Here is a 114169-nt window from a genome sequence, read left to right on the forward strand (position 1 = left end):
CGCGCGGAACCCGGACTGGATCGGCCGTGACCGGTTCGTCCTCTCCCCCGGCCACACGTCCCTGACGCTGTACATCCAGCTGTTCCTCTCCGGCTACGGCCTGGAACTGAAGGACCTTGAGGCACTGCGGACCTGGGGTTCGCTGACTCCGGGGCACCCGGAATACAAGCACACCGCCGGTGTGGAAATCACCACCGGCCCGCTGGGCCAGGGCCTGGCGTCCTCGGTCGGGTTCGCCTACTCCCAGCGCCGCCAACGCGGCCTGTTCGACGCCGATGCTCCCGCCGGCGCGTCCCCGTTCGACCACACCATCTGGGTCATCGCCTCCGACGGCGACCTGCAGGAAGGCGTCACGGCTGAGGCTTCCTCGCTGGCCGGCCACCAGGAACTGGGCAACCTCGTAGTGATCTACGACGAGAACCACATCAGCATCGAAGACGACACCGACATCTCCTTCACCGAGGATGTCCTCAAGCGCTACGAGGCCTACGGCTGGCACACCCAGCGCGTGGACTGGACCAAGACCGGTGAGTACGTCGAAGACGTGCAGGAACTGTACTCCGCGCTGGTTGCCGCGAAGGCCGAGACGTCCAAGCCGTCCATCATTTCGCTGCGGACCATCATCGGCTACCCGGCGCCGAAGAAGCAGAACACCGGCAAGATCCACGGCTCGGCCCTAGGCTCCGAGGAAGTCGCAGCCCTGAAGAGCGTGCTCGGCTTCGACCCGGCGAAGTCCTTCGACGTTGACCAGGAAGTCCTGGCGCACGCCCGCTCCGTGGTCGACCGCGGTGCCGCGGCCCGCAAGGAATGGGAAGAGTCCTTCAACGCCTGGCAGGCAGCGAACCCGGAGGCCGCTGAACTGCTCCAGCGCGTCGAAGCACGCGAACTGCCCGAGGGCCTGGACGCGGCCCTGCCGGTCTTCCCGGCCGGCAAGGACGTCTCCACCCGCGCCGCATCGGGCAAGGTCCTGAACGCGATCGGCCCGGTCATGCCCGAACTCTGGGGCGGTTCAGCCGACCTCGCCGAGTCCAACAACACCACCATCGAAGGTTCCCCGTCGTTCATCCCGGCGTCCCGCTCCACCGAGGCGTGGAAGGGCAACCCCTACGGCCGGGTGCTGCACTTCGGCATCCGTGAGCACGCCGCGGCCTCGATCGTGAACGGCATCGCCCTGCACGGGAACACCCGGGCGTTCTCCGGCACGTTCCTGATCTTCTCGGACTACCAGCGTCCGGCGATCCGGCTCGGCGCCCTGATGGGTGTCCCGTCGCTGTACGTGTGGACGCACGACTCCATCGGCCTGGGCGAAGACGGCCCCACCCACCAGCCGGTGGAACAGCTGGCCTCCCTGCGCGCCATCGTGGGCCTGGACGTGGTCCGCCCCGGCGACGCGAACGAGGTCGCTGCGGCATGGAAGACCATGCTGGAGAACCACGAAAACCCGGCCGGCATCGTCCTGACCCGCCAGAACATCCCCACCTACGCCCGCGGTGAAGGCGAAGCCGACGGCGACACCTTCGGTTCCGTTGCCGGCGTCGCGAAGGGCGGTTACGTCCTGGCCGAAGCGTCCAAGGACGGTGCTACCGTTCCGGCCGACGTCATCCTGATCGGCACCGGCTCCGAGGTCCAGCTGGCCGTCCAGGCCCGCGAAGCCCTCCAGGCCGAAGGCATCCCCGCCCGCGTCGTCTCCATGCCGTGCGTGGAGTGGTTCAACAAGCAGGACGCCGCCTACCGCGAGTCCGTGCTCCCCGCCGCCGTCAAGGCCCGGGTATCCGTCGAAGCCGGGCTCGCCCTGGGCTGGCGCGAATTCGTCGGCGACGCCGGCCGTTCCATCAGCCTCGAGCACTACGGCGCTTCCGCCGACTACAAGCGCCTTTTCCAGGAGTTCGGCATCACCGCGGAGGCTGTCGCCGCCGCCGCCAAGGACTCCCTCGCTGGCCTGCAGGCCTGAACCCGATCCAGGAGATACAAAAAATGACTACCCCCACACAGCAGCTCTCCGACGCCGGCGTCTCGATCTGGCTCGATGACCTTTCCCGCGGCCGCCTCGACACCGGCACGCTGGCCAAGCTCATCGAAGAGAAGAACGTCGTTGGTGTCACCACCAACCCGTCCATCTTCCACGCCGCCATCACCACCGGCCACGACTACGACACTGTCATCGCAGCCCAGGCAGCAGCCGGCGCCACCGTTGAAGAGACCGTCTTCGAAATCACCACCACCGACGTGGCCGACGCCTGCGACCTGTTCGCCCCCGTCGCCGCGGCAACCAAGGGTGTCGACGGCCGCGTTTCCATCGAGGTGGACCCCCGCCTCGCCTGGGACACCGCCGGCACCATCGCCGAAGCCAAGCACCTGTACAAGAAGGTCGCCAAGGACAACGTCCTGATCAAAATCCCGGCAACCCTGGAAGGCCTCGAAGCCATCACGGCCACCCTGGCCGAGGGCATCAGCGTCAACGTGACCCTGATCTTCTCGCTGGAACGCTACCGCGCCGTGATCAACGCCTTCCAGTCCGGCCTGGAACAGGCCAAGGGCAACGGCCACGATCTGTCCAAGATCCACTCCGTCGCGTCCTTCTTCGTCTCCCGCGTGGATGCCGAAATCGACAAGCGCCTCGACGCCATCGGCACCGACGAAGCCAAGGCCCTCAAGGGCAAGGCCGGCCTGGCCAACGCCCGCCTGGCCTACCAGGTCTACGAGGAGCTCTTCTCCACCGAACGCTGGGCACTGCTCGCCGAAGCCGGCGCCCTGCCGCAGCGCCCGCTGTGGGCCTCCACCGGCGTGAAGGACCCGGCCTACCCCGACACCCTCTACGTCACCGAGCTCGCCGCCCCCGGCGTGGTCAACACCATGCCGGAAAAGACCCTCGACGCCACCTTCGACCACGGCACCGTCACCGGCGACACCGTCACCGGCACCTACGCCGACGCGAACGCGACCCTCGACGCCCTGGAGGCGCTCGGCGTTTCCTACAACGACGTCGTGGCCCTGCTTGAGTCCGAGGGCCTGGACAAGTTCGTGGCCAGCTGGAAGGAACTGCTGGGCGACGTCGAAGGCGCCCTGGCCTCTGCACGGAAGGCTTCCTAACCCATCATGAGCACACTCAGCTACGACGCCACCGGCGCAGCCCGCCAGGCACTTGAGCAGCACCTCCCCGCCCTGCTGGAAGACCGGTTTGCCACCCGGATCTTCGCGAAGGACCATACCCTGTGGGGTCCGGACGCCGAGCAGGAATCCGCTATCCGGCTGGGCTGGGTCGAGGCGGCCACCGTCTCCCAGCCCCTGGTTGGCGACATCCTGGAACTCCGCGATGCGCTGAAGGCCGAAGGCGTTACGCGCATCGTCCTCTGCGGGATGGGCGGCTCCTCTCTGGCGCCTGAAGTCATTGCTGGCACCGCTGGCGTCGAGCTGACTGTGCTTGACAGCACCGACCCTGAACAGGTCGGTGCCGCACTGATGGACCGCCTGGCCGAGACGGCAATCGTTGTGTCGTCCAAGTCCGGCTCCACCGTGGAAACCGATTCGCAGCGCCGGATCTTCGAGCAGGCTTTCACCGATGCCGGCGTGGATGCGAAAAGCCGCATCATTATCGTCACCGACCCGGGTTCGCCGTTGGACAAGGCTTCCCGGGAGGCCGGCTACCGCGCCGTGTTCAACGCCGACCCCAACGTCGGCGGCCGATTCTCGGCGCTGACCGCCTTCGGCCTGGTCCCCTGCGGGCTGGCCGGTGTGGACATTCAGGCTTTCCTGGATGAGGCCGAGGAAGCAGCCGAGGTCCTCAACGAGGACGCCCCTGAAAACATCGGCCTTGCCCTTGGCACGGCCCTGGGCGGCACCAACCCGCTACGCAACAAGATCGTCATCGCGGAGGACGGGTCTGGCATCGTCGGCTTCGCCGACTGGGCCGAGCAGCTCATCGCCGAATCCACCGGCAAGCTGGGCACCGGAGTACTACCGGTCGTGGCCGGTCCGTCCGCACCGGAGGTCACCTCCGGTGCAGCGGACGTCCTAGTCGTGCGGCTGGTAGCGGCCGACGCCGACGACGTGAAGCTCGGCGAGAACGAGGTCGCCATTGCCGGCGGCCTGGCCACGCAGATGATGGTGTGGGAATTCGCGACGGTAGTGGCCGGCCGGCTGCTGGGTATCAACCCCTATGACCAGCCCGACGTCGAGGCCGCCAAGGTGGCCGCCCGCGGCCTGCTGGACGCACAGCCGGAACCGACCCCCGCCAACTTCGTCGACGGCGCCATCGAGGTCCGAGGCGGCGACTGGCTGGGAGATGCCGCCACGGCCTCTGCCGCCGTGTCCGCCCTGCTCTCGCAGCTCGCTGACGACAGCTACCTCAGTGTCCAGGCCTACTTCGACCGCCTGGCGTACGCCCCGTTCGAAGACGTCCGCGACCAGCTCGCCGCCGTCAGCGGACGCCCGGTGACGTTTGGCTGGGGCCCGCGCTTCCTCCACTCCACCGGCCAGTTCCACAAGGGCGGACCCGCTATCGGCGTGTTCCTGCAGGTGACGGCATCATCCGCCACGGACCTGTCCATCCCGGAGCGTCCGTTCACGTTCGGTGAGCTGATCTCGGCACAGGCCACCGGCGACGCCCAGGTCCTCAGCGAACACGGACGTCCGGTCCTCCGCCTGCACCTCACGGACCGCGCCGCCGGCGTCAAGCAGCTGCAGGACATCATTTCAGCGCTTGCCGGCCAGGCAGCATCCCACACTGAAAGCTAAGGCACCGAAGCAACCATGCCAGAAACTGAAAACGGCAGCAGGAAGTCAGCAGGGCGGGGCCGCAACCCGTTGAGGGACCCGCGGGACCGCCGGCTGAACCGCATTGCCGGCCCCTCCTCGCTGGTCCTCTTCGGGGTGACCGGCGACCTTGCCCGCAAGAAGCTCATGCCTGCCGTGTATGACCTGGCCAACCGTGGCCTGCTGCCGCCGAGCTTTGCCCTGGTGGGCTTCGGCCGGCGGCAGTGGGATAACGAGGACTTCGCCGCCGAAGTCAAGTCATCGGTCCAGGCGTACGCCCGTACCCCGTTCGACGAGGCAGTCTGGAACCAGCTGTCCGAAGGTATCCGCTTTGTCCAGGGAGAATTCGACGACGACGACGCGTTCGAGCGGCTCGGCGACACGATCGATGAACTCGACGCCCACCGCGGAACGCGCGGCAACCACGCGTTCTACCTGTCGATTCCGCCGAAGGCGTTCGAACAGGTCTGCCGGCAGCTGTCCAAGCACGGCCTGGCACAGGCCGAGGGTGACAAGTGGCGGCGTGTGGTCATCGAGAAGCCGTTCGGGCACGACCTCGAATCGGCCCGCCAGCTTAACGACATCGTGGAGTCGGTCTTCCCGCCGGACGCCGTGTTCCGGATCGACCACTACCTGGGCAAGGAAACGGTCCAGAACATCCTGGCGCTGCGCTTCGCCAACCAGCTGTTCGAGCCGCTGTGGAACGCGAACTATGTGGACCACGTCCAGATCACCATGGCCGAGGACATCGGCACCGGCGGCCGGGCAGGCTACTACGACGGTGTGGGCGCGGCCCGGGACGTCATCCAGAACCATCTGCTCCAGCTCCTGGCCCTCACGGCCATGGAGGAACCCATTTCCTTCAACGCGGACGACCTCCGCGCGGAAAAGGAAAAGGTCCTGGCTGCGGTCAAGCTCCCCGATGACCTGTCCACGCATTCGGCCCGCGGGCAATTCGCCGGCGGCTGGCAGGGCGGCGAGGAAGTGCAGGGATACCTGGCGGAAGAGGGCATTCCGGCTCATTCGACCACGGAGACCTACGCGGCCATCCGGGTGGACATCCACACCCGGCGCTGGGCCGGTGTGCCGTTCTACCTCCGGGCCGGCAAGCGCCTGGGCCGCCGCGTGACGGAAATCGCCGTGGTCTTCAAGCGCGCGCCCAACCTTTTGTTCCGGGATCACGCCGACGACGACTTCGGCCAGAACGCCGTGGTGATCCGGGTCCAGCCTGATGAGGGCGCCACGATCCGGTTCGGCTCGAAGGTCCCGGGAACGCAAATGGAAGTCCGCGACGTGACCATGGACTTTGGCTACGGGCACTCGTTCACCGAGTCGAGCCCGGAAGCCTACGAACGGCTCATCCTGGACGTGCTGCTGGGCGAACCGCCGCTGTTCCCCCGGCACGCCGAAGTGGAACTGTCCTGGAAGATCCTGGACCCCTTTGAAGACTACTGGGCAAGCCTCGGTGAACAGCCGGAGCCCTACGCGCCCGGAAGCTGGGGCCCCGCCTCCGCCGACGAGCTCCTTGCCCGCGACGGACGAACCTGGAGAAGGCCATGATCGTAGATCTTCCCGACACAACCACCTCGAAAATATCCAAGAAGATCATGTCCCTGCGCGAGCAGGGCGGCGTGATCGCCCTGGGCCGAGTGCTGACCCTTGTGGTGGTCACCAAGTCCGGGCTGGAAGAGGAGGCCATCGAAGCGGCCAACGAAGCCAGCCGGGAACACCCCTGCCGGATCATTGTCCTGGCCGACGCCGGTGCCAAGGCCCCGACCCGGCTCGACGCCCAGATCCGAGTGGGCGGCGACGCCGGCGCGTCCGAGGTCATTGTGCTCCGCGGCTACGGGGAACTGGCCGAGGAAAGCGAATCCCTGGTCGCCGCGCTGCTGCTCCCCGACGCGCCGATCGTGGCCTGGTGGCCGCACGGGGCGCCCAAGAGTGCCTGCGAGACCTCCATCGGCCGGATCGCCCACCGCCGGATCACCGACTCGGCCAACGAGGAGGACCCGCAGCGGGCCCTGGACAACATCCGCAACACCTACAAGGCCGGCGACACCGACCTCGCCTGGACCCGTCTGACCAACTGGCGGATCCAGCTGGCCGCGGTCCTGGACCAGGTCGATTCCTCGCCCGTCACGGCAGTAGCCGTGGAAGGCGCCTCGGACTCCCCCAGCACCCTGCTCCTGGCAGCATGGCTGACCCTGTCCCTGGACGCCCCCGTCACCATCGTGGCCGACCCGGCCGGCACCGGCATCCGCCGCGTCCGGCTGAGCCGTGCCAGCGGCGACGTCCAGCTGTTCCGCCCGGGACTGTCCGTGGCCGAACTGACCCAGCCCGGACAGCCGGCGCAGCGCATCTCGCTGCCGCGCCGCAGCCTCCGCGACTGCCTCGCCGAAGAACTCCGCCGGCTCGACCCGGACGAAGTCTTCGGTGAAGTGATTACTATTGGACTGCCCCGTACAAATCTAAGGAGTGTCCGTCCCAGTGAGCGCTGATCCCCGAGTAAGCATCCACCCTGACTCATCCGTCCTGATGGCGGCCATTGCGGCGCGGCTCATCACCAAACTCGTGGATGTCCAGGACAAACACGGTGAGGCGACAGTGGTGCTCACGGGCGGCACTGTGGGCATCGGAACCCTCAAGGCGGTTGCTGACTCCGCGGCGGCGCCGGCCGTGAACTGGTCGAAGGTCAACTTCTGGTGGGGCGACGAGCGCTTCGTTGGCAGCAGCGACAACGACCGCAACACCCTCCAGGCCCACGAGGCGCTGCTGTCCCGTATTCCGGTGGAGCCGGAACGGGTGCACCAGCCGGGGTCCACGGACGACTTCGACAGCCCGGAGGAGGCTGCGGCTGACTACGCGCGCCGCCTGGCCGAGGCGGCAGCCGCGGAGCACGCGGCCGACATGTCCGATGACCGTCCGGAGAGCCCGGGCACGCTTCCCAGGTTCGATGTGGTTCTGCTCGGTGTGGGCCCGGATGCCCATGTGGCCTCGCTGTTCCCCGAGCAGGCGGGCATCCGCGAGAAGGAGCTCACTGTTGTGGGTGTCCGGAATTCGCCCAAGCCGCCCCCGGAACGGATTTCCCTCACCCTGCCCGCGATCAACACCGCCAGTGAAGTCTGGATGGTTGTTGCAGGCGAGGACAAGGCCGGTGCCGTCGGACTGGCCCTGGCGGGCGCAAACCCCGTTCAGGTCCCGGCGGCAGGACCCACCGGACGCTCACGGACCCTGTGGCTCATCGACGAGAACGCCGCTTCACGGGTTCCCGAGCAGCTAGTCCGAAAAGGTCCCGCGGGCTCTTAGCCGTTCCAGCGCTCCAGCCAGTACGTCTTCGGCGTCCTGGCTGGAGCGTCGTTCTTTAACGTACTCAAGGTGGCTCTTGTAGCCCTCGTCGGGATGGTGTGGAAGCTCCGCCGGGGACTCGTCCCGCGTGGCGGTACCACCGCAGCGGCGGCAGTCCCACACGACCGGGATCTGGTCTTCCGGGAGCTTAATGAAAACAGGCCGCGTCTCGTGTCCCTTGGCGCACCAATAGGAAACACGAATACGCGGCAACCGCTCGCCGACAAAATCATTTGGCTGGATTTTGGGGGCTGACCCCTCTGTTACACCCACGCGGGTTCCCCGAAACCCTGAAGTAGCATGCACCATCGGGAACTCCTGGCTACTCGACTGACGGACTGTTGCAGGCAACAGCCACAGTTTAGTTCGGAGTTCCCGACGGCGGCAGGGCCGTTAGTACCGGTCGTGTAAATTCCCGGAAAATTCCGGGCCCGGTGTGTTTCCGGCAGAAACTGCTAGGAGTCCCCGCCCGAGGAAAAGCGCATCAGCAGGCCGAGGGCGATGATAACTACACCCCATGTGATGCCGAGGATAACCGTGAACCTGTTTAGGTTCCGTTCCGCCACACCTGACGAGCTGAGGCCCGAGCTCATGCCGCCGCCGAACATGTCCGACAGACCGCCGCCCCGTCCCTTGTGGAGCAGGATGAGCAGCGTCAGCAGGAGGCTGGTGATGCCCAGGAGGATCTGCAGAATGACATGAAGAACGTCCACGACGGCCTTTCAGAAGTTGATGATTGCGGAGGTCAAGCCTGTGTCCGGACTAATCCGTCAGCAGGTGACTCTCGAACCTGACAATATTAGCAAACTCAGCGGGATCGAGGCTGGCCCCGCCAACCAACACGCCGTCAACGTCGCGTTCGTCCAGGATGGCCGCTACGTTGTTGGCCTTGACCGAACCGCCGTACAGCAGGCGGACCTTCGCAGCAACTTCGTCGCCGAACAGGGTGGTCAGTTCAGCGCGGATGGCTGCGCACATTTCCTGCGCGTCCTCCGGGCCTGCCACCTCGCCGGTGCCGATGGCCCAGACGGGTTCGTAGGCAACCACAAGGGCGGCTGCTTCTTCGGCCCCGAGGCCCTCGACGTCGGCGCGCAGCTGGTCCAGCGTGTGCTGGACGTGCGTGCCGGCCTGCCGGATCTCGAGGCCCTCGCCGACGCAAAGCACCGGCGTGACCCCGTGGCGGTAGGCGGCCTTGACCTTGGCGTTGAGGACGTCGTCCGACTCGTTGTGGATGGTGCGGCGTTCGCTGTGGCCCACCAGGACGTACTTGCAGCCCAGCTTGTTCAGGAACTGGCCCGAGATGTCACCGGTGTAGGCGCCGGAATCGAACTGCGACAGGTCCTGGCCACCGTACACAACTTCCAGCTCATCGCCCTGGACCAGGGTCTGGACGCCGCGAAGGTCGGTGAACGGGGGGAAAACAGCAACTTCAACGCGGCTGTAATCGTGCTTGGCATCGGACAGGGTCCAGGCCAGTTTCTGCAGCAGCGTGATGCCCTGGACGTGGTCCATGTTCATCTTCCAGTTGCCGGCAATGAGGGGCGTGCGGTCGAACTTGCCATTCGTTGACGTTGTCACGTGTTCTCCAAAAAGTGCTTGTCATGTGAACAGCCGGCAGGGCGCCCGAGATTTTCGGTAGGGCGCCCTGCCGGCTGGAGGATCTAGCGGTCCAGGACGCTGAGGCCCGGCAGTTCCTTGCCTTCGAGGTACTCCAGGCTGGCGCCGCCACCCGTGGAGATGTGACCGAACTGGTCGTCGGCGAAGCCCAAGGTGCGGACAGCAGCTGCGGAGTCGCCGCCGCCAACCACCGTGAAGGCATCCGCTTCCGTGAGAGCCTGGGCGATGGCACGGGTGCCGCCGGCAAAGGCTTCGAATTCGAAGACGCCCATGGGGCCGTTCCAGAACACCGTCTTGGCGCCCTTGATCCGGCTGGCGAACGCGGCGGCCGAGTCGGGCCCGATATCCAGCCCGATGCCCTGGGCACCGAAACTGCTGCCTTCGATGCCGTCAGCGGGGACGGTCTCGTGGTCTGCGTCCGCGGCGAACTTGCCCGCCACTTCAACGTCGGTGGGCACGATGAACTCGGTGCCGGCGTCGGCCGCCCGCTTCAGGTAGTCCTGTACCACGGGGATCTGGTCTTCTTCCAGCAGGCTGCCTGCCACCTTGTGGCCGGCCGCTGCGAGGAAGGTGAACAGCATGCCGCCGCCGACCAGGATCGTATCGGCCTTACCGATCAGGTTGTCGATGACCGCAAGCTTGTCCGAGACCTTGGAGCCGCCGAGGACCACAACGTAGGGCCGCTGGGTGTCGGTGGTGAGCTTGCGCAGCACCTCGACCTCCGTGTGCACGAGGTCGCCCTGGTACGACGGCAGCCGGGTGGCGACGTCGTACACGCTGGCGTGCTTGCGGTGGACGGCGCCAAAGGCGTCATCCACGTAGGCGCCGTTGTCTCCGGTCAGCGCAACCAGTTCATCCGCGAAGGCGCCGCGCTCGGCGTCATCCTTGCTGGTCTCACGGGCATCGAACCGGACGTTTTCAAGGACCAGTGCTTCGCCGTCCTGCAGCGACGCGGCAAGCTCCTTTGCCGAGGCTCCGACGGTGTCCCCGGCAAGGGTGACCTTGAAGGAGGCCAGTTCGGCCAGCCGCGTCGCGGCTGGCTTGAGGGAGTATTTTTCCTCCGGGGCGCCCTTGGGGCGTCCGAGGTGGGCTGTGACCAGCACGCGGGCACCGGCGTCCGTGAGCTTCGTCAGTACTGGCAGGGAGGCCTTGATGCGGCCGTCGTCAGTCACTTCAGAGCCGTCGAGCGGCACATTCAGGTCACTTCTAACCAGAATGTACCGCCCGCGGACACCATCAGCGATCAGTTCGTTGAGGGTGTGGAATGTCATGTGTCTAACCCTAGCCCAGCTTGGATGCGACGAGCTCCGTGAGGTCGACGAGCCGGTTCGAGTAGCCCCATTCGTTGTCATACCAGGAAACAACCTTGACCTGGTTGCCAATGACCTTGGTCAGACCTGAGTCGAAGATGGAGGAAGCGGGGTCGCCGACGATGTCCGAGGAGACGATCGGCTCATCCGTGTAGGTCAGGAAGCCCTGGAGTGCTTCGGACTCAGACGCCTTCTTCAGGGCCGCGTTGACTTCCTCAACCGTGGTCTCGCGCGAAACGGTGACCGTAAGGTCGGTTGCGGAGCCGGTGGGGACCGGTACGCGGATGGCGTAGCCGTCCAGCTTGCCCTTGAGCTCCGGGAGCACCAGGCCGATGGCCTTGGCCGCACCGGTGGAGGTGGGGACCATGTTGATGGCGGCGGCGCGGGCGCGGCGGAGGTCGTTGTGCGGGCCGTCCTGCAGGTTCTGGTCGGCCGTGTAGGCGTGAATCGTGGTCATCAGGCCGCGTTCGATGCCGAACTCGTCGTTGATGACCTTGGCCAGGGGGCCGAGGCAGTTCGTGGTGCAGGAGGCGTTGGAGATGATGTTGTGGGCTGCGGAGTCGTACAGCTCGTGGTTCACGCCCATCACGATGGTGATGTCCTCGTCGGAGGCGGGGGCGGAGATCAGGACCTTCTTGGCGCCGGCGTCGATGTGCTTCTGCGCTGCGGCAGCCTTCGTGAAGAAGCCGGTGGACTCGATGACGATGTCAACACCGAGCTCGCCCCACGGGAGGTTTGCGGGATCGCGCTCGGCCAGGACCTTGATGACGTTGCCGTTGACAACGATGTTGCCGTCCTTGACCTCGACGGTTTCCTTCAGGCGGCCGCCGACGGAGTCGTACTTGAGCAAGTGGGCCAGCGCTTCGGGGCTGGTGAGATCGTTGACAGCAACGATTTCAAGGTCCGCACCCTGTGCGAGTGCAGCGCGGAAGTAATTGCGGCCAATGCGGCCAAAGCCGTTGATACCAATACGGGTCGTCACTTTTTTAGTCTCCTTGGTGCTTGTAGAAGCACAACTAGTTAAGCGGGCGTTCAAGCCAACTAACAGATCCCGCACGCCATTGGGCAGAGATGATTACCAGATCGGAGGGCGACCAGCCACATTGCTGAAGGCTAACCGCCTTCCGTGATCCATCTTACGTTTAAGAAGGTCCGCCCCCGCAAGTGCGGGGGCGGACCGTCCACGATTCGGCCCGAAACGGCCCAAATGTGAACTTTGTTACATGTGGATGTCTTCCACATCACACCTGAACCGCATTACAGGGTAATGAGGCCCGTTGCGTTCTTGCGGGCACCTTCGAAGCGCTTGGCGACGTCGGCCCAGTTCACGATGTTCCAGAAAGCCTTGACGTAGTCGGCCTTGACGTTGACGTAGTCCAGGTAGAAGGCGTGCTCCCACATGTCGAGCATCAGCAGCGGGGTGGTGCCGAGCGCCACGTTGCCCTGCTGATCGTAAAGCTGCTCGATGACCAGGTTTCCGCCGATGGGCTCGTAGGCCAGGAAGCCCCAGCCGGAGCCTTGCAGGCCGAGGGCTGCGGCGCTGAACTGCGCGCGGAATGCGTCAAAGGAACCGAAGGCGTCGTCGATGGCTGCTGCCAGGTCCCCCTCGGGCTTGTCGCCGCCGTCCGGGGACAGGTTGTTCCAGAACACGGAGTGGTTGACGTGGCCGCCGGTGTGGAAGGCCAGGTCCTTCGAAAGGCGGTTGATGTTGGCGAAGTCGCCCTTTTCGCGTGCCTCGGCCAGCTGCGCCAGCGCGTTGTTGGCGCCGGCCACGTAGGCAGCGTGGTGCTTGCTGTGGTGCAGCTCCATGATGCGTGCGGAGATGTGGGGCTCCAGCGCTGCGTAGTCGTAGCTGAGTTCAGGCAGTACGTACTCGGTCACAAAATCCTCCAATGTCGTGGACAGGTTGTCCGGTTTGGTAACTCTCGGATTGTGCATCCGGATGACAGGTCACCCGGAAATCTGTGGGGGACGGAATCCGGCGGGGTCCGGCAGGCCATGGCTCCCAGGGGGCACAACCGCCGAACGCCGCGAGGTATTTCCGTCACCCGGACTCGATTCTAGGGGCGCCGTTACTCGTCCAGCATTTCCGGCGTCACATTGGCCTCGGTCCCGGGAATCCCCAGGTCCAGGGCACGTTTGTCCGCCATTGCCAGCAGCCTGCGGATCCTGCCGGCGATGGCGTCCTTGGTCATGGGCGGATCAGCGAGACGGCCGAGTTCGTCAAGGCTTGCCTGCTTGTGGGCCACGCGGAGCTCACCGGCATATTTGAGGTGATCGGGGACGTCATCGCCGAGGATCTCCAGGGCGCGGTCCACCCTGGCCCCGGCGGCAACCGCGGCCTGGGCAGAGCGGCGCAGGTTGGCGTCGTCGAAGTTGGCCAGCCTGTTGGCGGTAGCGCGCACCTCTTTGCGCATGCGGCGTTCTTCCCACACCATCAGCGCGTCATGGGCACCCATCCGCGTGAGCAGGGCGGCGATGGTGTCCCCGTCCCGGATGACCACCCGGTCCACTCCCCTGACCTCGCGCGCCTTGGCCTGGATGCCGAGCCGGCGGGCGGCGCCCACCAGCGCAAGGGCAGATTCAGGACCGGGGCAGGTCACCTCCATGGCCGAGGACCTCCCCGGCTCGGTCAGGGACCCGTGGGCCAGGAACGCGCCGCGCCATACGGCCTCGGCGTCTGCGGCGGAGCCGTTGACCACCGCCGAAGGCAGGCCCCGGACGGGGCGGCCGCGCGCGTCCAGCAGCCCGGTCTGGCGGGCCAGGGCCTCACCGTCGCGCACCACCCGCACCACGTACCGGTTGCCGCGGCGGAGACCGCCGCCGGAGACCACGATGATCTCGCTCTGGTGGCCGTATACCTCGGCGATGGCGGCACGCAGCCGGCGCGCCGTGGAGGCGAGATCAACCTCGGCCTCAATGACAATCCGGCCCGAGATAATGTGCAGGCCGCCGGCGAAGCGCAGCATTGCGGAGACTTCAGCCTTGCGGACCGAGGACTTCTTTATGTCCAGGCGGGACAGTTCTTCCTTGACTGATGATGTCAGTGCCATGGCACCTTCCTAACTGTTCCCGAAAATATCGTGGTACGCCGTTGCCAGACGCAGGGGGTCGTGGATCGGACGGCGGCTCGACGCCCCTACTTTACCCAACACCACCTCGGCACCGAGCATCCCCGCGGCCTGCTTGAACTCCTCAACGTCCGGTACCGACACCGGGTCCGCAAGCACGACGTCGATGCTGAAGTCGGGCGCGTAGTTTCGCAGCACATGCAGGTGGTCGGCGGCGGACATCCCGGACGTTTCCATGGTGTCCGTGGCTAGGTTCATGGTCAGGCACCGCTTTGCCGGAGTGTCCGACAGCGCCTGGCGCATTTCCGGCAGCAGGAGGTGCGGCAGCACGGACGTGTACCAGGAGCCCGGACCGAGGATGACCCAGTCCGCCAGCTCGATGGCCGTCAGGGCTTCAGTGCAGGCCGGGGCCGACTCCGGCAGGAGCCGGACGCTCTCCAGCGAGCCCGCCACAGCGCATTTGGCCTGGCCCCTGACGGTCTCCAAGGTAAAGCTGCCGGCCGGTCCGGGCACCCGGACATCGCCTTCGATGGTCAGCGGCTCACTGGACATGGGAAGGACCTGCCCGCGGGCGCCCAGGAGGGCGCCGGCCCACTTCAGGCCGCCCACGGTGTCGCCCAGCAGTTCCCAGAGCGTGACGATCAGCAGGTTGCCCATGGCGTGGTCGTCGAGTGAGCCGCCACGGCCTGCCCCGGGCTGGAAGCGGTGCTGCATGACGTCCCGCCAGGTCCGGCCCCAGTCGGTGTCGTCACACAGTGCGGTGAGCGCCATCCGGAGGTCGCCGGGCGGGAGGACGCCGTACTCCTCGCGCAGGCGCCCGGAAGACCCGCCGTCGTCCGCTACGGTGACGATGGCGGTCAGCTCGGAGGTCAGCAGTCTCAGGGCGGACAGCGAAGCTGACAGTCCGTGGCCGCCGCCGAGGGCGACGACGGACGGACCTTTGTCCAGCTGCCCGCCGCCGGTGCCGCTCGCCGGCGGCACAAGGGGCAGCGGCCCGGTAAGCAGCCCCATTATTCGCGGCCCAGGTCCCGATGAGTGGTGGTCACGGTGACGCGGGGGTACTGTGCCAGCTTTTTGGACAGTTCCATGGCGACGGCCACCGAACGGTGCTTGCCACCCGTGCAGCCCACTGCGATGGTGGCATAGTGCTTGTTTTCCCGGCGGTAGCCGTCCAGCACAGGCTCGATGGCCAGCACGTAGCGGTCCACGAAGCTCTTGACCCCTTCTGCTTCGAGGACGTAGTCGCTGACGTCCTTGTCCAGGCCGGTGTGCGGGCGCAACTGCGGAACCCAGTGCGGATTCGGGATGAAGCGGGCATCGACCACAAAGTTCGCGTCCACCGGCAGCCCGTACTTGAAGCCGAAGCTCATGACGTTAAGCCGCAAGGCCACGGGACCGGTTTCGCTGAAGAGCTCCGTGATGGCCGTGGCGAGGGCGTGGACATTGAACTCGGAGGTGTCCAGCACGATATCCGAGGAATCGCGCAGTTCATGCAGCAGCTCCCGCTCCGCGGCGATGCCGTCGAGGATCCTCCCGCCTTCCTGGAGGGGGTGCGGCCTGCGGCCCTGCTCGAAGCGGCGCACCAGGACATCGTCGTTGGCGTCCAGGAATAGGACGCGGAACATCACACCGCTGGCCTCAAGGGTTTTCAGCGCCGTGCGGATGTCCGTGAAGAGCGCCTTGCTGCGGACGTCAACCACCACGGCGAGCTTGGGAATGGACTGCGGTGCGTGGGACACGAGTTCGGCCAAAGTACCGAGCATCTGCGGCGGCAGGTTCTCAACGACGTACCAGCCATGGTCTTCGAGGGCATCCGCGGCGGTACTGCGACCTGCCCCGGACATCCCCGTCACCACGAGCAGTTCCGCTTCAACGGGTTTGACGGGCGTCATGCCGTCCTGTTCCGCTTCGGATCCTGCCGTTGACTCTGCCATGAGTAAAGCCCCATTCCTGCTGTGTAATTCGACGCAACCGCGCGTTCCGCTTCCGGTCCTTACCCTAGCTAAGTTTCAATGATTTCGCCGGTCGTCATATTGATGGCCGGCACGTCCGCACCGTTGGCTGCGCCGCCGTTGCCGAAATGGCTGACGATCGCATCCGCCAGCGACGGTCCGATGCCCTTGGCGGTGGTCAGTTCGGCCGCGCTGGCGGTCCGGATGCTCTTGACGGAGCCGAACTGCGCCAGCAGGGCCTTGCGCTTGGCCTCGCCCAGTCCAGGAACGCCGTCCAGGGCCGAAACGGTCATGGCCTTGCCGCGTTTCTGCCGGTGGAAAGTGATGGCGAAGCGGTGTGCCTCATCGCGGATGCGCTGGAGAAGGTAAAGACCCTCGGAGGTCCGCGGCAGGATCACCGGGAAATCACTGTCCGGCAGCCAGACTTCCTCAAGGCGCTTGGCCAGGCCGACGACGTAGACGTCCTCGATGCCGAGTTCCGCCAGGGCGCGCGACGCGGCGTTGACCTGTGGCTTACCGCCGTCAACCACCACCAGGTTTGGCGGGTACGCGAACTTCGCGCGGGGTGCCGGCGTGGTGGTGTCCTGCACAGAGGCGACCGCAATGGCTTCGAGCGCGGCCTGATGCCCGGGCAGCTGTGCCGCTTCCGCCTGCGCCGACTTCTCCTGCAGGTAATTCCGGAATCGCCGCGTGAGGACGTCGTGCATCGCCGCGGTGTCATCCACGGCCGCCGCGCCGGTGATGGAGAACTTTCGGTAGTCGGACTTCTTGGGAAGACCGTCTTCCACCACCACCATGGACGCCACCACGTTCGTTCCCTGCACGTGGGAGATGTCGAAGCACTCGATGCGGAGCAGCGCCACGGGCAGGTCCAGGGCTTCCTGGAGTTCCTGCAGCGCGAGGGACCGGTTGGTCAGGTCTCCGGCACGGCGCGACTTGTGGAGTTGCAGTGCGTGCTCGGCGTTTTCCCGGACGGTGGACATGAGCGCTGCCTTGTCCCCGCGACGCGGAACCCGGACGTCCACCTTGGCGCCGCGCAGGCCGGAGAGCCACTGCGTCAGTTCGGCAGCGTTGCTCGGCTCTTCAGGTACCAGGACTTCCCGTGGCATCCGGCCCTGGGTGTCGCCCTCCTCGCCGTAGACCTGCTGGAGCAGGTGCTCGACCAGGTCCGGAGTGGTTGAATCCTCGACCTTTTCCACCACCCAGCCGCGCTGGCCCCGGACGCGGCCGCCCCGGACATGGAACACCTGGACGGCTGCCTCCAGCTCGTCCTCGTGCAGGGCGAACACATCGGCGTCGGTGTCCTCGGCCAGGACCACGGCATTGCGTTCGAAGACTTTCCGCAGGGCGATGATGTCGTCCCGGACCCGAGCGGCGCGCTCGTAGTCGAGCTCGGCAACCGCCGCGCCCATGTCCTTTTCCAGCCGTGCGATGAAACGTTTGGCTTCGCCTCCCATGAACGCACAGAAGTCCTCAGCCAGGGCCCGGTGCTCCTCCGGCGTCACCCGGCCAACACACGGTGCCGAGCATTTGTCGATGTAACCGAGCAGGCACGGCCGCCCGCTGGCCTGGGCCCGCTTCAGGACACCTGGACTGCAGCTGCGGACGGGAAAAACGCGCAGCAGGGTGTCCATCGTTTCGCGGATGGCCCCGGCCGTGTACGGGCCAAAGTAACGGGTGCCTTTCCGTCGCTCTCCGCGGAGCACCTGGACCCGCGGGAACTTCTCCCCCATGGTTACGGCAAGGTACGGGTAGGTTTTGTCGTCCCGGAAGACCACATTGAACCGTGGCTTGAATTCCTTGATCCAGGTGTATTCCAGCTGGAGAGACTCCAGTTCGCTCCCGACGACGGTCCACTCCACGCTGCTGGCGGCGTGGACCATGGCGTAGGTCTTGGGCAGCAGGCCCCCGGGGTTGGCGAAGTACGAATTCAGCCGGGACCGCAGGCTCTTGGCCTTGCCGACGTAAATGACGCGGCCGTGCGGATCCCGGAATCGGTACACGCCGGGGTTGGTTGGAATTTCACCGGTTTGGGGTCGGTAACTAGCTGGATCTGCCACGATTCAAGTCTACTGAGGATGCAGGGTGTCCCAGACAGGGGCTCTGCAGCCGCTACTCCGCTGCCTTGCTCTGGTTGTAGCTGGTGGAGCGCTCCTGGCCGCTGAGCTCGGCGATGGCGTCCATGATCCGGTCCGTGACCTGGCGGCGGGCAGGCAGTGAGTGGTCGGGGCCGGTCTTTTCGAAGTACAGCGGCTCGCCCACCTTCATGGTGAAGTGCTGCGGCTTCACGCCGTTCTGGCCTGCCGGCTGGAGGTTTTCGGTACCGATGAGGCCGACGGGAATGACCGGGGCACCGGTGGTCAGCGCAAGCCAGCCGACGCCGGTGCGGCCACGGTACAGGATCCCGTCCCGGGAGCGGGTTCCCTCGGGATAGATCCCGATTCCCTTGCCTGCCTCGAGGATGTCAAGCAGTGTCTTGAGGGCGGCCACGCTGGCCGCCTGCTCGCCGCGTTCCACGGGAATGGAGCCTACTGATTCGAAGAAGGACTTCATGACCTTCCCCTTCACACCGCCAGTGGTGAAGTATTCGGCCTTGGCGAAGAACGCCACCGGCCGGGGCATCAGGGCCTGCACAATCACGCTGTCCAGGAACGACAGGTGGTTGGGCGCGACGATGAAAGGCCCGTCCTTGGGAACGTTCTCCAGCCCGATGACCGTCGGCCGGCAGGTTCCGGAGATCAGCGTGCGGGTGGTCCATCGGATCGCATCAAACAATGCCATCGTCGTGCACCTCACTCATGGCTGCGGTCCGAACGGCGTCCATGTTGTCGATGGCTACCGCGAGGCCCCTGGTGGAGTCCACGATCGCGACGGCGCCGGCCTCGTGGAGCTCGCCGTCGGGAGCAAATCCCCAGCTGACGCCGATGCAGTCAAGGCCGTTGGCCATGGCGCCGGCCACGTCCTGGGCGCGGTCCCCCACCATCACGGCGTGCTGCGTGCGCAGGTCGGACAGCGCAGCCGCCACAATTTCAGTTTTGCCAAGCGGGGCGGTGGCGCCGGCAGCCTCGTCGGCGGCCGAACCCCGAATGAAGCGGAAGGAGCCGGCGATTCCGTGGTGCTCGAGCACAATCTTTGCGAGCCCTTCAGGTTTCTGCGTCGCCACCGCAATGGGGCGTCCTGAGGCGGCGTAGCCCTCTACGAGTTCCCGGATACCCGGATACAGCCGGCTCTGGGCGATGCCGGTTTCAAGGTAGTAGGCCCGGTAGATCCGAATGACCTCGGCAAGCTGTTCAGGCGGAACGCCGGCAATGTTCAGGAGGGAATCGCTGAGTTTCGGGCCGATCATCGCGTCCAGTTGGGCCGGGGCGGGGACCCTGATGCCGAGTTGGGTAAGGGCCGCGGAGATTCCGCCCGTTATTCCCCCCGCCGGATCGACAAGAGTGCCGTCCAGGTCGAAGATCACGGGCACTGTTGAAAGGGTCACCGGCTTAGTTTCTCACGAGGACGCGAATGGCTGAAACTCGCATTCCCTGACAGGAATACTTCTTCCCACCGGATCAGCAAGCTCCAGCCATTCGGGTGCGCCTGGGTCCGGGCTAGGCCAGGATCTCCGCCAGGAACGTTGCCGTGTAGCTCTTGGTGGACTTCGCGACCTGTTCCGGAGTGCCCGTTGCGATGATCTGGCCGCCGCCGGATCCGCCGTCGGGCCCAAGATCCACGATCCAGTCCGCGCTCTTGATGACGTCAAGGTTGTGTTCGATGGTGATCACGGTGTTGCCCTTGTCCACCAGCCCCTGCAGGACCATGAGCAGCTTGCGGATGTCCTCGAAGTGCAGGCCGGTGGTGGGTTCGTCCAAGACGTAGATGCTCCGGCCGTTGGACCGCTTCTGAAGTTCCGCTGCCAGCTTCACGCGCTGCGCCTCGCCGCCGGACAGCGTGGTGGCCGGCTGCCCCAGCCGCACATAGCCCAGACCGACGTCGACGAGCGTTCGCAGGTGGCGCGCAATCGGCGAGAAGGCGGCGAAGAACTCCGCGCCTTCCTCGATGGGCATATTGAGCACGTCCGCGATGGTCTTGCCCTTGTAGTGGACTTCCAGGGTTTCCCGGTTGTACCGCGCACCATGGCAGACCTCGCAGGGCACATAGACGTCCGGCAGGAAGTTCATCTCGATCTTCAGCGTGCCGTCACCGGAACATGCTTCGCAGCGCCCGCCTTTGACGTTGAACGAGAACCGGCCGGGCTGGTAGCCGCGAACCTTGGCCTCGGTGGTCTCGGCGAAGAGCTTCCGGATGTTGTCGAACACGCCGGTGTAGGTGGCCGGGTTGGACCGCGGCGTCCGGCCGATGGGGCTCTGGTCGACGTGTACCACCTTGTCGAGGTGCTCGAGGCCCTGGATCAATTTGTGGCGGCCGGCCACCTGCTTGGCGCCATTGAGCTTGTTGGCCAGCACCTTGTAGAGAATTTCGTTGACCAGGGTGGACTTGCCGGAGCCGCTGACGCCGGTCACAGCCGTCAGCAGTCCCAGCGGGAAGGCGGCATCCACGTTGACGAGGTTGTTTTCCCGGGCGCCGATGACCTTCAGCTCGCGCTTCTTGTCGTACTTGCGCCGCTTCTTGGGGATCTCGATCTTCTTCCGGCCGGAAAGGTAGTCGCCGGTCAGCGATTCGGTGTTTTCCAGGAGCTCCTTGTACGAGCCGGAGTGCACCACCTGGCCACCGTGCTCGCCGGCGCCCGGTCCGATGTCCACAATCCAGTCGGCTTCCTGGATGGTGTCTTCGTCGTGCTCCACCACAATGAGGGTGTTGCCGAGGTCCCGCAGGCGGGTAAGCGTTTCGATCAGCCGGCGGTTGTCGCGCTGGTGCAGGCCGATGGAGGGTTCGTCGAGGACGTAAAGGACGCCGACCAGGCCGGAACCGATCTGCGTTGCCAGTCGGATTCGTTGCGCTTCGCCGCCGGACAGGGTGCCGGAGGGACGCTCCAGGTTCAGGTATTCCAGGCCGACGTCGAGGAGGAAGGTGAGGCGGGCCTGGATTTCCTTGAGGACCTGGTGAGCGATCTGGGCCTCGCGGCCGGTGAGCACCAGGGTGTCCAGGAAGTGGGCGCATTCACGCATCGGCATGGCTGCCACTTCGGCGATGGACTTGCCGTTGATCAGCACCGAGAGCGAGGCCGGGTTCAGGCGGGCGCCATTGCAGGCCGGGCAGGGGATCTGCCGCATGTACTCTTCGTACCGGTCCCTGGCCGAATCCGAATCGGTTTCCAGGTGCTTGCGGTGGACGTACTGGACGACGCCCTCGAAGCCGGTGCTGTACTTGCGCTCCCGGCCGAAGCGGTTGCGGTACTGCACCACCACCTTATGGTCCTTGCCGTGCAGGACGGTCTGCCGGATGTCATTGGGAAGCTTCTGCCACGCCGTCTTCATCGAGAAGTCGAGTTCCTTCGCGAGCCCGGCCAGCAGCCTGTTCCAGTACTCGCTGGTGGCCGTACCCAGCGACCAGGGCGCGATGGCGCCCTCGCCGAGGGAGAGCTCCGGGTTCGGGATGATGAGTTCCTCATCCACTTCCAGCTTGGTGCCGATGCCGCTGCAGGCGGAACAGGCGCCGAAGGGGTTGTTGAACGAGAACGAGCGGGGCTCGATTTCATCGATGGCGAGGGGGTGCTCATTGGGGCAGGCCAGGTGCTCGGAGAATGCCCGGATCCGTTCCGCATCATCCGGTTCGAGGTCGACGAATTCGGCGAGCACGCGGCCTTCAGCCAGACCAAGAGCGGTTTCGACCGAGTCGGTCAGGCGCTGGCTGATGCCTTCCTTGACCACGAGCCGGTCCACCACCACTTCGATGGTGTGCTTGAACTGCTTGCCGAGCTTGGGAGGATCGCTCAGCTGGATGAGGTCCCCGTCCACGCGCGCACGCGAGTAGCCCTTGGCCGTCAGTTCCTTGAAGAGGTCGACGAATTCGCCCTTGCGCCCGCGGACGACGGGAGCGAGGACCTGGAAGCGTGTGCCCGCCGGCAGTTCAAGCAGCTGGTCCACGATCTGCTGCGGCGTCTGCTTCGCCACCTGCTCGCCGCAGATGGGGCAGTGCGGACGGCCAACGCGGGCCCAGAGCAGGCGCATGTAGTCGTAGATCTCGGTGATGGTGCCCACGGTGGAGCGGGGGTTCTTGCTGGTGGACTTCTGGTCGATGGAAACGGCCGGGGACAGGCCCTCGATGAAGTCCACATCCGGCTTGTCCACCTGTCCCAGGAACTGGCGGGCGTACGCGGACAGCGATTCCACGTAGCGGCGCTGGCCCTCCGCGAAGATCGTGTCGAACGCCAGGGATGACTTTCCGGACCCGGACAGTCCCGTGAAAACGATCATGGAGTCCCGCGGCAGGTCCAGGTCCACGTTGCGCAGATTGTGCTCCCGTGCCCCCTTCACCACAAGGCGGGAAAGGTCCGGGCGCGCCGGTTTCCCTTGGTTTAGGGGTACGAGAGCGGAGCGGGCATCAACGGCTGGTTCTTCAGCTACGGCTTTAGGCACCCACTAATGCTAATCGAAAACTTCTTCGAATTTCCATGCCGGCGCCTATTCGGCGTCGTAGGCTGCCGCCAGCAGCTGTACTGCCTCCGCAAAGCTTGCGCCCTGGGCCTTTGCCGCGGTGGCGAAATCAGCAGCAGCCGCAGTCAGCGAGGTCCAAGCCTCGTCCCTGGCGCAGACGGTGGTTCCGTGCCGGCCGCGGGTGGCAACAATCCCTGCCGCTTCCAGCTCCTTGTAGGCGCGGGCCACGGTGTGCGGGGCGACGCCCAGCGCGGTTGCAAGGGCGCGCACGGCGGGCAGGCGCGTGCCGGGGGCCAGGGCGCCGCTGTCCGCCCGTTCGATGATGTTCAGCCGCAACTGTTCAAAGAGCGGGACCGAACTGCCCTGGTTCGGCTTCCAGGTCCCCGGAAACTCATTTACGCCGCTCACTGCCCCGACTCCCCTGCGCGCAGCGCATCTGCCCTACCTGAGAACTGGGCATCATAAAGCCTGCTGTAGTGCCCGTTGGCTGCCAGCAACTGTTGGTGGTTCCCGTGTTCGACGATTCGTCCGTGGTCCATGACGAGAATTAGATCAGCGTCCCGCACCGTGGACAAACGGTGGGCAATCACGAAGCTCGTCCTGCCCTGCCGCAGCCGCTGCATCGCCTGCCGGATCTGCACTTCAGTGCGCGTATCCACAGAACTTGTCGCCTCATCCAGGACGAGGATGCTGCGGCCCGCGAGCTGGGCCCTGGCGATGGTGATCAGCTGCCGCTGCCCCTGGCTGAGGGAGTCGCCGTCGTTGCCCAATAGTGTGCCGTAGCCGTCAGGGAGGGCGCGCACGAAGTGGTCCACGTGCGTGGCTTCCGCGGCGGAGAGAACGTCTGTGTCGCTAGCGCCGGGCCGCCCGTACTCGATGTTCTCCCTGATGGAGCCGGTGAACACCCAGGCGTCCTGCAGCACCATGCCGATCATGGAACGCAGCTCGTCACGGCCGCGCCCTGCGATGTCCACGCCGTCGACGGTGATCCGGCCGGAATCGAGCTCATAGAACCGCATGAGCAGGTTCACCATGGTGGTTTTACCGGCCCCGGTATGCCCGACGATGGCCACGGTCTGCCCGGGCTCAGCGGTAAAGGACAGCTCCCTGACCACGGGCGGACCGCTGTTGTAGCCGAAGGTGACGGCGTCGAACACCACTCGGCCGCCGGTAACTGCTGCCCCCTCCGCGCCGGCCGGCTCCCTTCCGGCCAGCTCCTTCCCGGCCTGCTCCGTGCCGGCCTGCTCTGCGCCGTCGTGCTCTGTGCCGTCGCGCGGAATTTCCGCTGCATCCAGGAGGGCGAACACACGTTCAGCCGACGCGACGCAGGACTGCATCAGGGTCAGCATCCCGCCAATCTGCCCGATCGGCTGGCTGAAGAGCCTGCTGAACTGGATGAAGGCCTGGACCCCGCCGATGGTCATGGCACCGGCGGTGACCTGCAGCGCGCCCACCACGGCCACGGCAATGTAGTTGAGGTTGGACACGAAAACCAGGAGCGGCTGGACAGCGCCGGAAACGTACTGGGCGCGCGCGCTGGTCCGGGAGAGCCTGTCGTTGCTGGTGGTGAACACCTCGGTGGCCATGCCCTGCCGCCCGAAGGCCTTGAGCACCTCGTGGCCCGTGATGTACTCCTCGAGGTGTGCGTTGAGTTCGCCCGTGGTGCTCCACTGCTCGGAAAAATGCGCCTGGGACTTCCGGGCGACGAGGACAGTGACCACCGTCGAAAACGGCACAGTCACCAAGGCAATGACCGCCAGGAGCGGGGAGAGCCACAGCATCATGGCGAGGGCGCCCAGCAGCATGAGCACCGATAGGATCAGCTGGTTCAGCAGCTGGTTCAGTGCCTGGGAGATGTTGTCGACGTCGTTGGTGGCCCGGCTGAGGACGTCCCCGCGCCGCTGCTCGTCAAAATGCGCGGACGGCAGCCGGTGCAGTTTGTCCTCCACGGAGGCCCGCAGCCGGTAGCTCACGTGTTGCACGGCGGTGGCGGTGACAACTCCCTGTACCCAGCTGAAGAGAGAAGCGCCGATGTACATCACCGCCACGAGCAGCAGCAGGGTGGCAAGTTTCTGTTCGTTGAAGGTCCCTCCAAAAACACCATCAACCACGACGTCGGTTGCGTCGCCCAGCAGCTTGGGGGCCGACACGTTGAGCGCCACAAACGCGCAGGTGGCGGCAACGGCACCGAGCATCCTCCGCCTTACGGGGCCCAGCAGTCCCAGAAGGCGCCTGCTGGTGGCCCAGGCGGCACCCGGGGCGGCGACCGCCGTCGTCGTTGTGGGTTCGGCTGCGGTCATACCCTGCCTCCGAGCGCAAGCTGTGACGCGGCAATTTCCTGGTAGACCGTCGACGTACGCATCAGTTCGCTGTGCGTGCCCTGGGCGACGAGCCTGCCCTTGTCCAGCACCAGGATAAGGCCTGCGTCGAGGATCGTCGCGATGCGTTCGGCCACGATGATCACCGTGGACCGGCGGGTGAGCGGGGTAAGCGCCTCGCGGAGGCGGGCGTCCGTTGCATGGTCCAGCGCTGAGAGGCTGTCGTCAAACAGGTACACCGGGGCGTCGCGAAGCAGTGCGCGGGCGATGCACAGCCGCTGGCGCTGGCCGCCGGAAAAATTCGTTCCACCCTGGCTCACCGGGGTGTGGAGACCGTGGGGCAGGTCGCGCACAAAGTCCTCCGCTTGGGCGGTGCGGAGCGCGCGGAGCAGGTCGTCGTCGCTGGCGTCAGGCGCCGCAATCCGCAGGTTCTCGGCAACAGTACCGGAGAAGAGGTAGGCGCGCTGGGGCACCAGCGACAGGCTGTTCCGCAGGAAATGAAGCGGAAGTGATTTCACATTGTGGCCGCCGATCAAGACCTCCCCCGACGTGGCGTCCAGGAAACGGGGCAGCAGGTTGAGCATTGTCGACTTTCCGCTGCCCGTCGAGCCGATGATGGCGGTGAACGTGCCCGGCGACGCAGTGAAGCTGATGCGGTCCAGGACCGGCGCCTCCGCCCCGGGGTAGGCAAAGGTGACGTCGCGGAATTCCACTGTGCCGCCTGCGGTGCGCTGTGCGTGCGGCAGCCCGGCCCGCGAGATCGCCGGATCGGCTATGGCGGGGCGGGTGTCCAGCACCGCCTGGATCCGTTCTGCGCAGGCCGCCGCGCGGGGAGCCGTCATCAGGACGTACATGGCCATCATGATCGCAATGAGGATCTGCAGGATGTAGGCGATGAAGGCCGTCAGCGCGCCAAGCTTCATGTCCCCGGCCTGGATTCTGTGGCCGCCGAACCACACCACCGCCACCGACGACAGGTTCACCACGATCATGATCAGCGGCAGCATCCCGGCCACCAGCAGCGCGGACTGCAGGTTGTTGCGGGTCAGCTCACGGTTAACGACGGCGAAGCGGCGCGCTTCGTGCGCCTGGCGGACGAACGCCCGGATGACATTGGCCCCGATGATCTGCTCCCGCAGCACCCTGCTGATGCGGTCGATCAGGACCTGGCCCTCCCGGTAGAGGGGCACGAGCCGGCGCACGATCAGGTACATGATGACCACCAGCACGGGCACGATGGCCACCACGATGCCTGAGAGGACCACATCCTGGTTCAGGGCCAGGACGATGCCGCCGATGCCCATGGCAGGCGCCGCCACGAGCATGGTGAAGACCAGCACGGCCAGCGCCTGGATCTGCTGGACGTCGTTGGTGGCCCGTGTCACCAGGCTGGGCACGCCGAAGGATCCCACCTCCTGGGAGGACAGCGACTGGACCTTCGCGAAGAGCTCCTGGCGCAGCTGGCGGCCGAGCTTCATGGCCACATTGGCACTGAAGTACCCGGCAGAGAGGGCCGCGGCAACCTGGACGGCGGCAATGCCCGCCATCCATCCGCCCAGCCGAAGGATGAGGTCCGTTTTCCCCAAGACGATTCCGTCGTCGATGATGGCGGCATTGAGGGTGGGCAGGAGGAGGTTGGCCGTGGTCTGCAGGAGCTGCAGGATCACGATGGCCAGGACCGCCGGCTTATGCGCGGCGAGCAGCCGCATCATCATGCCTGCGAGCATCGCACCTCCCTCCGCCGCGACGGCATGGTCAGCCCCGTTTCCGCGCGACTGCGAAAATCCTCCGGAACGGAAAAACAGTGCCGTGCGCAGTGGCAGGGTAGGCGTCGTTGAGCAGCGCCGAATACTCCGCCTCGAATTCCGCGGCGTCCGCCGGCGGGAGCGCTGACAGCACAGGCCGCAGTCCGGCCCCCCTGACCCACTGCAGGACCGGATCCGGTCCGTGCAGAACCTGCTGGTAGGTGGTTTCCCAGGCATCCGCGTCGCAGCCGGCGTCGAGCATGATGTTGAGGTATTCGGCGGGTTCAGCGACGGCGTCATCGTGCCGCAGGACGCCGTCGAGGGCGTCCTTCCAGCGGCCGGACTCCGCGAGTTGCCGCATCAGCACATGCGACGGCGAACCGAAGTTCCCCGGAACCTGCAGGGCGAACCAAGCGCCGGGCCTGAGGGCCTCCAGCCAGCCCGCCAGCAGTGCCGGGTGGCCGGGGACCCACTGCAGGGCCGCGTTGGTCACCACCACGTCGGTCCGGTCCGACGGCATCCACCGGGCGATGTCCGTCAGTGCGAAGGAGAGGTTGGCCGACCCCGCAGCGTGGGTTTCCGCCTTCTGCAGCATTTCGGCGGACGAGTCGATCCCCAGCACTTCGGCGCCGGGCCAGCGCTCCGCGAGGGTCGCCGTGAGATTGCCGGGCCCGCAGCCGAGGTCCACCACATGGCGCGGATGGTCCGCGTGGACACGCGCGGTGAGGTCAAAATATGGCCGGTCGCGGTGGTTTCCGAACTCCACATACTTAGCGGGATCCCATTTCAAGGATGTCCTCCAATGGCTCGAGCGGTTGCCGTCAGGCCGAGCCTAGTCCGGGCCGGCCCCGCGACCAAGGACGAACCACCCATTGGCTGCGGGCACTAAGCTGGAAAGCAATGAAACTCGTTGAGCAGCTCCCTGTCCCGGCCGAACGTACCTCCAGCGGGGCGGACCACGATCCGGATAAGCTCTACACCCGTTTCGTTGAGTGGACGGAAAGCCGCGGGCTGTCCCTCTACGCCGCACAGGACGAGGCCATCATGGAACTCGCCTCCGGGGACAACGTCATTCTGGCCACTCCGACGGGGTCCGGCAAGTCCCTGGTGGCCATTGCCGCGCACTTCCAGGCCATGGCCCGGGGGGACCGAAGCTACTACACGGCACCCATCAAGGCCCTCGTATCGGAGAAATTCTTCGCCCTGTGCGAGATCTTCGGTGCCGAAAACGTCGGAATGATCACCGGCGACTCCGGCGTCAACCAGGACGCACCCATCATCTGCTGCACCGCCGAAATCCTGGCCAACATCGCACTTAGGGAAGGCGCCGGGGCGGACCTGGGTGCGGTGATCATGGACGAGTTCCATTTCTACTCCGACCCGCAGCGCGGCTGGGCCTGGCAGGTGCCGCTGCTGGAGCTTCCGCAGGCGCAGTTCCTGCTGATGTCCGCGACCCTGGGCGACGTGAGCCGGTTTGAGGCCGGCCTCACCGATCTGACGGGACGCCCGACGACGACCGTCAGTTCCGCTGAACGCCCGATCCCGCTGCACTACTACTACGAGCAGACGCCTGTCCACGAGACCCTCGAGGAGCTGCTCTCCACCAAACAGGTCCCCGTCTATGTGGTCCACTTCAGCCAGCTTGAGGCAATCGACCGGGCGCAGAACCTGATGAGCATCAACGTCTGCACCCGCGAGGAGAAGGACAAGATCGCCGAGCTGATTGCCGGCTTCCGCTTTGCGGCAGGCTTCGGCAAGACCCTCAACCGGCTGGTCCGCCACGGCATCGGCGTTCACCACGCCGGCATGCTGCCGAAGTACCGGCGGCTGGTGGAGCAACTGGCCCAGGCCGGCCTGCTCAAGGTCATCTGCGGCACCGACACGCTGGGCGTGGGCATCAACGTGCCCATCCGCACGGTCCTGCTCACCGCCCTCAGCAAGTACGACGGCGTCCGTACCCGGCTGCTGAACTCACGCGAGTTCCACCAGATCGCCGGCCGTGCAGGGCGGGCCGGGTACGATACTGCCGGCACCGTGGTGGTGCAGGCCCCCGAACACGTGATCGAGAACGTCAAGGCGATGGCCAAGGCCACCGCCAAGTTCGGCGATGACCAGAAGAAGCTCCGCCAGGTGGTCAAGCGGAAGCCGCCCGAGGGCTTCGTTTCGTGGGGTGAACCCACCTATAACCGGTTGGTGGGCTCCGTCCCCGATCCGCTGACCTCCAGCTTCACCGTGACGCACGCCATGCTGATGAACCTGATGGAGCGGCCCGGCGACCCCTTCAAGGCTGCCCGCCGGCTGCTCACGGACAACCACGAACCCCGCACTTCGCAGCTCCAGCTGATGAAGAAAGCCCTGGGCATTTACCGGGAACTGCTGGCCGCAGGCGTTGTGGAGCGGATTCCGCCCGAGGAACAGGGCCCGGACGGCAGGACCGTCAGGCTCACTGTCCACCTGCAGGCCAACTTCGCACTGAACCAGCCGCTCTCGCCGTTTGCACTGGCGGCGCTGGAACTCCTCGATCCGGAGTCGCCGTCGTACGCCCTGGACGTGGTGTCCGTCATCGAATCCACGCTGGAAAAGCCCCGGCAGATCCTGTCGGCCCAGCAGAAGAAGGCCCGCGGAGAAGCCATCGCCGCCATGAAGGCCGACGGTATCGAGTATGACCAGCGCATGGCCATGCTGGAGGACGTCACCTACCCCCAGCCGCTGGCGGAAATCCTGGGTGAGGCCTTCGATGTCTACCGCAAGGCTGCGCCCTGGATCGGCGACTTCGAGCTTGCCCCCAAGTCCGTGGTCCGGGACATGTACGAGCGGGCCATGAACTTCGGCGAATTCGTCCAGTTCTACGGCCTGGCGCGCTCCGAGGGCATTGTGCTGCGGTACCTCGCCGACGGCTTTAAGGCGCTCCGCCAGACGGTCCCGCAGGACTCCCTCCGGGAAGACCTCGAGGACCTGATCGCCTGGTTGGGTGAGCTGGTCCGGCAGGTCGATTCCAGCCTGCTGGATGAATGGGAGGAGCTGACCTCCGGAGCCGCTCCGACCCCGCACGACGCTCCCCCGCCTCCGCCGCCGTCGCTGACGTCCAACATCAGGGCGTTCCGGGTGATGGTCCGGAACGAAATGTTCCGGCGCGTGGAGCTTTTCGCCGATGAGGCGGCCACGGAACTCGGCGAGCTCGACGGCGGCACCGGCTGGGATGCCGACCGCTGGGAAGACGTCCTGGACGACTACTTCGACGAGCACAATGACATCGGCACCGGACCGGACGCCCGTGGCCCGGGGCTGCTGATCATCACCGAAGAGCCCGGCGTGTGGAAAGTCCGGCAGATCTTCGACGACCCCGCCAGCAACCACGACTGGGGAATCTCCGCAGAGGTGGACCTGGCGGCGTCGGACGAAACCGGCACGGCAGTGGTCCGGGTGACCGACGTCAGCAGGCTGTGACCCGCTCCGGCCGTCAGCCCAGGGCAGTACTGATCGTGTCTGCCCACAGCCGTTGTCCCGTGGAATTCGGGTGCACATCGTCTGTGAGTAGTCCCGGCAGGTCCCCGCGTGCCCGGAACGCTGCGTTGACGTCAATGGCCGGATAGCCGGCACCCGGCGCCCAGTCGCGAAGCGCGGCCACGCTGCCGGCTGTATGCTCCTCCCACATCCCCAGCGACGGGTTCTGCAGCACAATCGCTGCGGGAACCCGTGCGGACCACTTGGCGTCAGCGGCGGCCAGCAGCTCCGCTGCCCCCTTGTCCGCCCGCTCCGGGGCCGGGTTGTGCCCGAAGTTGAGCACGGTGAGCGAAGGTTTTGAAGGCTGGATGCGGTCCAGGTGCAAAAGCGGATAAGCATAGCTTGCACCTGAACGGGAACCGTTCCAGACGGTGATGGGGCGGTCCGGGCCCGGGTACACGGTCGGATGCGCGTTCCAGTCACCGGCGGCCCCGTCCCAGAAGTGCAGTGTCACGGTTCCGTGCTTCGACAGGTCCCGCGCCCACAAGTCGACCCATTCGCCCGGTTCGTCGCCAGTGGAGTCCCCCAGGACGCTGATGGTCAGCGTGTCACGGCTGCTGACGATTGCCCGCAGGTCCCCGACTGTCACGGCGCCTTCAGGAGCGGCATCAGGCGGGGCCGCGGCGGACACCGACGACGTCCCGGCCGGGAACACCGGTGCGGGACGGGCGTCCATCAGCTGCAGCAGCGTTATGCCGGCAAGCGCGGCCAATCCAACTGCCAACACGACGATGAGGAGGCCTATCCCCCGGGTGCGCCGCCGCTTCTGGTCGTTCATTGCTCCCCGCCAGTCGGTCGTTGTTCGGAGACCGCCCGGATCCCACGGCGTCGAGCAGCAGGACGGCGGAATTCAGTAGAGTGGACATCAAGCCCGAGTTTCAAGACACCCTCCAGCAGGGAGAGACGAGAACCCAATCATGAGTGTAATCCGGCCAGCCACCGTAGAAGACGTTCCCGTCATCCTGCAGATGATCCACGAACTGGCCATCTACGAAAAAGAGCCCCACGCGGTCCGGAACACCCCGGAAATGCTGACGGACGTGCTGTTCGACGAGAACCCCGGGGTGTACGCCACGATGGCCGAGAACGCGGCGGGCGAGGTCCAGGGATTCGCCCTCTGGTTCCTCAACTACTCGACGTGGGAAGGTGTCCACGGCATCTACCTCGAGGATCTCTACGTGACTCCGGCGGCCCGCGGCGAAGGCCACGGCAAGGCCCTGCTGCAGCACCTGGCGGCCACCGCCGTCGAACGCGGTTATGCACGCGTGGAGTGGAGCGTACTGGACTGGAACGAACCGTCCATCAACTTCTACAAGAGGCTGGGTGCATTCCCCATGGAGGAGTGGTCCACCTTCCGCCTGACCGGGGAAGCCTTGGAGGCCTTCGGCGCTGCCCGCGAGGCACACGCCCGTGGCTGACCTGCCCATGACCGGGCTCGCCGCCGTGGCAATGCTGGAGGCTACGGCCAGGCTTGCCAAGACCGTTCCGCACTCCATTAGGGCACGGCATGAGTACCGCGGGATGCGCACGGCCGAACACTATTTCGAGGTGCCCCTGGACCACTTCAATGGCGGCGCCGGGAAGATCACCGTGTTTGCGCGCGAGTACGTCTCCACGGACCACAGCGAGGAGGAGGCCACCCAGCTGCCTTGGCTGCTGTACCTGCAGGGAGGCCCCGGCGGACGGGGCAACCGGCTCGCCGCCCTCGGCGGCTGGACCAAAGCCGCCGCCAGGGACTTCCGCATCCTGATGCTTGACCAGCGCGGCACCGGGCTGTCCACTCCCATCGACCGCAACACGCTTCCGCTGCGGGGAACCGAGACGGAGCAGCTGGACTACCTGACGCATTTCCGGGCCGACTCGATCGTCGCGGACGCCGAGGCCATCAGGCATGCCCTGGGATCCGGTCCGTGGTCCATCTACGGGCAGAGCTATGGCGGCTTCTGCGCGCTCAGCTACCTTTCCTTCGCCCCGGAGGGCCTGCGTGAGGCACTCATCACCGGCGGGCTCGCGCCGCTGGACGGCCCCGCGGACAGGGTGTACCGGGCCACCTTCCGCCGGGTCGCCGCCCGCAACTCCGAATACTTCGCCGCATATCCCGAGGACCGCGCCGCGGTCAGCCGGATTGCCCGGCACCTGCGCGGGACAGATGAGTACCTGCCCGACGGCGAGCGGCTCACCGTGGAGCGGTTCCAGATGGTGGGGTCGTTCCTGGGCGGCAACACCAGGGTGGACACACTGCACCATCTGCTGGAGGACGCCTTCGTGGAAACGCCCGGCGGCGAACGCCTGTCGGATGCGTTCCTGGAGCAGGTCCGCGGCATTGTCTCGCGTGCCGCCAACCCTCTGTATGCCCTCATGCACGAATCCATCTACGGCCAGGGCGGGGCGACGGACTGGGCAGCACAGCGGGTGCTTCAGGACTTCCCGGAGTTCAGCCCCGATGCCGCCGAGCCACTCCTGACCGGCGAGATGGTTTACCCCTGGTACTTCGAACAGGACGCAGCGCTCCGCCCGCTGCGGAACGTTGCCCGGCTCCTGGCCGGGAAGCCCGACTGGAAGCCCCTGTACGACCCGGAACGGCTGGCGTCGAACAGCGTGCCCGTGGCCGCCGCGGTGTACAGCGAGGACATCTACGTTGACCGGGATCTGTCCCTGGAAACGGCCTCGGCCGTGCGCGGCCTCCAGGTCTGGGAAACCTCGGACTTCCACCATGACGGGATCGCAGACGACGGTGAAGGCATCTTCTCGCGGTTGCTGGGAATGGTGCGCTCAGTCCGCCCCTGAGCGCCCGCCGGCCCCGCCGAACAACGTCGCCGTCCCGTCTCCTGCCTTGGTCGGCAGGAGGGCGATGACCGCCGCGGCAAGAACAACTACAGCAACCAGGCCGCCTGCCAGGTTGAGCCCCGGGTAACCGGCCCAGCTGAGGATGAGACCCGAGAAGGCGCCGCCCACCGCGCCGGCCGCACCCATCAGCATGTCCGAAACGCCCTGGACCATAACGCGGTCCTCCTGGCGCACGCTTTCGGCCAGGAGCGTGGATCCCGCGATGGTGGCGGCGGACCACCCGAGCCCCAGAAGCACCAGCCCCACGGTCACCGCGACGGTTGACCGCTGGCCGAAGCCCGCCACGGTCACCGCTGCTACCAGCATGGCGAATCCCAGGACAATGGTCTGCCTGCGTCCGGTCTTGTCCGTGAGCCACCCCATCACGGGTGAGAACGCGAACATCCCGGCAATATGCAGCGAGATGGTGAAGCCAATGATCACCAGGACGTCGCCGGCGGCGGTGTGACTGGCGTGGGCGGCGCTGCCGGGCCCGGCCACCAGTTCCTGCAGGTGCAGCGGCGTCACGGACATAACACCCACCATTACGGCATGGGCGCCGACGACGGCCGCCAGCGCCAGGATGGCGGAGGGTGAATGGCGGGCGGCCAGCAGTCCACGGCGAAGGGCGCCGCCCCGCGAGGCTGGCGGCTGCTGCCCGCCCACACGGACCCCGGAGGCAGCCGGGCCTGCCGGTGCCGGATCGTCCGGGCGGCCAGGTCCGGCAACCCCTTCGGCGTCCGCTGCGAGCTGCCGCGCGAACAGCAGCGGGTCCGGGCGCAGCCCCGTCAGCAGCAGGGCGCAGGCCAGCACCAGTCCGACGGCGGAAATGACGAAGGGACCGGCAATGGGCGGCAGGCCGACGGCCTGGCCCACCACGGCGCCCGGTTGGATGAGGTTGGGTCCCGCCACTGCGCCGATAGTGATGGCCCACACGACGGCTGACAGGGCCCGTCCGCGGCGTTCATCGTCGGCAAGGTCCACGGCAGCAAACCGCGCCTGCAGGCTGGATGCCGTGCCGATGCCCACACCGGCGGTCCCCAGAAGCAGCAGCACAAAGATCCCGGACACCACGGAACCCACGATCAGCACCATGCCGGCGAGGGCTGCGGCGAGACCGCTCACGAGGCCGGCCCGGCGGCCGCGGCGGTGCGCCAGCGAGGCCAGCGGCAGCGCCGAGAGGGCCGCGGCGAGAGTCATGACGGTGGCCACGGAGCCGGCCCAGGCGCTCGAGCCGGAAAGGTCCACTGCCAGCAGCGAGCCGATGGAAACGGTGGCCCCCGTACCGATTCCGCTGAGCAGCTGTGCCGAACCGAGGAGCATAACCGTCCGGCGCTGGACGGCATGGCGTTGCAGGGGGCGCCGCGGGACGTGGCGCACACCGGGCTCCGCCCCGGAAGTGTTTGCCATCCTCAGAGCTTAGCGCCGCGGGTGTCCGGGAAAACAGGGCTGCCGGATTGGTAAATGGACTCGCCTGGGGCCGCCTGGGCCGGGGAAGCGCCTGATGAACGCAAACAACCCCGGCCAACGATGTGGCCGGGGTTGTCTGGAGCGTGCTTGAAGCGGTGGGGTGCCTACTCCGCTTCGCTCATGCTCTTGCGTGAATCCTCTTCGAGACGGGCATCCACCTTCGCCTGGGCCGCTTTCGAGCTCAGCAGGCTGGCGATGACGGCGACGATGATGGTGCCCACGATGACAGCGAGGGACACGAACGTGGGGATCTCGGGAGCCCATTCGATGTGGTGGCCGCCGTTGATGAACGGGAGCTCGTTGACGTGCATCGCGTGGAGTACCAGCTTGACGCCAATGAACGCCAGGATGAAGGACAGCGCGTGCTTCAGGTAGATCAGGCGGTTCATCAGCCCGCCCAGCAGGAAGTACAGCTGGCGCAGGCCCATGAGGGCGAAAAGGTTCGCGGTGAAGACAATGAACGGGCTCTGCGTCAGGCCGAAGATCGCCGGAATGGAGTCAACGGCGAAGAGCAGGTCGGTCAGGCCGATGGTGACGAAGACGATCAGCATCGGTGTGAAGACCTTCTTGCCGTCCACTATGGTGCGCAGTTTGCCGCCGTCGAACTTCTCCGACATCGGGATCACCTTGCGTAGCTTGGCGATCAGCGGGTTTTCCTTGTCCTCTTCGTCCTCGCCCTCGTCCTGGGCCTGCTTCCAGGCGGTCCAGAGCAGGAAGGCGCCGAAGATGTAGAAGACCCAGCTGAACTGCTCGATTACGATGGCGCCGAGCAGGATGAAGATGCCACGCAGGATCAGCGCGATGATGATGCCAACCATCAGCACTTCCTGCTGATACTTACGGGGCACCGAGAAGCGCGCCATGATGATGATGAAAACAAACAGGTTGTCGATGCTGAGGCTGTATTCCGTCACCCAGCCGGCAACGAACTGGCCGCCGAACTCGGGGCCGGTGAAGGCGAACATCGCGCCGGCGAACACCAGGGCCAGAGTGACATAGAACGCCACCCACAGGCCGGCTTCCTTCATGGAGGGTTCGTGGGGACGCCGGATAACCAGAAGAAGGTCGATGGCGAGGATCAGGCCGAGGACGACAAAGGAGCCGATCTCGAACCACACGGGCAAATCGAGCACAGGATGGCCTTTCGCAGGGTACGGAACAGTGGTGTAAGTCTCTCCGGCCAGCCTGTGCACTTTGTGCTGAATTGGCAGCCCGCTACGCCCGGCAGGGCATCAGTGCCGTGCGTGTTGACGATCGTAGCGCTTGGGATACTCCCCTACGTGACATCAACCTTACCCTAGGCGTGGCCCGCGGCCTGCATCTGGCGCAGTTCCCTCTTCAGGTCCCCCACTTCGTCGCGCAGCCGGGCAGCCAGTTCAAACTGCAGTTCGCCGGCTGCGGCGTGCATTTGTTCGGTCAGCTGTTCGATGAGGCCCACGAGGTCCTCCGCCGGCGCGGCCGCAAGTCCGTCCGCCCGCACGGTGGACGCGCCCTTGCCTTTGCCGCGCGTCTTCCCCGCCGTGGCGAGCAGTTCGCGGGTGTCCGCGTCCTCCTTGGCCAGCTGGTCCGTGATGTCCGCAATCTTCTTCCGCAGGGGCTGCGGGTCGACACCGTTCTCCGTGTTGTACGCCACCTGAATTGCGCGGCGTCTGTTTGTTTCGTCGATGGCGTGCGCCATTGAGTCGGTGATGCGGTCCGCGTACATGTGAACCTGCCCGGAGACGTTACGGGCTGCGCGGCCGATGGTCTGGATCAGCGAGGTGGACGAACGGAGGAAGCCCTCCTTGTCCGCATCCAGGATGCTGACCAGGGACACCTCGGGCAGGTCGAGGCCTTCGCGGAGCAGGTTGATGCCCACCAGGACGTCGAAGGTGCCCATCCGCAGTTCACGGAGCAGTTCCACGCGGCGGAGGGTGTCCACGTCCGAGTGCAGGTACTCCACTTTGACGCCGTGGCCCAGCAAATAGTCGGTGAGGTCCTCGGCCATCCTTTTCGTGAGGGTGGTCACGAGGATGCGTTCGTTCTTCGCCGTCCGTGTACGGATCTCGCCCAGCAGGTCATCGATCTGGCCCTTGGTGGGTTTGACCACGATCTCGGGATCGATCAGGCCGGTGGGACGGATGATCTGCTGCACGAAGCCGTCCGCCTTGCCCAGTTCGTACTTGCCGGGAGTGGCGGACAGGTAGACGGTCTGGCCCACGCGCTCAAGGAACTCGTCCCATTTGAGAGGTCGGTTATCCATGGCCGAGGGCAGGCGGAAGCCGAAGTCCACGAGATTCCGCTTGCGGGACATGTCGCCCTCGTACATGGCGCCGATCTGCGGCACGGTGACGTGGGATTCGTCGATGACGAGCAGGAAGTCATCGGGGAAGTAGTCGATGAGGCAGTGCGGAGCGGTTCCGCGGGCGCGGCCGTCAATGTGCGACGAGTAGTTTTCGATGCCGTTGCAGAAGCCCATCTGCTGCATCATCTCAAGGTCGTAGGTGGTGCGCATCCGGAGCCGCTGGGCTTCCACGAGTTTGTTCTGGCTTTCCAGCACCTGGAGCCGTTCGGCGAGTTCGTCCTCGATCCGCTTGATTGCCCGTGCCATCCGCTCGGGGCCGGCCACATAGTGCGAGGCGGGGAAGACGTACATTTCCTCTTCGTCCCGGATCACCTCGCCGGTCAGCGGGTGCAGGGTATGGATGTTCTCAATCTCGTCCCCGAAAAATTCGATCCGGATGGCCAGTTCCTCATACATCGGGATGATTTCGACGGTGTCGCCGCGGACCCGGAACGTGCCACGGTGGAAGTCCATGTCGTTGCGCGCGTACTGCATGGCTACGAATTTCCGGAGGAGGTCGTCGCGGTTCATCTCCGCCCCCTTACGGAGCGTCACCATGCCGGCAATGTATTCCTCCGGCGTGCCCAGGCCGTAGATGCAGGACACCGTGGCAACGACGATGACGTCGCGGCGGGTCAGCAGGGCGTTGGTGGCGGAGTGGCGGAGCCGTTCGACTTCCTCGTTGATGGAGGAGTCCTTCTCGATGAAGGTGTCCGTCTGCGCAACGTATGCCTCGGGCTGGTAGTAGTCGTAGTACGACACGAAGTACTCCACCGCGTTGTTGGGCAGCAGTTCGCGGAACTCGTTGGCCAGCTGCGCGGCCAGGGTTTTGTTCTGCACCATCACCAGGGTGGGCCTCTGGATCTGTTCAATCAGCCAGGCGGTGGTGGCGCTTTTTCCTGTACCGGTGGCGCCGAGCAGGACTACGTCCTTTTCACCATTCTTGATCCGTTCAGTGAGATCAGCGATGGCGGCCGGCTGGTCGCCGGCCGGCTTGAACTCGCTGATGACCTCGAAGGGCGCCACGACACGGTTGATTTCCTGGGCAAGGCTCATGAATATAATCTACCGCCGGGCACTGACATCGTGGCCTCATTCAGCTTTGGGCGGTACCGGCGGCACTTTCGACGGCTGCCCCGGCGGCAGGTCCGGCGGAACGGGCTGCCGCATACGGCGGAGGGCGCCAGCCGGTGCGCTGTACCCATGCCTCCATCCGGACGGCGGCATAGTCGGTGAACCACGCCTCCTTGTCCGCGGCGTAGCCCGCCGTCGACATGTCCACGCTGTGGAGGGCGGCGACCCTGCGCTTCTCCGCGAGATAGTCTCTCCTCGCTTCCGCGTCATCGCGCAGCCAGTCCCGGAAGCACAGGGCAAACCGACACCCGGGCGATCCCGCGGGCCGGATGTGCAGGTTCACCGGCCGGCCGGGGTCGGCGTTCGCGTGCAGGCGCTTGGCCCAGTCGGCCGGGTCGGCGTGCGCGGGTTTCGGATTGTCCGCGAGCACACCGGGCCACAGCGGGAACCCGGCCGCCGCCAGCAGCGGCGCGATCCGGTCCGCTGTCGCCAGGTCCGCAACAATCAGTTGGAGGTCGATGATGTCCTTGGCATCGAGTCCCGGAACGGCCGTGGATCCGATGTGGTCCACGGCAAGGATGCCTGCCGGGGCCGCCGATTCAAGGCGGGCGGCCAGCCGGGCTGCCTGGGCCTCCCACGTCGGGTCGGCAGGGGCCAGCACGGGACCGCCCTTGCGGGGTGCAGCCCGTTCATGGCTGATGTTTTTCGCATAGGGTGCCAGCCGGCGGCTCCACAGGGCGTCCACCGAGTCCCTCAGTGCCTGCACGGTGCCGGAGTTGTCCAGCACGACGTCCGCCGCGGCTAGGCGGACGTCCCGCAAAGCCTGCGCCGCCATCCTGGACAGGGCTTGGTCTTCGGTCATCTTCCGGTGCTGCACCATGCGCTGCACCCGCACGTCGTCCGGGGCGTCCACAACCAGCACGAGGTGAAAACTGCTGCCCTGGCCCGTTTCCACCAGCAGGGGAATGTCCTGGACGACGACGGCGCCAGCGGGGGCGGCGGCGATCACAGCCGCGGCCCGCTCCCGGACAAGGGGATGAACGATGCCGTTGAGGGCCGCGAGCCTGTCCGGGTCGCCGAACACCAGAGCGGCAAGCTTCGCCCGGTCGAGTCCGCCGTCGGCTCCCAGCGTTTCCTCCCCGAAAGCCTCCACCACCTGCGCAAGGCCGGCAGTGCCCGGCCACACCACTTCACGGGCGAGTGCGTCGGCATCGACCAGCACGGCCCCCAACTCCCGCATATGCGATGCGACAACTGACTTCCCCGAGGCGATGCCGCCCGTCAACCCGATCTTCAGCACCCCACCAGACTAGTCCCCGCCGCCCCCTCACCTCGCTCCGCTCGCCCAGGGAACCCTGACGGCGTGGGCCCACCCGCCGCCCCCTCACCTCGCTCCGCTCGCCCAGGGAACCCTGACGGCGTGGGCCCACCCGCCGCCCCCTCACCTCGCTCCGCTCGCCCAGGGAACCCTGACCTCGTGGGCCCATGCCCGGACTAGACTTGGGCGGTGCAAGAGCAAGAAAGCAGGGCCACTGCCTACACCACCCTTGCTGCCGGGCCGGACTTCCGCCACGAGCTGGAGGTCAAGCGGTCACGGTTCATCACCGTGATCCGGCGCACCGGGGACGAGAACGGCGCGAGGGCGCTGGTGGCGGGACTGCGCAAGGAATTCCACGACGCCCGGCACCACTGCTCAGCCTTCATCCTGGGGCCGGACCGTGACATCCAGCGTTCCAGCGACGATGGCGAACCGTCCGGAACCGCAGGTATCCCGATGCTGGAAGCCCTCATCCGGCGGGAGACGGCGCCCGGGGAGACGGACCTCAGCGACGTCAGCGCCGTCGTCGTCCGCTATTTCGGCGGGATCCTCCTCGGCGCCGGCGGACTGGTCCGGGCGTATTCGGAATCGGTGTCCTCCGCGCTGGACCTCGCACCGCTGGTCCGGCGCAGCCGGCTGCGGATTTGCTCCGTTGACGTGCCGCATTCGGCGGCCGGAAGGCTCGAAAACGACCTCCGCGCAGCCGGCTACGTGATGGCGGAAACCGGTTACGGGGCGCAGAACACCGTCCTCCGGATTGCCCTGGCGGACCAGGCTGATGAACTTGCCCGGGCAGCCGAACGGCTCGCTGCCATGACGGCTGGCAGCGCCGTCCTCGTGCCGGGGGAAACGGAATGGATTGATGTCGCCTTCTGACCACACCTTATTGGCAAACCACGTGCAGTTGCTCGACGTCACGGCCGGTATCCTCGAGGAACTGCTCGCCGTCGCCCTCGCCGACGCAGCGCCCGACGACGTCACTCCCCCGCTGGGGGAGAATGACGGCTGGAACCCGGAACGGATCGGCTGGTTCCGCGACTATCACCGGGCCGCTGCTGCCGGACTGGACGGCCCGGCTGCCCAGAAGACCTGGGCGATCAGCTGCAACGGGCAGATTGCGGGATCCATCCGGCTGAAGCGGCCCGGAGCGGCCCCCGCGGAGGGCGGTCCGCTGGAGACCGGGCTATGGCTCGGCCGAAGCTTCCGTGGCCGGGGAATCGGCCGGGAGGCGCTCACGCTGGTCCGGGCCGTGGCATCACGCGCCGGCGCGTCCATGCTGCAGGCCGAAACAACCGCCGAAAACGCGGCTGCCCAGGCGCTGCTGCGCTCAGCGGGGGCCGAGCTGGCCGGAGACGGTGTGAGTTCACCGGTGACGGCGCGGATCAGCCTTCGCTGACACCGGCAGTATGGGCATGGTCATCTGCCAGTTCATCCCGACCGCCGACCAGAGGGCGGCGGCCGTAGTGGCGACCGACGCAATGAGTCCGCCCAACGGAGCGCCGACCACGATCATGCTGCGGTTAACTGAGCGCAGCATCGCGCTCATGCGGGCGATGAGCGCGTCCGGCGTCACGGCCCGGCGATAGCCCATTTGAGGCCATCGATGATCGTTTTCAGTTGCGCCAGTACAGCCTTAACGTTTGCTCTTTCGAGGGTTTCGGGACGGGCGAGACAGTCGATATACCGTCCCGGCGCGGCGTGGGAAAGCGGCCGGAGAATTAGTTCCGGGTATCGGCTGATGTCGGTGGTGTACCGGGGCATCAGGGCAACGCAGTCACTGGCGGCGACCACGGCTGCGGCGACAGAGAAATCATTGATGCGGTGGAGAATATCCGCTTCGGTTCCTCCGATTCCTGCAAGCTGGTGGACGGCGTTCTCGAGAGGGAAGCCCTGGTGCACGGCTACCCATGACGCTGTACAGAGGTCGTCCGGGCCGATGACTTCGTAGCCTGCGAGCCTGTGGTCCTTGCGAAGGACGAGGTCCAAGGGTTCGAACAACAGGTGTTCAATACGTACTGAGGCGGGCCACGCAGGGCTGCCCGCGAGCCGGTGGGCTATCACCAGGTCGTGTTCCTGGGTGAGGCCGGCAAATTCTTCTTGGGCGACATCAAAGTCGCCCAAGATGGCTTGGGGCTGCCCCGGGGAACTAAGGGTGGTGAGGAGCGGGCCAAAAAAAGCCAGAGCCGCACTGTGAAAGGCAGCGACCGACACGGCTCCCTGGGGTTCGCTTTGGAACTTCGCAACTGCGTGCTCTGCACGTTCGAATGCGATTTCCACGTCTACTGCGGCCGCGGCCAACGCCTCGCCTGCGTCTGTCAGGGCGGTTCGCCTCCCGTCCTTGTACGTCAGCGGTGCGGGGAATCGGCGTTGCAGGGCGCTGAGCTGCTGGGATACCGAAGAAGGGGTTACGTGTAGGGCTGCTGCCGCAGCGGCGATACTGCCGCGGTCCCTTAACTCCCTCAGAGCGCGAAGCTGACCTAGTTCCATTAGTCCAAACTAATGCATTACCGTGCAATCCAGCGGCTGGTGCTAACGGATCGTTGGGGGCACGATGAACGGATGCTTCCTCTCCTTGCGCGCTTCCGAGTCGACCTACTGCTGCTCTTGGTAGCCATATCCTGGGGATCGACGTATCTCGTAGCCAAGGAACTCGTGTCGGTGGAGACCGTAATCGCCCTTCTCGCCGCACGGATGCTGCTCGCTGCCGGGCTGATGGCGGCAATAATCGGAGTGCGACGCAAACGCATCACGTCCGCCGAACTAGTCATCGGTATTCCCATCGGGATGCTGCTCGGGGCAGTGTTCGCTCTCGAAACATTCGGGATCGCCCAGACTTCAGCAACCAACGCGGGGCTCATCATCAGCCTAACGATAGTATTCACCCCGCTCCTGGAGTCCATAGTCTCCCGCCGCAGACTACCTGCACCGTTCTTCATCGCAGCCACGCTTGCCATCGCCGGCGTGATTCTGTTGACCGGAAACGGCTCCCTTGACCCACCAGGAGCCGGCGACCTGCTCGTGCTGGGCGCTGCCGTCGTCCGCGCCGTCCACGTCGTCACCATGCACAAGCTCACGCCCGGACAGGCCCTGGACTCCTTGCACCTTACAACCGTGCAGCTCGGAACCTGCGCCTTACTCTTCAGTGCCGGAACCCTGGTCTATGGAGAATCCCTTCCCCAGTACCTCACCCGGTTGGATCCCAAGCAAGGAACCTTGTTCCTTTACCTGGTCTTGGCCTGTACTGTTTTCGCTTTCTTCGTCCAGCTTTGGGCAGTCAGGCGCACGTCCCCGTCCCGGGTCAGCCTCCTCCTCGGCACCGAACCCGTCTGGGCAGCCATCGTCGGAACTGCCTTCGCCCACGACAGCATCGGCATCGCAGGATACTGCGGCATCGTCCTCATACTTATCGGAACTGCCTGGGGGCGGTCCATAGAACAAAGACACAGCAAAACCCGCGAGGCGCCAGATTCAAGGGACCTCATTCTGGGTAGGGCGCGCCACTAGACCAAACGCGAATCACTACGAGGCGCAGGCTCTGTGTCGCCTGCCCTCCGATACGACCTGTCCGGTGAAGGGCTCTCTTCGGCACACTCTGATCCCCGTCATGCGCGTGCTGCACACACCGGCGAGGCTTTCAATGGCTAACCACGGTTCTGTACCTGCAAATCGAGCCTGTTGCGACGTTGTTGGAAACCGCCCACCAGGACAAACACGGACAACGCCACGCCGGTGATGTAGGTGCCGAAGTCGGATACCGTGGACGCGAGCCGGAAACGGACAAACGGTGGGTAGTGGCGAAGCCTCGTGCTCAAGGGCAAAGCCACAACCCGATCTGGCCGACGGCACTGTTGGACGTTGCAGGGCTTCCATGCACCACACTCTAAGCGATCTGCTGAAGCACGCCGGTAAGGGCCTCGTCAGGCGGCGGGGCCGGTGGTTGGATGGACATGTCCAGCTGAGATGTGGAGGAAGCCGATGGAAGATCCCTTCGACCTTGAGCGGTTCGTGTTGGCCCAGGAGTCCGGTCGGACATACCAGCGGGCCCTGGAGGAGCTCCGCAAGGGGGAGAAGCAGTCCCATTGGATGTGGTTCGTCTTTCCCCAGGTCGCAGGCCTCGGCCAAAGCCCCACGTCCAGGAAATACGCCATCACGTCACTGGCGGAAGCGGAGGCCTACCTGCGGCACCCGGTACTCGGTCCGCGGCTACTGGAGAGCGCCAGTGCTGCTGCCGCCCACACAGGTCTCACCGCCGAGCGGATTTTCGGCGGGACCGACGCGCAAAAGCTCAGATCATCAATGACACTGTTCCTGCGCGCCGCTCCGGACAAGCCCGTATTCGAGGAGGTCCTGGACCGGTACTTCGACGGCAGCCCAGATCCTGCGACCGACCGGCTGCTGGGGTGAACGAAAAAGGTGGCCGCCCCCTTTCGGGGACGGCCACCTTCAGCTAGCTAAACGCCTGGTTCCTTGAAGGAATGAACCCTTCAGGGACAACCGGGCAATTAGTTGCCGGTCAGCTTCTCGCGCAGTGCTGCAAGAGCCTCGTCCGAAGCAAGCGTGCCTGCACCGGTCTCGGCTGCAGCCGGCTCTGAGGAGTAGCTGGTGGTGCCGGAATCGCTGTCACCGGACGTTGCAGCTGCAGCGTCGTCGGCAGCGTGCTGGGCAACCTGCTTCTTGTGTGCTTCCCAGCGGGTCTGGGCGTCAGCGTACTGCTGCTCCCAGGCTGCGCGCTGGTTCTCGTAGCCTTCAAGCCACTCGTTGGACTCCGGGTCGAAGCCCTCCGGGTACTTGTAGTTGCCCTCTTCGTCGTACTCAGCGGCCATGCCGTAGAGAGCCGGATCGAATTCGGTGCTGTCGGCGTCAACGCCCTCGTTAGCCTGCTTGAGGGAGAGGGAGATGCGGCGGCGTTCGAGGTCGATGTCGATGACCTTGACGAACAGCTCGTCACCAACGGAGACAACCTGCTCAGCCAGCTCCACGTGGCGGACTGCCAGCTCGGAGATGTGAACGAGGCCTTCGATGCCGTCTTCGACGCGTACGAACGCACCGAACGGAACGAGCTTGGTGACCTTACCCGGAACAACCTGCCCGAGGGCGTGGGTGCGGGCGAAGGTCTGCCACGGATCTTCCTGCGTGGCCTTGAGCGACAGGGAAACACGCTCGCGGTCCAGGTCGACTTCGAGAACCTCGACGGTGACTTCCTGGCCAACTTCGACAACCTCGGACGGGTGGTCGATGTGCTTCCAGGACAGCTCGGAAACGTGAACCAGGCCGTCTACGCCGCCCAGGTCCACGAATGCACCGAAGTTGACGATGGAGGAAACGACGCCGGGACGAACCTGGCCCTTTTCCAGCTTGTTGAGGAACGTGGAGCGGACCTCGGACTGGGTCTGCTCGAGCCATGCACGGCGGGACAGCACAACGTTGTTGCGGTTCTTGTCCAGCTCGATGATCTTGGCTTCGATCTGCTGACCGATGTACGGAGCAAGGTCGCGCACACGGCGCATCTCGACGAGGGATGCGGGCAGGAAGCCGCGCAGACCGATGTCGAGGATAAGACCACCCTTGACAACCTCGATGACGGTACCGGTAACGACACCGTCTTCTTCCTTGACCTTCTCGATGTCGCCCCAGGCGCGCTCGTACTGAGCACGCTTCTTGGAGAGGATCAGGCGGCCTTCTTTGTCTTCCTTGGTGAGCACCAGGGCTTCGACCTGATCGCCAACGGAGACGACGTCTCCGGGATCAACGTCGTGCTTGATGGACAGCTCGCGGGAGGGGATGACACCTTCGGTCTTGTAACCGATGTCGAGCAGAACTTCGTCGCGGTCGACCTTGACGACGGTACCTTCGACGAGGTCTCCGTCGTTGAAGTACTTGATGGTGGCGTCGACTGCTGCGAGGAAGTCCTCAGCGGTACCGATGTCGTTAATCGCGACTACGGGGGTACCGGGCTTCTCGGTGGAGGTGATGGTCATGTAGTAGGGGCTCCGTTGTGGATAGTTAGTCGGTCAGGCGTACCGCCGCACACCCGTATGGACGGGGGCGCGGGTGATGGCAGACCACATGGACCTGCCAGGTTCATCCTGATTTTGTGGATTCTAGATACGTGCACGTAGTACACGCCCGTTTATTCTAGTCGTACCCTCCAACGCCGGTCAAAGCGGCCGGCGCCGGGCTGAGGGCCCGAAACGGCTCAGAAATGCGTCAGGCAGTGGGGCACGCGTTCGACGGCGAACATCAGGGCGGCGCGGAACGCTGCCTCCGGCCTGCGCTCAAGGATGCGTCCCGAGTCAACCAACGTGACCGGATGCACACCACCCAAGTACATCGAGGACAATGCCGCCACATCCAATTCAAGGTCCGCCGGGCTGGCGCCCGCGTCCGTGACCACCGCGGATCCTCCGCTCACGTCGAGGGCGAAGGTGCCGTCCGTCAGGCCGAGCGAATCGGCAACTTTCAGCACAAGCCGTCCGTCGGCCGGGTAGTGCCGGGCTTCCAGGGCCTGCTTCACATCCAGGATCCGCAGCCACAGCATGTCCCTGGCTGCCGAAGCCTCGATGCAGCGGGCGTCTTCGAGCGCCCAGCGCAGGGGGTCGTCAATAGCGGACTCTTCCCAGCTGACGCGTTCAACCAGATCGATGGCAGCCAGGTACTGCCATAGTTCCAGGTACGCCGCGGTGGTGGCGGCCACCAAGTCAATCACTTCCATGGTGTAGGGGGTGCTGGACCAGCCGCCGAACTTGTAGGAGACGTAGCCGTCCACTTCCCCGTCGGGCCCGTAGTGCAACGCGACCTTGACTTTCGGGTCCTCGCCGCCGTCACGGCTGATGGAACCTGAAGCGAACTCGCGGTAGAACTCGTGCCGGTCGACGGACCCCGGGGTCAGGCGGTGCCGGCGTTCGAAAACCTGCGGTGCCAGCTCCAGCAACACCTTGGGGTCGGCCACCTCAACGCTGCCGACCGGGGTGTGGTTGAGCCTGAACTTTGAGCTGGTGTCCACCTTGATCGACTGCTCGGATGTCGCCACGCCGAATCCAAAACGCCCGTAGATGGAGGCCTCGGACGCGGTGAGCGCGGCCATCGCCAGGCCGCCCTGCCGGGCCATCTCCAGGTCCTCCCCCATCATGCGGCGCAGGAGCCCGCGGCGCCTGTGTGAGGTCCGGACGGTCACTGCCGTCACGAGCCGGGTTGGCAGGAGGCGCCCGAACCCGATGTTCAGGGTCTTGTCCATCGTGCCGAAGGTGGCCACCGGCACTTCAGCGCCCAGCGAATGGCCGGCAACGGCGCCTGTTTGATAGGCGCCGGTCATGACGCGCCCGTCAGCGCGCTGCATCTCGATGCCTTTGTCCACGCGTTCGTCGCTGCGCCGGGCATCGTGGAAGCCGAAGGCAACCGCCCGCATCCACGCCGCCGACTGCGCGTACGCAGGATCGTCTTTGGCTGCCGGCCCGAATCGCCGGATTTCATAGTCACCACTCATATCAGGCACAACCCCGAGCCTAGCCAAGGGTTCTTCGGCCCGCCACCGGCGCGCCGGTACCGGGCCCAAGGCCCGCTAACACTAGTGGCCGGCGTCGTACCAGCTGGGACCGACGCCGATCTGGACATCCAGCGGAACGCTCAGGTCCGCGGCGGCTGCCATCTGTTCGGTGACAAGTTTCTCGACGGCCGCGCGCTCCCCCGCCGCTACCTCCAACACCAGTTCGTCGTGGACCTGTAGGAGCATCCGCGACTTCAGGCCCTGGGCCGCCAGTTCGGCGTGCACGCCCAGCATGGCCCGCTTGATGATGTCTGCCGCCGAGCCCTGGATGGGCGAGTTCAGCGCAATGCGTTCCGCGTTCTCGCGCAGCTGGCGGTCCGTGCTGGTGAGGTCCGGGAGGTACCGGCGGCGCCCTTCGATGGTGGCGGTGTAGCCGTCGATCCGGGCCTGGTCCACCACACCCCGGAGGTAGTCGCGGACGGCGCCGAAGCGGTCGAAGTATTCCTTCATGAGGGTCCGCGCCTCGTCAACGGAAATCTCCAGCTGCTTGGAGAGGCCGAACGAGGTGAGGCCATAAGCGAGGCCGTAGGACATGGCCTTGACCTTGGAGCGCATGGCACTGGTCACCTGGTCGGTGGGCACATGGAAGATGTTGGAGCCCACGAACCGGTGCAGGTCTTCGCCGTCCTTGTACGCCTGGATCAGGCCGGCGTCCCCCGAGAGGTGGGCCATGATGCGCATTTCGATCTGCGAGTAGTCCGCGGAAAGCAGGCAGTCATAGCCCTCACTGACCACAAAGATGCCGCGGACGCGCCGGCCTTCCTCGCTGCGGATGGGGATGTTCTGCAGGTTGGGGTTGTTGGAGGAGATCCGGCCCGTGGCCGCGACGTTCTGCGCGTACGTGGTGTGGATCCGGCCGTCTTCGGTGACGGACTTCTTGAGCGTCTCCAACATCTGGCGCAGCTTCGACGACTCGCGGTGCGCCATCAGCTGGACCAGGAATTCGTGCCCGGTCTTTTCCAGCAGGTTTTTCAGTGACGCGGCGTCGGTGGTGTAGCCGGACTTGATTTTCTTGGTCTTCGGCAACTGGAGTTCGTCGAACAGGACGGTCTGCAGCTGCTTGGGCGATCCCAGATTGACCTCGTGGCCGATCGCCGCGAAGGCAAGCTCCTGGGCGTTGTCGATCACCTTGGCGAGATCCGCAAGCTGGTCGTCCATGCGCGGCATGTCGATGGCGATTCCCGCGAGTTCCATGTCGGCGAGAACCCGGCTGACGGGCAGCTCCAGGGTGGTCAGCAGGTCCGCGGCCTTACGTTCCGTCAGTTCCGATTCGAAGTATCGGCTCAGGGTCTGGACCACGGCGGCCACCCGGACCAGCTCGCCGGCGGCGGCGGCGTCGTCGCCGTCGAACGACAGCTCAAGCTGGCCCGCCTTCGCGGTCTCAGGCGAGATGCTGATGTTGAGGTGGTGCTGGGCTAGCTCGGCGAGCTCGTACGTGCGGCGGTCCGGCTGGATGAGGTACCCGGAGATCGAGGTGTCATCCACCACCCCTTCCAGGCCCAGGCCCCGGCTGGACAGGGCCTTGATGGCCGCCTTGTAGCCGTGCATCACCTTCGGCGATTCCCCATCCCGCAGCCAGTCCGCCAGGACGTTTTCGGCCGCGGCGTCCTGCGCTGCGAGGTCGATGTACACGGCGGCGTCGTCACGGACAATGGCCAGCGCAGAGGCGTCTTCGCCGATCCGGCCGGGCACCTGGTCGACGGCGACTGCCGACCTCTTGCCGGCCCCCGCCGCCAGGAAGGCGCCCAGCTCGGCAGCGTCCGCGGGGATCACGTAATCCGGTGTGTCGACGCTCTCCCGCTCAGCGGATTCCACGTCCTCACTGCTGTATAGGGCAAACAGCCTGGTACGGATGGTCTTGAATTCAAGGTCGTCGAACAGCTGCTCCAAGGCGGCCTCGTCCGGCCGCGGTTCCGCGAGTTCGTCCAGCGTTACCGGGAGGTCCAGGTCCGTGTGGAGCCTGTTCAGCCGACGGTTGCGCTTGACGTCCTCAACGTTCTCGCGCAGGGAGTCCCCCACCTTCCCGCCGATCGCGTCGAGGTGCTCCAGGACCCCCTCCAGTCCGCCGTACAGGTTGATCCACTTTGCGGCGGTTTTCGGGCCGACCCCGGGAACACCGGGGAGGTTGTCCGCGGTTTCCCCCACCAGGGCGGCGAGGTCCGAGTACTGCGGCGGCGTCACAAAGTACTTCTCCTGGATGGCAGCGGTGTCCAACCGGGGAATGTCGCTGACGCCCTTCCGCGGGTAGAGCACAAACACGTTGTCGGTGATGAGCTGGAAGGCGTCACGGTCACCGGTCACGAGGAGCACCTCGTAACCGGCCTTCTCTCCCATGGCGGCGAGCGTTGCCAGGATGTCGTCAGCTTCATAGCCAGGCATTTTGATGGTCTTGATGCCCCACGCCTGCATGACCTTGTCGATGAGGTCGATCTGGCCGCTCATCTCCCGGGGCGTTTCGTTCCGGCCGCCCTTGTAGTCGCTGTACTCGGCCTTGCGGTGGGTGGTTTCATCCGACACATCGAAGGCCACGGCAACGTGGGTGGGCTTCTGTTCCTTGATCAGGTTGATGAGCATGGACGTGAATCCATGGATCGCGTTGGTGTGCTGCCCGTTCGCGGTGGAGAACTTGTCCGCCGGCAAGGCGAAGAAGGCGCGGAATGCCATCGAGTGTCCGTCCAGGACAAGGAGGCGCGGCTGGTCCGTGATAGGAATCACGGGAGCCTCGGTGGCGGAAACCGGCTCCGCGGTACGTGTGGTTTTCCGGGCGGGCTTGGCCGCAGTCACTGATTCGGAGTCAGGAGCCGGGAGGATGTCTGCTGCAGAGGGGGCAAGGGCCGGTTTGGTAGTTTCGCTCACAGGTGCCAGCCTAGTTCCCATGATGGACAATTTCACGCCCGGCCGGTTCGCGGCCGAACTGGCGGCCGCCGGAGTCCCGGAAGAAATGCACGAATGGCTCGGTCAGTACGGCATCGGCGCACTGGTGGTGAAGATGGGCATCCATTTCCTGGAAATGAGCCCGGAACGATCCGTGGCCACCATGCCGGTCGAAGGCAACACCCAGGTGGCCGGGATCCTGCACGGCGGCGCCCATGTGGTGCTGGCCGAGACACTCGGTTCGTTCGCCGCCGGGATGCACGCCGGCCCGGGACGGCAGGCGCTCGGTATCGAGGTGGGGGCAACGCATCACCGCGCCATCGCCGCCGGCACTGTGACGGGAACCTGCACGGCCATCCACCTGGGCAGGACCCTGACCACCCACGAAATCGTGATGACGGATGAAAAGGGCCGCCGGCTGTCCACCGCCCGCATCACCAACCTGATCCGGGACATCTGACCCTGACAATCCCGTCCTGACGGCGCCTTGACGGCGAGGGCTCAGCCCGGCGGTGCACCCTGCGACGGAGCGTCGCCGAGCCGGTACCGCAGCTCCACAATTCCCCTGCCCATGGCGTTGGACGCCACCAGTTCCATCGGACGCATCGGACCGTCCTTGATCGGCAGCACGGGCTTACCGGCACCGAGCACCACCGGAATGATGGAAATGATGATTTCGTCCAGCAGGCCGGCCTCGGCGAACTGGGCCGCGAGTTCTCCGCCGCCCACCAGCCAGACATTCTTCTCCCCCGCGTCGGCGGTGAAGTCCTCCATGAACTCACGGACGTCGCCCCGGACGAACGTGATGTCGGCCCCCCGCGGCGCGGAGTGTTCGTGGTGCGTGAAGACCCAGCACGGGGTGTCAGGATACGGCCAGTTGCCGGGCTCGTGCTCCATCAGCCAGGCGTAGGTTTCCCCGCCCATCACGATGCAGCCGACATCTGCCATGAACGACTCATAGCTTTCCCGGCCGCCCTCGAATCCGTCGAATTCGAGGAGCCATGCCAGGTTGTCATCGGACGTGGCGATGAATCCGTCGAGGGACGAGGCCACGAAGTACTGAAGACTGGACATGGGCCCAGCCTAGTCATTTCGACTCGGGGTTCCCATACTCCACGCGCATGCCGGGATCGTCACGCAGCACCACGACCTTGCCGCTCCGGAGCGTCCAGCCCTCATTGAGCAGGAAGATGCGTCCGCCGCTGACCACGAGCAGCCGGAGGCCGGTGTATTGGTACACGGGATGATCTGCCGTGCCGCTGGACTGTTCGCGCACGTTGGGCGCGCTGATACCCAGCCGGTCCTTGCTGTAGACAACCGCGGTGGGCAGGAGCATGGACCGCTGCTCGTAGCTCACCGCCAGTCCCCGGCCGAGCGCCTGGGCGTAGTCTGAGGTGCCCCAGAAGAGCAGCAGGCTCACCAGGCAGAAGATGAGCGTCTTTTCGGATCCGCGGGAAAGTGCGGCAATGCTGCGTCCGGGCCCTTCCGTGGAACGCCGCCACAGGCTCAGGCCCCACGCGGCCAGCAGCACCCCTGCAGCCATGATGTAGGGGACGAACAGCACGGTCCGTTCCGGTTGGAGGATCACCACCAGCCACATCGCCGCGGCACAGGCCACCCCGGCAAACAGGATCACTGCGGCAAGCCGCCGGATGCCGGCGACGCGGCCGGCCGTGATGTGTCCGGCCAGGAACCGGTCCACAGCAAGCCAGAGGACGGCCAGAATCAGCAGCCAGACCAGCGGGATGAACAGGGACGGGATGCTCCTGAGCACGAAATCCTGCACGGTGTACCCGAAGAGGCTTACGTCCAGCCCCATTGCCTTCGCCTGGGCATCCGTCCGCGCCCAGCCGAAGTAGACCAGCAGGGCCGTCGAAATGGTCAACGGCGGGCCGATGACCGCCAGCATATCGACGGCGCGTTTCCAGCGGGGATCCCCTTCGGGTTCGCCGCTCATGACGGCGGCAGCAGCGGGGCTTCGGCTGCCGGGGGCCCGACTGTCGGAAGTCCGGTTCCCGGCGGCTCCGGCGGCGCCGTCGTGGTCGGTTCTGTTGGCGTGGGACCGGGCGGCGTCGGGTCAGCATAGAACAGGACGGCATCACCGGACACCGGAGGTGTCGCCCCCACCGTCACACGCGCGGACTCGATGCCGTTTGCGGGCGGGGCGTAAAACACGAAGGGGCCGAACTGCGGGCCTTCGAATTCAACCGGATTGCCGTTCACCAAAACGTTGTCTACGTTCACGAAGAATCCCTCGAGCCGTACCGGCGTTCCCCCGCGCGCGGGGACGGTGGGAGCGGCCGCACCGGCATCGGGCCCGTCGAGGACCGTCAGTCCCGTCAGCCGGCGGGGGCAGTCGTCGCCTGCGCCTGCGGCATCCACGAGGAGTTGGACTCCCTGGTGTGCGGTCCGGAGATCCACGGCCTGCTGCAGGGATTCCGTGACCTTGATTTCCCAGCACCTTCCGGGCGGCAGGCTGGGGACACCGGCCAGCGCAGTCCGTGCCCGCTGCCAGTCCTGCGGCAGGTCCGTGGCCAGCGCGAGGCAGGTAGCCTCAGCAGCGGTCCACACGGCAGGAAAGGCCGTGTTGAGGGTGGAGTCGCGCAAACCTGGGCAGTCCCTGTTGCGGAGGAGTTCGTAAAGCGTTCCCTCCGGCGGGTCGGTGGGGGCAGCTGGGCCGATGGGGATCCAGCGGATGACCGGTGCGGCCTCTGGCGGCGGGCCATCGCCCGGTCCCGGCAACGGCGAAGCCGTTGGTACTCCGTTGGTGGAGGCACTGCCCGAAGTGTCCGTGGCGGACGGGGATGCCGACGTCGTCGTATTCTCCGTAGGTGACGGGGACGGCGGAGCGAAGCATCCACTGATAAGGAGCAGCAGGCAGACGGCCGCCGCGGTTCTTGCTGCTCGGGCAGTCGCCCCGGTTTGACTGTGCATGACAGACCCACCTGCTTGCGGTTCCCGGCAGGGGAACCGGCCTGGATAGAACCCTTCGGGAAGATTCCCGGCATCGGCCGGCGGCGGAGCCGGACCAAACACGCTGAAACAGTGTTAACTATTCCCCCGATGGGCAATATCCGCCAGAGCAGCCCCTTGCACTCCAGCCGTAACGCCTCAAAGGACCGGCGTCTCCCGGGCGTCCGCCCTGAGTGGAAGCGGCAGTTATTTGCTGAAGTACGGAATGATCAGGTACAGGCCGAAGAGCACAGCAAGGCCGCACAGGGCGAAACAGGTGTAGGCGAGCGACTTCATCCACCGGGGCGTGGCCTGCTCGGGATCGCCGGCGATGGCGGTGAAGCGGACTCCGACGGAGTAGAGGACCACCACGGTAATTGCGGCAGCGAGGGTGGCTCCGGCGACCTGAACCAGTTCCAACCATTTCATGACATGCCGTCCTTCTGCTTGCTGGCGTTCCGGGCACGAAGTGCCCGTGCCATGGCTTTTTTCTTCCGGAAGCGGACAGCCTGCCCGGCTTCCTCGACCTCCACAGCATTGTGGTGGCCCACATGGGATTTGCGGGACTGGACGAACATGAACAACACAGCGCCGGTGCCGGCGACGGCCGCTATGACCACGCCCACCACCCCGGTTTTCACCAGTAGGGCGGTCAGCGCGCCGACGATCCCGGCCGCGGGAAGGGTTAACAGCCAGCCGATGGCGATACGCCCGGCAGTTCCCCAGCGCACCGAGGTGCCTCTACGGCCCAGGCCCGAGCCGATCACTGATCCGGAAGCAACCTGAGTGGTGGACAAGGCGAAGCCAAGGTGTGAGGACGCGAGGATGGCTGAGGCCGTGCTGGTTTCCGCGGCGAAGCCCTGGGCGGGCTTAACATCCGTCAGGCCGGAGCCCATGGTGCGGATGATCCGCCAGCCGCCCGCATAAGTTCCGATAGCGATAGCCAACGCGCAGGCAGTGATCACCCAGAACTGCGGGCCGGACCCCGGCTGCTGCGTGCCCGCCGCGATCAGCACGAGGGTGATGATGCCCATAGTCTTCTGCGCATCATTGGTTCCGTGGGCCAGGGCCACCAGGCTGGACGTGAAGATCTGCCCGGTACGGAAGCCCCCGCGCTTCTGGGTCAGCTTGCTGCCCGTCTCGGGGTCGTGCCGGGACGTCAGGGCATAGGCCAGGCGGGTACAGATGTAGGCCACGCCGCCGGCGATGACCGGGGCGAAGAGTGCGGGGAGGATGACCTTCTGCATGAGGGAATCGAAGTTGACCGAATTGATGCCGATTCCGGCGATCGCTGCGCCGATCAGGCCGCCGAAGAGGGCGTGCGACGAACTGGACGGGAGCCCTTTCAGCCACGTGATCATGTTCCACAGGATGGCGCCCATCAGTCCGGCAAAGATGATGTCCGGGGTGATCTGGATGCCGTCGGCCCCTTCCTTGATGATGCCGCCGGATACCGTCTTTGCCACTTCCGTGGAAAGGAACGCTCCGACCAGGTTCAGGACCGCTGCCAGGGCAACTGCCGTCTTGGGTTTAATTGCACCGGTGGCAATAGGCGTGGCCATTGCGTTGGCGGTGTCATGAAAGCCGTTGGTGAAGTCGAAAAAAAGTGCCAGCGCTATTACCAGCGCCACCATGAAGGTGATTTCCACCTGTTGCCCAATCTGCAGAGTCGACGGTCAGCAGTTCCACTTTCCCCGTGCCCCGGCCGCACGCAGGATTGTTCCAGATGTTTTCTGGAAATTCATACGGTGTTGTTCGGAAGGGGCTTGAAACCCTAACGATCGTACGCGTCAACGCCGTGAGGACAAAACACCATGCGCTCAAAGGAAAGCATGCACGGCGTCCAGCTCGGCACGTGACAATCCCCGCCTGGGATGCGGGGAAATCAACAGCAGGCGGGTGCCAATGATGGATGCCCAGGCGCGGGCCTCCGCTTCATAGTCGAGCTGGTCATCGATCCACACCGCACGGTCCGGCGCTGACGCCTCGAAGTCCCGCTGCAGGGCCTGGAGTTTCCACCAGCTTTCGCCGCTGCCCAGTCCATCACTGGCAAGGACTGGCCATTCCTGCCCTGCGAGGCCGATCGCCGGGCAGAGATATTCGGGCGCCATCTCCTCCCAGCTGGTAAGCCAAACGCACCGGAGACCGGGTCTCCGGGACAGAGTGTTGAGGGAGTCGACGAGCTCCCCGGCGTAGGCCACTTCCAACAGGCCGGCGTCGGAAATCTGCCACCTGCTCCCCCAGTCCGTGGTGCCTGTTGCCCCGAAAGGGCAGATCACGCCGTCCACGTCGAGGTACAGGGAGACATTCATCACGGCGTCATCCCTCCTCCCCGGTGCAGAACGGGTGCAGTGCCGTCAGCGCAGCTGGATGTCGGTTGCCTCGCCGGCGCCGAGCACCCGTGCGACCTTTGCTTCCAGTGCAGCGATGGCCGGCTCCGGCAGGACGATCAGGCCTTCCAACTCACGGCGTGCCCGTTTGTAGGCGGTCTGCCGTTCCGCCGGGGTCGCGGCCTCATCCTCGGCAATCCTCAGCAGCTTCCGTGCCTTGGCGAGGCGTTCGCGTTCCGGTCCCGAAAAATTCCGGTCCCTGATGCGCCTGGCGTCCCGTTCCGCGACGTCGAAAGCGATCTGGAAACTGTTCACCGCGGCCCGGTACTCATCCATCCGGGCCTTGCTCGTGATGTCCCCCGGCGCCACTGGCCGCAAGCCGTCGGCGTCCCGCTTGGCGCGCAGGAAGGCTACCGTAAGCGGTTCGCGGACATCGGTCATCACCGGGTAGTCGATGAGTTTCCCGACGTCCAGTTCGTAGTCCAGCCAGCGCTTGTTGATGTCCGCATGGGTGTCCATCAGCAGCTGGACCTCCGCGGTAGTGGCCTGTTCTGCCTGCACGGCCTGGTGCTTGAGCTTGTACAGCTCCACTTTGCGCTGGTGCCGGCGCTCGCTTGCCTTCGACAATGCACGCAACCAGCCCCCGGCCATGCCGCTGAGCGGGAACACCAACCACCAATAGTGGGCGAAGAAATCCAGGAGGGGCTGCACGCTTCCATCCTCGCATCGCCTGCAGCCCGCCTCAATAGGGTTGGCGAGCCGCTTCCCCGGCCCGGGGCGCCGGGATGTCCGCAGCGTCCCGGCGGGTATGGCCAGGCCCGCTAATCCTCGTGCTTGACCTTGTGGACCCTGGTGACCACCGTGGGGCACGGAACACGCAGCAGGACCGCATGGGCCGTGGAACCAAGCAGAAGACGGCTGAATCCCCCGCGTCCGCGGCTGCCGATCACCAGGAGGCGCGCGTTCGCAGCGGCCTCCACGAGGGCCTTGGCCGGATCTGTGTCCTTGTCCAGCAGCTGGTTCACCACCAGGTCGGGGTACTTGTCCCGCAGCCCGGCCACCGATTCCGCGAGCACAATCTTGTCCTCTTCCTCAATGACTTCCGCCAGCCCGCTGGCCGGCATCCCGCTCTGCACCCAGCGGGCGGGGCGCCGGAAGGCCAGCAGCGCAGTCAGTTCGTCCCCTTCCCGGTCGGCTTCCGCGGCGGCAAATGCGACGGCCTGCAGGGACTCCTCCGAGCCGTCCACGCCGACCACCACGCCGCGGCCCTGCTGCCCCTGATCCTGCGGAATAACCGCCACGGGGCTGTCCGACGCAGTAACGACCTGAAGCGCCCGGTCCGTCACAGGTCCTCCGTCGGCCCAATGGCGGTGGTGTGATCCGATGACCACGATGGAAGCGTCCTTGGACATTTCCTTCAGGGCTGAGCCGGCGCTGCCGTGCCGCAACTGCACGTCGACGGCCACGTCGGGTTCCTTCTTGGCGGCATCCTCCTGCACCTGCCTCAGCAGCTCCAGGCCTGATTCCCTGATCAGTTCGTGGTACTGGAAGTCCGGTGACATCCACCGGTCATCCACCGCGTGGATGGCGATCACCGGCAGCTTGAGCCTGGCTGCCCGGTGAAGCGACCACGTCATTGCGGCCTCACTCCCTGTGGAGCCGTTGATGCCGACGACGATTGGTTTGCCCATTCTGAATCCTGCTCTTCTCCATCGCGTTTTCGGATCAGCACGCCGGAGGCCGCTGACACCTTCAGTGTGCTCCGGGGGCAACACCGGGGTTAGGGCCTTAAGCCCCGCGCACATGCAGACGACGACGGCGGCGGGCGCCGCCGTCGTCGTCCGGTATTTTGCCTACGCCTGGGCGCCTGCGATGTTCACAAGCCAGGCGACACCGAATTTGTCGGTGCACATGCCGAAGGTGTCGCCCCACGGCGCCTTTTCGAGCGGTACCGTTACGGTGCCGCCGTCGGACAGCTTCTCCCAGTACCCGCGGAGTTCGGCGTCGTCCTCGCCGCTGAGGGAAACGGAGTAGTTGTCGCCCGGCGTGTAGCTCATGCCGTTGGGCGTATCGGCCCCCATGAGGACCAGGCCGGATTCGGACGTCAGCATGCCGTGCATGATCTTCTCCTGCTCGGACGCGTCCTGGCTGGCTTGGAACTCACCGAAGGTACTCAGTGCCAGTTCGCCTCCAAATACGGACTGGTAAAAGTTCATGGCCTCCCGCGCGTTGTCCTTGAAGCCCAGGTAGGGGTTGAGTCTCGTGGTCATATTCAGGTGTCCTCTCGTACCGGTCGATACCCGGACCGCCTGTGGAGCAGGTGGCCACCCGGGCTTGGAACACTTCATATGTTGCCCCAGTCGTGCGGGGCTGCATAGGGGCGGCCCGCGTCGGCAAGTGCACATTTCCCTGCCGGGCCATAAGCTCAGGGCATGGCGAGATATTTTGACGTGCACCCCGATGATCCCCAACCTCGCGCGGTGGGCCAGATAGTGGACCTGGTGCGGTCAGGTGGGCTGATCGCCTACCCCACCGACTCCTGCTACGCCCTCGGCGCGCAGCTGGGCAACCGTGAGGCGCTTGACCGCATCCGCGTCATCCGGCAGCTGGACAGCAAACACCACTTCACCCTGGTCTGCAAGGATTTTGCCCAGCTGGGCCAGTTCGTGCAGATCGACAACGACGTGTTCCGGAGCATCAAGGCGGTGACGCCGGGCAGCTACACGTTCATCCTTCCTGCCACGAAGGAGGTGCCCAAGCGCCTGCTGCACCCGAAGAAGAAGACCGTGGGCGTGCGCATCCCGGACAACGCCGTGGTCCAGGCGCTGCTGGCCGAACTGGGCGAGCCGCTGCTCTCCAGCACGCTGCTGCTGCCCGAGGAGGAAGATCCGCTGACCCAGGGCTGGGAAATCAAGGAACGGCTGGACCACGTGGTGGACGCCGTGGTTGATTCCGGTGACTGCGGGGCGGAGCCGACGACGGTCATCGACTTCTCGGGAGGTTCGGCGGAAGTGGTGCGGCGCGGCATGGGCGATCCGTCCCGGTTCGAGTAGTCGCCGTTTGGTGCCAGGCGTCCGGACGGGCGCTGGCTCACCTCAGTCCCTTGTTGCGTCAGTCCTTCTTGCGCGCGCGGCTGGGCTGCACGCGCGGCGGTTCGCCGGGCATCTTCGGGTAGTCGGGCGGGAACGGCAGTTCCCCGAGCCCTGAGCCGACGTCGCGCTCCCACCATTCGAGCAGGACGTCGATTTTTCCCGGGTTGGCGTTCATGTCCGCCCAGGGGTCCCCGACGGACTTCAGCCGTTCCGGGACGGTGAGGATGGTGAAGTTCTTCGGGTCGGCGTTGCCCAGTTCGTCCCAGGTGATGGGGCACGAGACGGGGGCGTGCGCCAGGGCGCGGGGGCTGTAGGCGCCGGCAATGGTGCGGTCGCGGTTGGCCTGGTTGAAGTCCACAAACACCCGCTCGCCGCGTTCTTCCTTCCACCACGCCGAGGTGACCTTGTCCGGCATCCGCCGCTCCAGTTCACGGGCGGCTGCTATGACGGCGTGGCGCACGTCCAGGAATTCGTGCGTCGGCTCCACCGGCGCGTAAACGTGCAGTCCGCGGTTGCCCGAGGTCTTGATGAACGTGGTGAGGCCTGCTTCTGCGAGCACGTCCTTCAGCTCCAGGGCTGCGGGGATCGCGTCGTCGAAGTCCGTTCCCGGCTGGGGGTCCAGGTCGATCCGCAGCTGGTCGGGGTTGTCCGTGTTTCCGGCCCGCGATGGCCAGGGGTGGAACACCACGGTGTTCATCTGGGCGGCCCAGACGGCAGCGGCCGGTTCGTCCAGGACCAGCATGGGATGCGAGCGCGCACTCGGAAAGACCACCTTCACCGTCCGAATAAAGTCCGGTGTTCCCTTTGGCGGATTTTTGGAGAAGAACTGCTCGCCGTCCACGTTGTCCGAAAACCGCTGCAACGCCAGCGGCCGGTCGCCGTTCGCCGCAACGAAGGCCTCCCCCACTTCGGCCAGGTAGCGCGCAAGGTCCAGCTTGGTCAGGCCGAGATCCGGCCAGAGGACACGGCTGGGACTCGAAATGCGCATGTCGCGGGGGCCGTTCGGCCCGTCAACGGTCAGGGTGGTCGCTTCGCTCGCCATGGGGACAACCTACCCCGCCCGGTGCGCGGCGTCAGCAGTTGGAGTTCGAAACGAAGAAGCACGTTCCTTTTCACTGGGCACGTACCGGCCCGTCTGTAAGGATGTGAACGGACCGGACGCCGCACGGCTCCCGGCAAAACGTCGAAGGAGACCCGTTCCATGGTTGAAGCCGCTGGTGTGGAGCAGGCAGCGAGGCAGCATGCACTGAGTGCCCTGGGCGCCCAGCCGGGTCTTATGCCGCGGGGGCGGGACAACGCCGAATTCCAGCAGCGCTTCGACCGCCAATTCCCCGCCCTGTACCGGCTATTCCATTCCCTGTACGGCTCACGCCCGGACTTCCAGGACCAGCTGACTGCGCTTGTCCTCCAGACTGCCCGCTCCTGGAACGAGCGCCCGGCGGACCTGAAGGCATTGGATGCGGAACGGGAGCACAACACCGGCTGGTTCCGGTCAAACAGCATGCTGGGCGGCGTCTGCTACGTGGACCGGTATGCGGGGGATCTTCAAGGAGTCCGTGCCCGGATCCCCTATTTCAAAGAGCTCGGCCTCACCTATTTGCACCTCATGCCCCTGTTCCTGGCACCCGAACCGCATTCCGACGGCGGTTATGCGGTCTCCAGCTACCGTGACGTGAACCCGAAACTCGGCACCATGGAACAGCTGCGCGAGCTGGCTGCCGAGTTGCGGGACAACGGCATTAGCCTGGTGGTGGACTTCATTTTCAACCACACCTCGGATGAGCATGACTGGGCCAGGCGTGCTGCCGAAGGCGACCCCGAGTTCAGTGACTACTACTGGCTCTACCCGGACCGGACCATGCCGGACGCCTTCGAACAACACGTGCGCGAGATCTTCCCGGACGACCACACCGGTTCGTTCGTGCAACTCCCTGACGGACGGTGGGTCTGGGCCACGTTCCACAGTTTCCAGTGGGACCTGAACTACTCCAACCCGGACGTCTTCAGGGCCATGGCCGGAGAGATGCTCTTCCTGGCCAACCAGGGGGTGGAGATCCTTCGGATGGACGCCGTCGCCTTCATCTGGAAGCAGCTCGGAACGCCGTGTGAGAACCTCCCGGAGGCCCACACCCTGCTGCAGGCCTTCAACGCCGTCTGCCGGCTTGCCGCGCCGTCGCTGCTCTTCAAGTCCGAGGCGATCGTCCACCCGGACGACGTTGCCCTGTACATCGATCCGGCAGAGTGCCAGCTTTCGTACAACCCGCTGCAGATGGCACTGATCTGGGAGCCCATGGCCACCCGTGACGTGTCCCTGCTGTCGCAGGCACTGGAGCGTCGGCACAACCTTCCGGCAGGCACTGCCTGGGTGAACTACGTGCGGAGCCACGACGACATTGGCTGGACATTTGCTGACGAGGACGCCGCGGAGCTGGGCATCAACGGCTTCGACCACCGCCGCTTCCTCAATTCCTTCTACGTCAACCGCTTCCCGGGCAGCTTCGCCCGCGGCGTTCCGTTCCAGGACAATCCGCGGACGGGTGACTGCCGGATTTCAGGCACGACGGCGTCGCTCTGCGGACTGGAGGACGGTTCTGTCGAGTCAGTCCGCAGGATCCTTCTCGCCCACTCGGTTGCCTTCAGCACCGGCGGGGTCCCGCTGCTCTACCTGGGCGACGAAGTGGCGCAGGTCAACGACTACGGGTACGCCCTCGAGGAAGGCCACGGCGCGGACAGCCGATGGGTGCACCGGCCGCACTACCCCGACGACCGTTACGCGAACCGTCACGATCAGTCGATTCCTGAAGGAGCCGTCTTTGAAGGGCTGCGGTACATGATCGCCGCACGGTCCCGAACTCCCGAATTCGCCGGGACCAGACTGGTCCATTTCGACACGAAGAACCGGGCTGTGTTGGGCTACCAACGGCCCGGAACCAACACGCATATTCTCGCCCTGGCCAATTTCAGCGACGAAGACCAAACAGTCACCGCGGAGACTCTCTCTGGATTCGCTGCCGAGGCGGTAAACATCCTGACCGGCAAGCCGGTACGCATCGGCGAAGGGTTTGTGCTCAAGCCGCAGGAGTTCGCCTGGCTGCGGGTGAAGGGTGCTGTCTAGGTGTCCCAGATGAGGCTGCCCGCCACGGAGAGCCCCAGGAAGGGCAGGAGCGGCATGCGCGCGACACCGGCCGGGATGGACACCAGGCTCCTGAACACGGGCACCATCCTGCCCAGGAAGACGGCCTTGTAGCCGTGGCGCAGGAACCATGCCTCCACCCGGTCCACGTCATCAACGGCCACGAACGGAAGCCTGCCAACGACCGCCCGGGTCCTGTCGCGGCCCAGCCAGCCACCCAGGACGTAGAGCACGTAGGCACCCAGCAGCGAGCCGGCGGTAGTCCAGAAAATTGCCTCCGCCAGGCTAAAGCCGCCTTGGCTGGCTGTGAAGCCTGCCAGCGGCAGGTCCACTTCGCTGGGGATCGGAGGGAAGAGGTTCTCCAGCGCCACCACCAGTCCGGCTCCCGGTGCGCCGACCGCTTCCATGACGCCGACCACCCATAGGGCGATTCCGTCCAATCGCGTGCTGTCTGCCTGCAGGGCCATGCCGGATAATGCGGTTCCCGGAATCATACTGGTCTCCTCATGCGGGGTTGGGCTGATGAAACCACTCTCCCGCCGGTTGCTAGCCGGGAACTTTCGGCCGTCTGTGTGCCGGCTGTGCGTGGAGATCCGGCATCATTGACTCATGCCCGTACCCGAGTCCCCTGTAACCATCAGTGTCGGCGATGTCCAGGTCTCCGGCCTCTACGCCCGGCCGGACAACCCGTTCGCCACGCTCGTCCTTGCCCACGGTGCCGGCGCCGGCATGCAGCACCCCTTCATGGGGGGCTTCACGCGGGCGTTGAACGACGACGGCGTGGCCACCCTGCGCTTCAACTTTCCCTACCGCGAGGCCGGACGGAAGTTCCCGGACAGACCGCCCCTGGCGATAGCCACGTGGCGCGCAGCCATGGAGGAAGCCTCAGCCAGGGCGGCCGCGCACTCCGACAACGGGCCGGTGTGGGCGGCGGGCAAGTCCTTCGGCGGACGCATGGCCTCGATGGCCGTTGCCGAAGGGATGCCGGCGGCCGGGCTCGTCTACCTGGGGTACCCGCTGCATCCCCCGGGCAAACCGGAAAAACTGCGTGATGAGCACCTGTACGGCCTGACCCTGCCGATGCTGTTCCTGCAGGGGACGCGGGACACGTTTGCCACGCCTGAACTACTGGAGGGTGTGGTTGCCCGGATCGGGCCCACTGCCACCCTTCACTGGTACGACGGCGGCGACCACTCATTTGCGGTCGCCGGCAAAAAGCGCAGCGCCGACGAGATCGGTGCGTCCGCGGCAGCGCCGGTCGCGGCCTACCTGCGCTCGCAGGCTGCGAGCCCTCAGGGCTAGGAAACGCCTGGACTAGCGAACGCCTGGCGAGCAGCTCATGGCCGCGGCGCCGTGTGGGCCATGTTCGGAGGCAGCGGCTCGTGGCGCAGGTAGGTGCGCCGGAAGCGGCCGGTGCCCGCCGTCAGCGCCCGGAGTTCCACCGCGTAGCGCAGCAGTTCCTGCTCCGGTATCTCTGCGCTGATCTCAGTGCCGCTGCCGTCGGCCGAGTCGGTTCCCGTCAGCCGCCCGCGCCGGGAGGACAGATCGCTCATCACCGCACCCACGTAATCGTCAGAGACGCTGATGGTCACCGCCAGGACGGGTTCGAGGAGCTGGATCCGGCCCGCGGCGGCGGCTTCACGCAGCGCCAGGGCCCCGGCCGCCTGGAAAGCCGCATCGGAGGAGTCCACGCTGTGCGCCTTGCCGCCGGTCAGCGTCACACGGATGTCCACCACCGGGAACCCTGCTGACACGCCCTTCTGCATTTGGGCCCGGACGCCCTTCTCCACGGAACCGATGTATTGCCCCGGGATGACCCCGCCCACCGTCTTGTCAACAAATTCGAAGCCCGCACCTCGGTCGAGGGGCTCGACGTCGATGTCGCAGATGGCGTACTGTCCGTGGCCGCCGGACTGCTTAACGTGCCGGCCGTGGCCCGACGCGGGTGCCACGAACGTCTCCCGCAACGGGGTAATCACGGCCACGGTCTGCAGCTTGACCCCTTGGTCCCGCAGCCTGTCCAGCACAACTTCGCCGTGGGCTTCGCCCATGCACCACAGGATCAGCTGGTGGGTTTCGGAGTTCCGTTCCACGCGCAGCGTCGGATCACCGGCTGCCACCTTTCCCAGGCTCTTGGCGAGGGCGTCCTCATCACTGCGCGAGGCTGCCTCGACGGCCAAGGGCATCAGCGGCTCCGGCATGTCCCACGAAACCACCAGCAGCGGTGTTTCCTTGGCGGACACGGTATCGCCCGTCTCTGCGCTGGCCAGCTTGGCGATGGCGCAGATGTCCCCCGCCACGCAATACGGAACCGGCCTCAGGCTGGACCCCACCGGGGAGTAGAGGTGCGTGAGGCGTTCGTCGCTGTCGTGGTCCTCGTGGCCGCGTTCGGACAGCCCCCTCCCGCTGACGTGCACGGCCGAATCCTCCCGCAGCGTGCCGGAGAAGACCCGCACCAGGCAGACTCGGCCCAGGAACGGGTCGATGGTGGTCCGCACCACCTCGCCGGCCAGCGGACCCGCAGGATCGCAGGCCAGCGGGGCTGCCGGTACACCTGAAAGACTGGTCACCTGCGGCAGGCTGCGCTCTAGCGGAGAGGGAAATGCGCGGGTCAGCATTTCCAGGAGTTCAGCCATGCCCAGGCCCGTCTCGGCGGAGGAGGCCAGCACGGGGAAAAAAGTGCCGCGGGCGACGGCAGTCTCCAGATCGCGGACCAGGGCGTCGACGTCGATCTCCTCGCCGCCGAGGTAACGGTCCATCAGGGTCTCGTCCTCGCTCTCCGAGATGATCCCCTCGATGAGCGTGCCGCGTGCGGCGTCAGCGGCAGCGGCAGCGAGTTCATCCGTGCCGGCCGGCCGCACGTTTGGCGTCGGGGAGCCGGCGGAATAGTCCGAAACTGTTTGCGAAAGCAGCCCCAGCAGCCCGGTGGTGGCGTCACCGGTGCGCACGGGGAGATAGGCCGGCACCACCGAGTCTCCGAACGCGCGCTGGCAGGCGGCCACGGCCGCCTCGAAATTCGCGCGCGGGTGGTCCAGCCGGCTGACTACCACCGCCCGGGGCATCCCTACCTGGTCGCATTCAGCCCAGAGTGCCGTGGTGGCAGCATCGATGTCGTCGATGGCCGAGACTACGAACAGGGCCGCGTCCGCGCCCCTAAGTCCCGCCCGGAGTTCACCGGTGAAGTCGCCGTAGCCGGGTGTGTCGAGAAGGTTGACCTTGATGCCCTCCACCACCAGTGGAGCTACGGAGAGCACCACCGAGCGCTGTTGGTGCACCTCGGAGGGCTCGGCGTCGCTGACAGTGGTGCCGTCCTCGATCGAACCTTTCCGTGAGATGACGCCGGTTGCTGCCAGCAGTGCTTCCAGCAGCATGGTCTTTCCCGCACCGGAGTGGCCTACGAGAACAACATTGCGGACTTTCTCCGGTGCATCGGCAGGAGCCCCGGCGGCGGTGTCGGCCCGCCGGGAATCAGAGGTGCCGCGGGCCGGGCTCTTGGCCCGGCCATTTGTGCCTTTTACCGACATGAGCAACTCCAGGCGTCTTAGTCGTGAGCCGCCAAGCGGCCTCTGTAAGACGATTCGACACCCTGAGGCTGCCGAACTTCAAGAGGAAGACGTGTCGCCCTTGACCGGACGGCTAGGGTTCGTCGTGCCACCACCCTTCCCAGGGAGTGGATGAGAGCTGGCCGCTAGGGAAGGCACCCATGGAGCCGGCCCCGCCGAGGTGAGGGTCCTTGTCCTTCCAGCCTGCGTGAAGGGAGAGTGTCATAGCGCTCAAAAGCGTCATCATGGTGTGTCCTTTCGTTCGCTGCGTGGACTCCGATGTCCAGATAGGAATGAGCGTAACTGGGCAATGTTTCGCCGCCACGACAGAACGTTTCAGGCGTGTATCAGTTACCTCACATGGCCACTTCGGGCTTTCTGCACCTTCCCTCCGCGGTCACTCCGCCAGGATGAGGTACAGCGCGCGGCGGGCTTCATCGATCTTTTCGACGGCAGCCAGGCGCTGTTCGTCGGTGGCCGCGACCCTGAACTGATGGATGACGCCCATGAGCTTTCCCACGCTCTGATGAAACACCGGCACCGCGCCCTCGGGATCGGTGTTCCAGGCGTTGCCTAGCTCCTCGGCGTGTTCGGCCACGTACGCTTTGCCGGCATCGGTGAGCGTGAACTCGGTGCGCTTGCCCTCACCAACCGGTGTGATGAGGTCCTCGTCGACGAGCTGCTGGAGGGTCGGGTAAACGGACCCCGGGCTGGGACGCCAGGCCCCGGAGGTTTTTTCCGCGATTGTCCTGATCAGCCCGTACCCGTTGGATGGGGCTTCGGCGAGCAGGGAAAGAATGGCGGCGCGAACGTCGCCCCTGTTGGCGCGGCGCGGGCCGCCGGGGCCAAAACCGGGCCCGAATCCCGGCCCGAAGCCCGGCCCGAACCCCGCCCCAAAGCCGCGTCCGAACCCACCGCCGCCGTGGCCGTGGGGTCCTCGGCGGCTCCGGCCGCGCTCGAATCGTCCCCGCTCGGGGCCGTTGTCTGCAAATTTGTCGTGAATGCCTTTCATGGTGGCATCGTCCTTTCGGGTACTGCTATCGCCGACCATCGGCGATACTTAACGATATATCGCTAAGTATCGCCGGTCAATGACTTTGGCGCACAAGAAACTGCAGTGCCCGAATGAGCGGCATGAATGGTCGAATTCGGTAGGCTGAGGCCAACATTGTCTTCGACATAAACAGGGCCAGTCCTGGAACTGGGAAGTGACAGATCGAAGAATTCCATCGACAAGCCAACGGGGACTGCTGATGTTTGGGGTTGAATCGGCGACGGGGTTGGTTCGGTGGGGTCGCCCATATTTCGCCATGCAGGCGATTGCCGGTTTCGCCTGGTGGACCGCGGTTTTCTTGTCGCCCGTGGTGCACCAGGCGACCCTGGGTGATCTCGACCCGGCCGCAGTCGCGGTCTTCGATATTCCACTGTTCGTCATGGCTTCGGCCGGGGCAGCATTCGGCGTTAAGGCTGCCGCGGTCGTGAGTACAGGTTGGACCGGCGCTGTCGCTATCGCACTGGCGGTATACGCCACCATCACAACCGAAGCGGGCTGGGGCGTACTAAGCATGGGTGCTGCCACCGCAGGCTCGCTGATCTCCCTCTGCCTCGTCTTGCTGGGGCGTGTACCGACCGCGTGGATCATCCGCGGTCCGTTCGCCTTCCGTCCCGCCAACCGCTCGACCGCTGCGACCCACGTGGCTTCAACATTCGGGCAAATCGTCCTCTTCTGGGGGCTCTTCCTGGCGGTGATTCCGTTGGCCATAGCGGTTCTCGAACAGCGCTGGGCGGTGGCGCTCCCGTTTCCATCGTTTGCTGGTCCTGTCGGTGTCGCACTTCTCGTACTTGCCAGCGCTCTTGGCATCTCGTCAGCAGTAGTGATGTCGACGCAGGGAGATGGCACCCCGTTGCCATCGGCGATGCCCAACCGTCTGGTCATCGCAGGTCCGTATCGCTGGATTCGTAATCCAATGGCGGTCTCTGGCATTGTCCAGGGCACCGCAGTGGGCTTCATCCTGCAGTCCTGGCTCGTTGTCGCCTACGCGGTCCTGGGCTCGCTGGTGTGGAACTCCGTCGTCAGGCCGCTCGAGGAGTCTGACCTAAAGAAACGGTTCGGCAAAGAATTCCAGCAGTACCGCGACACGGTGCGCTGCTGGATCCCTCAAGTAACGGTATGCTTCGTGTTCCGTTGGCACTGGCCGGGGAAATAGTCCCCCACCGACGTAGCCCGATGAGCGCCCTACATCCGGCTCTTGGTCCGCGCAGTCGCCGGCGCAGTCCACGGGTCCTCCGGCCAGGGATGCTTCGGGTAGCGGCCACGCATCTCGGCCCGCACCTGCGCGTAGGGTCCGGACCAGAAGGAGGCGAGGTCATCCGTGACCGCAAGCGGTCGCCTCGCCGGCGACAGGAGATGGAACAGGACCGGGACCCTGCCGCCTGCCAACCGCGGTGTGTCGGCCCAGCCGAAGCACTCCTGAAGTTTGACCGCCACGACCGGCCGGCCGTCGTCGTGCTCCGCGTCCGGGTAGTCGATCCTGACCCGCGAGCCGCTCGGCACCTCCAGCGCCTCCGGTGCCAGCTCCCCCAGCCGGGCAGCGTCCGGCCACGGAAGCAGCCGGCGCAGCGGATCGGTGAGGTCGACGCCGGCCGTGGCAGCCCCGCCGGCAAGCGCTTCGAGCTCAGGAGCCAGCCAGTCGTCAAGTCGCGACAACAGCGCCGCCTCGGAAACGTCCGGCCACGGATCGCCCAGTTCCCGGTGCAGCAGCGCGAGACGGCGGCGCAAGGCGTCCGCCGCCGTCGACCATCCAATGGTTCCCAGCCCTTCCTTGGCCAGCGCCCTGGCCACGGCTGCCCGTCCCTCCGCGGCCGACGGCCGCACCGGCGTCGAAGCGAGCATGATGGCGCCGAGCCGGCGTTCCCGGCGGGCCGTGACCCGTCCCTGGGTGAAACCGGCTTCCACAGCGTCGCTCAGCAGGTGCCGGGCTGCGGCCTCGGCCGTATCAGCGGTCAGCGGCGCCGCGGACCGGATGACGGCGCCGGTCCCGGCAGCATCCCGGCCTTCCGCGCGGGCGACCTCCGCGACTGCCAGCCATTCGTGCCCGGCCAACGGGCTGCCGGCCGGAAGGCCGGCCCTGGTGCCTGAGGTCAGCAGGTACTGCGCCCCTGCGCCGGGAACGCGGCGCGCCACGCGGTCGGGAAACGCCAGGCCGACGACGAACCCGACGGACTCCGCGGCGGTCACCGGCGGAACGGTTTGGGAACGTTCGACGGCGGCATCCTCCTTGCGGACGATCGCCTCCATCCGCCGGACGTCCTCCTTCCAGCGCCGGGCCGCCGGGTCCTTGCCCGAACGCAGCGTGGCCAGCAGGCGCGTCAGGTCGGCGCCGGGAGCGCGCTGGTCACCGGACACGACCGCGACCGTCTCCGCCGCCGTTCGGTGGCCGACGGTTGCGGCGCCGTCCAGGAGGGCTCGGGCCAGCCTGGGGTCGGCGGGGATCCTGGCCAGGGTCTTACCCAAATCCGTGGCGAGGCCGTCCGGTCCGACGGCACCCAGCTCGCGGAGAACTTCGACGGCCTCATTTATCGCCGCCGCCGGCGGAGCGTCGGGAAGGGACAGACCACGGCCGCCGGGCGATCCCCAGCAGGCAAGGACCAGTGCCGCGCCGGTAAGGTCAGCCACCGCGATTTCCGGTGTCTGGTGGGCCGGGGCTGCACCGAAGCTCTTTTGGTCGTAGCAACGGACCACCCTGCCCGGACCCTGGCGGGCGGCCCGTCCGGCACGCTGTTTGGCGGAGGCCCGGGAGCAGGACACAGTGACCAGGCCGGACATGCCACGGTTCGTGTCGCGGCGCGGCTCCCGGGACAGGCCGGAGTCAACCACCAAGCGGACTCCCGGGACGGTCAGGGAGGATTCAGCGAGCGCGGTGGAAACGATAATCCGGGGACGTCCGCCGGGCTCCCGCCCGGAGACGGCACGGTCCTGTTCGGCCGGGCTTGCCTGGCCGTGCAGCTCCAGTACTTCGGCGGCCACCCGGCTCCGCAGGCGGGCGGCGACGTGCGAAACTTCCCATGCCCCGGGAACGAACACCAGGGCGTCCACGCCTGCGTCCGCGGCAAGCGCCGCTGCGTGTGACGCCGCAGCCGTGTCCGCCACGTGGTCAAGGAACCCCCGCGTCACTCCCCGGGTATCCAACCGCGCTGCCGCTGCCGGAGCCCACTCCGTTTCCAGGGGGTACAGCGCGGACGGACAGTCGACGACGGGCGCCGGCCCGCCGTCGTCGTGGTTCCCGCCTTGCCTTGAGCCGATCAGGGCGGCGAAGCGGGGTGCGTCCAGCGTTGCGGACATGGCGACGAGCGTGAGGTCGCCACGCAGCTCGCGCACCTCCGCGAGCATGCCGAGGAGCAGGTCGGTCTCGAGCCCGCGTTCGTGGACCTCGTCGAGGATCACGGCGTCCACGGTCTCCAGTCCCGGATCCGCGAGGAGCCGCTGCAGCAGGATGCCGGGCGTGACGAACTCGATCATGGTGCCGGCACCGCTGACCCGTTCACCGCGGACTGTGTAGCCGATGCGGTCCCCGAGGCGGCTCCCGTCCAGGGTAGCCAGGCGGCGCGCGGCCGAGCGGGCGGCGACGCGGCGGGGCTGGGTCACGACGACGCGCGGACCGCGGACCCCCGTTTTACCTGGCGCAACCGCCGAGGCGGCAATGTTGGCGGCGGCAATGTTGGCGGCGGCGATGTTGGCGAGCAACGGCGGAACCAGGGTGGTCTTGCCCGTGCCCGGAGGTGCCTGGACTACGGCGGTCCCGGCAATGCCTCCCGCGCACAGGGCGTCGGTCAGCTTCCCCAGCGACTCGGCAAACGCCAGGCCCGCGCCGATGACACCCAAGTCGAAGGGTCCGATGGGGCGTGCGGCGGCCGGAGGGGGGAACGAAGAAGTCACGCCTCCATTGTGCTTCAATAGCGGCATGCCTCCCGTCCGGTCTTTGCGCCCAAGGCGGGCGTCATTGCGGTACGCCCCGAACCCGATGAGCAATGGATCGAACACTTCTACCTGGCCCCTGAGTACCAAGGCGAGGGCCTGGGCAGCGCGGTCCTGCGCCATGTAATGATGACGAAGCGGGATCACCGGCCTTTCCGACTCAACGTCCTGCAAGGCAGCCCGGCGAGACGCCTCTACGAACGCAACGGATTCGTCCACGAACACGAGGACCCGATCGATGTATTCCTCGTCGCCGAAGGGGATCAGGTGGACGGCGGAACTCGGCTCCCGCTGGAGCGCGCCTGCCTGTAGTTCTGGCCACAGTCTTCTGCTCGCTGGCAGCTCTGCCGGCCGTCCCGGCAGACTTATTTGCCATGGCCACGCTTGCGTATGCCGTCACAGGCGGCGGCGCAACCTCGGGCCAGTCGCCGCAAGGGGACATGGAGTCACCGCCCGTTTGGGGTTGCTTCCGGTCTGGCACACGCGGGCCTCCCAGAGGGATGCGACGGCTAATAGCCCGTCAATGGTGAATGCAGACCTCAGCTGACGGCCTTCTTCAGGAGCGCACTGATTCTTTCCTCATCGGCGGCGGTCAGCTCCGTAAGGGCATAGGCGGCCGGCCACATGGTGCCGTCGTCGAGATTCGCCGAGTCGTTGAAGCCGAGCGTTGAGTACCGTGTCTTGAATTTTTGCGAGCTTTGGAAGAAGCAGACCACCTTTCCGTCCTTGGCGTAGGCGGGCATCCCGTACCAGGTTTTCGGCGTGAGCTCCGGTGCATTGGCCTTGACGAGGGCATGAAGCCGTTCGGCAATGAGGCGGTCGGATTCGGGCATCTCGGCGATCTTCTCGAGAACCTCGCTCTCCCCGTCAGCTTTGGCGCCGCGCGGTCCGCGGCGGGCCGCCTTCTTGAGTTCCTGTGCGCGTTCCTTCATCGCGGCCAGTTCGTCGTCCTCGAATCCGCCGTACGTCTTGGTGCCTGTGCCTGAATTTTCCGTGTCCTTCATTGCGGGTTCCTTACCTAGGAGACTGATGCGAACACCCTAATGCTAGGTAGCGGCCGCGGTGGTTGCTTCTTCAGACCTGCTCGACATGGACGAGAGATTGAATTGAAACGAGACGTACTGGGGCCACTCCAATTTCTGCCCGTCTGAAAATTCCCGGCGTAGTCTGTCGACATGAGCGATGCGGAGGATTCCGCCGAGCCGCTGCAAATGCTGCCCCGGGGAATGCCCAGGAGATGCGCTGAATACCGGCCCGTGGACCGGCGACAGTCCAGCCCTCCGCCAACAAATGTCGGCGGCTATGACGAGCTGATCGCGCACTTCCGATCCAACGGAATGCAGTTGCCGCGGTCTGTCGACGGCCTGGCTGCGATCGATGACCTCATTGATTCCATCAACCACAAAGCCACCCTCTCGGCATTTGTCTGACCCATTGGCATGTTTTACGGCGACGTGCTCACTCACACCGTTCCCGGAGCCCACTGGCAGGTGATCCAAGAGGATTACCCCTTGGTCCGGGTCACCAGCAAAACCGCGGTAGACGTGGTTCGAGTCGCCATTCGACGCCTGGAAGCTCCGGATCCAACCCTCGTTCAAAACTATTTCCACCTAATGGAACTTGTATGTCACGAGCCTTAGTTGACGACGCTACCGAACCACGGCTCCGGACAGGTGTAACCTTTTGGGCCGTCACGGACATTACAGGGCATGGGGAACTCTCAATCCGGTGATGAGTGGGCTGTGGTCAGTTTCGAGGCAATAGAGTATCGGGCATGAACAACGATCCCTGGGCATCCGCTGAACTTGGCGAAGCCCCCGCCGGCTGGATCCTCGCCACGGAGAACGGGTGGGGCGCATTGGTCGTGTGGGCGGCAGGGCAGGGCAACTTTGTACGCGTCCGCGCGGCTGCCGGCGATCGGTTGGGCACGGTCGTACATCGGTTCCAGACCGGGAGCGCACAATTGGAACCGTTCGTCCTGACTGAAGCTGATCTGGAATCGATTGATGACGACATCGATTCGTACCTCGCCGCTGCCGAACTTCCTCCCAGGCCCCGGGGCTACGACTGGTTTATCCGTCGGCCGCCGAACACGGACCTGGGAGAGGACGCCTTCTGGGACGCCGTCTGGGCCGCAAGCACGGCAACGCTTCCCCATGATGCCGTGCACCCATCGACGTTGAAAGGCTCCGCCAAAGAGGCACTGGCCCGCATGTATCTGGGCTAGGGCTGGATTGGCGTAAATTGCTGCCGTTATTGGAATCCCCGCATACTTCCATTCCAGCTGCTATTAGGTGTATGGCTACGTCGTGGTCCTTCCCCCAATTTCTCGACTGAAATCAACCTTACGGAATGATCATTAGCCCGCGGGCTAGAGTTGCATCATGGATCTGCTCATTGTGCTGGTGGTCGTGCTGGGTTTTCCGGCTCTGATTGCCTGCCTCTGGTATTGGGTTTCGCGGCGGAACCGGCGCAGCGGTGTGTGGCGCGGTGCTACAGGCGGCATGTTGGGCATTGCTGACGAGGTCTTCCGTCCGCAGACTCACTACGCTCAGCAGGTCCAAATAGTCCAACAAGGACTGCGCGCCCCCGCCCCGGCGCCCGGCGATCGTCCGCATCCCAGCGCCGGCGGGGACTGAACTCGGCACCCCGCGGTAGCCTTGCCGGATGCATGTTGATGATCGCCTCGCCAACGTCCGGTCGGCCTACGACACGGTCGCGGAGAGCTATGCGAGATTGCTGCCTGATGCCAGTTTCGAGGCACCGGCGGACCGCGGGATGATCGAGGCTTTCGCCGGTTACGTGAAGGAAGAAAATGCCGGGCCCGTGCTTGACGCGGGCTGCGGCGCGGGCCGGATGACCGGGTTGCTGTCCCGCCTGGGAGTCGACGTGTCAGGAATCGACGTCTCCGCCGGAATGGTTGAGGTGGCCCGGCGGACGAATCCCGGCCTCCGCTTCGAAGTGGCTGAGCTCAGGGCCCTTCCCTATCCGGATATGCACTTGGGCGGAGTTTTCGCCTGGTACTCCGTCATCCATCTGGCCCCCGGCGATCTCCCGGGCGTGTTCGCCGAGTTCTTCCGGGTCCTCAGGCCCGGGGGCTATGCAATGATCAGTTTCCAGGTTGGCGACGGCCCTCGACATATCGCCCGCGCCTACGGGCATGACGTATCCCTGGACGCCCAGCTCTTCCCGCCCGCGACCGTCATCGAACGCCTGACCAACGCCGGATTCACCATGGTCGCCCAGATGTCACGTGAACCCGGCCCCCGCGAGAAGTCACCCCAGGCAGTCATCCTCGCTCAGCGGCCGGCCAGGCACTAGCTCCCGCACAGTCCCATTGACAGGAAAAGTCTCCGCCACCTACTGTTCAGGGATGTTTTCTGTTAGCGCTAACAACCCTGTCCTCCCGACGTTAGCCTTTCCCCTGGACAGGGTTCGCCTCCTCGACGGTGACTTCAAGACGGCCCAGGACGCCAGCATCCGTTACGTTTTGGAGCTCGACGCCGACAGGCTGAGCGCCCCGTACCTTCTGGAGGCCGGCCTGGAGCCGGCTGCCCAGCCCTACGGCAACTGGGAATCCGACGGCATGGGCGGGCACATCGGCGGGCACTATCTGTCTGCCTGCGCCCAGCTCTATGCGGCCACGGGCGACCCCCGGCTGCTGGGCCGCCTCGAACACCTCGTGGAGGTGTTCTGGCGCAGCCAGGTTGCCGGCGGGGACGGCTACGTAGGCGGAGCCCCCGGCGGACGCGCCCTGGGAGCGGAACTTGCGGGCGGGACTGTGGACGCGGACCTGTTCACCCTGAACGGTCGGTGGGTCCCGCTGTACAACCTGCACAAAACGTTTGCCGGGCTCCTGGATGCGTACACCTACGCGGCCTCCGGGCGTGCCCTGACCATCGCCACGGCCCTTGCGGACTGGTGGCTCGGCATCTCCAGCCACATCCCGGATCACATGTTCGAAGAGGTCCTGCGCACCGAATTCGGCGGGATGAACGATGCCTTCGCCATCCTGGCCGGAATCACCGGCCGCGCGGACCATTGGGCGGAGGCACGCCGCTTCTCCCACCTCGCCCTGCTGGTTCCCTTGACGGAGGGCCGCGACGAGCTGGACGGCCTGCACGCAAACACCCAGATCCCCAAAGTGGTCGGCTATGCACGCCTCGCCGCCGCCACTGGGGAGACGCTGTTCGACGAAGCGGCCGACTCCTTCTGGAACACCGTGGTCTCCCGCCGGACGGTCTCCATCGGCGGGAACAGCGTGCGGGAGCACTTCCACCCCTCTTCCGATTTCTCCCCCATGATCCAGGACGCGCAGGGTCCGGAAACCTGCAACACCTACAACATGCTCAAGCTGGCCCGGCTCCGCTTCGAACGCACCGGCGATCCCGCGGCAATTGATTTCTATGAACGCGCCAGTTACAACCACATCCTGTCTTCCCAGCACCCCGGGCGTGGCGGCTTCGTCTATTTCACGCCCATGCGGCCGGCCCACTACCGCGTCTACTCCCGCACCCAGGAATCGATGTGGTGTTGCGTCGGGTCGGGCCTGGAAAACCACGCCGGCTACGGCGAACTGATCTACAGCCACGACGGCGACGCCCTGTACGTCAACCTCTACGCACCCTCCGAGCTGGCGTGGGCAGAGCGGGGCCTCACCGTCCGGCTTGAGACCGCATTTCCCCGTTCCGGCGTTGCCACCCTGCGCATCACCGCCGCTACGCCCACCGAGGCGACCATCCGGCTGCGCCGACCGGCCTGGTCCCTGGAGATGGAGGTCGACGTCGACGGGTCACCTGTCGACGTCGGGACTGCCGCGCCAGGGCCCGACGGCGGGACGTCCGACAGCGCCTATGTTTCCGTCCGCCGCCTGTGGGAAGGCACTACAGTCGTGACCGTCCGGCTGGAGATGGAGCTGCGCGCCGAACTGTTGCCGGACGGCTCACCGTGGGTGTCTTTCCTGTACGGGCCGGTGGTGCTGGCTGCACGGGCCGGGGACGACGGCGTCGGGAGCTTTGAGGCTCCCGACGAACGGATGGGGCACGTCGCCTCGGGGACGCTGCTTCCCCTGGCCGGCACGCCGGTGGTGGCCGGACCTGAACCGCTGGACGCCGTTGTGCTCCGCGACCGGTCTGCGATCATCGCGGAACTCACCGCGGTGGACGCCGATGGAAGTGTTCGCACGGTCCTGCTGGAACCGTTCGCCGGCATCCATGACGAGCGGTACACGGTCTACTGGCCCACCGGCCCGGCCCGGGAGCGTCTCGCGGAGCTTTTGGCACTGGATGATGCGGCCGCCGCGCAGGGCGAAATCATCGACGCCGTGGTGGCAGGGGAACAGCAGCCCGAGGCAGACCACGCCTTCACCGGCGAGTCCACCCGGGCCGCCGGCCGGGAGGGAATCCACTGGCGCAGCGCAACGGGCTGGTTCTCCTACACCCTGACGGATCCCGCCGGCCTGGCGGCCCTGCTGCGCGTCCGGTTCCGGGCCATCGAGGGTCGCGGGCACGACCTTCGGCTCAACGGATCGGCGCTGGCGGACCCCGTCAGGTCCGGGCGGGACGGCGACGAAGTCGTTAGCGACTTCGCCATCCCCGATCAGCTCCACGACGGCGGCCGGCTGGTTTTCGCCGTCCATGCGAAGCCGGATTGCACCACCGGAGACCTGCTGTCCGTCCAGCTCCTGAAAACCGGGTGATCCGGCAAAACCCTTCTCCATTGCTTACCTGAAGGTGCCTATTGCACTTCAAAGTGCGTGATCGGGAGACGGAATTGTTCCCCTTCGAGGCAGGTTGGCCATTACGGAAGGCGCCGATCCGGGCGCCCGGTAATCAAGGAGAATCACATGTCCATCGTTATTGCGGGAGCCACCGGCCAGCTGGGACGGCTCGTCGTCGGGGAATTGCTGCAACGCGGCGTACCGGCCGGGGAGATCGTGGCCGGCGGCAGGTCTGCCGAACAGCTTGCGGACCTGGCGGGACTCGGCGTCAGGACCGCATCGGTCGACTACAACGATCCGGCCAGCGTTGACTCGGCGTTGAGCGAAGGTGACACCCTGCTGCTGATTTCCGGCAACGATATCCAGAACCGCACAGCACAGCATGAGGCCGTCATCGATGCGGCCGTGCGGGCCAAGGTTGCCCACATTTTGTACACCAGCGTGCTGGCGGCCGACAGCACGCCGATCATTCTTGCCCCGGACCATGTGAAGGCCGAGGAGTACATCCGTGCCAGCGGCCTGCCGTTCACCTTCCTGCGCAACGGGTGGTACACGGAGAACTATGCTGCTGCGCTGGCCACGGCGCGCGAGACCGGAACGCTCCTGGGGAGTGCCGGCGAGGGGCGCGTGGCGAGCGCCACCCGTGCGGACTACGCCGCTGCCATCGCCGCCGTCCTGACCACCCCGGGGCATGAAGGCCGGGTCTACGAACTGTCCGGGGACTACGCCTGGACCTATGAGGAGCTGGCGTCAGCCTTCTCCACCGTCCTGGGGCGCGCCGTCAGCTATGACTCCGTGAGTTCGGCAGAGCACGCCAGCGCACTGGAGGCTGCAGGCCTCGACCCGGCAACCGCCGGTTTCCTTGCCGCCCTGGACGGGAACATCCGGGAGGATGCCCTCGCCCTGACCACCGGCGACCTCGCACGGCTCGCCGGGCGGCACACGACTCCCCTGCTGGACGGCTTGCGTTCGCTCGCAGTGTGACCCGGCTCGTGCGCCTGTTGCCGCCCCTCGGCGGATAATGGCAACCAGAGCCAATAGCCAGCGCGGTCAGGAGGGGCCGGAATGGAAACAATTCCCCGCATCACGGTCGAATCGCCGGTGCTCCGCATCGGATCCGGCCCCTCGGACTACGAGGCACTTGGCAGCTACGTCCGCGGGCTGCGCAGGCAGCGGGGACTGCACCTGACCCTGCTGCACCTCGGGGTCATGGACGATTTCGCCCGGGACATCTCGGAATGGACCAAGGGCGTTACGAGCGCTGCCGCTGCAGCCCGCAGCACGTCAGCCTGGGTGCAGCGGCTGCCGGTGCTGGAGGGCTTTTCCGGCAGCGCTGAACGGCTGATCACCCTGGGCGGCGGCAGCGTGTCCGGGCTGGACGTCACTGTCCCGGAGCACGTGCGTGACTATCAGGTCTCCCTGGTGCAGGCCCTCCACGAACTCCTGGACGAAATGCTGGTGGACAGTGTGGACGACTTCATCCTCAGCTCGCGCGCCCTGGGCTTCCGGTCCCCGCACTGGACACCGCACGTCGCCGTGGGCAGCCCGAAAACGCGGGGCGGCGGAGCCTGGGAAATTGAACCCCTGGCAATTCAGTTCGGCGAGTCACGGATCAGGAACCGTCAGTTCCTGCCGGGATCCGGCCAGTAGAGGTGGCAGCCCGCCTGGCGTCAACCTGCCCCTACTGCGCCCCTAGGGCGTCCTTTCTGACGCGGGGACGGGCTGTTCGCTGGTGGTGGTCGCGGCCCAGCTTGCGAGCAGCTTCAGGCGCTCGTCACTGGCAGAACCGGGTTCGGCAGTGTAGGCGAACATGGTCCAGCCCGGGTTGGCCGGCAGTTCCATGGCTTCGTATGTGAGTTCAAGGTCCCCCACCACCGGGTGGTGAAGCTGCTTCACCCCGGTGCGGTGGAACCGGACGTTGTGGGCGGCCCAGCGCGTGCGGAATTCGTCACTCCGGGTGGCGAGTTCCCCGATCAGGTCGGTGAGGTTCTTGTCGTGCGGCCGCTGGCCGGCGTAGCTGCGGAGGATGGCGACGACGTCGCTCGCTACCTGCTCCCAATGGGGGTAAAAGGAGCGCGCCTTCGGGTCGAGGAACACGTAGCGGGCATTGTTGGCGGGCCGCACGGGATCAGCCAGAATCGGCGCGTAGAGCGCACGGCCAAGGGCGTTGGAGGCAATGAAGTCCATGCGATCGTTGCGGATCCAGGCGGGGGCGCCCGTGACGGCGTCCAGGAACCGCTGCAGGCCGGGGCGCACCTGTTCCGGCGGCGCCGGACGACGACGGCGGGCCGGCCGCTGCTGTGCGGCCCGGGCCAGGTCGAAGAGATGGGCGGTTTCGGCTTCGTCCAGCCGCAGTGCGTGGGCAATGGCTTCCAAAACCTCGTCCGAAACCCCGGTGAGGTTCCCGCGCTCCAGCCGGGCGTAGTAGTCCACACTGACGGAGGCCAGTGTGGCGACTTCTTCCCGGCGCAGGCCGGGCACGCGCCGGTTGGTGCCCACGATCAGGTTAACTTGCTCAGGAGTCACTTTGGCCCGGCGGGACCGGAGGAATTCACGTACATCGCTTTGACTATCCATGCATTCAGGCTAAGTCCCGGGGACGCGTCGGCGGGAGGTCCTGCCAGTACACCCTTCGCGGCGGAGGCTGCTGAAGGGTGGTCTGGCAGTACGTGGACCAGCAGGCACTCCCGCGCCCGGGCCCGGGGTGGTGATCTTGATAGGGCGGCTCCGCACTCGGCCGCCGCCGGCCGCGACATCACAGCGATAGGAGCACGAGCAATGGATAAGCGCACTTTAGGTACCAGCGGCCTGGAGGTCTCCGCCATCGGGCTGGGCTGCATGAGCATGACGGGCGGTTACAGCGACAGGCCGGACCGGCGGGAAATGATCTCCCTGATCCGAACCGCCGTCGAGCGCGGCGTGACGTTCTTCGACACCGCCGAAATCTACGGTCCCTACGCCAACGAGGAACTCGTCGGCGAGGCGCTCGCGCCGTACCGAGGCAAGGTTGTGATCGCCACGAAGTTCGGATGGGACATCGATCCGATCGAACGCAAGCCCGGCGGCGGGGTGGACAGCCGTCCCGAGGTCATCAAGCGCGTTGTCGAGGGCTCCTTAGAGCGGCTGGGGGTAGAAGCCATCGACCTCTACTACCAGCACCGCGTCGACCCGGAGGTGCCCATCGAGGACGTCGCGGGTGCGGTCAAGGAGCTCATCGAAGCCGGCAAGGTGAAGCACTTCGGGATGTCCGAAGCCGCCGCCGGGACAATCCGCCGAGCCCATGCTGTCCAGCCGGTCACGGCCGTCCAGAGCGAGTACTCATTGTGGTGGCGGCGCCCCGAACGGGAGGTACTGGCGGCGTGCGAGGAACTGGGGATCGGCTTCGTGCCGTACAGTCCGCTCGGCAAAGGCTTCCTTACCGGCACCATCACCGCCGCAACCACTTTCGACGCCGGCAATGACATCCGCAGCACCATCCCCCGGTTCGCGCCCGAAGCGCTCCGGCACAACGAAGCCGTCGTCGGCCTGCTCGCTGGCATCGCCCAACGCAAAGGCGTCACCCCCGGCCAGATCGCGCTGGCCTGGCTCCTGGCGCGCAAGCCCTGGATCGTCCCGATCCCCGGCACACGGAAACTTCACCGGCTGGAGGAGAACATCGGCTCTGCCGACGTCGAACTGACGGCCGGGGAACTCGCGGAGATCGAGGAGGCCGCATCCAAAATCGAGGTGGCTGGCGGGCGCTATAACGAAGCCGCCGAGCGGATGACAAATCTCTAGGTCGTGACGACGCAGACTGAACAGCCCGCTCTTTGCGCTCAGAACGCCGGAATCGTGAATCCGAGCCCCAGGAGGCCGCGACCTGCCTGTTCGAGGATGGGGTCCATGGTCAGTGTCGGGTGGTTGAGCAGGACGTTGACATCACGTTGGATCCGCTGGAGCGGATGGGAAAGCCGGTGCGCGCTGCCGCCTGACCCCGCCAGGACGAGACGAACGGCTTCTGCCGACGCCTCGCCGCTAAGAGCGAGGGACAGCCGGTATTGCGCCCGTTCTTCGTCCGTCATCGTGGCCGGCTGTCGCTCATAGGAGGCAGCGACCACGCGGATCGCTTCGCCCCACTGCAAACGTGCGGTGGCAACGAGCCCGTAAGCCTGCGAATACCTGGCCTGCGCAAGCGGTGAATCCGCTTGGCGGTTCTCCGCTGTGTTCTTTACCTTTCGCACCAGCATTCGTTGACGGAAAAGTTCGACGGCGTGCTCAGCGGCCCCCAGCGCGGCAGCCGGAGCCACCATGTTCAGTAACGTGGCCAGCGGCGTACGGATGATCGGATCAGGATGGATGCGGCTGCCCGGGTTGTCGGCCGCACTGAGAAGTGCCCAGTCCAGCGTCCGATACTCCGGCACAAACAGCTTGTCCGCGAGAATGTCATTGCTCCCCGTCCCGCGCAGGCCAGCGGTGTGCCACACGTCCAGCAGTTCCACGTCAGAAACGGGCACCAGGCACTGCAAACGGACCTCACCGTGCTGCACGGCCAGCAGGGCCCACTCTGAGTGCATTACACCGGAGGCAAACGTCCACCGGCCCGAGATCAAGTAGCCGCCCGAAACCTTGGCAGCCGTACCAGCCGGGGAACCGGTTGCGGCCGCCAAGGGGGCCGGCCCTCCAGCGAAGACTTCGTTCTGAATCTTGTGAGGCCATCGGGCCAGCATCCAGACGTGCTCGATGAGGTGCCCCACGGTCCAGGCGGTGGACGGGCAACCCCGGGAAAGCCTGCGCACCACTTCGACGTACGTCGCCACGCCGAAGCCGAATCCCCCGAGAGCTTTCGGCGCAAGCAACTGGAAGACTCCGATGTCCCGCAGCTCCGCCATCGTGGATTCCGGAATGCGGCGGATCCGCTCAGTCTCCTCGGCGCGCGCCCGCAGGCGGGGAATCAGGGCGTCGACGCGCGCAAGCATCTCGTTGTGGCCGGGGACTGTGCCGGACGGTTCAGTGCTGTACATGGCGACGTCAGCCGGGAAGGTGATCATGCGTGATCCTGTCTGGTTCAGGCAGCGGGCGGGAGGACGAGCGTGTGGGCGGTGTGGTCGCGCTTTGCGGCAAGGTAGCGGTGGTTTGCCGGGGACAGATGGACTCCGGTGGGGACCTGTTCAGTGATGCCGATGCCGAGGCCACTGAGCTGGCGGGCTTTGTCCGGGTTGTTGGTGAGCAGGCGGACCGAGGTGGCACCGAGTGCGCCCAGCATCTGCGCGGCGGCCGTGTAGTCCCGTTCATCTTCGCCGTGCCCGAGGGCCAAGTTGGCTTCGTAGGTATCAAGGCCTGCGTCCTGCAGGGCGTAGGCGTCGAGTTTTGAGTAAAGGCCGATGCCGCGGCCCTCCTGGCGGAGGTAGAGCAGGAGCCCGCCGGCGCCGGCGATCTTTTCCACCGCTTCCCTCAGCTGGGGACCGCAGTCGCAGCGCTGGCTGCCGAACACGTCTCCGGTCATGCATTCGCTGTGCAGGCGTACCAGCGGCCCTGTTCCGTTGGCCGCCGGAGCAAGCACCGCCTGTTCCCAGTCGCCGAGGGCCAGCGTGAGGTGCTCCTTGCCGTCCGCCAATCCATGGAACGTCAGCACCTCTGCGGTTGCCTGGAAGCCGTCCGGAAAGCGCAATGGCACGGTCACCTGACTCCGCACCGTCACCCGAGTGTCCACGTCCATGCCACATCCGATCCTGAATTTACTTGAAGATTGAAGTTAACCGTACTCGCGGTTAGTTCACGATGCAAGTGATTTAGGTGAAATATAAGTTCATGCGTGAAGTTAATTGCGCTATGATTGCGCCATGGAAACCCCTGCGGAACCGCGCTGGCTGAGCACTGATGAGCGCCAGGCCTGGCTTGCGCTCGTGGGCGTGATGATGCGACTTCCCTCTGCCCTCGACGCCCAGTTGCAACGCGACGCCGGCTTGAGCCACTTTGAATACATGGTGCTTGCCGGCCTCTCCGAAGCCCCGGGGCGCACGCGCCGGATGAGTGACCTGGCCGGCTTCACGGAAGCGGGACTCCCCCGCCTGTCCCAAGTCGTTGGGCGCCTCGAGAAACGCGGCTGGGTGAAGCGCTCGGCCGACCCGTCCGATGGCCGCATCACACTGGCGACACTCACCGATGACGGCTGGGAGAAAGTGGTTCAAACGGCACCGGGCCACGTCGATGCAGTCCGCACGCTCGTCTTCGATCCGCTCACCAAGGCGCAGTCGCACCAGCTGGGCGACATTGGCCGGCGCATCATGCGTGCCATCGACCCCCAGGACCGCTACCTCCGCAGCGCCGACTGACCTGCGAATACTGCCCGGGCGTCGGCCGGCCCAGGCGGGGGCGGTTCGAACGAGCCTTAGGCGTTTTTCAGCAGGGCAACATCGGAGACAAGGTCAATGTGCTCCAGCATTGCCGCGGCAGCGCCGGCGGAGTCCTGCGCCCGGATGGCGTCGGCGATCTTGCGGTGGGAGGCAAGGGACTGCTCCGGACGGCCCGGCTGTCCGAGCGACTCAAGGCGTGTTTCCAGGACCATTCCGGCGATGAACGTCATCAGCTGGGCCAGCACCGCAGAATGCGCTGCGGCGGTCACGGCCTGGTGGAACAGCTCATCCCCGTGGGCACCCCTGGCCCCTGAGGCAACCTCCTCCGCCATCGCATCGAGGGCTTTGTCAATGGCTTTCATGTCCCCGTCGCTGCGCCTGGCAGCAGCCAGCTCGGCAAGCTTGACCTCCAGCGTGCTTCGCGCCTCCACGATTTCGGGCAGCCGGCTGCGGTGCTCACGCAGGCCTTTGATGACGGACGGGACGTTGGGTCGGTAGACCAGCACCGCACCCGTGCCGTGCTGGACGTCGATAACGCCGAGCACCTCCAGGGCCACCAGCGCCTGGGCCAGCGTTGCCCGCGAAACTCCCAGCCGCTCGGCGAGCTCACGCTCCGCCGGCAAAGTGTCCCCGGGAGCCAGCTGGGCAGACTCGATGAAGTCCATGATCTGCTCCACGAGCTGCTCATAGAGACGGGGCCGCGAAACGCGGGAGATCTTAAGCGTCGCTGTCTGCTTTGGCATGCGCGTCCTTTCGGCAGGATTCTGGCCTAAGCCTACCGGAGAACTATTGACAAAGACACCTAGTGTCTAGGAGGCTAGGCCACTAAGCCAATTGGCTTCCCATCGTCTGATCCGGAGGAACAAAGATGTCCGCTCCCGTCCTGTCCATCATCATCCTGGCGGTGATGTTCCTGCTGGCCACAGTGCTCCCGCTCAACATGGGGGCCTTGGCCTTCGTGGGCGCATTCCTGTTGGGCTCGGTCGTGCTGGGAATGTCCACCGCCGACATCCTTGCCAACTTCCCGGGGGGTCTGTTCCTGACCATCGTCGGGGTCACGTACCTCTTCGCGATCGCCCAGAACAACGGCACCATCGACCTGCTGGTCCACGGCGCGGTCCGGATGGTGGGTAACAAGGTGGCCCTCATCCCCTGGGTCATGTTCGCCATCACGGCGCTCATCACCGCAGTTGGAGCCCTGTCTCCCGCCGCCGTCGCGATCATCGCGCCGATCGCACTGAGCTTCGCCGCGAAGCACAAGATCAACCCCCTCATGATGGGCATGATGGTGATCCACGGGGCGCAGGCAGGCGGTTTCTCCCCGATCGCCGTCTACGGTGTCACGGTCAACGGCATCATCGCCAAGACGGATCTCGCAGCCAGCCCGATGGCGATCTTCCTGGCCAGCTTCATCTTCAACCTTGCCATCGCCGTCGTGTTGTTCATCGTCCTGGGCGGCAGCAAGCTGCTCTTCACCAAGACCGGCCGGCTCGTGGAGCAGGCCGCCGAGTCCAGGATGGCCGTCAGCGTCGGCGCCCGCGCGGCCGGTGTCACCCTGAAGGGTTCCGGTTCAGACATCCCGGCCTCCGGAGTGGCCGGCAAGGGAACCTCAGGTTCCGCCGCCGGTTCCGCGCCCGCCGCTGATCCGGCCGGCGCCCGCGCCACCGTTCCGCAACTGGTCACCATCGCCGGCCTGATCGCCCTCGCCGTGATCTCCCTGGGGTTCAAGGTGGACGTCGGCTTCGTCTCCATCACCATTGCCATGGTCCTTGCCCTCGTTTCCCCGGCGGCCCAGAAGGGCGCCGTCAACAAGATCAGCTGGTCCACCGTCCTACTCCTCTGCGGCATGCTCACCTTCGTGGGAGTGCTCGAGGAAGCCGGCACCATCCAGTTCGTGTCCGACGGCGTGGCCCAGCTGGGTATGCCGCTGCTGGCGGCCCTGCTGATCTGCTACATCGGCGCCGTGGTTTCGGCTTTCGCTTCCTCCACCGCCATCCTCGCGGCCCTCATTCCCCTGGCGGTGCCGTTCCTGGCCACCGGTGAAGTCGGCGCCGTCGGGGTTATCGCCGCACTGGCCGTGGCCTCCACGATCGTGGACGTTTCCCCGTTCTCCACCAACGGCGCCCTGGTGCTGGCCAACGCGCACGAGGACGTGGACAAGGACAAGTTCTACAAGCAGATCCTGGCCTACAGCGGCATCGTCGTCGTCGCCGGCCCCGCCGTCGCCTGGCTGGTCATGGTCCTCCCCGGCTGGATGTAGCCGCCCCGGAACACCACCACCAGCCCCTCCAAGCAAGAGTAAGGAACACCCAGCATGAGCCCAGAATCAACACCCCAGCCCGAAGGCCCCCTCACCGGCTACCTCGTCGTGGACCTGAGCCGTGCCCTGGCCGGCCCGCACGCCGGCATGATGCTCGCTGACCTCGGCGCCAGGGTCATCAAGGTCGAAAACCCGGGCACTGGAGACGATACCCGCGGCTGGGGTCCCCCGTTCGTCGGCCCCGAGGACGACCCCCAGGCCACGTACTTCCTGTCCTGCAACCGCAACAAGGAATCCATCGCCCTGGACCTGAAGAGCGACGACGGCCGGACCGTCCTGCGCGAACTTCTCGAACGGGCCGACGTCGTCATCGAGAACTTCCGCCCCGGCGTCCTGGACCGGCTCGGCTTTTCGGCGGCGGAAATGCACACGCTGAACCCGGCACTGGTCGTCCTGTCGATCACCGGCTTCGGGCATGACGGGCCGGAATCCCGCCGCAGCGGCTACGACCAGATCCTGCAGGGCGAAGCCGGGCTGATGTCCCTGACCGGCTCCGGCCCGGACGATCCCCAGCGGGTGGGCGTTCCCATCGCCGATCTGCTGTCCGGCATGTACGGGGCATTCGGCACCCTCGCCGCGCTGCTGCAGCGCGAACAGACCGGGCAGGGGCAGATCGTCCGCACGTCACTGCTCGCGGCCCTCATCGGGGTGCACGCCTTCCAGGGCACCAGGGCCACCGTCGCCGGCGAAACGCCCAAGGCCCAAGGCAACCACCACCCCTCCATCGCTCCTTACGGACTGTTCCACTGCCGGCAGGGCCGTGTGCAGATCAGCGTGGGCAGCGAGAAGCTCTGGAACACGTTCGCGTCCACGTTCGGCATCGACGCCGCCCGGCCGGAATTCGCCACCAACGCGGACCGGGTGCGCAACCGCGAGAAGGTCATCGAGGAGGTCGAGCAGGCCTTCGCCGACTTCGAGGCCGAGCCGCTGCTCGCCAAACTCAACGAGGCCGGCATCCCGGCCGGCAAGGTCCGCACCCTGGACGAGGTCTACGCCTGGGAGCAGGTCCACTCACAGGGGCTCATGATCGACGTCGACCACAGGATCCTGGGCACCGTGAGCCTGCCCGGACCGCCGCTGCGGTTCTTCAGCGCCGCCGACACAGCGGAAACCACACTGAAAACGCACACCGCCCCGCCTCTGCTGGACCAGGACGGGGAGCAGATCCGGCAGTGGCTCGGCCTGCTTCCCGCCAGCGTCAGCGCCGCCGCCGCGGACCAGGAAGGGCGCTGACCATGCTGACGGAACAGAAGGCCCGGCACCTGGACGCCACCGAACTCCTCACGGCCGTGCTCGATCCGGGCTCCTACCGGAGCTGGGACGGCCCGGTGGTTGACCCCGATCCCGGCCCGGAGTACCGGCAGGAACTGGCGGCCGCCCGCGCCAAGACCGGCGTGGATGAATCCGTCCTCACCGGCGAGGGCCTTATCCGCGGCCGGCGCGTGGCCGTCATCGTCAGCGAATTCCGTTTCCTCGCCGGCTCCATCGGCATCGCCGCGGCCGAGCGCATCGTGACCGCCATCGAACGGGCAACCCGGGAAGGCCTGCCGCTGCTGGCGGGCCCGGCGTCGGGCGGTACCCGCATGCAGGAAGGGACCATCGCCTTCCTGTCCATGGTGAAAATCAGCGCGGCCGTCCGCCTGCACCGCCAGGCCGGACTGCCCTACCTCGTCTACCTGCGGCACCCCACCACGGGAGGGGTCATGGCGTCCTGGGGATCGCTCGGCCACATCACCGTGGCCGAGCCCGGTGCCCTGGTCGGCTTCCTCGGACCGCGCGTCTACGAAGCCCTGTATGGCACGCCGTTTCCGGAGAACGTCCAGGTCGCCGAAAACCTCTTCGACAGGGGCCTCATCGACGCGGTGGTCCCGCCCTGGCAACTGTCCGACGTCGTCGACCGCGCCTTGAGCATCCTGGTCACCGGCCCGCACCCGCGGCCTGCGCCGCCGAGGACCCTGTCGGTCAAACCGTCCGACGCCGGCGCCTGGGAATCGATCGGAATCTCCCGGAACCCGCGGCGGCCGGACCTGCGGCAGCTGCTCGCCTACGGCGCCCGCGACGTGCTGCCGCTCAACGGCACCGGTCAGGGGGAAAAGGACCCCGGACTTCAGCTGGCCCTGGCCCGCTTCGGCCAGGAATCCTGCGTGGTCATCGGCCACACCCGGCCCCGGCCCTCGCAGCAGACGGCCATGGGACCGGCGTCCCTCCGTGAGGCCCGGCGGGGCATGCGCCTGGCCGAGGAACTCGGACTGCCGCTGCTCACCGTCATCGACACCGACGGCGCGGCACTCTCCAAGGAGGCCGAGGAAGGAGGGCTCGCCGGCGAGATCGCCCGGTCCCTGCACGATCTCATCGGGCTGAACTCCCCTACCGTGTCCGTGCTGCTCGGCCAAGGCGCCGGCGGCGGGGCACTGGCCCTCCTGCCCGCGGACCGCACGATCGCCGCCCAGCACGCGTGGCTCTCCCCGCTGCCACCCGAGGGCGCCAGCGCCATCGTCCACCGGAACACCGACTTCGCACCCGCCATGTCCGAAACCCAGGGCGTCAACGTCGCATCCCTCCACGCCAACGGACTCGTTGAACACATCGTGGACGAACGCCCCGACGCCTCCCTCGAGGCAAAAGCGTTCTGCCAGCGGATGGGACAGGCCATCGAATACGAACTCGCCACCCTGTCCAACGCCGGAATCGCCACCCTTCTGCCGGAGCGGCTGGTGAAATACCGGAACCTGGGCGGCCTCACCGCCCGGTGACTACCGGGCGGACGCTCGGCATTCCTGCCGTGGCTCACCGGTGGGTCGCAGCAAGGGACGACCGGTGGAAATCCGTGTGCCAGACGCCAATTTCCTGACCGTTTCCGTCGGTGACGACGTACTCGGGCCAGCGGTCGAACGCGGAGCAGGGGTGGGATATCCCGAAGTCCACCACATCCGTGACGTCCAGGCCGCGCACTCCGGTGAGGACAGTGTGATGGTCGAAGAGATTGCGCACAACAGCGGTTGCACCGTCCTTCAGTGCACCGTCAGCGGCCCGTACTGACAGGACCACCGGCAGTCCGGCGTCGTAGGGAAGATCCCGCTTGCCGGCGCCGACGACGGCCATCCCGTCCTCCGGAATGGACAGCACGACGGCACGGACTGTCAGTGCCGGAAGGAGGCCGGGCACGGGGCTGACGCTGGCGTACGTGCCGTGATCGTGGGTGACGTAGCAGCCTGATCGGAGGATCCTCCGTGTTCCGGCCACCTGGCTCTCGTCGGGGAGGTATTCCGCCACGCGGTCCGGGAAAGCTGACCCGCCCATCGAGTAGATGGGCGCCGGCGTCTCATAAAACCGGGCGACTTCCAGGTACACGTCCCGTACCAGCCGGCAGTGCCGGTCGACGGCCCCGATCGTCGCTTCGGCCCTGCTGTTGGGCACGACGCCTTCGTAACCGGCAACGCCAACGAGCCGGAGTCCGGGCGCTGCGCGGACCAGCTCAGCGATGCGGACAGCCTCCTGGAGGCTGCGGATCCCTGTGCGCCCGCCCGGCGTTCCGACATCGAGAAGCACTTCAAGGGCGGCGCCCGCTTCGGCGTCGAAGACCTGGGCTGCCGCTACTCCGGCAGCAGAGTCCACGAAGCAGCGGATTTCCCGCTCCGAATCTTCCTCCAGCCAGCTGCGGAGGCGTGTCAGGCCCAACCGGTCGACGACCTGATTGGCGATCAGGACGTGCCGGTGTCCCCAGGCGAGAGCAGAAGCGGTTTGGTCCACCGTGGCCACGGTTACGCCCACGGCCCCGGCAGCCACCTGCCGGGCGATGATCGGCGCGGACATGGTCGTCTTCACGTGCGGCACGAGGTCCACATGCCGTTCCCGGCACCAGGACGCCATCACCCGGATGTTGTTTTCGAGGGCATCACTGTTGAGCCGCAGCTGCGGATAGGCCGGGGCAGTGGCGGCGGGTGCCGCGGAGCCCCCATCATGGTCGCTGTGGCGTTGGATCGGGCTGCTCACGGGGCTCCTTTTGCAGCTACGGGGCGGGCCCTGCTCTCCGAATGCGTCAGCGGGGCCGGCTTGGGCGCTGCGTCGATTCTTTCATAGGCGTAGGCTATCTATGCTTCAGCGCGGCACGCATGGCTCCCGCCAGGTCGTCACGCGGGAAGCCCAAAGGACCGCATCGCGAAGGGGCTGGCGTGGACACGCGGAAGCTGAAGTATTTCCTGGCCGTTGTTGACCATGACGGATTCAACCGCGCGGCAGAGCACCTGCTGATCGCGCAGCCCTCGCTGTCCCAGACCATCGCCGGGTTGGAGAAGGACCTCGGCGTGCCGCTCTTCCACCGCATCGGCCGACGGGCGGTCCTCAGCGAGGCGGGCAAGGAGCTCGTCGGGCCTGCCAGACTGGTGATGCGCGACCTCGATGCCGCGCAGTCCGCGGTCCAGGCACTGCGGGGTGTGCGCAGCGGCCGCCTGGACATCATCACCATGCCCTCGCCCGGGATTGAGCCGCTGACGTCGATGATCGCCGGCTTCACCCGGCTCCACCCCTCGGTCCGGCTCAACGTCAGCGCGGCGTTCACGCCCGAGGAAGTCATCGAATCCGTCCGCACCGGCAGCACCGAAATCGGCCTGGCCGGCTCCTCCACGCCCATCCGGGTCCCCGGAGTGCAGGTCCTGGAGCTGGAGCGTCAACCGCTGATCCTGATCGTGAACCCCCAGGCCGACACCTTCAACCCCGGAGCGGCCATCCAGCGGGAGGACCTCGGCGGACACCGGCTGATCGCCAGCCAGCGCGGATCCCTGATGCGGTGGCTGGTGGACGATGCGCTGGCGCACGGCGTCAACGCGGAGATCGTCGTCGAGGTGGCCCACCGGACCTCCATCCTGCCGCTGGTGCTCGCCGGAGTGGGACATGCGGTGATGCCCTCCTCGTGGGCACCCACCGCCCACAAGGCCGGGCTGCGCACGGTGCTCATCGAACCCGTGTCCCACCTCGATGTTGCCATCCTGAGCCGGAAGGAAGACCTGACGCCGGCGGCCCGGGCGTTCCTGAAAGTGGCGGAGCTGCACGTTGCAGCGGATCCCGGGAACGGGACCGGTCCGGTTCATCAATAGGCTGAGCCTATTTGCCGCATCGGATCTTGGTCTTGGACGCCTGATACGGGCAGGCCTTCTACTTGAAGAGGAAGGGCAGTGTGACGCTGCTAGCAGACTCAACGAGGAGGTAGGCACATGAGCGCCACCCAGAAATTCAGCATCGCTTCAATCCCCGCAGACGGCGTCGGCAAGGAAGTTGTTTCCGCTGGCCGCCGCGTCCTGGACGCCCTGGCAGAAAACTCCGGTGGCAAGTTCGCCTTCGAGTGGACCGAGTTCCCCTGGGGCTGCGGCTACTACGAAAAGACCGGCCAGATGATGGATCCCAAGGGCCTTGAAACCCTGAAGGACTTCGATGCCATCTACTTCGGCGCCGTCGGCTGGGAGAACGTCCCGGACCACATCAGCCTCTGGGGCCTGCGCCTGAACATCACGCAGAACTTCGACCAGTGGGCCAACATCCGCCCCGTGAAGTTCCTTCCGGGGGTCCAGTCCCCGCTCCGTAAGGCCGACCACACCGAGCTCGACTGGATCGTTGTCCGAGAGAACAGCGAAGGCGAATACGCCGGTCTCGGCGGACGCAACCTCAGCGGCCGCGGACCCGGCAATGAGGTCGCCCTGCAGACCGCCCTGTTCACTGAAAAAGGCTGCGAGCGCATCATGCGCTTCGCGTTCGACCTCGCCCGGACCCGCACGGTCAAGAAGGTCTCCTCGGTGACCAAGTCCAACGCCCAGCAGTACGGCATGGTCCTCTGGGACGAAACGTTCCAGCGCGTTGCCCTGGATTACCCGGACGTGCAGACCGAAAGCGTCCTGGTCGATGCGATGAGCGCGAAGTTCATCCTCAAGCCGGAGGACCTGTCCGTCGTCGTCGCCTCGAACCTGAATGCCGACATCCTCTCCGACCTGGGCTCGGCGCTTGCCGGCAGCCTGGGCCTGGCAGCCAGCGCGAACCTGAACCCGGAACGCCGCTTCCCGTCCATGTTCGAACCGGTCCACGGCTCCGCCCCCGACATCGCGGGCAAGGGCATCAGCAACCCGATCGGTGCGATCGCCAGCGCCGCCCTGATGCTGGACCACTTCGGCCTGCACGAGGAGGCCCGCCTGGTAGAGGCCGCCATCGAACGGACCACAGCCGCCGGGTACCTGACCCGCGACGTCGGCGGCGACGCCGACACCGATGACGTCACCGGGGCAATCATCGAGGCCCTCACCCACACCCTGGCCGCCGTCTAGCCAGAACGAGCGACCAGCCGGGACAAAGCCCGGCGGTCAGTACACAGCCCGGAGTGGACGGCGGTTCAACACACCGCCGCCGCCGTCCACTCCGTCATGCTCCCATTCATCAAGCACCCTCCATTTACATTCCACAACGAGGTAGGAATCATGGACCACATCACCGCTGCCGGCCCGGCTGCCCCAGCCAAAAATCAGACAGCAAAGAGCGCGGCCGCCAAGACACGCTGGTACAAGCAGCTGTACTTCTGGGTACTGACCGCCATTCTCGTCGGCATTCTCGTCGGCTGGCTTGCCCCGACCGCCGGCATCGCTATGGAACCCATCGGCACCACCTTCGTGAACTCGATGAAGATGCTCATCGGCCCGATCGTGTTCCTCACCATCGTGGGCGGCATCGCCAGCGTCGCGGACCTGAAAAAGGTCGGCCTGACCGGCCTGAAAGCGCTCACGTACTTCCAGGTCGGCACCATCTTCGCGATGATCTTCGGCCTGGTGGCAATCAACGTTTTCCGCCTCGGTGAAGGCGTCAACGCGGACGCCAGCACCATCAAGACCACCGAGTCCGCCGCGAAGCTCATCGACGCCGGCCAGCACCAGGAGTGGTGGCAGTTCCTCACCCACATCATCCCCAACAGCATCGTCGGCCCCTTCGTTGAAGGCGACATCCTCCAGATCATCTTTATCGCCGTCGTCTTCGGCATCGCACTGAACGCCATGGGCAAGGTGGGCGCACCGGTCCTGGACGGCGTGCAGCGCCTGACCGGCGTGATGTTCAAGATCCTTGGCTTCATTATGAAGGCCGCCCCGCTGGGTGCCTTCGGCGCCATGGCCTTCGCCGTCGGCAAGTACGGCGTCTCCTCGCTCACCAGCATGGGCGGCCTGATCGCCCTGTTCTACATCACCTCGATCCTCTTCGTCGTGGTGGTTCTCGGCTCCGTGATGGCCTTCCTGAAGCTGAACATCTTCAAGATGATCCGCCACCTCAAAGAGGAGTACATGCTCATCCTGGGCACGTCCACCGCCGAACCGGCCCTTCCCGGCCTGATGCGCAAGCTCGAGCACGCCGGCGTGAAGAAGGAAACAGTCGGGCTCGTGGTCCCCACCGGCTACAGCTTCAACCTCGACGGCGCCGCCATCTACCTCTCGCTTGCGGCCCTCTACATCGCCCAGGCCACCAACACAGACCTGACCATCGGCCAGCAGCTCGGCCTCCTCGCCGTCATGCTGCTCACCTCCAAGGGCGCGGCCGGAGTCGCCGGCGGCGGCTTCATCGCCCTGACCGCCACCCTGACCACGATCGGCACCATCCCCGCTGCCGGCATCATGCTGATCTTCGGCATCGACAAGTTCATGTCCGAATGCCGTGCCCTGGTGAACTTCACCGGCAACGCCGTGGCCACGCTCTTCATCGCCTGGTGGGACCGCACCCTCGACGCGGACCGGGCACGCCGTGTCTTCAACGGCGAGGTTGTGGAACCGATGCCGGCAGAGGACCCCATCCACCTCGACGAGGTCACCGACATCGACGAGGACCTGACGGAACACGGACACCACAGCCCGCAGCACCCCGCAGCTAACCGCCGCCCCGCCTACTCGGAATCCATCTGAACCGATCTTCACCTGCTGGTGGATGCAAGAACGCCCGCCCGGGGGGTAACACGGGCTGGCGTTCTTGCTTGCCGGCCGAAGCCGGGAAGAGCCGGCGTCTTCTGTTACCGGCCGATGCCGGTAACCGCGACCATCACCGGGACGATACTGACGATCAGCAGTGCGCCAAGGATGTCGAAGACCAGCCCGGTGCGGATCATCCTGATGATCGGAACCGCGCCGGAACCGTAGACAATCGCGTTTTGCGGGGTCGATACGGGGAGCATGAACCCGAAGGACGCAGCGAAGGTTGCCGCCAAAGCGGGCACGAACGGGTCAATCCCCATCGCCTGGCACAGCGGGATGACGATGGGCACCACGACGGCGGCGGAGGCAGTGTTGCTGGTCGTCTCTGAGATGAGGACCGCGGAGAATGCAGTGATGGCGGCGACATTGGTGATGTTCAGGTTCTGGGACGCGGACGTCCCGATGGTGTCTGCCAGTCCGGTAGCGGCAAGGAGCGAACCGAATATGATGCCGGTGCCGAAGAGGAGGATTGTCCCCCAGTCGATTCTGGCGGCGTCCGACCAGGTGAGCGTGGCCCGTCGTTCTTTCCAGTTGACGGGCAGGATGAACAGCAGCGACGCTCCGAGTACGGCCACGATACCCTCGTCCAGCCGGTCATCCAGGAAGATGTAGAGGCCTGAGCCGGTGCCTGTGACCAGGCTGGCCGTCGCCGGGAGCAGCCAATGCGCTCCCCGGTGGCCTCCTCGATGAGGCCCCGGCCGATGAGGTTGGGCGGTGACCCCACAGGTGTGAGCAGGCCTCCGACGCTGGCTCCGTAGGCCAGCATGAGCATCAGCGCTGCGCCGACCCGCAGGCGCAGCGGATCAAAGTCGGCCCGGACCATGCCGCGGTCCTGCATGAGTTCGGCGATGACCGCGAGGATGCCCAATGCGGTGGGCATGAGCATGGCCACTGTTGCCGTGTTCGAGACGAAAGCGGACAACAGGTAGGTGATGACGCCGAAGGCGATGATCACGCGGTAGGTGGATGTGGCCACGCCCGGGAGGGAGAGCACGGCAAAGGCGAGCCGTTGCGCGATGCCGTGCTTGAGCATTGCCTGGGCGAGAATGAACGCGCCGATGAAGGTGAAGATCGTCGTCGAGCCGAACGGGGCCAGGACCTCGCTGGCCGGGGCCACGCCGAGGATCACGACGGCGGCTACCCCCAGGAGGCTTCCCACCGGGATGGGCACCGGTTCACAGATCCACAGGATGATCACGCCCAGCAGAACCGCGGCCAGCAACTGCTGTGCCCGGTCCATCGGCACCGGCACGAGTGCGAACGTAATCGCCACTGCAGGAGCGAGGAAGAAGCCCAGCGTTTGCCTGGCCCTCTCGAACCTCTCTTCCCTGGGAGACAGAGTCTGCTCACTCAGGCTCCGGAAGGTCTTCCCGCCGAGCAGGGCGGCGCGGACGTCGGTCCGCCCGGACGATCTCAGGGGGCCGGCGGGCAGATCCGTGGACATCGTCGTCCTTCCGTCATGGGTGAGTCAGTTCCGTGAGGAGCCTGAATCCGTGACGGTCGACTGATGCCGACGTCGCTGATAGCAGGACCACTCCTGTGTTGGCTTCCCGGTCCAGGCCGATCCAGGAGCTGAACCCGCCCGTGGCACCGTTGTGCCAGGTGACGGACCGGCCCTTCGCCTCAAAGGTGATCCAGGCGGCCCCGATGCGGACCGCCGGGCCGGCGAAGTCGGCCACCGGGTCCAAGACGGACATGCCTGGAGCGGATCCGCCGAGCAGGGCACGGGCCAGCATGCCCATGGCACTGATGGACGCCCGGATGCCGCCGGCAGGAGCCAGAGCTTGGCCGGTCCAGGGCTGCTTTGGCCGGCCCCAGCAGTTCGAACCCGAGGTTGGAGTAGCGCGGACGTGGATCCCGAAGCTGCACCGTTCCCGCCTGCACGAGCAGTTCCGCCAGGTCCTCCCCGTACGGGTTCGCCCCGCGCAACCACAACGACAGCGTGCGCCGCAGCGGGTTCGCGCGGCGGCTGGCAGTCTCGGCGGCCCGGAGGAATGCCGGCTCACGGAGGCAAGCGTGACCCGGGCCGCCTTGCAGTCCCCCAGCGGCAGCAGCTCCCCAAGGGTCAGGTCGGCTGAGATCTCCCCCCGGGCGCACGCGTCAGCGTAGAGCAACCCGGTGATTCCCTTGGAAATGGATCCGATCTCGAAGTCGGCGTCGAGCGGGAAACCTGCAGCCGCGACGCTAACACTGCCGCCGGCGACGGTAGCCACCGCAAACCGTGAATGCCGGCTCCCCAGGACAGTTCCAACCCGCGCCGCGAGCGCCGGGTCAGCCTGCAGTGCAGTCACGCCGAAGGCCCCCTCCGGCGCGTACCAGCGGGCGTCAGCAGGCGCATCGGGCTGCCTTGGAGCCAGGCCTGCACGTCTTCGAAGGCACCGCCGTAGAACTGCCGGTAGCTTTGCTCCGTGACGTACCCCAGATGTGGCGACAGAACGGTCCGGGGTGCGGACAACAGGCGATGCCCGGCAGGCAGCGGTTCGACGTCGTAGACGTCCAGGGCGGCGCCGCCGAGCCAGCCTTCCGTCAGTCCGCGGACCAGCGCGTCCTCGTCGACAAGGGGGCCGCGGGCGGTGTTGACCAGAACGCCTGTTGGCCCCAGGAGGCGGAGTTCGTCCTCGCCTACGACTCCGCGGGAGCGTTCCGAAAGACGCACATGCACCGACACCACGTCCGAATCCCGGAAGAGTGCCTCCTTGCCCACTTTCCGGGCGCCGGCCTGCGAGGCTGCCTCGTCGGTGAGATTGGGGCTCCAGGCGATGACGTCCATCCCGAAAGCCTGGCCGTAAGCGGCGATCCGGGTCCCGACTTTGCCCAGGCCCAGCACCCCCAGGGTCTTGCCGGCCAGCTCAAAGCCGACCGTGGACTGCCAGCGGCCGGCGCGCAGGCGTCGGTCCTCGAACGGAATGCTGCGGGCGAATGCAAGCAGAAGGGCCCAGGTCAGTTCCGGGGCGGCTGCCGGCGAACCTCCGGTTCCGCACACCATGATGCCCTGTTCCTCGGCCGCCTGGAGATCAATGGACTGGTTGGCCATCCCCGTGGTCACCAGCAGCTTCAGCCCGGGCAGCTGCCGCAGCCGTTCGCGGCCGAAGGCGGTCCGTTCCCGCATGGCGATGACGACGTCGAAGTCCCGCAGGCTCGAGACTGTGTGGACGTCGTCCCGAAATGGCTGGGTGAAGACAGTGACCTCGACGCCGTCCGCCGCAAGCTGTTCCCACGGCGCATAGTCCAGGGCGATGGACTGGTAGTCGTCAAGAATGGCAAGGCGCAGGCGCATCATGGGTTCCTTTGGCGTCCAGGTAACGGGGGTTCCTGCTGACAGGCTACCCTCGAACCCGGCAGGCGCCGGCGCTGCGCCCTCTACGTTTCGGTTCCTGACGTTCCGGCGATGCCGGGCTTGACCTGCTCTTCCTTAGCGCGGGCTGCCGGCCAGCAGGAGTGCCCGCTGCCGGGGTCCCTTGCAGCTGCCCCGGCGGCCGCCGTCAGGCCGAACGCGCCGTCCAGTACCGCCCGGTCGGCGGATGCGGAGGACCCATAGGCGGCGAACTCCGCCGTGTGGTGGGCAGCGCCGCCTACGTCGTAGCCCAGCAGCGGGTGGATGCTTGGAACCAGCTGCGAGACGTTGCCCATGTCAGTGGAAGCCACCGGTTCTTCGTTGAACACGACCTTCCTCCCCCGGGCCGTCATCGCCTCGCGGTACGCCTCGGACAGGAACCTGTCCTGCCTCAGCTCGGCATACGCGTTGCCGGTAGGCGTGACCCTGAACGTGGCACCGCTGGCGAGGGCACCGGCCTCCAGGCAGCGCCGCACACGGTCCTCGATCACCCGCAGTGTCGCCAGGCTGGGTGAGCGCATCTCCACACGCCCGGGCGCGCTCCGGGATGACGTTGACGGCGCTCCCGCCTTCGGTGACGATCAGCGAAACGATCGAGCCGGCCGGAAGCTGCTGCCGGGCCAGGGCAACCACCAGCGCGTCCAAGGCATTGATCCCCTCGGCCGGTGCCGCTGCAGCGTGCGCCGGCCGCCCCTCGTACAGCACATCCGACATGCCCATGGCCAGGGATGAGCCGCCGATGACGTCCTCTGCTCCGGCGTGGGCCATCATCGCCAGACCCACGTCGTCGAAAAAGCCCTCGCCGATGAGGTCCACCTTGCCACCGGTGGTCTCCTCGGCGGGAGTGCCGAGCACCTTGACGGTAATGCCGAGATCGTCGGCCACGGCCGCCAGCGCGAGCGCCGCCCCCACGGCACTGGCGGCGTTCACGTTATGTCCGCATGCGTGTCCAATGTCCGGCAAGGCATCGTATTCGACGCAGCGGGCCACCACGAGTTCCCCGCTCCGTACCGGGCGCTGAACGCAGCGGGGAGCACAGGCTGGGCGGCGTCAAAGCTGAAGCCGGCAGAGCGCAGCAGCCCGCTGGCCCGTTTGGCGGCCCGAAACTCCTCGCCGCTGCGTTCCGGATCGGCGTGGACGGCATGGCTCAGGCGCAGAATCCTGGGCTGCCAGCGTTCCAACGCTGCGGAGATCCGGCCGTGCATCCCAGGCCCGACGGCTGGGGCAAGCTCCGCCCTAGGTCGTTTTTGTCAGGCAGCTCTACCGGCAGGCCTCGGAGTGGCGCAGCGGCACCCTGGAACCGGCACGGGCGCGGCTCATGGCGAAAGAGTCCGTACCCCCGCCGCCGGCGTATGCCCCGGACCGGCTGGACGCCTCCCTGCTGGAAGAGTTGGCCGCCGACGGGCGGGCCAGTTGGGCGGAGCTGGACGCTGCCTGCGGCGTGTCGCCCCAGACAGCGCGACGGCGGGTGGAACGGTTCCTGGCGTCCGGCTACATGACGATGAGGTGCGAAACGTCCGTTTCCGTCCAGCAGGGCCTGCGGGAAGTCAGCCTGAGCCTGAACGTTCCCGCGACCCACGTGGTTTCCATTGGCAAGTACTTCGCCGGCCTGCCGAGCTGCCGTTTGAGCGCCCAGGTTCTGGGTGCCCAGAACCTGGTGGTCACGCTGTGGGTCCGCGACTATCTGGAAGTGCAGGGCCACGAACGTGAGCTGGCAGCCAGGGCGCCCGGAAGTACGGTGATTTCCCGCCAGGCTGTGGTCCGCACCTACAAGCGGCTCGGCCATCTGCTGGACGAGTCCGGCCGCAGCCGCAGCGTGGTGCCCCTGCCTCTCTGGCGCGAGGCATGATCCGGGGAATTCCGCTGGAACACCGGACCGGCAAGGAGCACCACACGCCGGCAACTGCGGCTACTGGGTCTGGAAGATGTTCAAGATGTTACCTTCGGTGTCCAGGAACCAGGCAGCTTTGCCGACGGCATTGGTGGCGATGCCGTTTTCAGTCTTCAGGCCGGGAAAATCGTATTCCTCGAAGGTGACGCCGCGGCCCCGCAGTTCTTCCATCTCGGCTTCGATGTTGTCCGTACCCCAGCCCATCTGGGTGTTTTTCGCAGTGCCGGCGTTGTCGGTCTGGTACAGCAGGAAAGTCGTGCCGTTTCCGCACCGGTAGATCAGGTTTTCGTCGTCCATGACGTCCGGGGCGTCGAGTCCCAGCACGTTCTGATAGAAGTCACGTGCCCTTGCGATGTCCTTTGCCGGGAGCACCGCGGCGACCTCACGATCCTTGAGCATGATGAATTCTCCTTAGTTGAAGTGACGGAGATATGCGCCCCGAAGGCGGCGCCTGCCAGGGCGGCAATGCCGGCTCTGCCCGGCACCCGGCTGTCGCCACATTGTGCGATGCACCGGGACTGTCGGGGGGTCTTCGCGGCCGCGTGAACAGCCTGCACGAGAGTCTCCCCGGCGTTCATATCGCCATTATGGACGCAGACGGACCTCCGCGGATATAGGACGGCGGATGGACCGTCCCGGAACAGTCATGCGCAGATAATCCCCCACCCACCAGCCGTCATCGGGGGGCTGTTCCGGTGTTTGTCCGCCTGTTGATCAGCCACGTGACAAACCACAGCACGACGCCGATCGCCATCAGTCCGCCGGCGATCTGGTACTGGATGACATTGCGGCCCACCCACGGGCCGGCGAGGAAAGCACACAGTAGTGCCGGAGAGGTTGGCCACGATGTTGCTCTCCGGATCGCCGGTGACGTACCAGATCAGGCCCAGCGCCAGGACAGTGGAGAACAGGATCCCGGCCCATGGGGTGCGGCGCCCCGGAAGGACCTTTCCAAGCGGCCGTGGCAGGACATTCTGCCGGGCCACCCGTAGATCAGTCGGCTGGCCATCAGCATGTTGATCAGCGCGGTGTTGGCGACAGCGAACACCGCCAGGAACGGGAAGATCCTGTCGATCGGGAAGTCAGGTGAACCTTTATGCACCACTTCCAGGAGGGCGGCGCCTTCGGCCTCCCGGATGCCCTCAAGTTCTGTGGGCGTCAGCACGCTGACCACGGAAATCGCCACCAGCATGTAGAGGATCACCGCTATGCCGAGGCCGGTGAGCATGGTCCGCGGGAAGATCTTCTCCGGATGCTGGGTCTCCTCCACCATGTTCACGGAGTCCTCAAAGCCGACCATGGCGAAGAATGCGATGGAGGTGGCTGCTGTCACCGCCAGGAACAGGCCTTTGTCCTGGTAGTCGTTGAAGACGAAGATCTCCCCCGCGTTTCCGGTGCCCTGAGCCATCACGTAGATGCCGACCCCGATCACAATGCACAACGCCGTCATCTCCACCAGGGTCAGCACCACGTTGAATTTCACGCTCTCACCCACACCGCGCAGGTTGATCGCCGCCAAAAGCAGCATGAACCCCATCGCCACCGCGGTGATCGCGCCCTGTCCGGGCGCGCCCATCCAGCCGTTGATCTCCGAGCCGCCGAAAAAGTTCTGGGCGAGCACGTTCGCCGAGGTGGAGGCGCTGGTGATGCCCCGCCGCGGTGGTGTATTCGCTGACCATCAAGGCGGCGTCGTCACCCTGCCCGCCTGATGCCATAGCCGTCCTGACATTTCCAGCAGATCCCGTCATGATGGCCACCTTATGCGCCCTGGTGACAGCCCCGCGGATGCCCTATGGGTGCTCGCCGGCGGGCGTCACGACGTCCTCCAGCATTGACCTGTCGAAGAATCGGACTTCGCCGGTTGCTGGGAAGAACACTGGAACAACCGAGGTGCTCGGGTCCTTTGAGGTTTCGTAGATATCGGCCCCGCTCCCGTGTTTGCGCGCAATGGTTCCAACCAGGTCGGTGCCGCGAACCCGGACTGTACGGAATTTGTAGCTCATGTGGACCCCTTCGTCAGTTAAGCGAAACCCTACTCCCGCAGTCACGGTCCCGAACGCCGGCCGCGCCAGCTGCCGCTAGGTTTAGCGGTGCGGCAGCTGCCGGAACGTGGGGCCCGGAGGCAGCGGGACGGACTGCGGGTCATCCCGGTGCCGCCGGCGACGGAGCTCAAGGGCGAGACTCTCCTGGCCGCGTGCCATCGCCCAGCGGTGGTTGGCTGCGAATGCCGGTTTCAGGAGCCAGCTCAAACGCCGCAATAGCGGTTTTGCGGCACTGACGCGCCAATCGTAGGCAATTACCGTTTCCGGCCCGTCCTGCTCGAACGTCCACCGGCCCGTTCCGTTCAGGTCCCCGGCCGCCGTAAGCGCGAACCCGCGGTTGGTGACGGGCTCGGTGACAGTCAGGGTCCAGCGGAGTGTGTACGGCAGCCAGCCTTTCGTGTGCAGGTGCACGGGCCTGGGCGCGCCGGGGGCCGGGCTGCCCTCCAGTGTCCCGCCCGCGGGTTCGACGGCAAGATACACCGACGGCCACCAACGGGGAAGCAAGCTGGCATCGCCCAGGACGGCCGCAACGTCCTCCGGGGTGCCCGCCACACGCCAGACGGTGAGGAATTCGTAGTCCGCGCTGCCCATGGCGGCCGCGTCAGCTCACCGCGGCGGATTGACGACCATTGCCGAGCCGCCGCCGCGCCGTACGGGCTCAGCAGCCGCGACCGTACGCCCGTCCGGCAGGAATTCGATGGCGGTGGCCGCACCGATCTCCGCTGCCGATGTGAACGCATCACCCGATGGAGTGAACGCGTGGCCGTACGGCGTGAGCTGGCTTCCGTAGGCCTCGATAAAGCCAGGCTCCGCCGTGACCTTGGCTGCGTTCCGTTGCGCCGCACGCGGCTCCGCAATCGCATCGGAGATGCTCATGCCCAGGTCCACGCGGTTCACGATGGTCTGCAGGACAGTAGTGATGATCGTCGATCCGCCGGGGGAACCGAGGGCGAGGTACGGGTCACCGTCCTTCAGGATGATGGTGGGTGACATCGAGGAGCGCGGACGCTTCCCCGGCTCGATCCGGTTGGGGTCGGTCGGGCTGTACACGGTGGAGAAGTCGGTGAGCTCGTTGTTGAGCAGGAATCCGCGTCCGGGGACGACGATGCCGGAGCCGCCGGTCTGCTCGATGGTGAGCGTGTACTCCACCACGTTTCCCCACCTGTCCGCGACCGTCAGGTTGGTGGTCGAGATGTTCTCGGTGTCCGTCTCATCGGCGGGCGCCGCAGCGGCCGCAGGGCACGCGCCGTCGTACGATGAGATGTCCCCCGGTGCCACGGGCTTCGTAGCCGCCTCGGCCGGGTTGATCTGGCATGCGCGCTCCTTGCCGAACAACGGATCGGTAAGTTCGTCGGTGGGGACGTCGACAAACGCCGGGTCGCCCACGTACTTGGCGCGGTCCGCAAAGGCGAGAGCACTCGCCTCAAGGTAGTGGTGCAAGGCCGCGGGCCTGGACATCTCGGAAAGATTGGACGTGTCCAGGATGTTCAGCGCCTCGCCCACGGTGGTGCCGCCGCTGCTCGAGGGCGCCATGCCGTACACGTCCAGGCCGCGGTACTCCACATGCGTGGGTGCCTGGTCCAAGGCCCGGTAGGCGGCGAGGTCCTTCGTCGTCATGTGGCCGACCGGAACAGGCAGCGTCGTGGTGTCCGACTTCGGCGGGGCCTGGACTGCGGCCACGATCTCGTCTGCCAGTGGGCCGCCGTAGAAACCGTCCGTGCCCTCTTTTGCGAGGAGCTCGTACGTCGCGGCGAGGTCGGGGTTCTGGAAGACGCTGCCGACGGCGGGTGCGTCGCCGCCCGGGAGGAAGAGGCTGCTGGTCGACGTAAACGCCTCAAAGCGGACCTTGTTGTCGAGGGTCTGCTGACGGAACGTTTCGTCGACCAGGAAGCCTCGGGTCGCAACGTCTATGGCAGGTTCCAGGGCATCGTCAAGGTCCAAGGTCCCCCAGCGCTTGAGCGCACGCTCCCACGTGGCCGGCGTGCCGGGAACGCCGACCGACACCCCGCTGGTGACGAGCTCGGGCGTGAAGTTGTAGGGCTTGCCGGTCGCAGGGTCGATGAAAGCGTCATTCGGCATGGCCTCCGGCGCGGTTTCGCGGCCGTCAATGGTGCCGACCCTGCCGTTCCTTGCGTTGTAGAAGACGAAGTAGCCGCCGCCGCCGATCCCGGCACTGTACGGCTCGGTCACGCCCAGGGTCGCGGCTGCGGCGACGGCGGCGTCCGCCGCGTTGCCGCCATCGCGGAGGATCTCGATTGCCGCTGCGGATGCCTCCGGGTCCACGGTGCTCACCGCACCGCCGTAGCCGGTGGCGGTTGCGGTCTTCTTAATCTCGTGCGGAACGCTGTCCCCCGGATCGGCGAACGCCGGAGCAGCGACCGCGCCGCTCGTCACGCTCATTGCCAGAGCCGCCGTGAGGGCGGCAATTCGACTTCTCACATTAGGCATGGGTCGCTCCCGAGTCAGGGTGATGCGAGCTTGAGGGGTGATGGTCACGTTACTCCGCGACAGTGCCACCTTCAACACTTTCCTGCAGGGCCGGGTCAGCGGAGCAGGAGCCGTTTCGCGTCGGTTCCCCGGAATGCCCGCTGGCCTTCCGCCGGGAAGATTCCGGCCAGGAGCCGGTCCGATTCGGACTGTCCTGCGACGTTGAAGGAACCGCCGGTCACCATCAGCTCGTCGGCAGCGGACGCTGTGAACAGGCGCTCGAGCTGGGACCGGACTTCGGCGGGCGTACCGTAGACGGAGTTGGACAGGCTGCCTTCGACGGCTTCCAGCTCCCGCGCGGTCAGTCCGTTCCACTCCTCCGGATCCACCGGCGCGAGCGCGGCGAATTCGCCCGTTGACCTGGAACGGGCAAGCGCAACGGCTTCGGGCAACAGCAGCTCCCTTGCGAGCTGCCGGCTGGCTCCGACTGCCACGTTCGCGGAAATCATAACGAAGGGCCTGTCGAACCATCGTGACGGACGGAACCGGGCACGGTACCTTTCCAGCACCGGCAGTTGTCCGCCCTGATCCGGGCTAAACACGGCCGGGCCGCCCAGCACCACACCCAGGCCGGCCCGGGCCGCAATATCGGCTCCCGCACCATTGGCCAGCACGAATACCGGCGTTGCCGAGTCGTTCCGTGGCCGTGCCGTGATGGGCGCAGAGCCCGCGAGATATTCCAAGAGTTGGCTCAGGTCCTCTTCGAACCGCTCCGCTTCAGGTTTCCCGGCGCGCAGCGCGCTCCGGACCGCCGGGGTGAATCCCACTGACCGGCCAAGGCCCAGGTCGATGCGCCCCGGATGAAGGGCCTCCAGGGTGGCAGCCTGCTCTGCCACCACGAGGGGTTGGTGGTTGGGGAGCATGATCCCGCCCGAACCGACCCGGATGGTGCTGGTCCGCGCGGCAATGGCGGCCATGAGCACTGCCGGAGCGGAGCCTGCAATGCCCGGCACCGCATGGTGTTCTGCCACCCAGAAGCGGTGGTAACCCAGTTCCTCAGCTCTTTGGGCGCGTTCCAGGACCAGGTTCAGGGATTCTGCAGCAGCAGACCCGTCCAAGGAGTTGGCACGGTCGAGAATGGAGATCCGGGGAAAGGGCATACTGCTGGAACCACACCGCCCGCGGAGGAATTCCCAGCGGCGGACGCCGCCTATCGTGAGCTCAAGCAACACCAGGTCCGTCATCGACGACGTGCTTACACGGCGTGCCCAGAGGGATCTGCTTACAATCGAACCTCCAGCATCTAACAAGGGAACCATGAAGAAACTCACCACGGCCCTACTCGCCGCCGGCCTCATCCTCTCCGCATCCGCGTGCTCGGCACCGGCGAAACTGACTACCGAACAAACCTGCGACCGGATCAAGATCGTTGTGTCCAATCCAAGCGCCAGCGCCGGCAAGACCGGAATGAACATCCTCGCCAACCGGCTTCGCCCTCTCATTAGTGGCGCCTCGGACGAGCTGAAGCCCTCTGTGGAAGCGATCGTGGCATGGGCCGACGAGTCCGCGAAAGAGAGTCCCAACGAAGAGAAGCTGGGAACGCTGACAGCTGACTACCAGAAGGCCGGCAGCACGTTCGGACAGCTCTGCAGCTAGTTGCCCGGCAATGTAGGACGCTAAGGCGGCGGGGATTCCGCGTTCGTCGTGCCGGCCGCGGCCCTGGCCAGGTCGGCCGGGGGTCCCTGCCGGCGGCTGGCCAGCAGGAATGGCACTGCGATCAGCTGGATCACGCCGCCGATCGCCAGCGAGGCCGGGTAGCCGTAGACATCGGCGGCCCGGCCGAGCAGCGGCTGGACCACCACGCCGCCGCTTGATCCAATAAGCGAGTCGAAGCTGAGGACTGTTGCGCGCTGCTTCGAGGCGATCATGTCGTTCAGGTAGGCCTGACGGACCGGGACGCCCGCCGCGTCGACAAGCGCCCAGAGTGCCAACAGCGCCAGCGCCACCCAGAACACCTGGGTGAACCCGAGCACCACCAGGATCACTGAGCTGACGCCGCCGCTCAGAATCAGCACCGTGGTGCGTTTGCGGACCAGGCGCCGGATGCGGGGGGCCACCCATCCGCCGAGCACTTCGGCTCCCGCGACGATGGCGGCAGCCAGGCCCGCCACGGAGTACGCACGCGGGTCACCGAAGAGCTGGAGCAGGTAGGGCTGCAGTGCGTAGAACACATAGATTCCGACGCCGGCGCTGAACGGCGCGGCCAGCATCACGTAGCGTACCGGCGGATTTTTCAAACCGTTCTCGATCGAGGCGGCGAGAACGGCACGGGTCGCCTGGAGTGGGTGGGTGGAGCGCTCGGGCGTGAACCCGACGTCGTGCATGAGCCAAAAGGCAACAACAAACATGGCCAGGAGCACTCCCACTCGCAACAGGAACGGCACACCGAGGTCACTGACCTGGGCGATCACGCCGCCGGCCACCGATCCGACGAGCATCGCGACGCCCGAGACCATCACTCCGCGCCCGAGCACCGCCTCCAAGCCGCCTTCGTAGCCCGAGAACCTCAGCGCGTCCACGAGCCAGGCCTCGACCGCGCCGGAGAAGAACGTGAATCCGAGTCCCAGCAAAACCGAGACTACGGCCCATGCCCAGAACGGGGCAGAAAGCTGCCAGAGCACGTAGTACAGGTAGGTCGATCCGGCCAGCGTCACAGTGCCAAGCAAAAATGAAACGCGGCGTCCCCAGCCGTCGGCAACTACGCCCGTGGGCACCTCGAACAGCACCATGCCGGCGGTGAAGAAGGCGTTTGCGGCGAAGGCTTCAAGGTTGCTGAGCCCGGCGTCCAGGAGGAAGAGGGTGTTGATCCCCCAGATGAACGAGGCCGCAAGCGTATTGCCCAGCGTCAACGTGAGGTAGATGCGCTGGATCTTTCGGGCGTCGGCGTTCATCTCGTCGGCGTTCCCGCCACCGGCTAGAGGGGGAAGCACGAGCCCATTCTCGTCCCGTTGGCCCCCCCGCACCAGAGCAGGCGTGGTCAGCTGGTGTACAAGGAGTTCAGCGGGTACTTAGGCGAGGCGGCTCCGGACGATCTCGCTAACGGTCTTCCCGTCGAATCGTCCGGCGACCTTGGCGGTGACCGGCTTCATGACGGCGCCCATCTGGCGGATGGACGGTTCCTGGCCGTCGGCCTTCAGCCCTGCAATTGCATGGTCGACGATGGCTTCGACCTCATCACGGGTCAGGGCTATGGGCAGGTACGCCTCGATGACCTCGGCTTCGGCGATTTCGGCGGCAGCCCGGTCGGATTCCCCGGCTTCGGTGTAGATCTTTGCGGTGTCGCGGCGTTTGGCTGCTTCCTTCTGGAGCAGGGCCGTTACCTGGGTGTCGTCCAGTTCGACAGGGGTCTTGCCGGACTTCTCACGCGTTTCGATCTCGCCAAGGACGTTGCGCACCGTGGTGAGCGCCACCTTGTTCCTGTCTTTCATGTGGATAACAACGTCACTGTGGAGGCGTTCCTTGAGGGTGGTCATGGTGTTCTCGTTTCGTTGGGCTTGTTTCCATTGTCCCCGGTCACTGCTCCATCACTCCCACGACGCGACGTCATCATCTAGCACTGCGTCCACGGATGCGTGACGCAGGTCATGGAAAAACCTTGACAAACTTGTACAACTATTTCCATACTTGAGGAGAAGAGTTTCAACGAGGCAACTGGAGGACTGATGTCGGCAAAACTCACGGACGTCGCAAAACTGGCAGGGGTATCCCTGGCAACGGCGTCCCGGGCGTTCGGGGATCCCGGGCGGCTGGCAGCGGACACACGGCAAAAGGTCATGGCAGCAGCCACCGAGCTGGGCTATGACGTACCGGGACTCACCGGCAGCAGGACCTTCGGCGTCATTGTGCCGGATATCTCCAACGCCGTCTTCGCGGCGCTCATCAAGGCCATCCAGAACCAGGCATGGCACGGCCGCCACCGCATGGTGCTGGCCGACACAGCCGAATCCTCCTCACGCGAACGCGAGCACTTGGAGTCCTTGGCCGCCGGCGTAGACGGCATCATCCTCTGCTCCCCCCGCCTTCCCTCGGAACAGATCCGCCAGCTTGTGGGCAACGCGCCGCTCGTGGTCATCAACGGCGAGGCCGATCACGCAGCCCGTGTGCTGATGGACGCCGGCGAAGGCCTCCGCCAGGCGGTGGAGCACCTCCACGCCCTCGGCCACCGCAAACTTGCCTATATTCCCGGACCGGCCTCGTCCTGGGCCAACGGCCAGCGGCTCGCAGCCATCACCCGATTCTGTACCGAGCGGGGCATTGACCTTGTCACCGTGGGAAACCAGAATGCCACGGTCGACGGCGGCCTCGCGGCTGCGGCCTCCGTGGTCGCCAGCGGCGCCACCGCCGTCATTGCCTACAACGACCTCGTGGCCATCGGGATGCTCGCAGGGGCACGCTCGCTCGGTTATCACTGCCCCGAGGACATCAGCGTGGTGGGCATCGATGACCTGGATATCGCCGCTGCCGCCGAACCCGGCCTCACGTCGATCCGGGTTCCCATCGAGCGAAGCGGCTCCCTGGGACTCGAGCTCCTCCTCGAGCAGGTGGCCGGGAAGCCGACGGCCACCGAGGCGGTCCACCTCAGCTCACAGCTCATCGTGCGCGGCTCCACGTTCGCTGCACGCACCGCAGATCACGCATTCCAGGGAAAGTAATCATGAGAATAGTCATCGCCGACCCCAACCTGATGCCCCAACGAACCACCTTCGAGGCCGCATTGCCCGACGGGGCAACCGCATCCTGGCACGACAGCTGGAACGAACACTCCGTCCTCACGGACCTCAAGGATGCCGACGTTTACGTGGGACCGAGGTTCACGGAGGCCATGGGCGCGGAAGCGCCGAACGTCCGTCTGGTTCATGTGGCGGGTGCGGGCTATGACGGCATCGAAGCCGGCGCACTTCCGGCAGGAGCTGTCTGCGCCAACACGTTCCACCATGAAAGCTCCATTGCCGAACACATCGCCTCGGTACTTGTTGCCCTGCGACGGAACCTGATCGGACAGGACGCCGCCCTGCGCACGGGAGTATGGTCCTCGTCCGTCTACTCTGCGGAGGTCCGCCAGCCGGAAACGCTGCGCGGAGCCGTGGTGACGTTCCTGGGCTTCGGCCATATCGGAAGCGCCGCCTGGAACCTGCTGCAGGCCTTCGGGGCCGAGGGCATCGCCATCACCCGCAGCGGAACGGTGGACCCGCTGGCGAACTCGCTCCGCTGGGCCGGATCAACCGACCGGCTGGCCGAGGCGCTCAGCGAATCGGACATCCTGGTCATCAGCATCCCGCTGACTGAAGAGACTACGGGCTTGGTGAGTTCCGCCCAGCTCGACGACCTTGGCCCGGACGGGCTGCTGGTCAACGTGGCCCGCGGTCCGATTGTCGATGAAACTGCGCTGTACGAGGCACTCAAGGACCGCCGGATCGCCGGCGCCGCCATCGACACGTGGTACCAGTATCCGGGACCCGACGGCCGCGGCGAGCCATCCACAATGCCTTTCGGCCGGCTGGACAACATCATCATGACCCCGCACTCCTCCGGCGTCACGGCCGAAACCTTCCGCGGCCGCGCCCGGGAGATCGCCGAAAACATCACCCGCCTGTCCAAGAACGAACCAATCAAGAATGTTGTGATCTCCCGATGACCCGAAAAATCGTCGACGTCGACGTCCTGGTGACCAGCCCCAGCCGAAATTTTGTCACCCTCAAAATCACTACCGATGACGGTATCGTCGGCTGGGGCGACGCCACCCTGAACGGCCGCGAACTGTCAGTGGCCAGCTACCTGCGCGACCACCTTGCCCCCGCACTGCTGGGCAGGGACGCCGACCGGATCGAAGACACCTGGCAGTATTTTTATCGCGGCGCATATTGGCGCCGAGGACCGGTCACCATGGCCGCGATCGGCGCGATCGACCTCGCCCTTTGGGACATCAAGGGCAAAGCCCTCGGCGTCCCCGTCTATCAGCTCCTGGGCGGTGCCGCCCGCGACAGGATCCTCACCTACACGCACGCCACCGGCTGGGACCTTCCCGAACTCCTGGACTCCGTTGACCAGCGCCGCGAACAGGGATTCCGGGCCGTCCGCGCGCAGTCCGGCGTTCCCGGCCTGGACAAGGTCTATGGCGTCACCAAGGGCGCCGCCAGTTACGAACCCGCCGGACGCGGCGCCGGACCGGTCGAGGAGGACTGGGACACCTCCGCCTACCTGCGCCACGCCCCGAAGATCCTTTCGGCCGTCCGGGAGCACGTCGGACCGGAACTGAAGCTGCTCCACGACGTCCACCACCGGCTCAATCCCACCGAAGCCGCGCGCCTGGCACGCTCGCTGGAGGACGTGGACCTCTTCTGGCTCGAAGATGTGACGCCGGCCGAAAACCAGCGGCTGCTCCGCACCCTGCGCCAGCAGACCACCATCCCGCTGGCCATCGGCGAAGTCTTCAACACCGTCTGGGACTGCGAACAGCTCATCACCGAAAGGCTCATCGACTTCATCCGCACCGCCGTCGTCCACGCCGGAGGCATCTCCCACGTCCGTAAAATCCTGGCACTGTCCGAGGTCTATCAGATCAAGGGCGCCCCGCACGGACCCTCGGATGTCTCCCCCATTAACCTCTCCGCCTCGCTGCACCTGGGCCTGGCCACCAGCAACTTCGCCATCCAGGAATACATGGGCTACGACCCCCTGGTCTCCGAGGTGTTCCGTTCCAGCTTCCGCTTCGAGGACGGCTACCTCCACCCCGGCGACGAACCCGGCCTCGGGGTACAGGTGGACGAAGCAGCTGCCGCCCGCTTCCCCTACAAGCAGGCCTACCTGCCCATCGCCCGTGAGCTCGACGGCTCCATGAAGGACTGGTGAACCATGACACGCCCCAAGCCTGCACCCCTGACGGCGTCCACGCCCGGAATCGTCCGACGTGACGCAGTCCCGGCCCCCGGCATCGTCCACCTCGGCCTGGGCAACTTCCACCGCGCCCACCAGGCCGTCTACACCGACGCCGCCATCAGCGCCCACGGCGGCGACTGGGGCATCATCGGAGTATCCAGCCGCTCCAGCGCCGTCACCAACGCCATGCATGCCCAGGACATGACCTACACGGTGGTGGAGATATCGCCCGAAGGATCGACCTTCTCCACGCCGCGCGTGCATTCGGACGCCTTTGTCGCGGCGGAAAATCCCGAACGGGTCGTGGCGGAAATCGGCGCGGCCTCAACCCGGATCGTGTCCCTCACCGTCACGGAAAACGGCTATACCTACAGCCCCGCAACCGGTTCACTGAATGTGGCCGACGCCGATGTACAGCACGACCTGGTGCAAGCCGCGGCCCCCCGCACGCCGATCGGCCAGATTGTCCGCGGCCTCCAGCAGCGGTCCCGGACGCATGGCGAACCGGTCACCATCCTCAGCTGCGACAACCTCTCGGACAACGGCCACCACACCCGCCGACTCGTCCGTGAATTCATCTCGCTGCTGCCAGCCGCCGAAGCCAACGAGACTCGTCAGTGGATCGACGCCAACGTGACGTTTCCGTCCTCCATGGTGGACCGGATTGTGCCCGCCACGACGGAACACTATCGCACGCTCGTCGCGGAGCAGCTCGGGTACACGGACCGGATTCCCGTCCCCGCGGAGCCGTTCACAATGTGGATCCTAGAGGACAACTTCATTGCCGGCCGCCCCGCGTGGGAAGCTGGCGGCGCGGTCTTCACCGACGACGTCGCGGGCTACGAACAGCTCAAGGTCAGGCTCCTGAACGGCACCCATTCGCTGATCGCGTACCTCGGTGCGCTGTCCGGTGCTGCCACTATTCCCGATTCCACGGCTTTGGACTACGTCGAGCACGCCGCCCGAGCCATCCTCCGGCACGAATACCTGCCCAGCGTGACGGTGCCGGCCGACGTCGACGTCGATTCCTACGAAGCTCAGCTCTTCTCACGGTGGCGGAACTCAGCGCTGGGACACCGGACCAGCCAGGTGGGTTCGGACGGATCCGTCAAGCTCCGCCAACGTATCCCCCTCCCGGCGCTGCAGATGCTCGACGGCGGCGTCATGCCCCACTTCCTTGCTCTGACCACCGCGGCGTACTTGTCCTGCATCGCGCCGCTTCACGGTTTCGACCCCGGCATTCATGCCCATAAGATGCAGGACCCCGCCAGGGAATCGCTGCAACGCCTCGCCGCAGGGTCCGCCTCCGGCCGGGAACTTGCCGCGAAAGTCATCGGCCAGCTTCATCTCCTGGGCGACGAACTCGCCACCCGCGACGACTTCATTCACCGCACCGGTGAACTGATCGACATCATCCACCAGCACGGACCCCTGGCCGCCGCCCGCGCTGCGGCCGAGTCCACCGCCCTTCTTCCCGCACAGAGCCGGAGCAACCCATGACCACGCAAGCCGTACGCCGCCCGGAACAGCCGGCGCTGCCGCGCACCACTGAAGCCGCCGTCCTGCACGGCGCCAACGACGTTCGTATCGAGCAGAAACCGTTGAAGGCACTGGGCCCGAACGATGTCCTGGTGGAAATGCGCTCGGGCGGCATCTGCGGCTCGGACATGCATTACTTCGCGGACGGCCGCAACGGCACCAACGTACTCCGCCAGCCCACCGTCCTCGGGCACGAGGGCGCAGGGGTGGTCATCGCTACCGGCGGGACCGCCGCCGTCGCCGCGGGCACCGCCGTCGTCATTGAACCGGCGCTCTCCTGCGGCACCTGCCCGACGTGCGTTTCCGGCCGGTACAACGTGTGCCCGGCCGGCACGTGCTTTGGCTCCCCGCCCACGGACGGCCTTTTCGCCCGCCATGTAGTGGTCCCGGCAGCAGCGCTCCATGAGCTCCCGCCATCCGTACCGGCGGAGATCGGTGCAGCGATCGAACCGCTCGCCGTCGCCGTCTGGGCTGTTGATCGGGCCCAGGTGCAGCCCGGGCACCGTGTGCTCATTACCGGCGCCGGGCCCATCGGCCTGCTCGTGGCACAGGTCGCCGCAGTCCGGGGCGCAGCGGAGATCATCGTGACCGACGTCAACGACGACCGCCTCGCCGTTGCCGCGCAGTTCGGAGCCACCCGCACCATCAATACCGCAGCAACAGCCCTCGGACTGACCGGAATGGACCGGCTGATCGAGTGCTCCGGAAACAGCAGGGCCCTTATTGACGGCATCCAGACCCTGGCGCCGGCAGCCCGGGCAACTGTAGTAGGCCAGGCGCGTCCCACCGTGGACGGCATCCCGCTCGGCGTCCTCCAGCGCTACGAAATCGACCTTGTCACCGCCTTCCGCTATGCGCACGCGTTCCCGACGGCGATCGAACTCGCCTCATCCGGGAAGGTGGACCTGCGGTCCATCATCACCAGCACCTACCCCCTCGCCGATGCAGCGACCGCCCTCACGGCCCCGGTCACGGACCCCACCAACCTCAAGGTCCTCATCAGTTACTGATTCATTCCCGCACCGGCGGAGCTTTAGGCCGACCATGCAGGACATCCATTCAAAGGAGTATGGAAATGACCACGGAACATCCCCAAGCCACGGCCGTAGACCAGAAGAAGGTCCGGAAAGCGGCCCTGGCGGGCCTCATCGGCACCACGCTTGAACTCTACGACTTCGTCATCTACGGCACTGCCTCCGCGCTGGTCTTCAGCCATCTGTTCTTCCCGAACATTTCACCCGCGGCCGCCCTACTGGCCAGCTTCAGCACCTTCGCCGTCGGGTTCCTGTTCCGCCCGCTCGGCGGCATCTTCTTCTCGCACTTCGGCGACCGGCTCGGCCGCAAATGGATCCTCGTCACAACCCTGCTGCTGATGGGCGGCGCCACCCTGGTCATCGGCCTGCTGCCGACGTTCGAACAGGTGGGTGTCCTCGCCCCGCTCCTGCTCTGCGTCTGCCGCGCAGCCCAGGGCTTCGGCGCCGGCGCCGAGCAGTCCGGCGGTGCCACCTTGCTGACGGAATCGGCTGCGCCCGGTACCCGCGGCAAGCTCGCCTCCCTGATCATGGTCGGTGCCGCCGCCGGAACCGCACTGGGCGCCCTGGTCTGGATCGGCGCCCAGGCGCTGGCTCCCAACGACATGATGACCTGGGGCTGGAGGCTCGTCTTCCTGTCCAGCATCTTCGTAACCATCGCCGCGCTGGTCATCCGCCGCAAGCTGGATGAGTCCCCGGTGTTCGAAGAAATCAAGCAGGCCCGCACCGAACCGCCAGCACCGCTCCGCGAAGTCGCAAAGTTCGGCAAGGCCAACGTGCTGCGCGTCATCCTGATGAACTTCGGCGTCAGCACCCAGTCCTACACCATCCAGGTGTTCATGGCCTCGTACCTGATCACGGTGGTCGGCACGGATCCCAAGTTCATCCCGCAGGTGCTCCTGATCGGAGCTTTGTGCGGCGGCGCTGCCGCCGTCGGTTTCGGGATGCTCTCGGACAAGATCGGACGACGCCGGGTGGTTTCCATCATCACCGGCGCACTGGTCCTCTTTCCGGCCCCGGCCTTTATGCTCCTCACCACCGGTTCACCCATTGCCATCATGCTCGTGATCATTGTGGGATTCATGCTCGCCTGCCAGGGAGTCGTCGGCGTGCACATGAGCTACTTCCCGGAGATTTTCGGCAGCCGTTACCGCTACGCCGGAGTCACGCTGGGCCGCGAATTCTCCTCCATCATCGGCGGCGGCATCGCACCGATGGTCTGCGCCGCACTCCTAGCAGTCTTCAGCAACTCGTGGGTCCCGGTGGCTATCTATATGTCCCTCGTCATGCTCGTCAGCTTCATAGCAACCCGGCTCTCGCCCGAGACCCTCAACCGCGACCTCACGGATCCGGAGGATGCCCGCCGGCACCGCAACCGACCGGCGCCCGCCGACGCCGAGTTAGCCGACGCAGGGCTGGCCGAGGCCCGCCACACCAAGTAAAGCCCTCCGGCCCAACCACCTCCGAAGAAGGAACCCATGCTGCGCCTCGAACACCAGGCAACCATTTCCCGCCCGGCACCGTCCTCCATCCTCCGCGACACGAGAGTGGTAGCTGTCCTCCGGGCCAATCACGCCAGCGAGTATGCCCCGGTCATCGACGCACTGCAGCAGGGCGGTGTGCTCAGCATCGAACTGACGCTGAGCACACCGGGCGTGTTCGACGAACTCCCCCGCTTCCAGGAACACTTTGGCGACAGCCTGGAAATCGGCGTCGGAACCGTGACTGCTGCGGACGAAGCAGAAACGGCACTGGACCTCGGCGCAGCCTACATCGTCACACCGGTGACGGACCCCGGCATCATCGCGGCATGCATCCGGCGGGGCGTTGCCGTCTACCCCGGCGGTCTCACCCCGACGGAGCTGCATGCCGGCTGGAAACTCGGCGCAACCGCGGTGAAGGTTTTCCCGGCATCCGTGGTCGGCTCCGGTTATGTTGGCCAGCTGCGCGGCCCGTTTCCGGACATTCAGGTCATCCCGTCCGGCGGGGTGGGCATCGAGGATGTACCGGGATGGATCAGGGCGGGAGCCCTCGCCGTCAGCCTCGGCGGTCCGCTCCTTGGCGACGCCTTCAAGGGTGGGGACCTGCAGGAACTCACGGCCAGGGCACGGCGTGTCCGTGAGCTGGTCGACCAGACCACAGACGAGATGGACGCGAAACGGTGAGCGGCTCCCCTGCACCGTACGTCCTGACATTCGGCGAAACCATGGCCCTGATGCGTGCCGATCAGGTCGGCCCTCTGGCCCACGCCTCCACCATGAGCCTGGGGATTGGCGGCTCCGAGTCCAATGTCGCCATCGGTCTTCAACGGCTTGGTGTGCAGTCCGTATGGTGCGGACGCGTGGGGGCCGACTCCCTGGGCCAGCTTGTTGAGCGCGAAATCAGGGCAGAAGGCGTGGACGTCCGCATCGCGGTCGACCCCACAGCCTCAACAGGACTGATGATCAAGGAACGCCGGACACCAGCCACCCAGCGGGTCAGCTACTACCGTGCCGGCAGCGCCGGCTCCAGGATCGCGCCAGGGGACGTCGACGAACTGCTCATCTCCCAGGCAGCACTGTTGCACATCAGCGGAATCACTCCGGCGCTGTCCAGGCAAGCCGAGTCAACAATCAGCTATGCCATCGCCGCGGCCAAGGCAGCCGGCGTGCCGGTCTCCTTCGACCTCAATTTCCGGGCCAATCTCTGGTCGCGGGAAGGCGCCGCAGGCGTCTACCGGGATCTCATCCCGCTCGCGGACATCGTGTTCGCGGGCGACGACGAAGCCGCGATTGCAGTCGGGACCGGCGAACCCGAGGACCTTGCCCGACGCATAGCTGACCTGGGTCCAAGCCAGGCTGTCATCAAGCTCGGCGCGGACGGCGCCCTCGCCCTGATCGACCGTCAGGTCCTCCGCCAGGATGCAGTTAGTGTTGCTGCTGTGGACACCGTCGGTGCCGGCGACGCGTTCGTCGCCGGCTACCTTGCCGAATACGTCACTGGCCGGGGCCCCGAAGAAAGGCTGC

General features: G+C 66.0%; 105 protein-coding genes and 3 pseudogenes (1 of these 108 cut by a window edge). 45 read left to right on the forward strand and 63 right to left on the reverse strand.

Annotation, left to right across the window (positions count from 1 at the left end; all coding sequences use genetic code 11):
* The 6 genes from tkt to pgl all read left to right on the forward strand — a co-directional run.
* Positions 1–1951: transketolase (gene tkt / locus J7I79_RS05370; RefSeq protein WP_214951159.1), on the forward strand; the 1951-nt coding region annotated here is incomplete at its 5' end.
* Between the two features lie 23 nt (positions 1952–1974).
* On the forward strand, positions 1975–3090 hold the full coding sequence (gene tal / locus J7I79_RS05375) for a transaldolase (RefSeq protein ID WP_214951160.1): 1116 nt from the start codon (positions 1975–1977) through the stop codon (positions 3088–3090).
* Between the two features lie 6 nt (positions 3091–3096).
* Positions 3097–4734, forward strand: a complete 1638-nt coding sequence (locus J7I79_RS05380; protein WP_214951163.1) for a glucose-6-phosphate isomerase — start codon at positions 3097–3099, stop codon at positions 4732–4734.
* A gap of 15 nt (positions 4735–4749) precedes the next feature.
* Positions 4750–6312 carry a glucose-6-phosphate dehydrogenase gene (zwf, locus tag J7I79_RS05385; protein ID WP_214951165.1) on the forward strand — a complete coding sequence of 521 codons (1563 nt, stop codon included), beginning with the start codon at positions 4750–4752 and terminating at the stop codon, positions 6310–6312.
* Entirely contained in the window at positions 6309–7250 is a 942-nt protein-coding gene (locus tag J7I79_RS05390) for a glucose-6-phosphate dehydrogenase assembly protein OpcA (RefSeq protein WP_137322710.1), read from the forward strand. Before zwf ends, J7I79_RS05390 begins: the two co-directional genes overlap by 4 nt.
* The gene (gene pgl / locus J7I79_RS05395; protein ID WP_214951167.1) at positions 7240–8058 is read left to right on the forward strand and encodes a 6-phosphogluconolactonase; all 819 of its coding nucleotides are present in this window, start codon (positions 7240–7242) and stop codon (positions 8056–8058) included. The genes J7I79_RS05390 and pgl overlap by 11 nt, the downstream gene beginning before the upstream one ends.
* Here pgl and J7I79_RS05400 read toward each other — a convergent pair.
* The 17 genes from J7I79_RS05400 to J7I79_RS05480 all read right to left on the reverse strand — a co-directional run bounded on the left by J7I79_RS05400 (position 8029) and on the right by J7I79_RS05480 (position 27442).
* Positions 8029–8406, reverse strand: a complete 378-nt coding sequence (locus J7I79_RS05400; protein ID WP_104174188.1) for an RNA polymerase-binding protein RbpA — start codon at positions 8404–8406, stop codon at positions 8029–8031. The genes pgl and J7I79_RS05400 overlap by 30 nt on opposite strands.
* Positions 8407–8552: 146 nt before the next feature.
* On the reverse strand, positions 8553–8810 hold the full coding sequence (gene secG, locus J7I79_RS05405; protein WP_104174187.1) for a preprotein translocase subunit SecG: 258 nt from the start codon (positions 8808–8810) through the stop codon (positions 8553–8555).
* 49 nt (positions 8811–8859) lie between these two features.
* On the reverse strand, positions 8860–9675 hold the full coding sequence (tpiA, locus tag J7I79_RS05410; RefSeq protein WP_214951169.1) for a triose-phosphate isomerase: 816 nt from the start codon (positions 9673–9675) through the stop codon (positions 8860–8862).
* A gap of 83 nt (positions 9676–9758) precedes the next feature.
* Positions 9759–10985, reverse strand: a complete 1227-nt coding sequence (locus tag J7I79_RS05415) for a phosphoglycerate kinase (protein WP_214951171.1) — start codon at positions 10983–10985, stop codon at positions 9759–9761.
* Positions 10986–10995: 10 nt separating this feature from the next.
* Entirely contained in the window at positions 10996–12006 is a 1011-nt protein-coding gene (gene gap / locus J7I79_RS05420) for a type I glyceraldehyde-3-phosphate dehydrogenase (RefSeq protein ID WP_104174184.1), read from the reverse strand.
* 275 nt (positions 12007–12281) lie between these two features.
* The gene (locus J7I79_RS05425; RefSeq protein ID WP_214951173.1) at positions 12282–12905 is read right to left on the reverse strand and encodes a superoxide dismutase; all 624 of its coding nucleotides are present in this window, start codon (positions 12903–12905) and stop codon (positions 12282–12284) included.
* A 191-nt stretch (positions 12906–13096) separates the two neighbouring features.
* Positions 13097–14077, reverse strand: a complete 981-nt coding sequence (gene whiA, locus J7I79_RS05430) for a DNA-binding protein WhiA (protein ID WP_011691931.1) — start codon at positions 14075–14077, stop codon at positions 13097–13099.
* A gap of 9 nt (positions 14078–14086) precedes the next feature.
* A complete protein-coding gene (gene yvcK, locus J7I79_RS05435; protein ID WP_214951174.1) occupies positions 14087–15106 on the reverse strand; it encodes a uridine diphosphate-N-acetylglucosamine-binding protein YvcK in 1020 nt (339 codons plus the stop codon).
* The gene (gene rapZ / locus J7I79_RS05440; RefSeq protein ID WP_104174181.1) at positions 15106–16029 is read right to left on the reverse strand and encodes an RNase adapter RapZ; all 924 of its coding nucleotides are present in this window, start codon (positions 16027–16029) and stop codon (positions 15106–15108) included. Before rapZ ends, yvcK begins: the two co-directional genes overlap by 1 nt.
* A gap of 68 nt (positions 16030–16097) precedes the next feature.
* Positions 16098–18107 (reverse strand): excinuclease ABC subunit UvrC, encoded by a 2010-nt coding sequence (gene uvrC / locus J7I79_RS05445; protein ID WP_214951176.1) that lies wholly within the window; start codon positions 18105–18107, stop codon positions 16098–16100.
* Positions 18108–18159: 52 nt separating this feature from the next.
* Positions 18160–18828 carry a 1-acyl-sn-glycerol-3-phosphate acyltransferase gene (locus J7I79_RS05450; RefSeq protein ID WP_214951178.1) on the reverse strand — a complete coding sequence of 223 codons (669 nt, stop codon included), beginning with the start codon at positions 18826–18828 and terminating at the stop codon, positions 18160–18162.
* Positions 18815–19531, reverse strand: coding sequence for an HAD hydrolase-like protein (locus tag J7I79_RS05455; RefSeq protein WP_214951180.1), 717 nt, complete (start codon positions 19529–19531; stop codon positions 18815–18817). Before J7I79_RS05455 ends, J7I79_RS05450 begins: the two co-directional genes overlap by 14 nt.
* 112 nt (positions 19532–19643) lie before the next feature.
* Complete coding sequence (gene uvrA / locus J7I79_RS05460; RefSeq protein ID WP_214951182.1) at positions 19644–22571, reverse strand: excinuclease ABC subunit UvrA; 2928 nt, start codon at positions 22569–22571, stop codon at positions 19644–19646.
* A gap of 45 nt (positions 22572–22616) precedes the next feature.
* Positions 22617–22997 (reverse strand): GntR family transcriptional regulator, encoded by a 381-nt coding sequence (locus tag J7I79_RS05465; RefSeq protein WP_214951184.1) that lies wholly within the window; start codon positions 22995–22997, stop codon positions 22617–22619.
* Entirely contained in the window at positions 22994–24889 is a 1896-nt protein-coding gene (locus J7I79_RS05470) for an ABC transporter ATP-binding protein (RefSeq protein ID WP_214951186.1), read from the reverse strand. Before J7I79_RS05470 ends, J7I79_RS05465 begins: the two co-directional genes overlap by 4 nt.
* Entirely contained in the window at positions 24886–26634 is a 1749-nt protein-coding gene (locus tag J7I79_RS05475; RefSeq protein ID WP_214951187.1) for an ABC transporter ATP-binding protein, read from the reverse strand. The genes J7I79_RS05470 and J7I79_RS05475 overlap by 4 nt, the downstream gene beginning before the upstream one ends.
* Positions 26635–26662: 28 nt before the next feature.
* Positions 26663–27442, reverse strand: a complete 780-nt coding sequence (locus J7I79_RS05480; protein WP_214951189.1) for a trans-aconitate 2-methyltransferase — start codon at positions 27440–27442, stop codon at positions 26663–26665.
* 110 nt (positions 27443–27552) lie between these two features.
* On the opposite strand from J7I79_RS05480, the gene J7I79_RS05485 reads away from it, so the two are divergent.
* Complete coding sequence (locus tag J7I79_RS05485; protein ID WP_214951191.1) at positions 27553–30099, forward strand: RNA helicase; 2547 nt, start codon at positions 27553–27555, stop codon at positions 30097–30099.
* A gap of 13 nt (positions 30100–30112) precedes the next feature.
* Here the strand turns inward: J7I79_RS05485 and J7I79_RS05490 are convergent, their stop codons facing one another.
* On the reverse strand, positions 30113–30934 hold the full coding sequence (locus J7I79_RS05490; protein ID WP_214951193.1) for an SGNH/GDSL hydrolase family protein: 822 nt from the start codon (positions 30932–30934) through the stop codon (positions 30113–30115).
* Between the two features lie 139 nt (positions 30935–31073).
* On the opposite strand from J7I79_RS05490, the gene J7I79_RS05495 reads away from it, so the two are divergent.
* Both J7I79_RS05495 and J7I79_RS05500 read left to right on the forward strand, forming a co-directional pair.
* Complete coding sequence (locus J7I79_RS05495; RefSeq protein ID WP_214951194.1) at positions 31074–31574, forward strand: GNAT family N-acetyltransferase; 501 nt, start codon at positions 31074–31076, stop codon at positions 31572–31574.
* A gap of 31 nt (positions 31575–31605) precedes the next feature.
* Complete coding sequence (locus tag J7I79_RS05500) at positions 31606–32943, forward strand: alpha/beta fold hydrolase (protein WP_214951532.1); 1338 nt, start codon at positions 31606–31608, stop codon at positions 32941–32943.
* Here J7I79_RS05500 and J7I79_RS05505 read toward each other — a convergent pair.
* The 4 genes from J7I79_RS05505 to coaE all read right to left on the reverse strand — a co-directional run bounded on the left by J7I79_RS05505 (position 32929) and on the right by coaE (position 39149).
* On the reverse strand, positions 32929–34392 hold the full coding sequence (locus J7I79_RS05505) for an MFS transporter (RefSeq protein ID WP_214951196.1): 1464 nt from the start codon (positions 34390–34392) through the stop codon (positions 32929–32931). The genes J7I79_RS05500 and J7I79_RS05505 overlap by 15 nt on opposite strands.
* Before the next feature lie 164 nt (positions 34393–34556).
* On the reverse strand, positions 34557–35585 hold the full coding sequence (locus J7I79_RS05510) for a TerC family protein (RefSeq protein WP_214951198.1): 1029 nt from the start codon (positions 35583–35585) through the stop codon (positions 34557–34559).
* 164 nt (positions 35586–35749) lie between these two features.
* A complete protein-coding gene (uvrB, locus tag J7I79_RS05515) occupies positions 35750–37831 on the reverse strand; it encodes an excinuclease ABC subunit UvrB (protein ID WP_214951200.1) in 2082 nt (693 codons plus the stop codon).
* 40 nt (positions 37832–37871) lie between these two features.
* Positions 37872–39149, reverse strand: coding sequence for a dephospho-CoA kinase (gene coaE / locus J7I79_RS05520; protein ID WP_214951202.1), 1278 nt, complete (start codon positions 39147–39149; stop codon positions 37872–37874).
* A 207-nt stretch (positions 39150–39356) separates the two neighbouring features.
* Between coaE and J7I79_RS05525 the strand changes: the two genes are divergently transcribed.
* Both J7I79_RS05525 and J7I79_RS05530 read left to right on the forward strand, forming a co-directional pair.
* On the forward strand, positions 39357–40043 hold the full coding sequence (locus J7I79_RS05525; protein ID WP_214951204.1) for a YigZ family protein: 687 nt from the start codon (positions 39357–39359) through the stop codon (positions 40041–40043).
* A complete protein-coding gene (locus J7I79_RS05530; RefSeq protein ID WP_214951206.1) occupies positions 40030–40563 on the forward strand; it encodes a GNAT family N-acetyltransferase in 534 nt (177 codons plus the stop codon). Before J7I79_RS05525 ends, J7I79_RS05530 begins: the two co-directional genes overlap by 14 nt.
* Here J7I79_RS05530 and J7I79_RS05535 read toward each other — a convergent pair.
* Positions 40531–40758 carry a hypothetical protein gene (locus J7I79_RS05535; RefSeq protein WP_214951209.1) on the reverse strand — a complete coding sequence of 76 codons (228 nt, stop codon included), beginning with the start codon at positions 40756–40758 and terminating at the stop codon, positions 40531–40533. The two genes, J7I79_RS05530 and J7I79_RS05535, sit on opposite strands and share 33 nt — an antisense overlap.
* The gene (locus J7I79_RS05540) at positions 40737–41654 is read right to left on the reverse strand and encodes a LysR family transcriptional regulator (protein ID WP_214951211.1); all 918 of its coding nucleotides are present in this window, start codon (positions 41652–41654) and stop codon (positions 40737–40739) included. Before J7I79_RS05540 ends, J7I79_RS05535 begins: the two co-directional genes overlap by 22 nt.
* 72 nt (positions 41655–41726) lie before the next feature.
* Between J7I79_RS05540 and J7I79_RS05545 the strand changes: the two genes are divergently transcribed.
* Positions 41727–42671, forward strand: a complete 945-nt coding sequence (locus J7I79_RS05545; protein ID WP_214951212.1) for a DMT family transporter — start codon at positions 41727–41729, stop codon at positions 42669–42671.
* Positions 42672–42808: 137 nt separating this feature from the next.
* On the opposite strand, the gene J7I79_RS05550 is transcribed toward J7I79_RS05545, so the two are convergent.
* Entirely contained in the window at positions 42809–42979 is a 171-nt protein-coding gene (locus J7I79_RS05550) for a hypothetical protein (RefSeq protein WP_214951215.1), read from the reverse strand.
* Positions 42980–43142: 163 nt separating this feature from the next.
* On the opposite strand from J7I79_RS05550, the gene J7I79_RS05555 reads away from it, so the two are divergent.
* Positions 43143–43571, forward strand: coding sequence for a DUF1810 domain-containing protein (locus J7I79_RS05555; protein ID WP_214951217.1), 429 nt, complete (start codon positions 43143–43145; stop codon positions 43569–43571).
* Between the two features lie 98 nt (positions 43572–43669).
* Here the strand turns inward: J7I79_RS05555 and rpsA are convergent, their stop codons facing one another.
* The 3 genes from rpsA to polA form a co-directional block, all read right to left on the reverse strand.
* Positions 43670–45145: a 30S ribosomal protein S1 gene (gene rpsA / locus J7I79_RS05560; protein ID WP_011691911.1), complete on the reverse strand. Its 1476-nt coding sequence runs from the start codon at positions 45143–45145 to the stop codon at positions 43670–43672.
* A gap of 218 nt (positions 45146–45363) precedes the next feature.
* Complete coding sequence (locus J7I79_RS05565) at positions 45364–46650, reverse strand: GNAT family N-acetyltransferase (protein WP_214951534.1); 1287 nt, start codon at positions 46648–46650, stop codon at positions 45364–45366.
* An 81-nt stretch (positions 46651–46731) separates the two neighbouring features.
* Positions 46732–49587 (reverse strand): DNA polymerase I, encoded by a 2856-nt coding sequence (polA, locus tag J7I79_RS05570; protein WP_214951219.1) that lies wholly within the window; start codon positions 49585–49587, stop codon positions 46732–46734.
* On the opposite strand from polA, the gene J7I79_RS05575 reads away from it, so the two are divergent.
* Positions 49586–50044 (forward strand): hotdog fold thioesterase, encoded by a 459-nt coding sequence (locus J7I79_RS05575; protein WP_214951221.1) that lies wholly within the window; start codon positions 49586–49588, stop codon positions 50042–50044. The two genes, polA and J7I79_RS05575, sit on opposite strands and share 2 nt — an antisense overlap.
* Positions 50045–50085: 41 nt before the next feature.
* Here the strand turns inward: J7I79_RS05575 and J7I79_RS05580 are convergent, their stop codons facing one another.
* From J7I79_RS05580 to J7I79_RS05620, 9 genes are all read right to left on the reverse strand, one after another.
* Complete coding sequence (locus tag J7I79_RS05580) at positions 50086–50658, reverse strand: dihydrofolate reductase family protein (protein ID WP_214951223.1); 573 nt, start codon at positions 50656–50658, stop codon at positions 50086–50088.
* Positions 50659–50671: 13 nt separating this feature from the next.
* On the reverse strand, positions 50672–51541 hold the full coding sequence (locus tag J7I79_RS05585; protein ID WP_214951225.1) for a hypothetical protein: 870 nt from the start codon (positions 51539–51541) through the stop codon (positions 50672–50674).
* Positions 51538–52518, reverse strand: a complete 981-nt coding sequence (locus tag J7I79_RS05590; protein WP_214951227.1) for a hypothetical protein — start codon at positions 52516–52518, stop codon at positions 51538–51540. Before J7I79_RS05590 ends, J7I79_RS05585 begins: the two co-directional genes overlap by 4 nt.
* Positions 52519–52743: 225 nt before the next feature.
* Positions 52744–52965 (reverse strand): hypothetical protein, encoded by a 222-nt coding sequence (locus J7I79_RS05595; RefSeq protein ID WP_214951229.1) that lies wholly within the window; start codon positions 52963–52965, stop codon positions 52744–52746.
* Positions 52962–54185 (reverse strand): inorganic phosphate transporter, encoded by a 1224-nt coding sequence (locus J7I79_RS05600; RefSeq protein ID WP_214951231.1) that lies wholly within the window; start codon positions 54183–54185, stop codon positions 52962–52964. Before J7I79_RS05600 ends, J7I79_RS05595 begins: the two co-directional genes overlap by 4 nt.
* A 171-nt stretch (positions 54186–54356) precedes the next feature.
* The gene (locus J7I79_RS05605) at positions 54357–54848 is read right to left on the reverse strand and encodes an HAD domain-containing protein (protein ID WP_214951536.1); all 492 of its coding nucleotides are present in this window, start codon (positions 54846–54848) and stop codon (positions 54357–54359) included.
* A 45-nt stretch (positions 54849–54893) separates the two neighbouring features.
* The gene (locus tag J7I79_RS05610; RefSeq protein ID WP_214951233.1) at positions 54894–55577 is read right to left on the reverse strand and encodes a hypothetical protein; all 684 of its coding nucleotides are present in this window, start codon (positions 55575–55577) and stop codon (positions 54894–54896) included.
* A 110-nt stretch (positions 55578–55687) separates the two neighbouring features.
* Positions 55688–56557 carry a universal stress protein gene (locus tag J7I79_RS05615; RefSeq protein ID WP_214951235.1) on the reverse strand — a complete coding sequence of 290 codons (870 nt, stop codon included), beginning with the start codon at positions 56555–56557 and terminating at the stop codon, positions 55688–55690.
* A 162-nt stretch (positions 56558–56719) separates the two neighbouring features.
* On the reverse strand, positions 56720–57136 hold the full coding sequence (locus J7I79_RS05620; protein ID WP_214951237.1) for a VOC family protein: 417 nt from the start codon (positions 57134–57136) through the stop codon (positions 56720–56722).
* Positions 57137–57298: 162 nt separating this feature from the next.
* Between J7I79_RS05620 and J7I79_RS05625 the strand changes: the two genes are divergently transcribed.
* Positions 57299–57919: an L-threonylcarbamoyladenylate synthase gene (locus J7I79_RS05625; RefSeq protein WP_214951239.1), complete on the forward strand. Its 621-nt coding sequence runs from the start codon at positions 57299–57301 to the stop codon at positions 57917–57919.
* A 58-nt stretch (positions 57920–57977) separates the two neighbouring features.
* Here the strand turns inward: J7I79_RS05625 and ligD are convergent, their stop codons facing one another.
* Positions 57978–59000 carry a non-homologous end-joining DNA ligase gene (gene ligD, locus J7I79_RS05630; protein ID WP_214951241.1) on the reverse strand — a complete coding sequence of 341 codons (1023 nt, stop codon included), beginning with the start codon at positions 58998–59000 and terminating at the stop codon, positions 57978–57980.
* Between the two features lie 159 nt (positions 59001–59159).
* On the opposite strand from ligD, the gene J7I79_RS05635 reads away from it, so the two are divergent.
* On the forward strand, positions 59160–61073 hold the full coding sequence (locus tag J7I79_RS05635; protein ID WP_214951243.1) for an amylosucrase: 1914 nt from the start codon (positions 59160–59162) through the stop codon (positions 61071–61073).
* Here the strand turns inward: J7I79_RS05635 and J7I79_RS05640 are convergent.
* Positions 61073–61558 (reverse strand): annotated as a pseudogene (locus J7I79_RS05640) (DedA family protein); the annotation flags it as partial. The gene J7I79_RS05635 and the pseudogene J7I79_RS05640 sit on opposite strands and share 1 nt — an antisense overlap.
* A gap of 142 nt (positions 61559–61700) precedes the next feature.
* Here J7I79_RS05640 and J7I79_RS05645 point away from each other — a divergent pair.
* The gene (locus J7I79_RS05645) at positions 61701–62393 is read left to right on the forward strand and encodes an alpha/beta family hydrolase (protein WP_214951245.1); all 693 of its coding nucleotides are present in this window, start codon (positions 61701–61703) and stop codon (positions 62391–62393) included.
* Positions 62394–62428: 35 nt separating this feature from the next.
* Here the strand turns inward: J7I79_RS05645 and J7I79_RS05650 are convergent, their stop codons facing one another.
* The 3 genes from J7I79_RS05650 to J7I79_RS05655 form a co-directional block, all read right to left on the reverse strand.
* On the reverse strand, positions 62429–64615 hold the full coding sequence (locus J7I79_RS05650) for an elongation factor G-like protein EF-G2 (protein ID WP_214951247.1): 2187 nt from the start codon (positions 64613–64615) through the stop codon (positions 62429–62431).
* A 112-nt stretch (positions 64616–64727) separates the two neighbouring features.
* Positions 64728–64859, reverse strand: a complete 132-nt coding sequence (locus J7I79_RS24560) for a hypothetical protein (protein ID WP_285291300.1) — start codon at positions 64857–64859, stop codon at positions 64728–64730.
* 171 nt (positions 64860–65030) lie between these two features.
* Positions 65031–65645 (reverse strand): PadR family transcriptional regulator, encoded by a 615-nt coding sequence (locus J7I79_RS05655; protein WP_214951249.1) that lies wholly within the window; start codon positions 65643–65645, stop codon positions 65031–65033.
* 298 nt (positions 65646–65943) lie between these two features.
* Here J7I79_RS05655 and J7I79_RS05660 point away from each other — a divergent pair, with 298 nt between their 5' ends.
* On the forward strand, positions 65944–66840 hold the full coding sequence (locus tag J7I79_RS05660) for an isoprenylcysteine carboxylmethyltransferase family protein (RefSeq protein ID WP_214951252.1): 897 nt from the start codon (positions 65944–65946) through the stop codon (positions 66838–66840).
* Between the two features lie 29 nt (positions 66841–66869).
* Here the strand turns inward: J7I79_RS05660 and hrpB are convergent, their stop codons facing one another.
* Complete coding sequence (gene hrpB, locus J7I79_RS05665) at positions 66870–69596, reverse strand: ATP-dependent helicase HrpB (protein WP_214951540.1); 2727 nt, start codon at positions 69594–69596, stop codon at positions 66870–66872.
* 36 nt (positions 69597–69632) lie between these two features.
* On the opposite strand from hrpB, the gene J7I79_RS05670 reads away from it, so the two are divergent.
* The gene (locus J7I79_RS05670) at positions 69633–69920 is read left to right on the forward strand and encodes an N-acetyltransferase (RefSeq protein WP_214951543.1); all 288 of its coding nucleotides are present in this window, start codon (positions 69633–69635) and stop codon (positions 69918–69920) included.
* A 227-nt stretch (positions 69921–70147) separates the two neighbouring features.
* Here the strand turns inward: J7I79_RS05670 and J7I79_RS05675 are convergent, their stop codons facing one another.
* Entirely contained in the window at positions 70148–70612 is a 465-nt protein-coding gene (locus J7I79_RS05675) for an iron chaperone (protein WP_214951254.1), read from the reverse strand.
* Positions 70613–70783: 171 nt separating this feature from the next.
* On the opposite strand from J7I79_RS05675, the gene J7I79_RS05680 reads away from it, so the two are divergent.
* The 8 genes from J7I79_RS05680 (at position 70784) to J7I79_RS05710 (ending at position 76977) form a co-directional block, all read left to right on the forward strand.
* Positions 70784–71038: a hypothetical protein gene (locus J7I79_RS05680; protein ID WP_214951256.1), complete on the forward strand. Its 255-nt coding sequence runs from the start codon at positions 70784–70786 to the stop codon at positions 71036–71038.
* Between the two features lie 9 nt (positions 71039–71047).
* A complete protein-coding gene (locus J7I79_RS24905) occupies positions 71048–71248 on the forward strand; it encodes a DUF6278 family protein (protein ID WP_396020168.1) in 201 nt (66 codons plus the stop codon).
* A gap of 134 nt (positions 71249–71382) precedes the next feature.
* On the forward strand, positions 71383–71835 hold the full coding sequence (locus J7I79_RS05685; protein WP_214951258.1) for a DUF5956 family protein: 453 nt from the start codon (positions 71383–71385) through the stop codon (positions 71833–71835).
* 157 nt (positions 71836–71992) lie between these two features.
* On the forward strand, positions 71993–72247 hold the full coding sequence (locus J7I79_RS05690; protein WP_214951260.1) for a hypothetical protein: 255 nt from the start codon (positions 71993–71995) through the stop codon (positions 72245–72247).
* A gap of 28 nt (positions 72248–72275) precedes the next feature.
* Positions 72276–72929, forward strand: coding sequence for a class I SAM-dependent methyltransferase (locus J7I79_RS05695; RefSeq protein ID WP_214951262.1), 654 nt, complete (start codon positions 72276–72278; stop codon positions 72927–72929).
* 52 nt (positions 72930–72981) lie between these two features.
* A complete protein-coding gene (locus tag J7I79_RS05700) occupies positions 72982–75306 on the forward strand; it encodes a beta-L-arabinofuranosidase domain-containing protein (protein ID WP_214951264.1) in 2325 nt (774 codons plus the stop codon).
* A gap of 147 nt (positions 75307–75453) precedes the next feature.
* Positions 75454–76311, forward strand: a complete 858-nt coding sequence (locus tag J7I79_RS05705) for an SDR family oxidoreductase (RefSeq protein WP_214951266.1) — start codon at positions 75454–75456, stop codon at positions 76309–76311.
* 81 nt (positions 76312–76392) lie between these two features.
* Positions 76393–76977: a hypothetical protein gene (locus J7I79_RS05710; protein ID WP_214951268.1), complete on the forward strand. Its 585-nt coding sequence runs from the start codon at positions 76393–76395 to the stop codon at positions 76975–76977.
* 42 nt (positions 76978–77019) lie between these two features.
* Here J7I79_RS05710 and J7I79_RS05715 read toward each other — a convergent pair whose 3' ends face one another.
* Positions 77020–77904, reverse strand: a complete 885-nt coding sequence (locus tag J7I79_RS05715; RefSeq protein ID WP_214951270.1) for a helix-turn-helix transcriptional regulator — start codon at positions 77902–77904, stop codon at positions 77020–77022.
* Positions 77905–78105: 201 nt separating this feature from the next.
* On the opposite strand from J7I79_RS05715, the gene J7I79_RS05720 reads away from it, so the two are divergent.
* Positions 78106–79104 (forward strand): aldo/keto reductase, encoded by a 999-nt coding sequence (locus J7I79_RS05720; RefSeq protein ID WP_214951272.1) that lies wholly within the window; start codon positions 78106–78108, stop codon positions 79102–79104.
* A 38-nt stretch (positions 79105–79142) separates the two neighbouring features.
* On the opposite strand, the gene J7I79_RS05725 is transcribed toward J7I79_RS05720, so the two are convergent.
* Together J7I79_RS05725 and ribA are read right to left on the reverse strand one after the other, a co-directional pair.
* On the reverse strand, positions 79143–80354 hold the full coding sequence (locus J7I79_RS05725) for an acyl-CoA dehydrogenase family protein (protein ID WP_214951274.1): 1212 nt from the start codon (positions 80352–80354) through the stop codon (positions 79143–79145).
* Positions 80355–80371: 17 nt separating this feature from the next.
* Positions 80372–81022 (reverse strand): GTP cyclohydrolase II, encoded by a 651-nt coding sequence (ribA, locus tag J7I79_RS05730; RefSeq protein ID WP_214951276.1) that lies wholly within the window; start codon positions 81020–81022, stop codon positions 80372–80374.
* Between the two features lie 124 nt (positions 81023–81146).
* Here ribA and J7I79_RS05735 point away from each other — a divergent pair, with 124 nt between their 5' ends.
* The gene (locus J7I79_RS05735; RefSeq protein WP_214951278.1) at positions 81147–81638 is read left to right on the forward strand and encodes a MarR family winged helix-turn-helix transcriptional regulator; all 492 of its coding nucleotides are present in this window, start codon (positions 81147–81149) and stop codon (positions 81636–81638) included.
* A gap of 56 nt (positions 81639–81694) precedes the next feature.
* Here J7I79_RS05735 and J7I79_RS05740 read toward each other — a convergent pair whose 3' ends face one another.
* Positions 81695–82402, reverse strand: coding sequence for a FadR/GntR family transcriptional regulator (locus J7I79_RS05740; RefSeq protein WP_214951280.1), 708 nt, complete (start codon positions 82400–82402; stop codon positions 81695–81697).
* Between the two features lie 125 nt (positions 82403–82527).
* On the opposite strand from J7I79_RS05740, the gene J7I79_RS05745 reads away from it, so the two are divergent.
* From J7I79_RS05745 to J7I79_RS05755, 3 genes are read left to right on the forward strand one after another with little or no spacing between them, the layout of a single operon-like run.
* Positions 82528–83919 (forward strand): SLC13 family permease, encoded by a 1392-nt coding sequence (locus J7I79_RS05745; RefSeq protein ID WP_214951282.1) that lies wholly within the window; start codon positions 82528–82530, stop codon positions 83917–83919.
* Positions 83920–83973: 54 nt separating this feature from the next.
* On the forward strand, positions 83974–85212 hold the full coding sequence (locus J7I79_RS05750) for a CaiB/BaiF CoA-transferase family protein (protein WP_214951284.1): 1239 nt from the start codon (positions 83974–83976) through the stop codon (positions 85210–85212).
* Positions 85213–85214: 2 nt separating this feature from the next.
* A complete protein-coding gene (locus tag J7I79_RS05755; protein WP_214951286.1) occupies positions 85215–86732 on the forward strand; it encodes a carboxyl transferase domain-containing protein in 1518 nt (505 codons plus the stop codon).
* A 34-nt stretch (positions 86733–86766) separates the two neighbouring features.
* Here the strand turns inward: J7I79_RS05755 and J7I79_RS05760 are convergent, their stop codons facing one another.
* Positions 86767–87972 (reverse strand): alanine racemase, encoded by a 1206-nt coding sequence (locus J7I79_RS05760; protein WP_214951288.1) that lies wholly within the window; start codon positions 87970–87972, stop codon positions 86767–86769.
* 179 nt (positions 87973–88151) lie between these two features.
* Between J7I79_RS05760 and J7I79_RS05765 the strand changes: the two genes are divergently transcribed.
* The 3 genes from J7I79_RS05765 (at position 88152) to dctA (ending at position 91898) form a co-directional block, all read left to right on the forward strand.
* On the forward strand, positions 88152–89072 hold the full coding sequence (locus J7I79_RS05765) for a LysR family transcriptional regulator (protein WP_214951290.1): 921 nt from the start codon (positions 88152–88154) through the stop codon (positions 89070–89072).
* A gap of 117 nt (positions 89073–89189) precedes the next feature.
* On the forward strand, positions 89190–90287 hold the full coding sequence (locus tag J7I79_RS05770) for a tartrate dehydrogenase (RefSeq protein ID WP_214951292.1): 1098 nt from the start codon (positions 89190–89192) through the stop codon (positions 90285–90287).
* A gap of 150 nt (positions 90288–90437) precedes the next feature.
* Positions 90438–91898 carry a C4-dicarboxylate transporter DctA gene (gene dctA, locus J7I79_RS05775; protein WP_214951294.1) on the forward strand — a complete coding sequence of 487 codons (1461 nt, stop codon included), beginning with the start codon at positions 90438–90440 and terminating at the stop codon, positions 91896–91898.
* A gap of 104 nt (positions 91899–92002) precedes the next feature.
* On the opposite strand, the gene J7I79_RS24160 is transcribed toward dctA, so the two are convergent.
* From J7I79_RS24160 to J7I79_RS05800, 6 genes and pseudogenes are all read right to left on the reverse strand, one after another.
* A complete protein-coding gene (locus tag J7I79_RS24160; protein WP_311380526.1) occupies positions 92003–92539 on the reverse strand; it encodes an SLC13 family permease in 537 nt (178 codons plus the stop codon).
* Positions 92540–92685: 146 nt separating this feature from the next.
* Positions 92686–93408, reverse strand: a pseudogene (locus J7I79_RS24165) (SLC13 family permease); the annotation flags it as partial.
* A 13-nt stretch (positions 93409–93421) separates the two neighbouring features.
* Positions 93422–94255, reverse strand: coding sequence for a serine hydrolase domain-containing protein (locus J7I79_RS05785; RefSeq protein ID WP_214951296.1), 834 nt, complete (start codon positions 94253–94255; stop codon positions 93422–93424).
* Positions 94252–95244 carry a D-2-hydroxyacid dehydrogenase family protein gene (locus J7I79_RS05790; protein ID WP_396020169.1) on the reverse strand — a complete coding sequence of 331 codons (993 nt, stop codon included), beginning with the start codon at positions 95242–95244 and terminating at the stop codon, positions 94252–94254. Before J7I79_RS05790 ends, J7I79_RS05785 begins: the two co-directional genes overlap by 4 nt.
* A gap of 80 nt (positions 95245–95324) precedes the next feature.
* Positions 95325–95609: a hypothetical protein gene (locus tag J7I79_RS05795; RefSeq protein WP_214951300.1), complete on the reverse strand. Its 285-nt coding sequence runs from the start codon at positions 95607–95609 to the stop codon at positions 95325–95327.
* Positions 95596–96291, reverse strand: a complete 696-nt coding sequence (locus J7I79_RS05800; protein ID WP_311380527.1) for a M20/M25/M40 family metallo-hydrolase — start codon at positions 96289–96291, stop codon at positions 95596–95598. Before J7I79_RS05800 ends, J7I79_RS05795 begins: the two co-directional genes overlap by 14 nt.
* Positions 96292–96616: 325 nt before the next feature.
* On the opposite strand from J7I79_RS05800, the gene J7I79_RS05805 reads away from it, so the two are divergent.
* Positions 96617–97147 carry an Lrp/AsnC family transcriptional regulator gene (locus J7I79_RS05805; RefSeq protein ID WP_214951304.1) on the forward strand — a complete coding sequence of 177 codons (531 nt, stop codon included), beginning with the start codon at positions 96617–96619 and terminating at the stop codon, positions 97145–97147.
* Between the two features lie 60 nt (positions 97148–97207).
* Here J7I79_RS05805 and J7I79_RS05810 read toward each other — a convergent pair whose 3' ends face one another.
* From J7I79_RS05810 to J7I79_RS05835, 6 genes and pseudogenes are all read right to left on the reverse strand, one after another.
* Positions 97208–97588 (reverse strand): VOC family protein, encoded by a 381-nt coding sequence (locus J7I79_RS05810; protein ID WP_214951306.1) that lies wholly within the window; start codon positions 97586–97588, stop codon positions 97208–97210.
* A gap of 277 nt (positions 97589–97865) precedes the next feature.
* Positions 97866–98840, reverse strand: a pseudogene (locus J7I79_RS05815) (APC family permease); the annotation flags it as partial.
* Positions 98841–98979: 139 nt separating this feature from the next.
* The gene (locus J7I79_RS05820) at positions 98980–99192 is read right to left on the reverse strand and encodes a hypothetical protein (protein WP_214951308.1); all 213 of its coding nucleotides are present in this window, start codon (positions 99190–99192) and stop codon (positions 98980–98982) included.
* An 81-nt stretch (positions 99193–99273) separates the two neighbouring features.
* Entirely contained in the window at positions 99274–99822 is a 549-nt protein-coding gene (locus J7I79_RS05825) for an SRPBCC family protein (protein WP_214951310.1), read from the reverse strand.
* A 15-nt stretch (positions 99823–99837) separates the two neighbouring features.
* Positions 99838–101679: a gamma-glutamyltransferase gene (ggt, locus tag J7I79_RS05830; RefSeq protein WP_214951312.1), complete on the reverse strand. Its 1842-nt coding sequence runs from the start codon at positions 101677–101679 to the stop codon at positions 99838–99840.
* A 95-nt stretch (positions 101680–101774) separates the two neighbouring features.
* Positions 101775–102902, reverse strand: a complete 1128-nt coding sequence (locus J7I79_RS05835; protein WP_251042422.1) for an MsnO8 family LLM class oxidoreductase — start codon at positions 102900–102902, stop codon at positions 101775–101777.
* 73 nt (positions 102903–102975) lie between these two features.
* On the opposite strand from J7I79_RS05835, the gene J7I79_RS05840 reads away from it, so the two are divergent.
* Positions 102976–103314 carry a hypothetical protein gene (locus J7I79_RS05840; RefSeq protein WP_214951314.1) on the forward strand — a complete coding sequence of 113 codons (339 nt, stop codon included), beginning with the start codon at positions 102976–102978 and terminating at the stop codon, positions 103312–103314.
* A 20-nt stretch (positions 103315–103334) separates the two neighbouring features.
* Here the strand turns inward: J7I79_RS05840 and J7I79_RS05845 are convergent, their stop codons facing one another.
* Together J7I79_RS05845 and J7I79_RS05850 are read right to left on the reverse strand one after the other, a co-directional pair.
* Positions 103335–104609: an MFS transporter gene (locus tag J7I79_RS05845; RefSeq protein WP_214951547.1), complete on the reverse strand. Its 1275-nt coding sequence runs from the start codon at positions 104607–104609 to the stop codon at positions 103335–103337.
* Positions 104610–104726: 117 nt separating this feature from the next.
* Positions 104727–105191, reverse strand: coding sequence for a GatB/YqeY domain-containing protein (locus J7I79_RS05850; RefSeq protein WP_214951316.1), 465 nt, complete (start codon positions 105189–105191; stop codon positions 104727–104729).
* Between the two features lie 189 nt (positions 105192–105380).
* Between J7I79_RS05850 and J7I79_RS05855 the strand changes: the two genes are divergently transcribed.
* The 8 genes from J7I79_RS05855 to J7I79_RS05890 all read left to right on the forward strand — a co-directional run.
* A complete protein-coding gene (locus J7I79_RS05855) occupies positions 105381–106370 on the forward strand; it encodes a LacI family DNA-binding transcriptional regulator (protein ID WP_214951319.1) in 990 nt (329 codons plus the stop codon).
* Positions 106371–106372: 2 nt separating this feature from the next.
* Positions 106373–107353 carry a 2-hydroxyacid dehydrogenase gene (locus J7I79_RS05860; protein WP_214951321.1) on the forward strand — a complete coding sequence of 327 codons (981 nt, stop codon included), beginning with the start codon at positions 106373–106375 and terminating at the stop codon, positions 107351–107353.
* Positions 107350–108567: a D-mannonate dehydratase ManD gene (manD, locus tag J7I79_RS05865; RefSeq protein WP_214951323.1), complete on the forward strand. Its 1218-nt coding sequence runs from the start codon at positions 107350–107352 to the stop codon at positions 108565–108567. The genes J7I79_RS05860 and manD overlap by 4 nt, the downstream gene beginning before the upstream one ends.
* A gap of 3 nt (positions 108568–108570) precedes the next feature.
* Positions 108571–110094, forward strand: a complete 1524-nt coding sequence (locus J7I79_RS05870) for a mannitol dehydrogenase family protein (RefSeq protein ID WP_214951325.1) — start codon at positions 108571–108573, stop codon at positions 110092–110094.
* Positions 110091–111143 (forward strand): alcohol dehydrogenase catalytic domain-containing protein, encoded by a 1053-nt coding sequence (locus tag J7I79_RS05875; protein WP_214951327.1) that lies wholly within the window; start codon positions 110091–110093, stop codon positions 111141–111143. The genes J7I79_RS05870 and J7I79_RS05875 overlap by 4 nt, the downstream gene beginning before the upstream one ends.
* A gap of 65 nt (positions 111144–111208) precedes the next feature.
* A complete protein-coding gene (locus J7I79_RS05880; RefSeq protein WP_251042423.1) occupies positions 111209–112606 on the forward strand; it encodes an MFS transporter in 1398 nt (465 codons plus the stop codon).
* A 36-nt stretch (positions 112607–112642) separates the two neighbouring features.
* Entirely contained in the window at positions 112643–113329 is a 687-nt protein-coding gene (locus J7I79_RS05885) for a bifunctional 4-hydroxy-2-oxoglutarate aldolase/2-dehydro-3-deoxy-phosphogluconate aldolase (RefSeq protein WP_214951329.1), read from the forward strand.
* Positions 113326–114169, forward strand: partial view of a sugar kinase gene (locus J7I79_RS05890; RefSeq protein ID WP_311380528.1) — the 5' portion only. 113 nt of this gene lie beyond the right edge of the window; the window shows 844 of its 957 coding nt (coding positions 1–844); the start codon lies at positions 113326–113328; its stop codon lies off the right edge, out of view. The genes J7I79_RS05885 and J7I79_RS05890 overlap by 4 nt, the downstream gene beginning before the upstream one ends.

This window comes from Arthrobacter sp. ISL-69 (assembly GCF_018613775.1).
Lineage (GTDB): Bacteria > Actinomycetota > Actinomycetes > Actinomycetales > Micrococcaceae > Arthrobacter.

Bases quoted from the DNA above. Each gene is read 5' to 3' on its own strand.
- J7I79_RS05545 (WP_214951212.1), top strand. From the start codon at position 41,727: ATGCTTCCTCTCCTTGCGCGCTTCCGAGTCGACCTACTGCTGCTCTTG.
- J7I79_RS05500 (WP_214951532.1), top strand. From the start codon at position 31,606: ATGCTGGAGGCTACGGCCAGGCTTGCCAAGACCGTTCCGCACTCCATT.
- J7I79_RS05485 (WP_214951191.1), top strand. From the start codon at position 27,553: ATGAAACTCGTTGAGCAGCTCCCTGTCCCGGCCGAACGTACCTCCAGC.
- J7I79_RS05505 (WP_214951196.1), bottom strand. From the start codon at position 34,392: ATGGCAAACACTTCCGGGGCGGAGCCCGGTGTGCGCCACGTCCCGCGG.
- J7I79_RS05660 (WP_214951252.1), top strand. From the start codon at position 65,944: ATGCAGGCGATTGCCGGTTTCGCCTGGTGGACCGCGGTTTTCTTGTCG.
- J7I79_RS05565 (WP_214951534.1), bottom strand. From the start codon at position 46,650: ATGAGTGGTGACTATGAAATCCGGCGATTCGGGCCGGCAGCCAAAGAC.
- J7I79_RS05615 (WP_214951235.1), bottom strand. From the start codon at position 56,557: ATGGGCAAACCAATCGTCGTCGGCATCAACGGCTCCACAGGGAGTGAG.
- ggt (WP_214951312.1), bottom strand. From the start codon at position 101,679: ATGCCTAATGTGAGAAGTCGAATTGCCGCCCTCACGGCGGCTCTGGCA.
- J7I79_RS05620 (WP_214951237.1), bottom strand. From the start codon at position 57,136: ATGACCACGAGACTCAACCCCTACCTGGGCTTCAAGGACAACGCGCGG.
- J7I79_RS05530 (WP_214951206.1), top strand. From the start codon at position 40,030: ATGTCGCCTTCTGACCACACCTTATTGGCAAACCACGTGCAGTTGCTC.
- J7I79_RS05745 (WP_214951282.1), top strand. From the start codon at position 82,528: ATGTCCGCTCCCGTCCTGTCCATCATCATCCTGGCGGTGATGTTCCTG.
- J7I79_RS05860 (WP_214951321.1), top strand. From the start codon at position 106,373: ATGAGAATAGTCATCGCCGACCCCAACCTGATGCCCCAACGAACCACC.
- J7I79_RS05855 (WP_214951319.1), top strand. From the start codon at position 105,381: ATGTCGGCAAAACTCACGGACGTCGCAAAACTGGCAGGGGTATCCCTG.
- J7I79_RS05655 (WP_214951249.1), bottom strand. From the start codon at position 65,645: ATGAAAGGCATTCACGACAAATTTGCAGACAACGGCCCCGAGCGGGGA.
- J7I79_RS05390 (WP_137322710.1), top strand. From the start codon at position 6,309: ATGATCGTAGATCTTCCCGACACAACCACCTCGAAAATATCCAAGAAG.
- J7I79_RS24905 (WP_396020168.1), top strand. From the start codon at position 71,048: ATGTTTTACGGCGACGTGCTCACTCACACCGTTCCCGGAGCCCACTGG.
- J7I79_RS05575 (WP_214951221.1), top strand. From the start codon at position 49,586: ATGATGGACAATTTCACGCCCGGCCGGTTCGCGGCCGAACTGGCGGCC.
- J7I79_RS05475 (WP_214951187.1), bottom strand. From the start codon at position 26,634: ATGCTCGCAGGCATGATGATGCGGCTGCTCGCCGCGCATAAGCCGGCG.
- J7I79_RS05470 (WP_214951186.1), bottom strand. From the start codon at position 24,889: ATGACCGCAGCCGAACCCACAACGACGACGGCGGTCGCCGCCCCGGGT.
- J7I79_RS05675 (WP_214951254.1), bottom strand. From the start codon at position 70,612: ATGAAGGACACGGAAAATTCAGGCACAGGCACCAAGACGTACGGCGGA.
- J7I79_RS05595 (WP_214951229.1), bottom strand. From the start codon at position 52,965: ATGAAATGGTTGGAACTGGTTCAGGTCGCCGGAGCCACCCTCGCTGCC.
- J7I79_RS05695 (WP_214951262.1), top strand. From the start codon at position 72,276: ATGCATGTTGATGATCGCCTCGCCAACGTCCGGTCGGCCTACGACACG.
- ligD (WP_214951241.1), bottom strand. From the start codon at position 59,000: ATGGCGAGCGAAGCGACCACCCTGACCGTTGACGGGCCGAACGGCCCC.
- J7I79_RS05535 (WP_214951209.1), bottom strand. From the start codon at position 40,758: ATGGGCTATCGCCGGGCCGTGACGCCGGACGCGCTCATCGCCCGCATG.
- J7I79_RS05840 (WP_214951314.1), top strand. From the start codon at position 102,976: ATGAAGAAACTCACCACGGCCCTACTCGCCGCCGGCCTCATCCTCTCC.
- J7I79_RS05685 (WP_214951258.1), top strand. From the start codon at position 71,383: ATGAACAACGATCCCTGGGCATCCGCTGAACTTGGCGAAGCCCCCGCC.
- J7I79_RS05690 (WP_214951260.1), top strand. From the start codon at position 71,993: ATGGATCTGCTCATTGTGCTGGTGGTCGTGCTGGGTTTTCCGGCTCTG.
- J7I79_RS05875 (WP_214951327.1), top strand. From the start codon at position 110,091: ATGACCACGCAAGCCGTACGCCGCCCGGAACAGCCGGCGCTGCCGCGC.
- J7I79_RS05720 (WP_214951272.1), top strand. From the start codon at position 78,106: ATGGATAAGCGCACTTTAGGTACCAGCGGCCTGGAGGTCTCCGCCATC.
- J7I79_RS05700 (WP_214951264.1), top strand. From the start codon at position 72,982: ATGTTTTCTGTTAGCGCTAACAACCCTGTCCTCCCGACGTTAGCCTTT.
- J7I79_RS05540 (WP_214951211.1), bottom strand. From the start codon at position 41,654: ATGGAACTAGGTCAGCTTCGCGCTCTGAGGGAGTTAAGGGACCGCGGC.
- manD (WP_214951323.1), top strand. From the start codon at position 107,350: ATGACCCGAAAAATCGTCGACGTCGACGTCCTGGTGACCAGCCCCAGC.
- J7I79_RS05725 (WP_214951274.1), bottom strand. From the start codon at position 80,354: ATGATCACCTTCCCGGCTGACGTCGCCATGTACAGCACTGAACCGTCC.
- J7I79_RS05705 (WP_214951266.1), top strand. From the start codon at position 75,454: ATGTCCATCGTTATTGCGGGAGCCACCGGCCAGCTGGGACGGCTCGTC.
- J7I79_RS05585 (WP_214951225.1), bottom strand. From the start codon at position 51,541: ATGAGCGGCGAACCCGAAGGGGATCCCCGCTGGAAACGCGCCGTCGAT.
- J7I79_RS05680 (WP_214951256.1), top strand. From the start codon at position 70,784: ATGAGCGATGCGGAGGATTCCGCCGAGCCGCTGCAAATGCTGCCCCGG.
- J7I79_RS05790 (WP_396020169.1), bottom strand. From the start codon at position 95,244: ATGATGCGCCTGCGCCTTGCCATTCTTGACGACTACCAGTCCATCGCC.
- rpsA (WP_011691911.1), bottom strand. From the start codon at position 45,145: ATGACCATCACCTCCACCGAGAAGCCCGGTACCCCCGTAGTCGCGATT.
- J7I79_RS05580 (WP_214951223.1), bottom strand. From the start codon at position 50,658: ATGTCCAGTCTTCAGTACTTCGTGGCCTCGTCCCTCGACGGATTCATC.
- J7I79_RS05710 (WP_214951268.1), top strand. From the start codon at position 76,393: ATGGAAACAATTCCCCGCATCACGGTCGAATCGCCGGTGCTCCGCATC.
- J7I79_RS05645 (WP_214951245.1), top strand. From the start codon at position 61,701: ATGCCCGTACCCGAGTCCCCTGTAACCATCAGTGTCGGCGATGTCCAG.
- J7I79_RS05490 (WP_214951193.1), bottom strand. From the start codon at position 30,934: ATGAACGACCAGAAGCGGCGGCGCACCCGGGGGATAGGCCTCCTCATC.
- J7I79_RS05770 (WP_214951292.1), top strand. From the start codon at position 89,190: ATGAGCGCCACCCAGAAATTCAGCATCGCTTCAATCCCCGCAGACGGC.
- zwf (WP_214951165.1), top strand. From the start codon at position 4,750: ATGCCAGAAACTGAAAACGGCAGCAGGAAGTCAGCAGGGCGGGGCCGC.
- ribA (WP_214951276.1), bottom strand. From the start codon at position 81,022: ATGGACGTGGACACTCGGGTGACGGTGCGGAGTCAGGTGACCGTGCCA.
- J7I79_RS05590 (WP_214951227.1), bottom strand. From the start codon at position 52,518: ATGCACAGTCAAACCGGGGCGACTGCCCGAGCAGCAAGAACCGCGGCG.
- J7I79_RS05555 (WP_214951217.1), top strand. From the start codon at position 43,143: ATGGAAGATCCCTTCGACCTTGAGCGGTTCGTGTTGGCCCAGGAGTCC.
- J7I79_RS05835 (WP_251042422.1), bottom strand. From the start codon at position 102,902: ATGACGGACCTGGTGTTGCTTGAGCTCACGATAGGCGGCGTCCGCCGC.
- rapZ (WP_104174181.1), bottom strand. From the start codon at position 16,029: ATGGCAGAGTCAACGGCAGGATCCGAAGCGGAACAGGACGGCATGACG.
- uvrB (WP_214951200.1), bottom strand. From the start codon at position 37,831: ATGAGCCTTGCCCAGGAAATCAACCGTGTCGTGGCGCCCTTCGAGGTC.
- J7I79_RS05870 (WP_214951325.1), top strand. From the start codon at position 108,571: ATGACACGCCCCAAGCCTGCACCCCTGACGGCGTCCACGCCCGGAATC.
- J7I79_RS05400 (WP_104174188.1), bottom strand. From the start codon at position 8,406: ATGGTGCATGCTACTTCAGGGTTTCGGGGAACCCGCGTGGGTGTAACA.
- J7I79_RS05740 (WP_214951280.1), bottom strand. From the start codon at position 82,402: ATGCCAAAGCAGACAGCGACGCTTAAGATCTCCCGCGTTTCGCGGCCC.
- J7I79_RS05635 (WP_214951243.1), top strand. From the start codon at position 59,160: ATGGTTGAAGCCGCTGGTGTGGAGCAGGCAGCGAGGCAGCATGCACTG.
- J7I79_RS05380 (WP_214951163.1), top strand. From the start codon at position 3,097: ATGAGCACACTCAGCTACGACGCCACCGGCGCAGCCCGCCAGGCACTT.
- whiA (WP_011691931.1), bottom strand. From the start codon at position 14,077: ATGGCACTGACATCATCAGTCAAGGAAGAACTGTCCCGCCTGGACATA.
- tal (WP_214951160.1), top strand. From the start codon at position 1,975: ATGACTACCCCCACACAGCAGCTCTCCGACGCCGGCGTCTCGATCTGG.
- polA (WP_214951219.1), bottom strand. From the start codon at position 49,587: ATGGGAACTAGGCTGGCACCTGTGAGCGAAACTACCAAACCGGCCCTT.
- J7I79_RS05755 (WP_214951286.1), top strand. From the start codon at position 85,215: ATGCTGACGGAACAGAAGGCCCGGCACCTGGACGCCACCGAACTCCTC.
- J7I79_RS05605 (WP_214951536.1), bottom strand. From the start codon at position 54,848: ATGAATGTCTCCCTGTACCTCGACGTGGACGGCGTGATCTGCCCTTTC.
- J7I79_RS05850 (WP_214951316.1), bottom strand. From the start codon at position 105,191: ATGACCACCCTCAAGGAACGCCTCCACAGTGACGTTGTTATCCACATG.
- J7I79_RS05820 (WP_214951308.1), bottom strand. From the start codon at position 99,192: ATGAGCTACAAATTCCGTACAGTCCGGGTTCGCGGCACCGACCTGGTT.
- J7I79_RS05715 (WP_214951270.1), bottom strand. From the start codon at position 77,904: ATGGATAGTCAAAGCGATGTACGTGAATTCCTCCGGTCCCGCCGGGCC.
- J7I79_RS05825 (WP_214951310.1), bottom strand. From the start codon at position 99,822: ATGGGCAGCGCGGACTACGAATTCCTCACCGTCTGGCGTGTGGCGGGC.
- J7I79_RS05450 (WP_214951178.1), bottom strand. From the start codon at position 18,828: ATGGCATTGTTTGATGCGATCCGATGGACCACCCGCACGCTGATCTCC.
- J7I79_RS05810 (WP_214951306.1), bottom strand. From the start codon at position 97,588: ATGCTCAAGGATCGTGAGGTCGCCGCGGTGCTCCCGGCAAAGGACATC.
- dctA (WP_214951294.1), top strand. From the start codon at position 90,438: ATGGACCACATCACCGCTGCCGGCCCGGCTGCCCCAGCCAAAAATCAG.
- J7I79_RS05805 (WP_214951304.1), top strand. From the start codon at position 96,617: ATGGCGAAAGAGTCCGTACCCCCGCCGCCGGCGTATGCCCCGGACCGG.
- hrpB (WP_214951540.1), bottom strand. From the start codon at position 69,596: ATGCCGCTATTGAAGCACAATGGAGGCGTGACTTCTTCGTTCCCCCCT.
- J7I79_RS05885 (WP_214951329.1), top strand. From the start codon at position 112,643: ATGCTGCGCCTCGAACACCAGGCAACCATTTCCCGCCCGGCACCGTCC.
- J7I79_RS05495 (WP_214951194.1), top strand. From the start codon at position 31,074: ATGAGTGTAATCCGGCCAGCCACCGTAGAAGACGTTCCCGTCATCCTG.
- J7I79_RS05625 (WP_214951239.1), top strand. From the start codon at position 57,299: ATGGCGAGATATTTTGACGTGCACCCCGATGATCCCCAACCTCGCGCG.
- J7I79_RS05845 (WP_214951547.1), bottom strand. From the start codon at position 104,609: ATGAACGCCGACGCCCGAAAGATCCAGCGCATCTACCTCACGTTGACG.
- J7I79_RS05415 (WP_214951171.1), bottom strand. From the start codon at position 10,985: ATGACATTCCACACCCTCAACGAACTGATCGCTGATGGTGTCCGCGGG.
- J7I79_RS05735 (WP_214951278.1), top strand. From the start codon at position 81,147: ATGGAAACCCCTGCGGAACCGCGCTGGCTGAGCACTGATGAGCGCCAG.
- yvcK (WP_214951174.1), bottom strand. From the start codon at position 15,106: ATGGGGCTGCTTACCGGGCCGCTGCCCCTTGTGCCGCCGGCGAGCGGC.
- J7I79_RS05650 (WP_214951247.1), bottom strand. From the start codon at position 64,615: ATGTCGGTAAAAGGCACAAATGGCCGGGCCAAGAGCCCGGCCCGCGGC.
- J7I79_RS24560 (WP_285291300.1), bottom strand. From the start codon at position 64,859: ATGACACTCTCCCTTCACGCAGGCTGGAAGGACAAGGACCCTCACCTC.
- J7I79_RS05880 (WP_251042423.1), top strand. From the start codon at position 111,209: ATGACCACGGAACATCCCCAAGCCACGGCCGTAGACCAGAAGAAGGTC.
- J7I79_RS05750 (WP_214951284.1), top strand. From the start codon at position 83,974: ATGAGCCCAGAATCAACACCCCAGCCCGAAGGCCCCCTCACCGGCTAC.